At 49.6% G+C, this 115,343-nt stretch carries 116 protein-coding genes (2 of these 116 running past the window's edge); 48 read left to right on the top strand and 68 right to left on the bottom strand.

Annotated features, from left to right (window positions below; all coding sequences use genetic code 11):
- Positions 1–822, bottom strand: partial view of a saccharopine dehydrogenase family protein gene (locus JTN23_RS04720; RefSeq protein WP_247232749.1) — the 5' portion only. It extends 249 nt beyond the left edge of the window; 822 of the gene's 1,071 nt are visible here — the first part of the coding sequence; the start codon lies at positions 820–822; its stop codon lies beyond the left edge, outside the window.
- A gap of 149 nt (positions 823–971) precedes the next feature.
- Between JTN23_RS04720 and JTN23_RS04715 the strand changes: the two genes are divergently transcribed.
- On the top strand, positions 972–2,066 hold the full coding sequence (locus tag JTN23_RS04715) for a M20 family metallo-hydrolase (protein ID WP_247232748.1): 1,095 nt from the start codon (positions 972–974) through the stop codon (positions 2,064–2,066).
- A 10-nt stretch (positions 2,067–2,076) separates the two neighbouring features.
- On the opposite strand, the gene JTN23_RS04710 is transcribed toward JTN23_RS04715, so the two are convergent.
- Positions 2,077–2,946: a PorV/PorQ family protein gene (locus tag JTN23_RS04710; RefSeq protein WP_247232747.1), complete on the bottom strand. Its 870-nt coding sequence runs from the start codon at positions 2,944–2,946 to the stop codon at positions 2,077–2,079.
- A 22-nt stretch (positions 2,947–2,968) separates the two neighbouring features.
- Positions 2,969–4,144 carry a DUF8457 domain-containing protein gene (locus JTN23_RS04705; protein WP_247232746.1) on the bottom strand — a complete coding sequence of 392 codons (1,176 nt, stop codon included), beginning with the start codon at positions 4,142–4,144 and terminating at the stop codon, positions 2,969–2,971.
- Between the two features lie 109 nt (positions 4,145–4,253).
- Here JTN23_RS04705 and JTN23_RS04700 point away from each other — a divergent pair, with 109 nt between their 5' ends.
- Positions 4,254–4,850, top strand: a complete 597-nt coding sequence (locus JTN23_RS04700) for a thymidine kinase (protein WP_247232745.1) — start codon at positions 4,254–4,256, stop codon at positions 4,848–4,850.
- 23 nt (positions 4,851–4,873) lie between these two features.
- Here the strand turns inward: JTN23_RS04700 and JTN23_RS04695 are convergent, their stop codons facing one another.
- Complete coding sequence (locus JTN23_RS04695; protein ID WP_247232744.1) at positions 4,874–5,329, bottom strand: hypothetical protein; 456 nt, start codon at positions 5,327–5,329, stop codon at positions 4,874–4,876.
- Positions 5,330–5,644: 315 nt separating this feature from the next.
- On the opposite strand from JTN23_RS04695, the gene JTN23_RS04690 reads away from it, so the two are divergent.
- Complete coding sequence (locus tag JTN23_RS04690) at positions 5,645–6,184, top strand: DinB family protein (protein ID WP_247232743.1); 540 nt, start codon at positions 5,645–5,647, stop codon at positions 6,182–6,184.
- Between the two features lie 19 nt (positions 6,185–6,203).
- On the opposite strand, the gene JTN23_RS04685 is transcribed toward JTN23_RS04690, so the two are convergent.
- Complete coding sequence (locus tag JTN23_RS04685; protein WP_247232742.1) at positions 6,204–7,244, bottom strand: glycoside hydrolase family 43 protein; 1,041 nt, start codon at positions 7,242–7,244, stop codon at positions 6,204–6,206.
- 180 nt (positions 7,245–7,424) lie between these two features.
- On the bottom strand, positions 7,425–8,519 hold the full coding sequence (locus JTN23_RS04680; protein WP_247232741.1) for a chorismate mutase: 1,095 nt from the start codon (positions 8,517–8,519) through the stop codon (positions 7,425–7,427).
- Between the two features lie 202 nt (positions 8,520–8,721).
- Here JTN23_RS04680 and JTN23_RS04675 point away from each other — a divergent pair, with 202 nt between their 5' ends.
- Together JTN23_RS04675 and JTN23_RS04670 are read left to right on the top strand one after the other, a co-directional pair.
- Complete coding sequence (locus JTN23_RS04675; RefSeq protein WP_247232739.1) at positions 8,722–9,924, top strand: proline dehydrogenase family protein; 1,203 nt, start codon at positions 8,722–8,724, stop codon at positions 9,922–9,924.
- Positions 9,925–10,015: 91 nt separating this feature from the next.
- The gene (locus JTN23_RS04670) at positions 10,016–10,789 is read left to right on the top strand and encodes a lipoprotein signal peptidase (RefSeq protein WP_247232738.1); all 774 of its coding nucleotides are present in this window, start codon (positions 10,016–10,018) and stop codon (positions 10,787–10,789) included.
- 41 nt (positions 10,790–10,830) lie between these two features.
- Here the strand turns inward: JTN23_RS04670 and JTN23_RS04665 are convergent, their stop codons facing one another.
- The 9 genes from JTN23_RS04665 to JTN23_RS04625 form a co-directional block, all read right to left on the bottom strand.
- Positions 10,831–12,441: a hypothetical protein gene (locus tag JTN23_RS04665; RefSeq protein ID WP_247232736.1), complete on the bottom strand. Its 1,611-nt coding sequence runs from the start codon at positions 12,439–12,441 to the stop codon at positions 10,831–10,833.
- A 380-nt stretch (positions 12,442–12,821) separates the two neighbouring features.
- The gene (locus JTN23_RS04660; protein WP_247232734.1) at positions 12,822–13,457 is read right to left on the bottom strand and encodes an OmpH/Skp family outer membrane protein; all 636 of its coding nucleotides are present in this window, start codon (positions 13,455–13,457) and stop codon (positions 12,822–12,824) included.
- A 35-nt stretch (positions 13,458–13,492) separates the two neighbouring features.
- Entirely contained in the window at positions 13,493–14,065 is a 573-nt protein-coding gene (locus tag JTN23_RS04655; protein ID WP_247232732.1) for an OmpH/Skp family outer membrane protein, read from the bottom strand.
- 49 nt (positions 14,066–14,114) lie between these two features.
- Positions 14,115–16,715, bottom strand: coding sequence for an outer membrane protein assembly factor BamA (bamA, locus tag JTN23_RS04650; RefSeq protein ID WP_247232731.1), 2,601 nt, complete (start codon positions 16,713–16,715; stop codon positions 14,115–14,117).
- 6 nt (positions 16,716–16,721) lie between these two features.
- On the bottom strand, positions 16,722–17,474 hold the full coding sequence (uppS, locus tag JTN23_RS04645) for an undecaprenyl pyrophosphate synthase (protein WP_247232730.1): 753 nt from the start codon (positions 17,472–17,474) through the stop codon (positions 16,722–16,724).
- A 225-nt stretch (positions 17,475–17,699) separates the two neighbouring features.
- A complete protein-coding gene (locus JTN23_RS04640) occupies positions 17,700–18,479 on the bottom strand; it encodes a LytR/AlgR family response regulator transcription factor (RefSeq protein ID WP_247232729.1) in 780 nt (259 codons plus the stop codon).
- A gap of 32 nt (positions 18,480–18,511) precedes the next feature.
- Entirely contained in the window at positions 18,512–19,972 is a 1,461-nt protein-coding gene (locus JTN23_RS04635) for a histidine kinase (protein WP_247232728.1), read from the bottom strand.
- 72 nt (positions 19,973–20,044) lie between these two features.
- Positions 20,045–20,704, bottom strand: a complete 660-nt coding sequence (locus tag JTN23_RS04630; RefSeq protein WP_247232727.1) for a hypothetical protein — start codon at positions 20,702–20,704, stop codon at positions 20,045–20,047.
- Positions 20,705–20,796: 92 nt separating this feature from the next.
- The gene (locus JTN23_RS04625) at positions 20,797–23,001 is read right to left on the bottom strand and encodes a TonB-dependent receptor (protein WP_247232726.1); all 2,205 of its coding nucleotides are present in this window, start codon (positions 22,999–23,001) and stop codon (positions 20,797–20,799) included.
- Positions 23,002–23,210: 209 nt separating this feature from the next.
- Between JTN23_RS04625 and JTN23_RS04620 the strand changes: the two genes are divergently transcribed.
- From JTN23_RS04620 to JTN23_RS04610, 4 genes are read left to right on the top strand one after another with little or no spacing between them, the layout of a single operon-like run.
- Positions 23,211–23,444, top strand: coding sequence for a DUF4177 domain-containing protein (locus JTN23_RS04620; protein ID WP_247232725.1), 234 nt, complete (start codon positions 23,211–23,213; stop codon positions 23,442–23,444).
- A gap of 1 nt (position 23,445) precedes the next feature.
- Positions 23,446–23,715, top strand: a complete 270-nt coding sequence (yidD, locus tag JTN23_RS25975) for a membrane protein insertion efficiency factor YidD (RefSeq protein WP_409049430.1) — start codon at positions 23,446–23,448, stop codon at positions 23,713–23,715.
- Positions 23,716–23,772: 57 nt separating this feature from the next.
- The gene (locus JTN23_RS04615) at positions 23,773–24,450 is read left to right on the top strand and encodes a DUF433 domain-containing protein (protein WP_247232723.1); all 678 of its coding nucleotides are present in this window, start codon (positions 23,773–23,775) and stop codon (positions 24,448–24,450) included.
- On the top strand, positions 24,450–24,848 hold the full coding sequence (locus tag JTN23_RS04610; RefSeq protein WP_247232721.1) for a PIN-like domain-containing protein: 399 nt from the start codon (positions 24,450–24,452) through the stop codon (positions 24,846–24,848). The genes JTN23_RS04615 and JTN23_RS04610 overlap by 1 nt, the downstream gene beginning before the upstream one ends.
- Positions 24,849–24,899: 51 nt before the next feature.
- Here JTN23_RS04610 and deoC read toward each other — a convergent pair whose 3' ends face one another.
- The 4 genes from deoC to JTN23_RS04590 form a co-directional block, all read right to left on the bottom strand.
- Positions 24,900–25,661, bottom strand: a complete 762-nt coding sequence (deoC, locus tag JTN23_RS04605) for a deoxyribose-phosphate aldolase (protein WP_247232719.1) — start codon at positions 25,659–25,661, stop codon at positions 24,900–24,902.
- A 61-nt stretch (positions 25,662–25,722) separates the two neighbouring features.
- Positions 25,723–26,430, bottom strand: coding sequence for a GntR family transcriptional regulator (locus JTN23_RS04600; RefSeq protein ID WP_247232717.1), 708 nt, complete (start codon positions 26,428–26,430; stop codon positions 25,723–25,725).
- 170 nt (positions 26,431–26,600) lie between these two features.
- Positions 26,601–29,567, bottom strand: a complete 2,967-nt coding sequence (locus JTN23_RS04595) for a ligand-binding sensor domain-containing protein (protein WP_247232716.1) — start codon at positions 29,565–29,567, stop codon at positions 26,601–26,603.
- A 96-nt stretch (positions 29,568–29,663) separates the two neighbouring features.
- The gene (locus tag JTN23_RS04590) at positions 29,664–30,308 is read right to left on the bottom strand and encodes a 3-keto-disaccharide hydrolase (protein ID WP_247232715.1); all 645 of its coding nucleotides are present in this window, start codon (positions 30,306–30,308) and stop codon (positions 29,664–29,666) included.
- Between the two features lie 117 nt (positions 30,309–30,425).
- Here JTN23_RS04590 and JTN23_RS04585 point away from each other — a divergent pair, with 117 nt between their 5' ends.
- The 3 genes from JTN23_RS04585 (at position 30,426) to JTN23_RS04575 (ending at position 33,599) form a co-directional block, all read left to right on the top strand.
- Entirely contained in the window at positions 30,426–31,403 is a 978-nt protein-coding gene (locus JTN23_RS04585; RefSeq protein WP_247232714.1) for a fasciclin domain-containing protein, read from the top strand.
- Between the two features lie 236 nt (positions 31,404–31,639).
- Positions 31,640–32,587 carry a fasciclin domain-containing protein gene (locus tag JTN23_RS04580; RefSeq protein WP_247232713.1) on the top strand — a complete coding sequence of 316 codons (948 nt, stop codon included), beginning with the start codon at positions 31,640–31,642 and terminating at the stop codon, positions 32,585–32,587.
- Between the two features lie 103 nt (positions 32,588–32,690).
- Positions 32,691–33,599, top strand: coding sequence for an alpha/beta fold hydrolase (locus JTN23_RS04575; protein WP_247232712.1), 909 nt, complete (start codon positions 32,691–32,693; stop codon positions 33,597–33,599).
- Positions 33,600–33,679: 80 nt separating this feature from the next.
- On the opposite strand, the gene JTN23_RS04570 is transcribed toward JTN23_RS04575, so the two are convergent.
- Complete coding sequence (locus JTN23_RS04570) at positions 33,680–34,099, bottom strand: nucleoside-diphosphate kinase (protein ID WP_247232711.1); 420 nt, start codon at positions 34,097–34,099, stop codon at positions 33,680–33,682.
- A 203-nt stretch (positions 34,100–34,302) separates the two neighbouring features.
- Here JTN23_RS04570 and JTN23_RS04565 point away from each other — a divergent pair, with 203 nt between their 5' ends.
- From JTN23_RS04565 to JTN23_RS04545, 5 genes are all read left to right on the top strand, one after another.
- Complete coding sequence (locus JTN23_RS04565) at positions 34,303–35,334, top strand: DHH family phosphoesterase (RefSeq protein ID WP_247232710.1); 1,032 nt, start codon at positions 34,303–34,305, stop codon at positions 35,332–35,334.
- A gap of 109 nt (positions 35,335–35,443) precedes the next feature.
- On the top strand, positions 35,444–36,343 hold the full coding sequence (locus JTN23_RS04560) for an FKBP-type peptidyl-prolyl cis-trans isomerase (RefSeq protein WP_247232709.1): 900 nt from the start codon (positions 35,444–35,446) through the stop codon (positions 36,341–36,343).
- A gap of 2 nt (positions 36,344–36,345) precedes the next feature.
- The gene (locus tag JTN23_RS04555) at positions 36,346–37,263 is read left to right on the top strand and encodes an FKBP-type peptidyl-prolyl cis-trans isomerase (RefSeq protein WP_247232708.1); all 918 of its coding nucleotides are present in this window, start codon (positions 36,346–36,348) and stop codon (positions 37,261–37,263) included.
- 79 nt (positions 37,264–37,342) lie between these two features.
- The gene (gene rdgB, locus JTN23_RS04550; protein WP_247232707.1) at positions 37,343–37,927 is read left to right on the top strand and encodes an RdgB/HAM1 family non-canonical purine NTP pyrophosphatase; all 585 of its coding nucleotides are present in this window, start codon (positions 37,343–37,345) and stop codon (positions 37,925–37,927) included.
- Positions 37,928–37,980: 53 nt separating this feature from the next.
- On the top strand, positions 37,981–38,874 hold the full coding sequence (locus JTN23_RS04545) for a PPK2 family polyphosphate kinase (RefSeq protein ID WP_247232706.1): 894 nt from the start codon (positions 37,981–37,983) through the stop codon (positions 38,872–38,874).
- A gap of 81 nt (positions 38,875–38,955) precedes the next feature.
- Here the strand turns inward: JTN23_RS04545 and JTN23_RS04540 are convergent, their stop codons facing one another.
- From JTN23_RS04540 to eno, 7 genes are all read right to left on the bottom strand, one after another.
- Positions 38,956–39,906, bottom strand: coding sequence for a DUF8428 domain-containing protein (locus tag JTN23_RS04540; RefSeq protein WP_247232705.1), 951 nt, complete (start codon positions 39,904–39,906; stop codon positions 38,956–38,958).
- A gap of 129 nt (positions 39,907–40,035) precedes the next feature.
- Positions 40,036–41,550 (bottom strand): M28 family peptidase, encoded by a 1,515-nt coding sequence (locus JTN23_RS04535; protein WP_247232704.1) that lies wholly within the window; start codon positions 41,548–41,550, stop codon positions 40,036–40,038.
- 41 nt (positions 41,551–41,591) lie between these two features.
- Positions 41,592–42,164, bottom strand: coding sequence for a hypothetical protein (locus JTN23_RS04530; RefSeq protein ID WP_247232703.1), 573 nt, complete (start codon positions 42,162–42,164; stop codon positions 41,592–41,594).
- Positions 42,165–42,235: 71 nt separating this feature from the next.
- Complete coding sequence (gene gpmI, locus JTN23_RS04525; RefSeq protein ID WP_247232702.1) at positions 42,236–43,762, bottom strand: 2,3-bisphosphoglycerate-independent phosphoglycerate mutase; 1,527 nt, start codon at positions 43,760–43,762, stop codon at positions 42,236–42,238.
- Positions 43,759–44,256 carry a low molecular weight protein-tyrosine-phosphatase gene (locus JTN23_RS04520; protein WP_247232701.1) on the bottom strand — a complete coding sequence of 166 codons (498 nt, stop codon included), beginning with the start codon at positions 44,254–44,256 and terminating at the stop codon, positions 43,759–43,761. The genes gpmI and JTN23_RS04520 overlap by 4 nt, the downstream gene beginning before the upstream one ends.
- Positions 44,257–44,316: 60 nt before the next feature.
- Positions 44,317–44,664 (bottom strand): FtsB family cell division protein, encoded by a 348-nt coding sequence (locus tag JTN23_RS04515; RefSeq protein WP_247232700.1) that lies wholly within the window; start codon positions 44,662–44,664, stop codon positions 44,317–44,319.
- Positions 44,665–44,725: 61 nt separating this feature from the next.
- Positions 44,726–45,997 (bottom strand): phosphopyruvate hydratase, encoded by a 1,272-nt coding sequence (gene eno, locus JTN23_RS04510; protein WP_247232698.1) that lies wholly within the window; start codon positions 45,995–45,997, stop codon positions 44,726–44,728.
- A 122-nt stretch (positions 45,998–46,119) separates the two neighbouring features.
- Here eno and JTN23_RS04505 point away from each other — a divergent pair, with 122 nt between their 5' ends.
- The gene (locus JTN23_RS04505) at positions 46,120–46,827 is read left to right on the top strand and encodes a thioredoxin domain-containing protein (RefSeq protein ID WP_247232696.1); all 708 of its coding nucleotides are present in this window, start codon (positions 46,120–46,122) and stop codon (positions 46,825–46,827) included.
- Between the two features lie 66 nt (positions 46,828–46,893).
- Here JTN23_RS04505 and carA read toward each other — a convergent pair whose 3' ends face one another.
- From carA to rpsL, 34 genes are all read right to left on the bottom strand, one after another.
- Positions 46,894–48,000, bottom strand: coding sequence for a glutamine-hydrolyzing carbamoyl-phosphate synthase small subunit (gene carA, locus JTN23_RS04500; RefSeq protein WP_247232694.1), 1,107 nt, complete (start codon positions 47,998–48,000; stop codon positions 46,894–46,896).
- Between the two features lie 135 nt (positions 48,001–48,135).
- A complete protein-coding gene (gene rplQ / locus JTN23_RS04495; RefSeq protein ID WP_247232692.1) occupies positions 48,136–48,702 on the bottom strand; it encodes a 50S ribosomal protein L17 in 567 nt (188 codons plus the stop codon).
- A 90-nt stretch (positions 48,703–48,792) separates the two neighbouring features.
- Positions 48,793–49,782: a DNA-directed RNA polymerase subunit alpha gene (locus JTN23_RS04490; protein WP_247232690.1), complete on the bottom strand. Its 990-nt coding sequence runs from the start codon at positions 49,780–49,782 to the stop codon at positions 48,793–48,795.
- Between the two features lie 132 nt (positions 49,783–49,914).
- On the bottom strand, positions 49,915–50,520 hold the full coding sequence (rpsD, locus tag JTN23_RS04485) for a 30S ribosomal protein S4 (RefSeq protein ID WP_247232689.1): 606 nt from the start codon (positions 50,518–50,520) through the stop codon (positions 49,915–49,917).
- An 87-nt stretch (positions 50,521–50,607) separates the two neighbouring features.
- A complete protein-coding gene (rpsK, locus tag JTN23_RS04480; protein ID WP_247232687.1) occupies positions 50,608–51,006 on the bottom strand; it encodes a 30S ribosomal protein S11 in 399 nt (132 codons plus the stop codon).
- 49 nt (positions 51,007–51,055) lie between these two features.
- Entirely contained in the window at positions 51,056–51,433 is a 378-nt protein-coding gene (rpsM, locus tag JTN23_RS04475; protein WP_247232686.1) for a 30S ribosomal protein S13, read from the bottom strand.
- A gap of 6 nt (positions 51,434–51,439) precedes the next feature.
- Complete coding sequence (gene ykgO, locus JTN23_RS04470) at positions 51,440–51,556, bottom strand: type B 50S ribosomal protein L36 (protein ID WP_207504243.1); 117 nt, start codon at positions 51,554–51,556, stop codon at positions 51,440–51,442.
- Between the two features lie 52 nt (positions 51,557–51,608).
- Positions 51,609–51,827 carry a translation initiation factor IF-1 gene (gene infA / locus JTN23_RS04465; protein ID WP_207504242.1) on the bottom strand — a complete coding sequence of 73 codons (219 nt, stop codon included), beginning with the start codon at positions 51,825–51,827 and terminating at the stop codon, positions 51,609–51,611.
- Positions 51,828–51,851: 24 nt separating this feature from the next.
- Complete coding sequence (gene map / locus JTN23_RS04460; RefSeq protein ID WP_247232684.1) at positions 51,852–52,646, bottom strand: type I methionyl aminopeptidase; 795 nt, start codon at positions 52,644–52,646, stop codon at positions 51,852–51,854.
- A gap of 5 nt (positions 52,647–52,651) precedes the next feature.
- Positions 52,652–53,965: a preprotein translocase subunit SecY gene (secY, locus tag JTN23_RS04455; protein ID WP_247232682.1), complete on the bottom strand. Its 1,314-nt coding sequence runs from the start codon at positions 53,963–53,965 to the stop codon at positions 52,652–52,654.
- 62 nt (positions 53,966–54,027) lie between these two features.
- Complete coding sequence (gene rplO, locus JTN23_RS04450; protein WP_247232679.1) at positions 54,028–54,474, bottom strand: 50S ribosomal protein L15; 447 nt, start codon at positions 54,472–54,474, stop codon at positions 54,028–54,030.
- Positions 54,475–54,489: 15 nt separating this feature from the next.
- On the bottom strand, positions 54,490–54,669 hold the full coding sequence (gene rpmD, locus JTN23_RS04445) for a 50S ribosomal protein L30 (RefSeq protein WP_247232678.1): 180 nt from the start codon (positions 54,667–54,669) through the stop codon (positions 54,490–54,492).
- A gap of 45 nt (positions 54,670–54,714) precedes the next feature.
- The gene (rpsE, locus tag JTN23_RS04440) at positions 54,715–55,230 is read right to left on the bottom strand and encodes a 30S ribosomal protein S5 (RefSeq protein WP_247232676.1); all 516 of its coding nucleotides are present in this window, start codon (positions 55,228–55,230) and stop codon (positions 54,715–54,717) included.
- 12 nt (positions 55,231–55,242) lie between these two features.
- A complete protein-coding gene (gene rplR, locus JTN23_RS04435; protein WP_247232674.1) occupies positions 55,243–55,596 on the bottom strand; it encodes a 50S ribosomal protein L18 in 354 nt (117 codons plus the stop codon).
- A 51-nt stretch (positions 55,597–55,647) separates the two neighbouring features.
- Positions 55,648–56,205, bottom strand: coding sequence for a 50S ribosomal protein L6 (gene rplF / locus JTN23_RS04430; RefSeq protein ID WP_247232672.1), 558 nt, complete (start codon positions 56,203–56,205; stop codon positions 55,648–55,650).
- Between the two features lie 20 nt (positions 56,206–56,225).
- Positions 56,226–56,624, bottom strand: a complete 399-nt coding sequence (rpsH, locus tag JTN23_RS04425; RefSeq protein WP_247232670.1) for a 30S ribosomal protein S8 — start codon at positions 56,622–56,624, stop codon at positions 56,226–56,228.
- A 74-nt stretch (positions 56,625–56,698) separates the two neighbouring features.
- Positions 56,699–56,968 carry a 30S ribosomal protein S14 gene (rpsN, locus tag JTN23_RS04420; protein ID WP_247232668.1) on the bottom strand — a complete coding sequence of 90 codons (270 nt, stop codon included), beginning with the start codon at positions 56,966–56,968 and terminating at the stop codon, positions 56,699–56,701.
- A 20-nt stretch (positions 56,969–56,988) separates the two neighbouring features.
- Positions 56,989–57,555, bottom strand: a complete 567-nt coding sequence (rplE, locus tag JTN23_RS04415; RefSeq protein ID WP_247232667.1) for a 50S ribosomal protein L5 — start codon at positions 57,553–57,555, stop codon at positions 56,989–56,991.
- Positions 57,556–57,637: 82 nt separating this feature from the next.
- Complete coding sequence (rplX, locus tag JTN23_RS04410; protein ID WP_247232666.1) at positions 57,638–57,976, bottom strand: 50S ribosomal protein L24; 339 nt, start codon at positions 57,974–57,976, stop codon at positions 57,638–57,640.
- Positions 57,977–58,021: 45 nt separating this feature from the next.
- A complete protein-coding gene (gene rplN / locus JTN23_RS04405; protein WP_026631237.1) occupies positions 58,022–58,390 on the bottom strand; it encodes a 50S ribosomal protein L14 in 369 nt (122 codons plus the stop codon).
- 2 nt (positions 58,391–58,392) lie between these two features.
- Positions 58,393–58,656, bottom strand: coding sequence for a 30S ribosomal protein S17 (gene rpsQ / locus JTN23_RS04400; RefSeq protein ID WP_247232665.1), 264 nt, complete (start codon positions 58,654–58,656; stop codon positions 58,393–58,395).
- An 18-nt stretch (positions 58,657–58,674) separates the two neighbouring features.
- Positions 58,675–58,875, bottom strand: coding sequence for a 50S ribosomal protein L29 (rpmC, locus tag JTN23_RS04395; protein WP_207504229.1), 201 nt, complete (start codon positions 58,873–58,875; stop codon positions 58,675–58,677).
- Between the two features lie 47 nt (positions 58,876–58,922).
- Positions 58,923–59,348: a 50S ribosomal protein L16 gene (gene rplP, locus JTN23_RS04390; RefSeq protein WP_247232664.1), complete on the bottom strand. Its 426-nt coding sequence runs from the start codon at positions 59,346–59,348 to the stop codon at positions 58,923–58,925.
- A 49-nt stretch (positions 59,349–59,397) separates the two neighbouring features.
- Positions 59,398–60,189, bottom strand: a complete 792-nt coding sequence (rpsC, locus tag JTN23_RS04385; protein ID WP_247232663.1) for a 30S ribosomal protein S3 — start codon at positions 60,187–60,189, stop codon at positions 59,398–59,400.
- A gap of 19 nt (positions 60,190–60,208) precedes the next feature.
- A complete protein-coding gene (gene rplV / locus JTN23_RS04380) occupies positions 60,209–60,598 on the bottom strand; it encodes a 50S ribosomal protein L22 (protein ID WP_247232662.1) in 390 nt (129 codons plus the stop codon).
- A 63-nt stretch (positions 60,599–60,661) separates the two neighbouring features.
- A complete protein-coding gene (rpsS, locus tag JTN23_RS04375) occupies positions 60,662–60,940 on the bottom strand; it encodes a 30S ribosomal protein S19 (protein ID WP_207504225.1) in 279 nt (92 codons plus the stop codon).
- A 9-nt stretch (positions 60,941–60,949) separates the two neighbouring features.
- A complete protein-coding gene (rplB, locus tag JTN23_RS04370) occupies positions 60,950–61,774 on the bottom strand; it encodes a 50S ribosomal protein L2 (protein ID WP_247232660.1) in 825 nt (274 codons plus the stop codon).
- Between the two features lie 44 nt (positions 61,775–61,818).
- Complete coding sequence (gene rplW / locus JTN23_RS04365; protein ID WP_247232658.1) at positions 61,819–62,106, bottom strand: 50S ribosomal protein L23; 288 nt, start codon at positions 62,104–62,106, stop codon at positions 61,819–61,821.
- Between the two features lie 3 nt (positions 62,107–62,109).
- Positions 62,110–62,739, bottom strand: coding sequence for a 50S ribosomal protein L4 (gene rplD, locus JTN23_RS04360; RefSeq protein WP_247232656.1), 630 nt, complete (start codon positions 62,737–62,739; stop codon positions 62,110–62,112).
- 5 nt (positions 62,740–62,744) lie between these two features.
- On the bottom strand, positions 62,745–63,365 hold the full coding sequence (gene rplC, locus JTN23_RS04355; protein WP_247233138.1) for a 50S ribosomal protein L3: 621 nt from the start codon (positions 63,363–63,365) through the stop codon (positions 62,745–62,747).
- A 281-nt stretch (positions 63,366–63,646) separates the two neighbouring features.
- Positions 63,647–63,952, bottom strand: coding sequence for a 30S ribosomal protein S10 (rpsJ, locus tag JTN23_RS04350; RefSeq protein ID WP_132113290.1), 306 nt, complete (start codon positions 63,950–63,952; stop codon positions 63,647–63,649).
- Between the two features lie 147 nt (positions 63,953–64,099).
- A complete protein-coding gene (gene fusA, locus JTN23_RS04345) occupies positions 64,100–66,220 on the bottom strand; it encodes an elongation factor G (protein ID WP_247232654.1) in 2,121 nt (706 codons plus the stop codon).
- A gap of 559 nt (positions 66,221–66,779) precedes the next feature.
- Positions 66,780–67,247, bottom strand: coding sequence for a 30S ribosomal protein S7 (gene rpsG, locus JTN23_RS04340; protein ID WP_247232652.1), 468 nt, complete (start codon positions 67,245–67,247; stop codon positions 66,780–66,782).
- A gap of 120 nt (positions 67,248–67,367) precedes the next feature.
- Positions 67,368–67,781, bottom strand: a complete 414-nt coding sequence (gene rpsL, locus JTN23_RS04335) for a 30S ribosomal protein S12 (protein ID WP_247232650.1) — start codon at positions 67,779–67,781, stop codon at positions 67,368–67,370.
- Between the two features lie 229 nt (positions 67,782–68,010).
- Here rpsL and JTN23_RS04330 point away from each other — a divergent pair, with 229 nt between their 5' ends.
- From JTN23_RS04330 to JTN23_RS04270, 13 genes are all read left to right on the top strand, one after another.
- Entirely contained in the window at positions 68,011–69,456 is a 1,446-nt protein-coding gene (locus tag JTN23_RS04330) for an NADP-dependent isocitrate dehydrogenase (RefSeq protein ID WP_247232648.1), read from the top strand.
- A gap of 253 nt (positions 69,457–69,709) precedes the next feature.
- Positions 69,710–71,674, top strand: a complete 1,965-nt coding sequence (locus JTN23_RS04325; RefSeq protein WP_491630931.1) for a CHU_0125 family OmpA-like outer membrane integrity protein — start codon at positions 69,710–69,712, stop codon at positions 71,672–71,674.
- 109 nt (positions 71,675–71,783) lie between these two features.
- Positions 71,784–73,235 (top strand): DASH family cryptochrome, encoded by a 1,452-nt coding sequence (locus JTN23_RS04320; RefSeq protein WP_247232646.1) that lies wholly within the window; start codon positions 71,784–71,786, stop codon positions 73,233–73,235.
- 77 nt (positions 73,236–73,312) lie between these two features.
- Positions 73,313–73,894 (top strand): LemA family protein, encoded by a 582-nt coding sequence (locus JTN23_RS04315; RefSeq protein WP_247232644.1) that lies wholly within the window; start codon positions 73,313–73,315, stop codon positions 73,892–73,894.
- 78 nt (positions 73,895–73,972) lie between these two features.
- Positions 73,973–74,413, top strand: a complete 441-nt coding sequence (locus tag JTN23_RS04310) for a TPM domain-containing protein (protein WP_247232643.1) — start codon at positions 73,973–73,975, stop codon at positions 74,411–74,413.
- A gap of 9 nt (positions 74,414–74,422) precedes the next feature.
- Positions 74,423–75,196, top strand: a complete 774-nt coding sequence (locus JTN23_RS04305; RefSeq protein WP_247232640.1) for a TPM domain-containing protein — start codon at positions 74,423–74,425, stop codon at positions 75,194–75,196.
- 176 nt (positions 75,197–75,372) lie between these two features.
- Positions 75,373–76,281, top strand: a complete 909-nt coding sequence (locus JTN23_RS04300) for a DUF8428 domain-containing protein (RefSeq protein WP_247232639.1) — start codon at positions 75,373–75,375, stop codon at positions 76,279–76,281.
- Positions 76,282–76,571: 290 nt separating this feature from the next.
- On the top strand, positions 76,572–77,594 hold the full coding sequence (locus JTN23_RS04295; RefSeq protein ID WP_247232637.1) for a hypothetical protein: 1,023 nt from the start codon (positions 76,572–76,574) through the stop codon (positions 77,592–77,594).
- A gap of 784 nt (positions 77,595–78,378) precedes the next feature.
- Positions 78,379–79,068, top strand: coding sequence for a T9SS type A sorting domain-containing protein (locus JTN23_RS04290; protein WP_247232635.1), 690 nt, complete (start codon positions 78,379–78,381; stop codon positions 79,066–79,068).
- 67 nt (positions 79,069–79,135) lie between these two features.
- Positions 79,136–80,338: a serine hydrolase domain-containing protein gene (locus JTN23_RS04285; protein WP_247232633.1), complete on the top strand. Its 1,203-nt coding sequence runs from the start codon at positions 79,136–79,138 to the stop codon at positions 80,336–80,338.
- Between the two features lie 60 nt (positions 80,339–80,398).
- A complete protein-coding gene (gene nuoL, locus JTN23_RS04280; RefSeq protein WP_247232632.1) occupies positions 80,399–82,387 on the top strand; it encodes an NADH-quinone oxidoreductase subunit L in 1,989 nt (662 codons plus the stop codon).
- Between the two features lie 53 nt (positions 82,388–82,440).
- Entirely contained in the window at positions 82,441–84,111 is a 1,671-nt protein-coding gene (locus JTN23_RS04275; protein ID WP_247232631.1) for a complex I subunit 4 family protein, read from the top strand.
- Positions 84,112–84,181: 70 nt separating this feature from the next.
- Positions 84,182–84,898: an ATP-binding cassette domain-containing protein gene (locus JTN23_RS04270; RefSeq protein ID WP_247232630.1), complete on the top strand. Its 717-nt coding sequence runs from the start codon at positions 84,182–84,184 to the stop codon at positions 84,896–84,898.
- A 50-nt stretch (positions 84,899–84,948) separates the two neighbouring features.
- Here the strand turns inward: JTN23_RS04270 and JTN23_RS04265 are convergent, their stop codons facing one another.
- Both JTN23_RS04265 and aroB read right to left on the bottom strand, forming a co-directional pair.
- A complete protein-coding gene (locus JTN23_RS04265) occupies positions 84,949–85,521 on the bottom strand; it encodes a DUF4136 domain-containing protein (RefSeq protein ID WP_247232629.1) in 573 nt (190 codons plus the stop codon).
- Between the two features lie 98 nt (positions 85,522–85,619).
- Entirely contained in the window at positions 85,620–86,654 is a 1,035-nt protein-coding gene (gene aroB, locus JTN23_RS04260) for a 3-dehydroquinate synthase (protein WP_247232628.1), read from the bottom strand.
- A gap of 188 nt (positions 86,655–86,842) precedes the next feature.
- Here aroB and JTN23_RS04255 point away from each other — a divergent pair, with 188 nt between their 5' ends.
- Positions 86,843–87,562 carry a TIGR04283 family arsenosugar biosynthesis glycosyltransferase gene (locus JTN23_RS04255; RefSeq protein ID WP_247232627.1) on the top strand — a complete coding sequence of 240 codons (720 nt, stop codon included), beginning with the start codon at positions 86,843–86,845 and terminating at the stop codon, positions 87,560–87,562.
- Positions 87,563–87,621: 59 nt separating this feature from the next.
- The gene (locus JTN23_RS04250; RefSeq protein WP_247232626.1) at positions 87,622–88,677 is read left to right on the top strand and encodes a VOC family protein; all 1,056 of its coding nucleotides are present in this window, start codon (positions 87,622–87,624) and stop codon (positions 88,675–88,677) included.
- A 13-nt stretch (positions 88,678–88,690) separates the two neighbouring features.
- On the opposite strand, the gene JTN23_RS04245 is transcribed toward JTN23_RS04250, so the two are convergent.
- Positions 88,691–89,668 (bottom strand): 1-acyl-sn-glycerol-3-phosphate acyltransferase, encoded by a 978-nt coding sequence (locus tag JTN23_RS04245; RefSeq protein WP_247232624.1) that lies wholly within the window; start codon positions 89,666–89,668, stop codon positions 88,691–88,693.
- 115 nt (positions 89,669–89,783) lie between these two features.
- On the opposite strand from JTN23_RS04245, the gene JTN23_RS04240 reads away from it, so the two are divergent.
- The 9 genes from JTN23_RS04240 to JTN23_RS04200 all read left to right on the top strand — a co-directional run bounded on the left by JTN23_RS04240 (position 89,784) and on the right by JTN23_RS04200 (position 105,470).
- Positions 89,784–90,116 carry an arsenosugar biosynthesis-associated peroxidase-like protein gene (locus JTN23_RS04240; protein WP_207504200.1) on the top strand — a complete coding sequence of 111 codons (333 nt, stop codon included), beginning with the start codon at positions 89,784–89,786 and terminating at the stop codon, positions 90,114–90,116.
- Positions 90,117–90,168: 52 nt separating this feature from the next.
- The gene (gene arsS / locus JTN23_RS04235) at positions 90,169–91,218 is read left to right on the top strand and encodes an arsenosugar biosynthesis radical SAM (seleno)protein ArsS (RefSeq protein WP_247232622.1); all 1,050 of its coding nucleotides are present in this window, start codon (positions 90,169–90,171) and stop codon (positions 91,216–91,218) included.
- 19 nt (positions 91,219–91,237) lie between these two features.
- Positions 91,238–92,206, top strand: coding sequence for an arsenosugar biosynthesis arsenite methyltransferase ArsM (gene arsM / locus JTN23_RS04230; protein ID WP_247232621.1), 969 nt, complete (start codon positions 91,238–91,240; stop codon positions 92,204–92,206).
- 144 nt (positions 92,207–92,350) lie between these two features.
- Positions 92,351–95,590: a DUF1553 domain-containing protein gene (locus tag JTN23_RS04225; protein WP_247232620.1), complete on the top strand. Its 3,240-nt coding sequence runs from the start codon at positions 92,351–92,353 to the stop codon at positions 95,588–95,590.
- A gap of 96 nt (positions 95,591–95,686) precedes the next feature.
- Positions 95,687–98,950 carry a DUF1553 domain-containing protein gene (locus JTN23_RS04220; protein WP_409049429.1) on the top strand — a complete coding sequence of 1,088 codons (3,264 nt, stop codon included), beginning with the start codon at positions 95,687–95,689 and terminating at the stop codon, positions 98,948–98,950.
- Positions 98,951–99,062: 112 nt separating this feature from the next.
- Entirely contained in the window at positions 99,063–100,535 is a 1,473-nt protein-coding gene (locus JTN23_RS04215) for a DUF1501 domain-containing protein (RefSeq protein WP_247232619.1), read from the top strand.
- Between the two features lie 266 nt (positions 100,536–100,801).
- Positions 100,802–102,727: a PAS domain-containing sensor histidine kinase gene (locus JTN23_RS04210; protein WP_310586703.1), complete on the top strand. Its 1,926-nt coding sequence runs from the start codon at positions 100,802–100,804 to the stop codon at positions 102,725–102,727.
- Between the two features lie 155 nt (positions 102,728–102,882).
- The gene (locus tag JTN23_RS04205; protein WP_247232618.1) at positions 102,883–104,424 is read left to right on the top strand and encodes a YifB family Mg chelatase-like AAA ATPase; all 1,542 of its coding nucleotides are present in this window, start codon (positions 102,883–102,885) and stop codon (positions 104,422–104,424) included.
- Positions 104,424–105,470, top strand: a complete 1,047-nt coding sequence (locus tag JTN23_RS04200; protein ID WP_247232617.1) for a class I SAM-dependent methyltransferase — start codon at positions 104,424–104,426, stop codon at positions 105,468–105,470. Before JTN23_RS04205 ends, JTN23_RS04200 begins: the two co-directional genes overlap by 1 nt.
- A gap of 208 nt (positions 105,471–105,678) precedes the next feature.
- Here JTN23_RS04200 and JTN23_RS04195 read toward each other — a convergent pair whose 3' ends face one another.
- The 4 genes from JTN23_RS04195 to JTN23_RS04180 all read right to left on the bottom strand — a co-directional run bounded on the left by JTN23_RS04195 (position 105,679) and on the right by JTN23_RS04180 (position 108,994).
- Entirely contained in the window at positions 105,679–106,464 is a 786-nt protein-coding gene (locus tag JTN23_RS04195) for a hypothetical protein (protein WP_247232616.1), read from the bottom strand.
- A gap of 285 nt (positions 106,465–106,749) precedes the next feature.
- Complete coding sequence (locus tag JTN23_RS04190; protein WP_247232615.1) at positions 106,750–107,574, bottom strand: enoyl-ACP reductase FabI; 825 nt, start codon at positions 107,572–107,574, stop codon at positions 106,750–106,752.
- A gap of 95 nt (positions 107,575–107,669) precedes the next feature.
- Positions 107,670–107,993 carry a cupin domain-containing protein gene (locus JTN23_RS04185; RefSeq protein ID WP_247232614.1) on the bottom strand — a complete coding sequence of 108 codons (324 nt, stop codon included), beginning with the start codon at positions 107,991–107,993 and terminating at the stop codon, positions 107,670–107,672.
- Positions 107,990–108,994 (bottom strand): alpha/beta hydrolase, encoded by a 1,005-nt coding sequence (locus JTN23_RS04180; protein ID WP_247232613.1) that lies wholly within the window; start codon positions 108,992–108,994, stop codon positions 107,990–107,992. The genes JTN23_RS04185 and JTN23_RS04180 overlap by 4 nt, the downstream gene beginning before the upstream one ends.
- 157 nt (positions 108,995–109,151) lie before the next feature.
- On the opposite strand from JTN23_RS04180, the gene JTN23_RS04175 reads away from it, so the two are divergent.
- The 6 genes from JTN23_RS04175 to JTN23_RS04150 form a co-directional block, all read left to right on the top strand.
- Positions 109,152–109,553, top strand: a complete 402-nt coding sequence (locus JTN23_RS04175; protein ID WP_247232612.1) for a DUF1016 N-terminal domain-containing protein — start codon at positions 109,152–109,154, stop codon at positions 109,551–109,553.
- 24 nt (positions 109,554–109,577) lie between these two features.
- Positions 109,578–109,757 carry a hypothetical protein gene (locus JTN23_RS04170; protein ID WP_247232610.1) on the top strand — a complete coding sequence of 60 codons (180 nt, stop codon included), beginning with the start codon at positions 109,578–109,580 and terminating at the stop codon, positions 109,755–109,757.
- A complete protein-coding gene (locus tag JTN23_RS04165; RefSeq protein WP_247232608.1) occupies positions 109,747–110,172 on the top strand; it encodes a PDDEXK nuclease domain-containing protein in 426 nt (141 codons plus the stop codon). The genes JTN23_RS04170 and JTN23_RS04165 overlap by 11 nt, the downstream gene beginning before the upstream one ends.
- Before the next feature lie 258 nt (positions 110,173–110,430).
- Complete coding sequence (locus JTN23_RS04160) at positions 110,431–112,059, top strand: nitrilase-related carbon-nitrogen hydrolase (protein WP_247232606.1); 1,629 nt, start codon at positions 110,431–110,433, stop codon at positions 112,057–112,059.
- Positions 112,060–112,275: 216 nt separating this feature from the next.
- Entirely contained in the window at positions 112,276–114,900 is a 2,625-nt protein-coding gene (locus tag JTN23_RS04155) for a valine--tRNA ligase (RefSeq protein ID WP_247232604.1), read from the top strand.
- Between the two features lie 110 nt (positions 114,901–115,010).
- A protein-coding gene (locus tag JTN23_RS04150) for an energy transducer TonB (protein ID WP_247232602.1) crosses the window boundary here: on the top strand, positions 115,011–115,343 show its 5' portion. It continues 105 nt past the right edge of the window; 333 of the gene's 438 nt are visible here — the first part of the coding sequence; its start codon is at positions 115,011–115,013; its stop codon lies beyond the right edge, outside the window.

The following is a 115,343-nucleotide window of genomic DNA, read 5'->3' as shown; positions in this document are numbered from 1 at the left end:
GGCTTCGGTGGGCCCGCTAATCTTGTCTACTCTGTTCTTCGCTATCTTTTTTACAAGATCTGACCCTAGCAGCCAGTTGTACAGCCCCTGAAACCGCAGCAGGCTATGTACCCTGGGTGAGATACCGGTGTAGGTTTCGATATTGGGAATACCTGTGGTATGGCAGGCGGTAGATACGTCGCCCCAGGGAATCGTCATGAAGAAGCGCCTCCGGCCATTGATCTCAATCCACAGGCTTTTATGCCCTAGATTCTTAGTAACTATCTTTCCATTTTCCCGCACGGCTCCGCCTTTACCCAATCCTTCTACCATGGTACTGGCCGTCCCGTGCGACAAGCCTCCACCAACTGTTTCGAAGGCCAGCTTGAGGTGCGTGGCGTCCGGCAGTTGTTTTTTCAGGTACAACGCCAGGCAATCGGTAGGTACTACGTCGAAGCCAGCTCCCGGCAATAACATAACTCCCGCTTTACGGGCCGCTGCATCGTACTGCTTAGCCAGCTCAAATACCTCTATCTCACCCGTAATGTCCAGGTAGTGCGTATGAGTAGCCAGGCAGGCTTCGATCATAGGCCGGGCGGTAAATTTGAAAGGCCCCGCCGCGTGCAGTACTACCTTCACATCAGCCAATGCCCTCCGCAGCCCCTCCTGATCCGACAAGTCCACAACCCGATACTGAGTACCTATACGATCAGCCAGAGGGCGGATGGCCTCCTCACGCCGCGCCGCCAGAATGGGTACTACTCCATACTCATGGCAAATATCAACGATGAGTTGTCCTGTGTAGCCGTTGGCGCCGTATAGTAGCAGGGATGACTTTTCCATGGTGTTTCTAGGATGGTATTCAGGTAGGTGAATATAAAAAGAATTGTACAAGTACCACTACCTCAACACCGGCTAAGTAGCAGGGGGCACGGTCGTTTTGCACATTTTTCGTACCTTTGAGGCATAGCGTGTGGAAAAAGAATGCCCCTATGGCTTTATCAACAGATACAGAATACGTGCAGAGCATCGCCCAGGAGGCGACCGAACTACTAAGAAACCTGATTGCAACTCCCTCTTTCAGCCGCGAAGAAGATAACACCGCGCTGGTCATTGAGGAGTTTTTACAAAAGAAGCAGATACCTTACCAGCGTAAGAAGAATAATATCTGGGCGCTGAACCAGCACTTCGATCCGGCTAAGCCTACCCTGCTGCTCAACTCCCATCACGATACTGTCAAGCCCAATAAATCCTGGACGCTTGATCCGTTTGAACCCGTTGAAAAAGACGGCAAGTTGTACGGCCTGGGCAGCAACGATGCCGGCGGCTGTCTGGTATCGCTGATCGCTACCTTCTGTCATTTCTACGACCGCTCCGACCTGACGTATAACATAGCGCTGGCGGCTACCGCCGAAGAAGAGATATCCGGTAAAGAAGGCCTGGAGATCGTAGTACCTGAGCTGCCTCCCATTGAGTTTGCCATTGTAGGTGAGCCTACCCAGATGCATCTGGCCGTGGCCGAGAAGGGCCTGCTGGTAATTGACTGCATAGCTCGTGGTAAGTCAGGCCACGCTGCCCGCGAAGAGGGCGACAATGCCATCTACAAAGCCATCAAAGACATCAACTGGCTGACCAGCTACCGCTTCCCGAAGGTATCTCCTACGCTCGGTCCTATCAAGATGTCGGTGACCATTATTAACGCCGGTACTCAGCACAACGTAGTACCCGATGCCTGTACCTTCACGGTAGACATACGGGTAACGGAGCAGTACACGCTGGAAGAAATCATTGCAACCATCAAGGAGAATATCCAGTCCGAGATACAGCCCCGCTCGATCCGGCTGCGTCCGTCGAGCATACCGGTTGAGCATGCCATAGTACAGGCCGGTATAGCGCTGGGTCGTACTACCTATGGCTCACCTACTACCTCCGACCAGGCCCTGCTCGACTGCCCTTCGCTCAAGATGGGTCCCGGCCACTCGGAGCGCTCCCATACGGCGGATGAGTTTATTTACCTGCACGAGATCGAAGAAGGAATAGCTCAGTATATAGCGATGGTGGAGGCCGTAGTCGCCCCTCAGGAATAGAAGAGACAGCCTACTCAGTTTTGGTTTTCCTGGCGAAGCTATAAGCTACCGTAAAGTGGTGTGACCAGCCTAGTTGGGAGTGGGTATGTACGGCGTAGTCTACATTGAAGGCATTGGCGGCGTACCCCAGTCCGAAATGGTTGGTACCCGGATGGGTAGCTATGCCGGTGCGTAAGAAGAGGCTCGGTACCGGCGCGTACTCCAGCCCCGCCCGAAAAGACGTAGGGAAAGCCGTATTCTTCATCAATTCACCATTCAGGTGCAGCCCTGAAATGGGCCGGTACGTAAGACCTGCCCGCAGTATGGTAGGCAGGCGTACTCCCGACTCACCCGAGAATCCTCCCTGCGTTACATTGTACATATGTGCCCCAAAGTATAGTCTGGAGCTGAGCTGAGCTATACCTCCCATCTCTACTGCCAAGGCTTTGCGGCTTAGTGCTAAGGAGGGAGCATTGACGGCTATCTGTACATAATTTATCTTCATCCCCAGGCTGATCCGATTGATGCGGTGGCCCGCTCCTACTCCAAACGCTAATTCATTGTACAACTTATCCCCAAACCGTTGGATGGATAGTCCGGTAGTAAGACTATTGTTAACGGGCATAACAGCTCCAAAGGCTACGGTACCTAGTCCGTCAAAGCCATAGTACGTATGGTAGGAGGAGAAAAGTGAAGCGTCACGGACACCAGCCAGTCCGGCTATATTATTCACGACGGAGTAGCGGTCCGACTGAGCCACTACGGCATTGGCCATACCCCACGAGCGCGCACCAATAGGAAAAGCATCACCGCCGGCGAGGGCCGGCGGTGCGCATAGTATCAGCAGGAGTACAATTCTTCTGCTTACTTTGTATAAGTTGCTACTGTATATCAAGGGCAATGAATTAGTAGCTTAATTCATTTTAGCTGAATTTCCTTTTTACGATAGTAAGCAGGTCATTGATGGCTTCGCTGTCGGTATTCCACCGGTAGATCGACGCAAATTTGTACACGATCATATCGTGGGCCTCGTCAAAGCTGGAAGCCTGATCCAGTTCACGGATGGCATCTTCAAAAGCATCAGTACTTCCCTTGAACAACTGGCTCACGAACATAAACCGCTGCCCCAGAGGGATGCTCTTAGCTATGCTTTCCACTTTGATGGGTACGTTGCCATAGGTATTCTCATCGCTGGCCTTAGGTACCTCTACCTTGAAGCGGTTGTTCAGGGAGTCATCCGCGGCCGTGGTAGTACGCATAGGTCCGCTGGGAGCAGGTATCGATTCACTACGGTCACGCAGGATCTGAGGCGACGCTACTGTTCCCGCATTGGCACTTGCCACCGGTGTAGCAGCGCGCGGAGCCGGGGTACTACTTGTATCTGTCGTCAGGATGGAGTCAAAAAACGACCGCTCTCGTTTTTCCTCGGGTACACGGGGAGCCGCCGCAGGCACCTCAGCCGGCGCCGTAGTTTTGATTATACTCTTGGTATCCAGCTCTACTACTTCCGAGAACTGCTGAATGTAAGGCTCTTTGGCATCAAGGGCTGATCCGTTGCTCAGGATATCCGTTAGCCAGCGCAGTGCGATGTTGGAATACACGAAATTCGAGCCATTATCAGTCAGACGCAAGGCCAGGGACTTGGCTATACCGCTGTGAATATGGGTATACTTTACCATTCGCTGGGCCTGCTCCTGCGTAAAAACAAAATCAGGCATGGCTCTTAGCTTGCCATCAAAGTACGCCTCCGGGTCCAGTAAGAGCAAAAGGGCCTCCTGTACCGATTCAGTCAACAGCGGCTCCAGCCCCTCACGGTTCACAGCTATATGCTGCGATACGGTATTCATGAAGTCATCCAGCGCTTTTTTTACTTCTTCATTTTCAAAATCAAAGTAGGGGCTGCGGAAGGCACCGGCATCGGCTTTCCACTGGTCGAACAGGCGGCTTACAATACCCAGATTTACCTGCTTTAATGGTGTGAGTTTCAACAGCTCCGGGCCACTGATGACACTCTTGCGGGAATAAAAGTCAGTAAGGACTTTTGACGTAAACTGACTTACGTACTGCTTCAAAGCCGCTTGGTTCAGTGTATTTGACATAACGATTTAAAGGCTGTTAAGGGGGATGATGTAAAGAAAATGTATTTGTTTTGTAAGTGTAAATATAACGAAAATCAACCGGCACCGACCGACGCACCAATATACTAAAATGTTCATTGAACCTTCGCGTAAAAAAGAAATTCTGCACCCTCGTACAGGCTGGATAGAAGTGATATGTGGATCTATGTTCTCGGGGAAGACTGAAGAGCTTATACGCAGGCTCAACCGGGCAAAAATCGCGCGGCAGAAAGTGGAGATATTCAAACCGGCCGTTGATACACGTTACCACGACGAGGACATCGTCTCCCACAACGAAAATTCCATCCCTTCCACGCCGGTACAGATTGCCTCGGAGGTACTGTTGCTGGCGGGCAACTGCGATGTAGTAGGGCTGGATGAGGCCCAATTCTTCGACAATTCCATTGTAGACATCTGCACTAAACTGGCTGATAGTGGTAAACGTGTCATCATAGCCGGACTTGACATGGACTTTCAGGGACGCCCGTTTGGCTGTATGCCTAACCTCATGGCTATAGCCGAATACGTAACCAAGGTACACGCTATCTGTGTAATCTGTGGCGATGTAGCGTCCCATTCCTACCGGCTTTCTCCCTCTCAGCAACGGGTACTCCTGGGCGAAACTGACCATTACGAAGCACGCTGCCGCCGTTGTTTTAACCTGGGTGAAAAAGCAAAGCATGTATAGCTTTGCTTTAAGATATCAGGAAATTAGAAAATCTCTTTGATGGTATAGGTGACCTGGTTCATCGTGAAGGTATCACCGGCCTTTCTGTCTTTCATTTCGGCATAAATGGGCGCGGAGGCAACTATTCCTATGTAATCTTCGCCCTCGCATTTGAACTCATTGGTCGCTCCAATCAGGAAGTTTCGCTGATCGGTGATCACAACAGCTCCGGGCTCTACTGTTTCATATCTCTGACCAAAATCTATGCGGTTGAAGAGGCCTGCGGCTTCTACCAGGTAATCCAGATGTCCCTGAAGATCGCCCACATCATTCATCATTTCATCCTCATTACCCTCCCATTGGTTGTTAGCTTCATTGTCATAACTATTGTTGGCCGAATCCCGCAACCTGTTCAGGTCCTCACTGATCACGGCTATCTTATCATTAATGCTGGCTTTGCAGGCTTCTACTACCTGGCGTTTGCGTTCGGTTTGGTCCATAGGTGTTAATGATTAATGTAGTGCTATGAGTATAGAAAATAGTGGGCCAGCTGACTTTGCCCTGTATTTCATTACAAACTCACTTGGGGCCCTAATGGTTATGTACTAGCTTAAAACAGATACCGGTAGCTCGTAGTGCTCCCTCTATTTACAGGTGCATGGCCATCGGGTACGCTTACTTTTACCTATTACCTCTCGAGAACATATTCCACATCTTTCCCCAGTGCCGAAGCCACTGCTGGTAGATACTGGCTTGTCGTATCTTTCATTACAAATTCTCTTAAACACGCAACGGGTCGTTAATTCACTACACTGATGAATCGGAAAGAAGCATTGCATAAACTAGCGGGTAGTACCTTGCTGACTTCGCTACCGGCTTTGGGCTTTACATCTCCCTCCGCCAACAGTACCTTTCGGGATGATTTTCTTCACCGGTGGAAAACTGCCCGGGATTATAGCCTAAAGGTACTTGATAAGATGCCGGAGGCTCAACTTGGCTATAAGCCTACTCCTGATCAGATGTCGTTTGGAAAGTTGTTTAGCCACGCCGCCCACTGGAATACCTTCTTTATCGGCTCTATTGTCAATCAACCTCCCGTCAAGGAGCCTGAGGCTACCAGCAAAGCCGCACTAAGGGACTACTACCTTACCTGCCATGACCAATGTACTGCCACTATCGAAAAGCTCAGCGACCACCAGCTAGACCAAACCGGCTACGGTACCCACGAGTACTGGCAAAAACATACCGGGCGGGACTTTCTGCTAAGAGCCCTGACGCATACGGCCCACCACCGGGCGCAGGCACTGGTGTACCTCCGCCTTAATGGTATTGAGCCTCCTTTCTTTGAATTCTAGGACCAGAAGAGTAAGAGACCTACCTGACCCCTACTGATGGCACGGTCAGAAGGGTGCCGGCCGGAACAGGCTTGCCGAATACCGGATTATCGTCCGCATCCCATACGAACTTCTGGGTTCGGGGTGAGCGTAGTCGTCCGCAGCCTTGCCCGGGTTCGGAGTTGGCGTGGTACAGGATCCAGTCTTCCCGGCCGTCGGGCGAGGTAAAAAAGGAGTTGTGACCCGTACCGTATACGCCATTCTCAGGCGACTGCTCAAACACGGGCAGGGGGTGCTTCTTCCAGGATGCTTGATCCAGTAGGTTGGCGGTAGCCGGGGCGGTGATCCGGCCGAGGGCGTAGTGATCGGTCCAGCAGCCACTGGCCGAATAGATGATGTGTACCTTGCTGCCGCGAATCAGTACCTGCGGTCCTTCGTTGACCAGTACCACGGGTGGCTCCCCCTTTTTCTGCCAGTCATTGATGGTACCGTGCCGCTCCCAGTCGTAGGTGGGCGTAGCTATCCTCACCCGCTCTCCCTCAAGGCTCCAGGGGTTCTTCATCTTGCTGATGTAGATATCCTGCTGGCCATTCTGGTACCCCTCCCAGCCCGACCATACCAGGTAGAGCTGTCCCTGATGCTCAAATACGGAGCCATCAATAGCCCAGTGATCGCCGGGGTCGGCGAGTTTTCCTTTAAGTACCCATTCACCCTGCAGGGGGTCAGCAGATGCATTCTCAAGTACCCACAGCCGGTGGTTTTCGTTCTTACCGTTATCAGCTGCAAAGTAGATGTACCACTTGCCCCGGAGGTAATGGATCTCAGGTGCCCAGATATTACGTGAGTAGGGACCTTCGGCGGGCGGAGTCCAGACCGTCTTCTGCTCCGCCTGGGGGAGTCGGGCCAGGTTGTCGGTTTTCCAGAGCACAAGCCGGTTGCCTACGGTATGCATATAGTAGTAGTACCCATCTTTGTAGATACTCCACGGGTCAGGGCCGGAAGGCAGCAGCGGATTGGTAAAGGTATCCTGTCCCGCCACTTCACCACATATCAGCAGCAGTAAGAAAATAAGGCGCTTCATAAGAGTAATAAGAGTAGAGAGTGACTAGTTACTCTTAAAACAGGACAAACCTTAGTCTCCTACTGATGGCAGGCTTCTATTTTTACGGAGAAAGTAGCAGAGTTGCTGCTTGGCTAACGTATCAAACAAAAAAAGCTGCCTTCTTTCGAAAGCAGCTTTTTTATACTACATCAGCGTATATTACGCGCTAACTTGGTTCATTACTTCGGTTTGTTTCCGAATTGATTCCATATGTACCAGTTTGAACAGCTCGTCTACCAGGGTTGGGTACAGGTTAAGGCTCTTGCCCCACTCTTCACGAGTTTTCAGTACCTCCCGGAAACGATCTACCTGGTAAGCCGCTACGTTGTTGTCACGCTTGTATTCGGCTAGTTTTTCAATCAAAGACATACGAGCAGCCAGATTCTCCAGTAGCTCACGATCCAGGTGATCAATTTTGCCACGGATGATCTCAAGCTGGCTCTGGTACTCGCTACCGTACGACTCACGACGTACGTGTAGTTCGTGGAGCATTTCGCCTAGGGCGGCAGGAGTCAGCTGCTGTGCTGCATCCGACCACGCTTTATCAGGGTCACGGTGTGACTCGATGATCAGACCGTCATAGTTCAGGTCAAGTGCACGCTGAGCCAGCTCAAACAGGTAAGCACGCTTACCGGCCATGTGGCTAGGGTCACCAATAACGGGCAGTTGTGGGAAGAGCGTCTTCAGCTCAATGGCGATCTGCCACATAGGCGAGTTACGGAACTTCGTCTCCTGAGCGTTAGAGAAACCACGGTGGATAGCTCCCAGCTTCCGTACACCAGCCTGGTTGAGGCGCTCAAATGCACCTACCCATAGCTGAAGATCAGGGTTTACGGGGTTTTTGATCAGCACAGGTACATCCACACCTTTCAGAGCATCAGCCAGCTCCTGTACATTGAAGGGGTTTACCGTAGTACGGGCTCCGATCCATAGTATATCAACGCCATATTTCAGCGCCAGCTCCACGTGCTGCGGAGTAGCCACCTCTACGGCAACAGGCAAACCTGTCTCCTTCTTAACCGACTGCAGCCAGGGCAGAGCGGCTTCACCCATACCTTCAAAGCTTCCCGGACGCGTACGTGGTTTCCAGACACCGGCCCGGATTACATGCGCAAAACCTTCTTCTTTGATCTGGGCTGCGGTTTCTAAAACTTGTTCCTCGGTTTCGGCACTGCACGGTCCGGCAATCACCAAGGGCTTACCGTCGGTATTGATCCAGCTACTGAGCGGTAGGATGTCTAACGAAGCATTCATAATCAACAACTTAACCTATTATAAAAATAAAAACTACTATAAATGTTCAGGAGGGTGTTAAGGGTATTCAACGGTTTCACTAATTTTGTTGCCCCAACAACTAAACCACCTCTGTGATTGATAAACTGTTTTGTTTTTGAGTATGTTATAGAGGTAAAATGACGTTGTAACATTGACTTAGAAAACCTGCTAAAGTATAAAAATGGCTTCTATAGCGCAACAAGACATATCACCTGTATTATTTGAAGACACTTCGGTAGCCTTCGCCTCCCAGTCTGATTCAAAACTTCGTAAAACCTACTGGCTCTTTGCCATGATGAATCAGGCATGGCTTGTAAATTTAGGTACTTTTTTTATAAAGTTAGCTCTAGAGTTACGCTTACCTGTAAAAAATCTTATTCGGAACACCATTTTTGAACAATTCTGTGGTGGTGAGACCATTACCGACTGCGAAAAAACCATATCGGCTCTGGGTCAGTCGGGTATAGGCACCATTCTGGACTACTCGGTAGAAGGGGAAGGTAGTGAGGAGTCTTTTGAAGCTACTACCGCCGAGATACTACGTACTATCGATAAAGCAGCTGTGTCCGAGCATATTCCCTTTACTGTATTCAAGGTAACTGGTATCGGTGCTATGGAGCTTCTGGAAAAAGTACAACATAAGACGGAGCTTACCACCGAAGAACGGGAAGCCTACGAGCGGATTCGTTCGCGCGTCAACAGCCTTTGCTCCCGCGCCCATACCAAGGGCGTGCGTATCTTTATTGATGCGGAAGAGAGCTGGATTCAGGATGTAATTGATCAGCTTGCTTATGAGATGATGAACAAGTACAACCGTAAGCAGCCCATCGTTTATAATACGTACCAGCTGTACCGTCACGAAACTCTGGGACAGCTCAAGAACGCCTACCTGACTGCCCGCGAAAAGGGATATTATCTGGGAGCTAAGCTGGTACGTGGTGCTTACATTGAAAAGGAGCGCGTGCGTGCCCGCGAAAATGAGTGTTGTGATCCCATTCATAAGACCAAAGCAGCTACTGATAATGACTTCAATGCTGCCATTGACTTCTGCCTGGAGCACATTGAACATGTGGCTATATGCCTGGGTACCCATAATGAGTACAGCTCGCTGTGCTGCGCCCACAAAATGAAGAAAAGAGGGATCGCACAGAATGACCAGCGGGTGTGGTTTGCTCAGCTGCTGGGGATGAGTGATAATATATCGTACAATATGGCCAAAGCTGGGTATAATGTAGCTAAATACGTACCCTACGGACCTATCGACGCCGTGATGCCTTACCTGTTCCGACGGGCTCAGGAGAACAAATCCATAGCCGGACAGAGTAGCCGTGAGTACCTGTTGGTAAAGAGCGAAATCAAACGCCGCGGCATAAGTACTATGTAAGCCTGGAAAAAAGCTTATTTTTGCATCTTACTGACTTCCTTAGCTTACTTTCGAGGTATGCTAAGGAAGAAATTTTTTTAACCCGTGCAGGATGAACCAGCCCAAAAACCCTATTAAGTACTTACTTTTCAGCCTATTGCTGATTGGCATAGATCAAGCTTCCAAGTTACTGGTACACTTCAATATGGAGCCCGGCTTCTCGGGACAGATCAGTCTGATTGGCGATTGGCTTAAGCTTCACTACGTACTTAATCCGGGTATGGCTTTTGGAATGCAGCTGGGGCATGAGTACGGCAAGTTATTCCTGACGCTGTTTCGCCTGGTAGCTATGGGTGCCATTGGCTGGTACCTGGTTCACCTGGCCTACCGGGGCGCTGCTTCGGGCCTGTTATGGGCCCTATCCATGATCCTGGCCGGAGCCGTGGGTAATGTTATTGATAGTACATTCTACGGTGTGTTTCTGGGCAATGCTCCCTACGGATCACCTACCCCCTGGTTCCACGGGCAGGTAGTAGATATGATCTTTGTTGACTTCTGGGAGGGCTTTATTCCCGACTGGGTACCTTTATGGGGAGGGCAGTACTACTCGACGCCCATCTTCAACATAGCCGATGCCTGTATATTCGTAGGAGTATGTTTTATCCTGATTTTCCAGAGTCATTTCTTTACCTCTCCAATGAACGAAGAGGATGAGCATAGCGAAGAACCTAAGCACGATGATGATGCAGTAGTAGCCACTACCGAACCAGAAGAAGATAACACCATTACTACTACTAATACCATTACTCCTGATACTGAATATCCTACCGCCAGTTCAGGAGATCCGGATCCTACCACGGAAGACAAAGAAAAAGGAAGCGTGTAACACGCTTCCTTTTTCTTTGTCTATATGTTGATCAGAGTTATCTACTGCGTATCATCCTCCAGAGGAGAAAAATCCTTGAAGGCTCTCTTTATGGCCTTATCAGTAGCTTCCTTCTTATTCTCCCAGTTGGCGTCCAGTTCCAGAGCCACCAGCCCTTTCAGGTTCATTACAGCCCTGAATTCATCAAGCTTACGGATAAAGTCAGGATTACGTCGCGCTGACTTAAGAGCATACTCACGGGCAAATATATCACCTTTATATTGCAGGTCACTTTTCTTCTCCATCACGTAGTTGAAGCGATCCAGCAGGTCTTTGGTTGACTTCCCGATTACCTCGGTAGCCTCCAGGGTACCTATGGTCATTACGGTAGTACCACCTATGGTAGATATTCGTCGTTGCACCATCTGGGACTCCGGATTATTCGTGTTCACTATAACCGGTGCCAGACCCGTAGCAGCCCCTAGCGAAGCATTCACTACCGAGCGGTTCTGTTTACCCTTCTTGGCGCGGCGGTAGCCTCTTTTGAGCTCTTCTTCTTTCTCTTTCATCTGCTCCAGAAGTCCCCATGCATTTACCAAAGACTGACGATACAGCGTATACAGGTATTTATCGCGCTGGTTTTCGTTTACGGTATTCTGGATCACAAACCGGTACTTTCGCTCCTTCCGGTTCTTGGCCTTGTCCAGCACATAAAATGTAATATTAAAAGCAAGCGAATCGAATGGATCTTTAACAAAGTCATATCCCGGTTCCCAGATAAACTCATAGTTGGTAGGTGTATTCTTAACCAGGGCTTTAGAGGGAACGCTGCGGTTTTCTGAGATAAAGTCAAAAGCCACAATATCATCATCCCCGTTAGGATCCGACAGGAAGAACTTGATATTGATCGTACTATTCTCCTTGCTCTTTATGACCAGGTCCTTCGGCACGGCAGTAATCTCCGGCTCAAGGTCCATCTGTGTGATCTCCAGCTTCAACCGCCCTTTCGTACGAGCCTTTGCGGGCTGGTCTTCAACGTAAAACTCTATATAACGAGGTCCTCCATCCTTTAAAATGTTAAACTGCCTAAGAGAAGGAGTCCAGACTACCTCACCAGAGGCCGATACACGCATACCTTCGGGCATTTGCTCCGCAACGGGTATGATTACGATAGGATCATTATCAGCATCACGTACCGCATTCATATCAATCTGGTACGTATTCTGATTGCTATACTTTACATAGAACGGGCGTAGCTCATCTACCTCAGGAGGACGGTTTACATGCACCACCTTAAAATTGACCTGTTGAGTAGCACTTTCGCCAGAGGTAGTATGCGCTTCAAATACCACCGGTATGGTCTTTACCGTATTGATACGATCGGCGATATCGTAGGAAGGCTTCCATGAAAATTTGCCAAGGGTGTCAAAGATCATCCCTTCCTGGCGTCCCTTTACTATACTATAATAGACAGTATCGGCTTTTCCGCCCCGGCTGGCTAGCTGAAAAGTCACCTCCTGCCCCTCTTCCACCGTACTCCATTCGGGTCTGGCAGGAAGTATCAGTTGTAGGGCTTCCGAATTGGTGGCATTATTTGATTGGTCCTGTGCAATAGCGGGTAGTGTAGCAAGTAATGCAAATAGCCAGCCGCTAAATCTCCTAAGTAAATACATGTATATTTCAATATGTGTCTATACGCGGGGATACCTTGTTGTAACGCAAAATTAATGAATAGCGTATCTACCAAGGCTAGTTTTGTGCTATTTTAATTTTCAAATGGCTACGTGCTAATCCTACGCACTCTGAATTGCAATTTTCCACGAAGCAACTTGTATACTATACAATAAGAAAAGCTCCTGGTAGGAATATAGTCAGTACACCTTCTGTCGCTCAGAGTGCCTTGAAAGCTCCTCAAAACATCGGATAACCCTCCCCGGCAGCAGACCAACCCTATCACTAATCTATTATCACAAAGCTTTCGCAGCTGCGTTAAAAATAGAAAGAGCGAGGCTTAACAGCCCCGCTCTCTGCTTATAACTATGACCAGTCCTGATTACTTCTTAGGAGCCGGTGTGTTAGCCTTATTCGCATTGGTGGCTGGTGCAGCAGCTGGCTTAGCAGCAGCAGGCTGCTCAACCGCTTTGGGATCAACACCAAGCTTTCTCAGTACCATGTCAGTTACATTGTTATCTTCTGAACCAACGTACAGCAGGATAGGAGTTGTGTTAGCACCTGCATCAGAGTTCAGGATGTACAGGTAACCGTTCTCTTTACCTACGTCCTGAATAGCCGTATTGATCTTGGCCAGTACAGGCTCTAGCAGCTGCTGATACTTGTTCTGAAGAGACTGCTCTGAGTTACGCTGGAAGTCCTGGATAGAACCCTGCAGATTCTGCAGTTCTTTCTCTTTATCCGCACGGATCACATCAGTCATGTTACCGGCAGTCTTGTTATAAACGTCAAGTTTATCCTGGAACTCCTTATATTTATCAGAAAGAGCTTTGTCTAACTGAGCTTTGGTTACTTCTAGTTCGTTTTGGATCTTCTTGCTATCAGGCAACTTACCAAGTACAAAATCCACGTTAGTGTATCCTATCTTAGTAGGGGTTGTCGATGCGGTAGTCTGAGCCAGGAGGGGGGCGCTAGCTAGGGCAAATACCGCCAACAAAGCAAACAATTTGTTTTTCATTGGTATGTAACTATTTTGGTTTTCTGGTTAAAGTACTATTTTTTAGTGGGTTGCGCTACCGTCTGACTGGCTGTCGATGCGGCGGCGGCAGGCTTTAATTCAATTCCCAATTCCTCCATGATGTAATCTGTATAATCATGCTTGGGATTAGTATAGATCATCACAAAGTCGCTGGACTTGTCGAACAGGAAGTCAAGACGCCGCTGGGCACTTACTTTGTCTACTGCCCGCTGCACTTTTTCCATAACCGGTTTCATGAGATCCTTTTTTTTCTCAAACAGCATGCCATTCATGCCAAAAACCTTGTTGTTGTACTCGCGGGCTTCGAGCTCTTTCTCTTTGATTTCGTTCTGCCGCTTCCGTTTAAGCTCATCGGTTAGTAGTACTTCCTCAGCCATATAAGCCCGCTGCAGACGATCTACCTCCCTGAACTTTTCCTGAATATCCTTCGCCCACTTTTCCGAAAACTGATTGATTTCGGCTTGGGCTTTCTGGTATTCGGGCATTTTGCTGGTCACAAACTCCATGTCCACATAGCCAATCTTCTGAGCCTGAGCCGTTACCGACAAAATGGACGACAAAACTACTAAAATTAGGAACTTGTTCATGCGAAGGGGCTTATTTTTTGCACACTATAACGAACACTCTTGCCCAATATTATCGTATTTGCTGACCAATTGTGAAGTGGAATTGTCCACCACTGCGGGTCTGCGAGCCCTGAATCCGGTCGAAACCATATCCCCAGTCGATACCTAACAAACCAAAGGCTGGCATGAATATACGTGCTCCTACCCCGGCCGAACGCTTGACATCAAAAGGATTGTAGTCACGGTAGTTACCCCAGTTATTACCTCCTTCGAGGAAGCTCAGTACAAAGATGGTAGCCTGTGGGTTGAGCGAAACGGGATAACGCAATTCCATCACGTATTTGTTATATACAACACCACCACCGCCGGCCAAAGTTCCGCTGGGGTTCAATGGACCTACTTTACGGTCTTCATATCCGCGCAGACCGATGATATCCTGGTCAGCCAGAGCGAAGGATCCCTGTCCGGCCAGACCCGATCCCCCTACGATAAACCGACCGAAGGGACTGAGTCCGACTTTATCTCCGTAGCTACCCAGGAAACCCATGTGGGCCCGGGCACTTACGACGAGCTTACCAGTGATGGTTGCATACCAGCTGGCGTCAAGCATCCATTTGTGATACTCTACCCAGCGGAAGCGATCCTGCTCATCGCTGAACTCCTTCTGACGGAACAACGAGTAAGGTGGTGTAAGGGTAGAGCTCAGTGAGAACGACGATCCACTGCGTGGGTACTGGAAGTCACTCAATGTATTACGCGATAGGGTAGTATTGAACGTAATATTATTAGAGATACCATTGCGGTAGCCAATGTTGAAGAAGTCAAGGCTGTCCAGGCGGTAACGCTGCAACGACAGGGAGTGACTCAATACCATGAAGCGATCCGGCTCCTTCAGACGACGCCCCAGCGAGAAAGTAATACCATTGTTGTAGTACGATCCTATGAAGTTACGATCTCTAGCTGACACTCTGCTCCACATCTGTGAGTAGTCGCTGATGCGGTATACGGTACGAGTCAGAGCTACTCCTAAGTTGATAGGCTTACGACCACCAAACCAAGGCTCGCTGAACGAGAGCGAGTACGTCTGGAACTGACGTCCGTTGGCCTGGAAGCGTACCGCCAGCTTCTGCCCATCACCCGAAGGCAGCGGCCGCCAGGTAGAGCGGTTGGGTATATTGCGCAGAGAGAAGTTGTTAAATACTAGTCCCAGGGTACCTACAAATCCGATATAACCTCCCCATCCACCGGAGAGCTCGATCTGATCAGAGGGTTTTTCTTCCACAGTGTACTCGATATCTACGGTACCATCAGCCTGGTTGGGCACAGGGTTGATCTGGATCTTTTCAGGATCAAAGTACCCCATCTGCGACAGCTGACGCTGGGTATTGATCAGCTCGGTCTTGCTAAACTTCTGTCCCGGCAGGGTGAATAATTCGCGAAGTACTACGCGGTCGCTGGTCTTGGTATTTCCGTTCAGGATGATTCGATTGATGGTAGCCTGCTTGCCTTCAAAAATGCGCATCTCAATATCGATAGAGTCACCTTCAACGGCTTTTTCGATAGGGCGGGCGCTGAAGTACAGGTAACCATCATCCATGTACAGTGAGCTAACATCGGCTCCTGGTATCCCGTTTACCTTCTTATCAAGTTCCTCGGGGTTGTACACGTCTCCTTTTTTGAGTCCCAGTATCGTACTCAGGCGCTGGTCGGTATGCAGGTAGTTGCCCTCCCAGGTGATATTGCGGTAGTAGTACTTAGGACCTTCGTCAATCCGCATTACAATACGCAGGTTTTCGCCGGCGTGCTTTACGGTATCATACTCGATGGTAGCATCGCGGTACCCGTTCTTACGGTAGTAGGCAATGAGCTTATCCTTGTCTTCGTCGTACTTTTTAGGTATAAACTTGGAAGGCGTAAATACGTGCCACAGTTTCTTCTCCTTGGTACCCTTTAGCTTGCGCTTAAGTTTGGAGTCGGCTATGGCCTCGTTGCCTTCAATATTAATTTCTTCAATTTTTACCTTCTTGCCCTTATCGACAATGAAGTTTAGGGTAGCCTGTCCGCGTGAAGAGTCAGGGATCTGTACTACTTTAACAGTAGTATTATAGAAGCCTTTGTCCATAAAGAACTTCTTGATCACCAGCTGCGTGTTCTTGATGATGGTCGGTGTGATTACCCGACCTTTTATCAGCTTTACCTTATCGTTCAGCGTAGTCTGCTCCCCTTTCCGGATTCCCGAGAAAGTTACCTTGTACAGACGGGGACGCTCCTTAATGTCTATGTTCAGCCATATCTTGTCGCCCTCGATCTTGGTGTACATGATTTCGACATCATCCAGTGTACCAAAGTCCATCATACGACGGATGGAAGATGTAACGGCCGGACCCGGTACCCGTATCTTATCACCTGCTTTGAGGCCCGAGATGGAAATCATGGAGTTGGGGTCCAGGAACTGGGTTCCCGATACCGTTACCTCTGCGATTTCGTACTCCTTGGGGTTGGCATAATCCAGTTCGGAAGTAGACCGAGGGGCGTTGGCGTTACCACTACCCAATCCGATGCGCTGCGCCTCAGTTGAAAGGGACAGACCCAGCAGCAGTGCCACCAGAGCCGAGCCGGTGCGGATGCCGAAGCGATCAAAATTTTTACTAATAGATCTGAAGAGGTTCATATTCATTTATTTAACGCCACCCACTTTTACCTGTTCGCTGGTTTTGCCGAAGCGCCGCTCCCTCTGCTGGTAGGACAAAATAGCCTCGTACAGGTGCTTCTTGCGGAAATCGGGCCAGAATACGTCTTCGTAGATATACAGCTCAGCATAAGCCAGCTGCCACAACAGAAAGTTACTAATGCGATGATCGCCGCCGGTACGTAGCATGAGGTCCACGTCGGGACGTCCCTGCGTAGCAAGCCGCTCATTTACAAGACCCTCAGAGATGTCTTCGGGTTGTAACTGACCCGATTTAACTTCTTGAGCCAGCTGCTGAACAGCCTGTACGATATCCCATTTGCCACTGTATCCCAGGGCAAGTATCAGATTAAGGCCAGTATTGGTACGGGTCTTTTCGATTGCTTCAGCAAGTTCGCGACGACAGCCGTCAGGCAGACTGTTCAGGTCACCTATTGAGTCCAGACGTATGTTATTCTTTTGCAATGTGGGAAGTTCATCTCGGATGGTATGCACCAGAAGCTCCATGAGGGCTTGTACTTCTATTCGGGGACGTGCCCAGTTTTCGGTTGAAAATGCGTAGAGTGTCAGATATCCCACTCCCAGTTCGGCACATCCTTCTGATACTTCACGCACCGCCTTGATCGCGTTGCGATGCCCGAATATACGCGCCGCGCCCTGCTTCTGCGCCCACCGTCCGTTACCGTCCATGATAACGGCTATGTGCTTTGGTAGATTGCTCTGGTCAATCAGTTCTTTCATTCCGCAGGCCTCTTTTAACTTTTTTTAACAATTAATAGTATAGACATAGTTGCATCTGCCCATAGTTGACTCTTCCGGACCTTTCCAATTATGCCATTGCCCGAAAGCATGTGAGCCAGCGGTTATCAAAAGAGGAGGAGCAGCCAACTAAAAACAGGGGCGCAATTTAGGAATAAGTAAGCCCTCTTCAAAGCATCTCCTGCGGAATAGATACTATCAATTGTATTATAAATCAATAAGATGGCGGATACTATCGCTGTAGGTACTACCTGTCTGCAGCTGGGAGGACTTACGGTCACGCATCAGTATCAGATATTTGCCATTGAAATACTTTTGAATTTCGCCGATATGATGCGTATTAACAATACCTGACCGGCTTACCCGTACAAAATGGTTAGGCAGCTTTTCTTCCAAGGTAGTCAGGGTATAGTTCAATAAATATTTCTGTCCGGTCAGGGTATTCAGGAACACATATTTGTCCTCCGCCTCAAAATGGGTGATTTCGGTCAGGGGTACCAGCAGGATCTTGTCGCCCGTCTTGACCGACAGTGAAAACAGCTCCTTCTTAGGCTTCATCTGCTCGAGCAGGCGCAGGAGGTTATCGGCGTAGGGATTCAGCTCCTGATTCTGCTGACCGTTGTGCACCAGGGTACGTAGCTTATCAATGGTTTTCAGGAGGCGTTCGTTCTCGATGGGCTTCAGCAGGTAGTCAACAGAATTTTCCTCGAAGGCCCGGATGGCGTACTGGTCATAGGCGGTAGAAAATATCACCATAGGCATGGTAGTTACCCGGGCCAGCATCTCGAACCCGTTCAGGAGCGGCATTTCGATATCCAGAAAAATAAGGTCGGGCCGGTACTCTTCCAGCACGAGAAGCCCTTCTGCCCCGTTACGGGCCTCGGCTACAATCTGAAATACGTCCGGATGTTTTTCCAGCAATCGCCGCAGGCGGTTCAGGGCTAGCTGCTCGTCATCAATAAGTATGGTTCGTAGAGGAAATTGCATAGTAAGTGAAGTAATAGTACTGATAATCTGGGTTAAGCAACAGGAGCTGGCTCCTGGTGTAAACGCGACAACCGGATGGCAATGTCAACGTACTTAACGGGCTGGTTATGCAGCTCGAGCCGAGCATCGCCGCCGTAGAGCAGCTTTAGTTTGTCCTGAATGCTCCGGATCCCATAGCCGCCGCCCATGCCTTCGGAAAACTGGGGACCATTGTCCTGCACACACAGGTGCAGCCAGTCACTGGCCTCATAGATACGTACCACAATACATCCCTGATCGGCCAGCCGGGAAATACCGTGCTTAATAGCATTTTCGACCAGGGGTTGTAGTATAAACTTGGGAATACTCAGTTCATTCAGGTCCGGGTTGGCCACTTCTACCTTGTACTGAAGCCGGTCACCAAAGCGTACCTGCTCCACCTGCAGGTACGTCCTGACCATCTCAAGCTCCTGCGTGACGGTATCAAAGTAGTCGTTGTTTTTGCGCCCTGTAGTGTACCTGAATAACCGCGAGAGCAGCAGGGTCATCTCTTCGGCCTTATCCGGGTCTTCGTGTACCAGACTGGCGATGCTATTGAGTGAATTGTACAGAAAGTGCGGACTGATACGCGCCTGCAGCGCATCCAGCTCCGCTCGGGTCTTGAGCTTTTCGAGGTTGAGGAGCTGATACTCCTGCTCAGAGATCTTGCGGGTGAGCTGCCGTCCCTGCCGGCCCAGGTAGTAAAAGATGTTTGACACCAGTAAGGGACCAAATGTATAGACATACCAGGGAGCGTTGCGAAACTGGCCTACTGACTGAATTTCGGCCCTGGTGAATATGGCCCGCCCCTGCCAGAAGTAAAAGGCGCTCGTCAGCGTAAGGTAGGAAATGAGTATGATCAACGACAGAATGGTATGCTGTACATACGAGTTTTTGAAGGCAGTCTCCAGCCAGGACGAAACCATCTGGGTAACTACTACCGTCATAACACCGGCCAGGATGTTGTTCATGACTACCCACTGATTAAGCCGCATCACCAGCGGGTCCGACGCCGTCAACATCTGATTGGTAAAGTAAACAATACCACTCACGCCATAGACAATAACCGCCCCCATCAGGATAGCCAGTACCGTAGCCATCCAGCTCTGGCTCTGCAGTAGCCCCGTCAGGCTCAGCTCGCGCCAGTTGGAGCAACTACTGCTCTTGGCCGAAAAGCTAAAGTTGGCTCCACTGATTCGGGCTCCGGTCAGATCCGCTCCTACCAGGTTACTGAAGCTCAGATCCGCACCGGTCAGATCGGCATTCCGGAAGTTGGCCCCTTTCAGAGAAGAAAACTTAAAGTTGGCATTTTGTAAGTTAGTCCCTTCAAAATTGGCCCGGTTGAGGCTGGCAAAGCTAAAGTCAGACCCGGGCAGGTCCATGTGGCTGAAGTCCTGATCGTTCATGGAGGTGCCACGTACCCGTAGAGGTCCTTTGGTTGATTTCTGCTTATCAAGCAGCTCTTCGCGGTTCATATATACTTATGTTTAGGACCGTCCGATGTACATCTGCCATCGGACGGTCACTACCTGCCTGTTCTTCTGCTATTACTGCTTACACTGCGCTGCCATCCACTCAGCCTGCCCCTTCCCCCACTGCGGGTAGATAGCGCCCGGTGATTTAAAGGTAACGAATTTTTCCAAGGCTTTTTCAAGTACCGGCTTAGCCACTTTCTTTCCACCGCCAAACTGCTCCGGCGTATAGAACAGGCTGGTACCTTCCAGTACATAGATGCGGGGATTGTCGGCATTTGCCGCCTTAGCCGCCGCCAGGTGTTCTCCAAATTGGGCCCCGTAGGTCTGCCAGCGTGACATAGGATCAATAGCCAGCCGCGCCTGAGTTACAAACGCTTTGAGTACCTCTACTTCATCGTTCGGTTTCCCGGCCAGCGTTTCCATTTCTTTCAGCATTGCTTCGGCTTTATCCAGCCGTTGCTCTTTCTGACTGGCGTCATCTCCCATAACGCCCAGCATGGTGTAGCAGTAGGCGGCGTGGTAGCGGGGCAGCCACTCTTTGGGCTCTGCCGCGGCAATACGTTCAAAGCGATTGGCTAGCTCCTGAAAAGCCGCCACATCAGGCTGCTTGCCCTCCTGCTGGTTAAGGGCGTCCACGGTGGTAGTCATGGCTTGATTGTACTTGTCACTCTGGGCGAATAGCTGCGTTAGGGATAGTACCAGGGCAAGGGCAGAAATAAGAGTTGTCTTCATGGTAGTTAGGTGTTAGCGGTTAGTTGTTAGCTCTTTTCAGGTATGTATCTTAAAAAATCATTCATAATTCACGCATTCAGCATTCATAATTATCATAAGTCCTCCTGCTTTACCACTGCCTTGCGGGACAGAAATATCTGCATCCCGACAAAGAAGCTGCGGTAACTCTGCGGTCCCACGGCGTACCGGGTTTGTCCGTCGGCGGTGTAGCGGTAGGTAAATACGTTACGGGTATTGAGCAGGTTATCAACGGCCATATACAGTACTGCAAAGTTGCCCCGGATGCTGGTAAGTTTGCTGGCCGTGAAGCTCACATTATGTACCGCCGGAGTGCGGTCGGTCATGAATCGCTCGTGGTTGGGGTTGTAGTACGGGCGACCGCTGGTGTAGGCGTAGGTGAGGCCCGCGCTGGTTTTGAGCTTGTCGAACCACCGCTTCGCCACCAGGCTCACGTTATGATTGGAGGCAAAGGTGGGCGTAGCCAGTACCTGGTACTGCTGAAACAGCCGCCGGGTATCCACGTAGCTGTACGTAACCCAGTAGTCGAGCCCCTTGACGGTCTTCTGGTCGCGCCAGAACAGGTCGAAGCCCTGAGCGTAGCCGTAGCCCCTATTGTCGGTGCGCCCCCAGGGGAAGCGGTAGGGGTTGGTGTCGAAGCGGTCCGGCGATCCGGGCTGACCCGTGTACTCCCGCACCAGCTGCGCGTAGTTCTTGTAGAAAGTCTCTACCCGGAAGGTACGGCTGCTCCGCATCACCTGGTAGTTCAGGATGAGGTGGTCGGCGCGCTCAAAGTTCAGGTTAGAGTTTAGGTATAGGTAGCGGTAGTCAGGATTCTGAAAAAATTGCCCCGCCGCCAGCGACACCTGGCTGTAGGCACCTGTCTTGTAGGCCAATGACAGCCGGGGCGCCAGGTTGAAGCGGTTGAGGAGAGAGGAGTACTCGGTCCTGACACCTACGCGTCCGGCCAGCTGACGACTCAGGTAGATTTCGGTTTCGGCAAAAGCCGCCGCGTATTGATCACGCAAGGAATAGCTAATACCACCAAAGCCATTCTGCAGGTTGATGCCATGTACCTCCCCTCCGAACAAGAGTGAATTATTTCCTGACAGCAGCCGTGTAAGTACCACCCGCGCCTGGGTCCGCTCATCGAGCCGGTCCATGCCCTGGCCGTCAAATGCCATGTCGTCGCTATTGCGGCTGTACGAGAAGCCCGAGTTGAGCAGCCACTTACCATCGCCCCAGCTATCGGTGTAGGTACTGGTGGTGAAGGCGTTGCGGTTGTGCAGGTCGAGGCGGTTCTTGATACCTTCGCCACCCGGTACGGCAGTACCAGGTCCTGCCGTACCGGGTACTACTGAGTTCATGCTCATACGGCTGTCGGAGTACATACCGTACACTTTCAGCAGGCCCGTCTGGGATGTATTGAGGCGGTAGGTCAGCGACGACCCTACAAACTCTGGCTCGTGCAGCCACTCGATGTTCTGCCTCACCAGCGCGAAGAGCGGCTTCAGGTTGCCGTAGTATCCCACCACCGACACCGACTGCTTCTCGGTAGCGTGGTCGTAGTTGAGGCCTGCACTGGCCAGGTTGAGGCTTACGCCCAGGCCGTTGTTGCTGGTTTTGTCGGTCGTATTCAGCAGCAGTACCGACGACAATGCCTGACCGTACTGGGCTGAGTACCCACCAGTACTAAACGAAGTACCTTTAAACATGAAGGGATTGAACCGCCCCCGCTGCTGCACGTCGGGTACTGAGCTGAAGAAAGGGTTCTGCACGATCATGCCATCAATGACTACCTTGGACTCCAGACCCGAACCTCCCCTTACAAACAGCCCCTCCTGCTCCCCTACCCGCTGGGCCCCCGGCAGTAGCTGCATGGCTCCTGTGATGTCGGCGGCGGCGCCGGCCGTGGTTACGATGTCCAGCGGCTTGAGCATGGCCATCCGCTTCTCATCTGAGGCTTCGAAGGCTCCCGCCGTGATGACTACGGTATTTAACTCGGTAGCGAGCTCTTCCAGCTTTACGGTCAGTACTACCTCTTTCTGGTTCAGCAGGAGCTTTTTCTCGAACGGCTCATAGCCCATGTAGCTGACAGCCAGCGTAGCCGTATCTTTCTCAAAAGTCCGGAAGCTGAATCTACCGAGGGTATCCGTAGTGGCTCCGTCGTAGGTACCTTTCAGAAATACATTAGCGCCGGGCAGCGCATGCCCCTTCCGGTCGGTGACCCTGCCGCTGAGGAGCGTCTGGGCCTGGGCGGTAGTGGTGAACAGGAAGAGTAAAATGTAAAGAGGCTTCATGGCTAACAGCTTTATGTTGTTGACACAAAACTATCAGCTACGAAGCCCCTCGGGTAATCAATTCAGACGAACCGCCGCGAACGGCAGAGTGAATTTCAGGATTTTGAGAATGAAGTAAATGAACCGTTAGATAAAATCAAAGCCTTTATGTGGGATATCATAGTTTAGAAGATGTACTTTACCAGAAGAACTAAATCATACCACTACCTATGAAACCAGTTTACAAAGTTGTTCCTTTCACTGCAGTTATCAACTTTAAAAAAGGAGAGAAAACCGTATCAGAACAACTACAATCACTTATTGATGTGTACGTTGCTGATGGCTGGGAGTACCTACAACTCGAATCTGTACCAACAGTCTATAATGATAGCGGTTGCTTTGGAATAGGTGCAAAAAGCACCCAATCATTTAATCATATGCTCATCTTTAAAAGATTAACCTAAAATGAATTTGCTGTTACAGATTCTAATTCGCCTTTACTGGCTTGTCGTGCCTCAGAAGCTTAAACCTAGATGTATTTTCAAAGAGAGCTGCTCAAGACACGTTTTTAGAATATCCCAGAAAATAGGCTTTCGAGCGGCGTTGAAGGCATTATTGTTTAGAGTGAGTAACTGCAGACCTGGATACACAATTGCCATCATTGAAGAGAAAATATATCTTATTACCGTTAGAGGTGAAATGGTAGGTGAAACAGAACTTAACGACACTATTTAAGGCCGTTCTTGGCATAGAATTAGTACCTTTGTAATAAAACTGTGGCGTACTAAAATAATGACCTCAATTACTCCCCATACACTTGGTTTTGGAACCGGCATCTACACTACTCCTGAGGTAGCGAAGATACTGCGTTTACCAGCCCGAAAAGTAAAGCGATGGATGCAAGAGTATTGGGAAAACTATTTTACCAAAAGTACTCGTATGTACTACTCCGAAGGTGTCGGTTCAGAGCAAGTAACAAACTTTCACACGCTCATAGAGTTTTTCGTTTTTTATCAATTAAGGGAGAAGGGTATTAGCCCTCAACAAATCATTAAAGCACATGATGTTTTAGCTAGCCGGTTCAAAACTGCTTATCCCTTTGCTACTCTTCCCATATTGACCGATGGCCGTAAAATTCTTTTTACCGATAAAGTAGGAGAGATAATAGATGCAGATGCGAGCCTCCAAATGTATATCACTGACGTTATTCGGCCATTTTGTCAACGAATAGAGTTTGATGAAAATCAGCTAGCCCGGCGCTTCTTCCCACTTGGGAAAGACCATCAGGTAGTAATAGATCCAGAAAGAAAATTTGGACAGCCTGTTATTGAAGGCACCACCATATTGACCGAAACAATATATAATTTATATAGAGCCGGAGAATCTGTCGAAACCATCGCCAAACTTTACGACCTATCGGTGGACCAGGTACAGGATGCTCTTGAATTTCACCGCAGAAGCGCCGCCTGATGAAATTTTTTATTGATGAAAACTTACCCCCACATCTGGCTCGGGGTCTACATATCCTTGAACAAGGTACCGGCAGTAGTATTGAAATACTGTCTATCCCAGAAGTGTTCGGACGAGGAGTCAAAGATGAAGAGTGGATCCCACAGGTAGGACAACAAGGGGGAACTGTGATCACGCAGGATGTAAATATTTTTAGAAAAAGGCAGCAAAGAGAACTGTTTGAGCAATGTGGCGTAGGCTTATTTTTTCTAAAACCTCCATCTAAGAGAGGTTATACGTACTGGGAAATGGTACAGCTTTTGGTCAATCGATGGCCTGAACTTAAACAACTGCATCGGCAAAACCAAAGGCCTTATGCTTTTGAATTTAGGCACGGCGGCAAGTTTATAAAGCTTTAAGCTATTAAAACTCATCTCTTCTACCTGCCGCCCTTTTCTCTACCTAACTATCTAGTACCCAATTGTATCATCGGATATTACCGGGCGGGCTACGGTACTTCCGTCACCGAAGCGACTCTTGGCTTCTTCGATAATAGCGATGGTAGCGGTGGCACCGATCCGGGTGACGCCCCACTCCCGTACTTTCAGGAGGTCATCCAGTGTACGTACTCCTCCGGCGGCTTTTACCTGTACCTGCGATGCACTATGCTGGCGCATCAGCTTCAGGTCGTGCTCAGTGGCTCCTTCGTAGGAGTACTTGCCGTCGCCCCCCTTCATAAATCCGTAGCCGGTGGAGGTCTTGACGAAGTCGGCTCCTACTTCACTACATATCTCGCATAACCTGATCTTGTAGGTATCGTTGGGTAAGTAGTCGTTTTCAAAAATAACTTTCACGATAGCTCCCTCCGCGTGACAGGCATCCGTCACGGCTTTGATCTCCTGCCTCACGTAGTCCCAATCTTCCTGCAGTACCTTGCCTATGTTCACTACCATATCTATCTCGGTAGCGCCGTCCCGACAGGCCTGGAGTGCCTCCGCTACTTTGATGCTCACGAGGCTATTGCCGTGGGGAAAGCCAATGACCGTACCCACGAGTACATCCGATCCGGCGAGCCATTGAGCCGCGGCGGCTACTGCGTAGGGTTTTATACACACGGATGCCACCTCGTACTGACGCGCAATGTCACAACCTTGCTTAAGGTCGGCGTCAGTCATGGTAGGATGAAGCAGCGAGTGGTCGATCATCTTGGCTAGTTCGTTAATTATGCTCATAATAGTAGTAGCCCCGGGAGGCTATTTTTTAAAAAGATGTACAAAAAATGATGAAGGTGTATTACTGAAAATTGCTGATCGTGTACTGCTCGGTGTTGCAGTACAGATGGCTATAAATGTAGTAGTCAGGGCGGCTGGTATGGTAGCGGCGATAAATCTGTACCAGTGGCGTAAGCGGTTTGACCTTAAGCAGAAAAGCCGTGACTTCGTCAGCCGAAACAGCCCGAATATCCTGCTCTATATTAGTAATTTCAATCTGGTGATTCACGCTGAGCGTCTTGAACAGCGAACCATCTACGAACGGTTTTTCGCAGAAGTCGTGCAGGCCCGAGTGCGGCAGATACGTGTACTCGATCATAATGGGCTCTTCGTTTACGAAGCGGACCCGTTCGAAATAGATACAGCCGGTCTTTGCCTCATCATCATTCAGACTATAAAAGAAGCGATCGGGCCAGGGGGTACAAGCGGGGATGCGCAGCATCATCGTCTTGACCTGGTGCTCGGCTCCTACCACTTCCGAAAAGCCCTTGAACGAAAGCAGCCCCAGCGACTTGCGGGTAGCACTGACAATACTGCCTTTCCCCTTTACCTTACGAATGTACCCCTCTCTGGCCAGTTCAGTAAGCGCCCTTCGGACAGTCATACGGGCTATTTTATGCTGGCCACCGAGCTCGTTTTCAGATGGTAGCAGATCTCCCTCTTTGTAATGTCCGGTCTGTATCTGACTTTTCAGTTGAGTGTACAACCGCTGGTAGTGTGTTAATTCCATCCGGGTGGCGTTGTAAGTATTGCTAACCTGTCTATACAAGAACAATATCTTAGCAGATCAATCTCCTCTAAAAGTTCTTGTATAAAGCTATTTCCTCCTTTAAAAGTACAACCATCCAATAGCATACTGTACTTAAATAAGGATTTTACGTAGCAACAAAACGAGCCTGTCTATTCAGATGAAGCCATGGACTGACTCCGTACGTAGGGGATCTCGATGGTTACTTCCAACCCGTTTCCGGGTGAGGAGAACCATGCTATCTTACCACTTAGTACAGTAACCCGCGATTCGATATTGCCTAGCCCGAGCCCTTTGCTGGCTTTTGCGTAGTCAAAGCCTTTGCCGTTATCACCGTAGAAGAACGAGATGGTATTGCCGGAAGGTACCACCGAAATAGTGACCTCCGTGGCATTGGCATGCTTGAGCGTATTGTTGAGAAGCTCCTGCGTGATCCGGTACAGCCCCATCTGCATATCCTTGGGGAGGTCATCGGGTAGGTTGCGGCATTCGAACGAAACCCGTACCTGATCCGATGCATTGATCTTACCAATCAGCTCTTCTACGGCCGCCGCGTAGCCGTACTGCTCGAGGGTTTTGGGGTTTAGCTCGCGCAGCAGTCGCCGGATGTCAATCATCGAGATCGTAATAATATCGAAGGCCTCCTGCTTGATACGCTGTGCCTCGGTATTGTCTTTCAGGAAGTTGGTCAGTGACGAAAGGTAGAGTTTCAGGGTAGCCAGGCGCGATCCTACCTCATCGTGCAGGTCCTGAGCTATGTTTTTACGCTCCTGTTCCTGAGCTTCCAGTACAATCTTAAGGCGCTCCTGCTGCTGGCGGTTCAGGCGCCGCAGGCGCCCTTGTACGATCAGGTAAGTACCTCCCGCTACCACGATCAGATAAAAAGCCGAGAACCACCAGGTACGCCAGAAGGGGGGCTTGATGACGATGAGTAGCTGCCGCTCCTGCCCGTTCCAGACCCGGTCGCGGTTAGCGGCCTTGACCCTGAACAGGTACTTCCCCGGCGACAGATTGGCGTAGCGCACGTACGTACGATCACTGGCATTGACCCAGCCCTCGTCCTGCCCTTCGAGGTAGTATTGATAAAAATTACGGCCATTGCTGTAGTAGTCTATCGAGGCAAATTCCAGCGAGAAGGTATTCTGGTCGTGCTGGAGGTAGATGATGTTTTTTTCGTTGATGTAGCCGCTGACTTCAAAGGGTTCTTCGTTGACCCTGAAATTATGGAAGTATACGTGGGGCCGGTACGACAGCTTCCTGAACTGACTCGGAAAGAAATAGTTGACACCGTTGACTCCTCCAAAATAGCACTCGTTGCGGGATGACATCATAAAGGCGTTGCCATTGTACTCATATCCCTGCAGACCATCCGACAGATTGTAGTTGCAGAAAACGCCCGTAGGGATGTCAAGGCTGGAGATACCGTGGTTGGTACTTAGGAATATCTGATCATCCTCACACACCAGTAGTCCGTAGATATAGGTGTTGGCGAGCCCGTCCTTTTCGTTGTAGAGGCGGTAGTCTTTTTTGGTTTTGTCAAAGGCCAGGAGACCTTTTTCGGTCGCGATCCAGAGTACATTACTTTTGGCATCTTCGCGGATGGTATTGATATTGAAATCATCTAATCCCTCGTAGACCTTCTGCCATTTACCCTTGCTGATCCGATAGCCATAGAGGCCTTCGAAATAGGAGCTCAGCCACAGAATACCCTGCTTGTCCAGGTAGGTAGCGAATATATTGCGGTCTTTTAGCAGCGGCACCCGCTCGTACGCCTCCGTTACCGGATCAAACAGCCACATCCCCATAGGAGTACCTATCAGCAACTTCCGGTTGGGTAGCTCCAGGATATTACGTACATAGGTACGGCTGCCGCTGTCGGAGTCGAACAGGTGTTTTTTGAATTGCCGGGTCTCTTCATCAAACTGCATAATACCGCCGTAGGTACCTACCCACATGCGATTCCTGCTGTCTCGATATATATATTTCAGGACGTTGTGCCCGTCGGTAAAGTACCGCTCCCGGATGAGCCCGCTCTTTCGGTCAAATATATCCAGGCCGCCTTCGGTACCAATCCAGATTCGCCCCTGCCCGTCTTCACCAATACAGCGTACCGACGGATCGCTGAGGTTTCGCTGGGGCTGCCCGGGATGAGCCTGGCCCAGGTACCCAAACATAGAAGCATTGGGTACTACCTTAAGTAATCCGTCCGGATCAGAGTTGGCCCAGATAATCCCAGTATTGTCGACGTACACCCGGTAGAACTCGTACTTCTTGAGGCTCTCGGGGAGGTTAGGCCGGTACTGAAACTCACGGAAACGCTTGGTAGCTTTGTCGTGTATCCACAGGCCATTACGCTGAGTACCGAGCCAAAGCTGCCCGTTGTGGTCTTCCGCGAGGCTGAATACTACCCCCAGCTCTTCCTCTTCCGACGCCCACTCAAACGACTCGTGCCTCTTCCGCTGGTGGTCAAAACGGACCAAGCCATGATCGGTACCCAGCCAGACTACATTTTGCTTATCCACCATAAGGGAGTAGACATTGAGCGGGGAGCCGTACTCATTGCGGGAGGTATTGTTGAAGTAGTAATGGTAGGTCTGGCTGCTGATATCAAATCGTACTACGCCTTTGGGTCCCAGCATCCATACATCGCCAAAAGGCGTACGGGTGGTCCAGTCGACGTAGTCGAAGTCGCGGCTGAGGTGAGCGTAAGTACCTATGCGCCGCAGACGGTTGGTCTTGAACTCGTAGGCCATGATTCCTTCGCCTTCCGAAGAAAACCAGAGTTCCTTTTCATCCGCATAAAAAGGGGAAGTACGTCTTTTCTGTCGGGACGTCCGGACCAGGAAGAAGCGGTCGGTCTTGCGGTCGTAGCGGTTGAGGCCCTCTTCGGAGCCTATCCAGATATCGCCGTTTTTATCTTCAACGATACCCGCCACATTTACTCCGTGGAAGGAAAACTTGTTGCCGGCGTCGGGCTTATAGACCCGGAAGCGGTGGCCATCAAAGCGATTGACACCATCCAGGGTACCCAACCATAAGAAACCTCTTGAATCCTTGAAAATATGATACGGGGAACTCTGCGACAGACCATCCTTTACGGTAATACGCTGTACCTGCATAGACTGGCTGTATGCTACCAGAGCATACAGCCAGCACCACCCTATCAATAAGAGTCTTATGTTTATCTTATGTGGCAAAACAATTAGTTAAAGCACTTATAGTTCTTCTAATACCAGATTTTTCCACCGTACCTTGATACCTCCTCCGTCGTGAATCTGCAGGGCGATGGAGCCTTCGCCGCGTCCGATCTTCTCATCCGTCAGGTCTACCATGGGCTGACCGTTCAGCCAGGTTTGTACGCGGTCACCTTCTACCCGGATGCGCATGGTGTTCCAGTCACCATATTTAAGTATCTTCTCCTTCTCTTCCGGAATCTTCACCAGCCATTCGCGGCCATACGACTCATAGATCCCGCCGGTATCATGGTTGGGAGGAGCTACCTCTACCTGCCAGCCCGTTACTTTGGTTCCTTCAAAGGTAGAACGAAAAAAGATGCCGCTATTGCCTTCGGCCTCCTGTTTAAACTGCGCCGTCATGTCAAAATTCTTGTAGTACTTGTCGGTAGCCAGGTACCCATACCCCTTGTCAGGACCGCTTTCACACACCAGTTCACCCTTATCTACGTACCACTTTTCGGTGCCGACAACCTTCCAGCCCGACAGGTTTTTACCATTAAAAAGCTTTACGCGTTTTTTGTCCGGGCCCTGCTTCGACTGATCGTTCCTACCATCTGCTGCAGCAAAAATATTACCAGCAATGAGCAACATGACACAAACATACAACCATTTGTAATCTTTCATAAGTACGGATTATTGTTAGTTATTAAATACACCTGTAGTCAAAGGTAGAACATTCCTCTTCCTAACCAGTTTATGAGTTGTTAATATACACATAACAACTCAAATCCATTTCAAGGTATGAAAAAGGCGAATTTTTGGATGAGATGGGCTACCTCTCTGGTAGCGGTGGCTCTACTATTCAGCACAGCAGGATGCAAGAATAACGATGACGATGTAACACCAAACACCGTATCTGACGTCATTCAGCAAGACAATGACTTTACTATTCTGGAAGCGGCCCTGCAACATGCCGGTATGATGGAAACCCTACGTACTGGTACTATTACGTTATTTGCACCTAACGATGATGCTTTCCGCGCATCTGGCTATGCTGATGCCGCTGCTGTCAGAGCTCTACCTGCCAATACGGTAAGAGATATGCTGCAGTACCATGTTATCAATACCCGCAATACTTCTACCGACCTTAAAACCGAGAATAATCAGGCATTTGTAATGCTTGGTAACGGTACTGCCTATGTTACCAAGAACACCGGCGGCGTATCCGTGAACGGAGCCCGTGTAGTAAGAGCCGACATTCAGGCTGATAACGGAATTATCCACGTCATTGACCGGGTACTGATGCCTGCTAGTCAGAATCTGATGCAGCTGGTTCAGGGCAATACTAACCTTAGTTACCTGGTGGCAGCCGCTACCCGCGCTGCTTCGGCCAATCCGGCGGTTATGACGGCACTGGCTTCCAGCAGCGATGCATATACTGTATTCGCGCCTACCAACCAGGCCTTTATCAATGCGGGCTACGCTACCCCAGCCGACATACAGGCGGCTAGTCCGGCGGCACTGGCTTCTGTTATTCTGTATCACGTAGTGCCGGGTCGGATGTTCTCGACCAACCTGGCCAATGGTAATGTTACTACGGCGGCCAATTCTCCGTTTGCAGTAGATGTAAGCAACGGGGTACGTATCACCGGCGGTGGTAACAATTCACAGGCGGCTACGGTTACTCAGGCCAACATGATGGCTACAAATGGTATTGTACACATCATAGACCGGGTACTGATGCCCGCACCGACTACGCCTACTACACCTGCTCAATAGGTTACTGAATGTATTCAGCTTAAGCGGAGCTCTGATGAGGGCTCCGCTTTTTTATTACACTACTCTTCCGGATATAACTGGTCTGTACCATTTGATTCAGAAGACTCATCAAAATCTTATACCTTCGCATACCACATATAATAATAAATGCAGCTTAAATCTACCAATAAAGCAGCTACGTTCGTTTTTGATTGGAGAAATGAGAGCCATCTAACACAAAACCACATGTATCGACTATGCAAAAATTAAACTACTTACTGCTGCATACCGCTAAACTGGTAGCCATGGTTTTTCTGATCAGTATAGCAGGATGTAAAGAGGCCGACCAGGATGTGAAGCCCAAGACAGTAACTGATGTTTTCCATGAAAACCAGGAGTTTAGTATTCTTTACGAATCGATAAAATATGCCGGTTTAGGTGATGCTCTCCGCACCAGCAATCTCACCGTTTTCGCTCCTAACGATAGTGCCTTCCATGCGTCGGGCTACGCGGATGCCGCTGCTATAAAAGCCCTGCCGGCGGCAGCCGTAAGGCAGATACTGGAGTACCATATCATGCCTACACGGATCAAATCAGAAGAACTGGGCACGGGTACCAACCAGGAATTACCTACCATGGCTAATAACAAAGCCTTTATCACCAAAACCGGCTCCGGTACATCCATCAACGGAGCCAGGGTAATAAACAGGGATTTGAAGGCCGATAATGGTATTATCCATGTCATCGACCGCGTGATCGTGCCAGCCAACCGGAGCCTGATGAATATTTTACAGGGCAATGAAGAGTATAGCTTTCTGGTAGCGGCAGTTACCCGGGCGGCTACCTCCAATCCGGCTATCCTGACTACACTCACATCGGAAGCTTCGTCGTATACACTCTTTCTGCCTACCAACCGGGCATTTATGGACGCCGGCTTCCCTACGGCGGCGGCTCTGGAAGCGGCAGGCCCCACGGCACTGTCTTCAGTCATTATGTACCATATTGTACCGGGGCGCCTGTTCTCTACCAATCTGGCCACGGGCTCACTCACCACTGCTTCTAACAAACAGATACGCGTAGAAACAACCAATGGTCTAAGAATTTCAGGGCCAGGCAATATGGGGCAGCCTGCCAACGTAACCAAGGCCGATATACTGGCCCAGAATGGCGTTATACACGTGATTGACCGCCTACTGTTACCATAATATAAATATTCCTACTTTTCATACGAAGCACAGCAACCTGTGCTTCGTTTTTTTTGTTACCAACTAAGCAAAAGATAAGTGTTACGGTAGTAAAACAATTTACATGACATCTATACGATTTCAGGCCCTTTGGGTGCGGTGGTCCATGGCAACTCTGTTGGTGTTGCTGGTGGTATTGTGGTGGTTAGCTCAGCGGGTTGAGTACAGGTACAGTGACGAAGACATTAAGAATCATTTTTCGACTTTGTCCATTGATCCACAGATACACCGTTATAAGATTGAGGACCGGACGGTTCGGTATGTAGAGTTCGGGGCAGATAGCTTACCCGTTACCATCATGGTACATGGCGCCCCCAGTTCACTAAGTTTTTTTACCCGATTTTATGAAGATACCGCCCTGCTGCGGCGTACTATGCTCGTGGGGGTAGATCGCCCGGGCTATGGGTACTCTGATTTTGGCAAATCAGTCATATCTGTTTCGGATCAGGCCCGCTACCTGCAGCCCATCATCAACCGCTACGCGGCTCAGGGACGTAAGGTAGTACTGGCAGCCTCATCGTACGGTGGGGCGGTAGTGGCCAAGCTGGCCATGAATAATCCAGACAAGGTATCCGGAATACTGTTTGTGTCGTCGTCACTGGCACCGGGTCAGGAGTATACCTACCCCATTAGCTACGCGATCGCCTCCCCCTGGTTCAGGTGGTTTTTCCCGACGCTAGTGCTGGTAGCCAATGACGAAAAACTCAGCCACCAGAAAGCCCTCGAGGATATTCAGGATGGCTGGGAGCGCATTCAATCCAAAATTATCCTGCTACACGGCAAGGCCGATGGGTTGATTTACTACTCCAATGCCGAGTACGCTCAAAAGCGGCTTATCAATGCTACTTCCCTGAAGCTGGTTCCTCTGGAAGGCATCGGCCACACGATCCTGTGGGACCGGCCCGACCTCATCCGCGAGAGTTTGCTGGAGCTTATTACTCCTGAGAAGCTCAGCGAATTGGCCCGAAACTAAGTAGAGATATTTCCAAAGCAGCACAAAGCCCCGACCTGCTGGCCGGGGCTTTGTGCTATAATAGGCTCCTGAGGGCTGAATTAATACAGTTCGGTAGCCGCGAAGAAAAAGCTTCCTTCGATGGCGGCATTTTCGTCCGAATCGGATCCGTGGATAGCGTTGGACTCAAGAGACCTGGCATATAGCTTACGCACGGTACCTTCTTCTGCCTTGGCCGGATCAGTAGCGCCGATCAGGGTCCGGAAGTCGGCCACAGCGTTGGACTTTTCAAGAATCATGGGTACAATGGCTCCGGACGACATGTAGCTGCACAGGCCAGCGTAGAAAGGACGCTCCTTGTGTACTTCGTAAAACTGGCCAGCCTGCTCACTGGTTAGCCGGGTTTTCTTCATGGCTACAATTCTGAATCCTGCCTCTTCAATCATTTTGATAATAGCTCCGGTATGTCCGTCAGTTACGGCATCGGGCTTGATCATTGTGAAGGTTTTGTTACCTGACATAGTAAATGTATAATTTTATTTGATCGTAAAAATAAGCCAAATCTATTATAATACCCTCACCAGTATCCCGTTTGACGCCAAATAAGCCTCCTAAAATAAAGAGTTGACTATCAGGGATTGAGGTGCGATCATATCTAAATATCAACACTTTTGTTAATTTTGTGCGCTTTATATAGCTTTTCTTTATTTCTAATACTATTACAGTGAATCAAGCGATAGACGCGTTACGCGATCTTTTATCCCAGCCCCAGCGCATTATCATTACAATGCACCGCGATCCTGACGCTGATGCGCTCGGTTCCTCACTGGGATGGGCGCTCTTTCTGCGGCGACAGGGGCACCAGGTTACTGTCATCAGCCCTACCGACTATCCTAACAATCTCCGCTGGCTGCCCGGGATCGAAACAGTAATGGTCTACGAAGAAAGCGGGGCTTCACGAAAGATCTGCCAGCAACATATAGAGCAGGCTACCCTTATCTGCTGCCTTGACTTTTCGGCGCTATCGCGGCTTAAAGATCTGGGTAAGGTAGTGCAGGAGGCCACTGCTACCAAGCTACTGGTAGACCACCACCTCGAACCGGAGCAGTTTGCCGACCTGATGGTGTGGGATACCAACGCGGCTGCTACGGCCCAGCTTATTTACCAGATCATAAAAGCGCTGGACCCAAACCTGTTCCAGAACGAGCAGGATATTCCCCTGGCGGAGTGCCTGTACGCGGGTATCATGACCGACACCGGCTCGTTCAGACACGCTAGTACTACGCCTGAGGTACATCTGGCCGTAGCCGACATGATGCATACCGGCTTTGAGCTTAATCGGGTACATCGTCTTATTTTTGATAGTTCTCCCTTATCGCGGCTCCAGCTGCTGGGCCATGCGCTATCCAAGATCCATGTCCTGCCCGAATACCGTACCTCGTACATGACTCTTACGGCTGCCGATCTGGAGCTGTACTCTTCCAGCGTGGGTGATACCGACGGCATCGTCAACTACGGCCTACAGGTTGAAGATGTGGTTATGTCGGCGCTGTTTATAGAGCGTAAAGACGAAGTAAAAATATCCTTCCGCTCGGCGGGAGACTTTTCGGTACGTGATCTGGCGCATGCTTATTTTAATGGAGGTGGCCATAAGAACGCCTCCGGAGGGCGCACGACCCTGTCACTGGCCGAAACGGTACAGAGTTTTCTGGCGGTGCTGCCTGAGTACCAGGCCCAGCTTCAAAGCGTACGCTAAATCCGGAACAAGGACACAAAAACAGGATTCTTAACGTTATAGAAGTTATTATCTGATCGAGAGTATTAATAAACATTCAACAATACCTTTTTTTATAAATTATAAACCAATGAATTTGAGAACAATCGGTTTTGCGCTGGGTATAGGTATCCTGGCCGCCTCCTGCAACCAATACCGCACGCAGGTAACAGAAAACGGCCTTAAGTACCAGCTCCACGAGCATAACGACGATGCCCGCCAAGCCAAACTAGGTGATATAATGACGTTTCATCTTGTACTGAAAAACAGCGAAGATTCAGTACTGCGTGATACGTACAAGGAGTCAGCCCCCGTTAAACTAGTACTTCAGCAGGCTCCTTTCAAAGGTAGCTTTGAAGAAGGACTGGCTATGCTGGCTAAAGGTGATAGCGCTACTTTCTATGTCAATGCTGACTCACTCTTCTCAAAGATGCAGCAGCCTATGCCTCCTATGATCAAGAAGGGCTCTGATCTGGGCTTTACCGTTAAGGTTATGGAGGTTCAGACTTCGGAAGAATTTCAGAAAGAGCAGGCCGCACAGGGTGCCAAGCAGAAAGGCGTAGATGAAAAAGTAATTGAGGACTATCTGGCCAAAAATAATCTGCAGGGTAAAGCACAAAAGACCGAGTCAGGACTACGTTATATAGTACAGCAAGAGGGCTCAGGTGCTACTCCAAGCCAGGGTGATGTAGTGAAGGTACACTACACGGGCAAACTCCTGGATGGCAAAGTATTTGACAGCTCGCGCGAAAACCCTCAAACGGGTGGCCAGCCTATCGACTTCCGCGTAGGAGTTGGTATGGTTATTCCGGGCTGGGAAGAAGGTATCATGTCCATGAAGAAGGGCGGCAAGCGCACCCTGATCATCCCATCAGGTCTGGCTTATGGTCAGGAAGGTGCTCCCGGAGCTATTCCACCTAACTCAGTACTGGTATTCGATGTTGAACTTGTTGATTTCTCAAAAGCAACACCTGGTAATAATATTCCGTAAGGATGAAAAAATTCAGAAGTAAAATAGGATGGGTAGTAGCGCTGGGAGCAATCTTTGGCGCTACCCTATTTGCGTGTCAGGAGCAAACCACGATTTTCAATAATGAGAAAAGGGAGCAGAATGACCGTGAGATAAGGGCGTACCTGTCACAGAATGGCATTACGGCTCAGCGTACGGATGAAGGGCTGTACTACCGCATAGTATCTACGGGTGCAAGTGGTCAGAAAGCCGCCGAAGGCGACCAGATACAGGTACACTATGTGCTCTCGCGGCTGGATGGCATGGTAGTAGATAGCAGCGAACGCAACAGCCCTAAAACAGCTATTTACGGTGCTTCCAGACTGTCCACCACCATCGGCTCGACTCCTAACCTTCCGCTGCTGAACGATCAGGCCATGGTAATCCTGTTTAGCCGACTTGTTAAAGAAGGTGACTCTGTTACCCTCCTGGTGCCTTTCAACCTGGGTATAGGTTCCGCAGGCTCGCTTACGCTGCCTGCCTATACGCCTTATCGGCTGGATATGAAGGTAGTGAATATCCGTACGGAGACAGAGCAGCTAAATGACTACATGACCAAGTATGGAGTACAGGCTGCGGCACCTACCGAGAGCGGCCTCCGGTTTGGACTACTCACTGCCCGACCTGACTCAGCCCTACTCGCTGAAACAGCTACCTACTCCGTTAAGTATACCGGTCGTCTTATGGACAATACCATTTTTCAGTCAGATACAATGGATGTTACCCTTAGCAGCAACAAGACCGTTCAGGGATTCACCGAAGGTCTGAAGAAACTACGGGTAGGCGAAAAAGCTAACCTGCTGTTCCCTTCTTCGCTCGGGTATGGCCGTCAGGGCCAGGGAACTACGATTCCGCCTTATGCTCCGCTTCACTTTGAGGTAGAAGTACTGAAGAAAAAATAGACGTAAACACATTACCTGTAACGGCTGTTCCAATGGTGGAACGGCCGTTTTTTTATACCTTCAATACCCCATTATTTATATGGAGCTCTGCTTTGCAACCAACAATTCCCACAAACTTATCGAAATACAGGCCCTGCTCGGAGACAACTTCCGGCTGCTTACGCTACAGGATATAGGCTGCTACGACGAAATTCCGGAAACACACGAAACCATTGCCGAAAACTCACGCGAAAAAGCAGAGTACATCTGGCAGCGCTACCAGACCAACAACTTTGCTGATGATACCGGACTGGAAGTATACGCGCTAAACCGGGAGCCGGGTGTGTACTCAGCCCGCTACGCAGGCCCGCAGCGCAATGCCGATGACAACATACAGCTCCTGCTTGAGCGCCTAGCCGAAAAGCCAGATCGTCGGGCACGATTTGTTACAGTAATTACGCTGACACTGGATGGACAGTTTTACCAGTTTGAGGGAGCCGTGGAAGGTACCATTATTTCGGAGAAGCGAGGGACCAATGGCTTTGGCTACGACCCGGTATTTGTTCCTGAAGGGCATGATCGCACGTTTGCTGAGATGACTCTGGAAGAAAAAGGAAAACTAAGCCACCGGGCCAGAGCCTTTGCCCAGTTAGCAGCCTTCCTGCGCGAGCAATCTCAGGCGTGACGAAGCTGTCATTCCAGTAGTGTAATTAGTAACAATAAAATCCACACCAAACTATGAACATACCCAGCTCTGACTCATTCAGGTACGATGGCACCCGATCTTTTGCTATTTATGATACCCAGACACGCATTAAAGACATATACGAGGATAAACAGGAGTATCAGCAGCTTCTGAAATCATACGTGGAGCAACTCGACGAGCTGCAAAGCGTCATGTACGCCCACGACCGGTACGGACTGTTGCTGATCTTTCAGGCGATGGATGCCGCCGGTAAAGACAGTACCATCAGGCACGTACTGACCGGTGTAAACCCAATGGGTATTAAAGTACATTCGTTCAAGCGCCCCAACGATCAGGAACTGGATCATGACTACATGTGGAGGTCCAACCTGCTCCTTCCCCAGCGCGGTACCATTGCGGTGTTCAACCGCAGCTACTACGAAGAGGTACTGGTAGCGAAGGTACGTCCCGAAATAGTTACCCGGCACCAGCGTATTCCGGCTGAGCTAACCAAAGACCTGGACCAAGTGTGGCAGCACCGCTACCAGGACATGGTCAACCTCGAGACCTACCTCTACCACAATGGAATCCGGACGATAAAGTTCTTCCTGAACGTTTCGTTTCAGGAGCAGGCCAAGCGGTTGATAAGCCGTATTGATACCTCCGCCAAAAACTGGAAGTTTGAGGTAGGCGACGTAGACGAACGTGAGCACTGGGACGATTATCAGCAGGCTTATGAGGATTGTATCAATGCTACGGCTACGGAGCTGGCTCCCTGGTACGTCATACCCGCTGATGATAAGAAGAATATGCGCCTGCTGGTCGGGAAGATTATTGTAGAAGAGATGAAGAAGCTGGATATGAACTACCCTGCCATCACTGAAGAGCAGCGGCAGCATCTTCAGCAGCTTGTAGACGTCATACAGGGACAGACCTCCAAGAGATAGTAATCTGGTATAAACTATGAGCATAAAAAAAAGCAGGCCTCACCGGGCCTGCTTTTTTCAGGAGTTAGTTAACCAAATATATTAGCGGATTACAAAATTACCACCACCGATACGGTATCCTTCAGCATATAGCTCTACGCTATATTTACCAGGACGGAACTGTGAGCTATAGTCATAGATCATCTCAACGCGCTGGTTGTTGTTAGTGAAAGGTACAGTCTGGCGAGCAGTAAACTTAGTATCCTGACCGTCTACGTTTATTTCGCCTGAGCCAGTAGCATCGTCAGACAGTACAGCTCCTTCTGGATCCAGTACCCGTACATAGATATCCTTAGGCTCCTGACGAGTAAGTGAGTTCTCAGGCAGGTCAAACACCAGTTTAATTTTGTCTACACGCTTAGCTTTGTAGGCATCATTATCTTTGGTTTTGCCCTTAGACGTTACAGCCAGTACCTTCAGGTTCTGAGCCTTCAGAGCCGCTGCTCTGTTTACTTTCTCGGTCAGATCACGGTTCTGAGCAGTAAAGATATTCACTGTATCAGCCAGCTCGGTCTGACGCTGTACCAGACGCTCACGCTCAGTGCGCAGTGAACCTACCTGTGTATTCAGAGAGTCGTTTGATGCCATCAGCATCTGGTTCTCTTCACGTAGTTGAGCGATCTCTACGTCTTTTTCGTTCAGGTACTTCTCGTACTCTTTGATCTTAGCCAGGTACTTTCTGGTTTCGTTCCGGTTGCTTTTCTGGAATGAGGCTTTGTCAGCTTCCAGTTGAGCTCTCATTCTGGTCAATTCTTCCACATCACCACCGAGTCTTTCTACTTCGGCAATTTTAGCGTCGAGCGCTCTTGATACGGAGTCAAGTTTGGTTTGAGTGGATGCCAGTTCTTTGGCTCTTGATACGATTTCCGTTTCTTGTTGTGTTAACTCCTGCTTTTGTTGTACAAACAAATAGCCAAATATACTTGTAGCAATAGCCAGAATAGCTACCACCGCCCAAGCCGCACTCTGCTTTTTCTTTTGTTCGTTTTGCATACTACAAATTGTTTAGGTTGAAAATAAAGAATTGAAAAAGCGTACATGTTTATCTCACAAGCCTTTATTGGTTGGTTACGGTGAAGGAACGGCCCTTTATTGTACATTATTGTAAAAAAACTTTCTCATTTATTTAACGTATAATTTTCGGGCTGCTTCCTCGTACTTATCTCCCGCCGTCCACTGGGGAGCTGTCGCACGATCAGCTATGAGCCGTGCAGCATAGGTATATGCCTGCGAAAATTTCAGTAAATACCCAAAATCTACGGTTTCCGGATTGTCTGACACCTGGTGGTAATGTTTCATGATATCCTGGTCAAACTTGCGGAAGCCCGGTGTGAATGTTGGGGCAGGAATGCCTTTAATGGCAAAATTGACGTTGTCTGAGCGGTCAAATAACCCTTGCTCCGGTGATGGATCTGCCACTACATCCAATCCAAAGGCTTTGGCAGCGGCTTCTATTTCAGCTTTGGCTCCGGTACGATCTAGTCCTATTATAGATACTATACTGGTATCATTGTAGCCGGCCCCATCAGAGTTCAGGTTAAATATACATTTGTTAAGTGCTAATAATGAATTGCTTGCATAATAACGACTTCCGAGCAATCCGAGTTCCTCACCGGTTACTGCAAGTAACAAAACCGAGCGTTTGGGCGGATTTTTGGCCAATGCCTCGGCCGATGATAACAAGGCTACGCAGCCAAAGGCATTGTCGCGGGCACCGTTGAATATACTGTCCTCGGCAGTATAGGGCTGCCCTCCCTGCTTACCTACTCCTACGTGGTCATAATGCGCCGAAAGTATGATGTACTCATCCCTCAGCTTTGGATCGCTTCCTTGTATATAAGCTGCTACATTATGGCTAATGATCCGCTCACTCTTACGCCCTTCGGTAGTCAGCCTAACAACGGTATTGGCCGCACGCAGTGCGCGTGTCAGTTTGGCTTCTTTGCCATTTACCCACACGTGGGGCAGGGTAGACTGGGGGGCGGCATCCGTAGTCTGAGCTAAGGTAATCTGTTCGCGGGTAAAATTGCGGGTAACAATGTTCCAGGGTATAGGTGCGGTAAAAAGCTCTATGACTGCCGCGGCTCCCTTCGCAGCAGCCAGTTGGCGCTTCTGGTTAGAGCTGGCAACGATCTCAGCCGGAGTTTGATTTTCGGGCGAGCCGCTTTGTACCAGTACTATCTTTCCTTTTACATCCAGCCCCTTGTAGTCATCCCACCCTTTGGCAGCATCTTCAAGTCCGTAGGCGGCATATACTACAGGTGCCGACAGATTAGCGGCATCGCCTGCAATCAGCAACCAATCATCATTATTACGCATGGGTTCATTATTGACCACCAGCTCACCTTTCCCGCTGGCACCTACCCGGTCTAGTGGTACGGGCTGGTAGTAGGTACTTTGTCCGGGTACGGGAGTAGCTCCGTACTTCCGGAACTGCTCGGCCAGGTACCGGGCGGCAACCCGGTTGCCCATCTCGCCCGTGCGGCGGCCCATAAGCTCGTCTGACGCCAGAAAGCGCAGATGCGCTTCGGCTACTTCTTGTTTCAGATTAGATACGGGCAGGTCTCTGGTTTGCTGAGCCAGGGAAGTGGCAGCCACCAGCATACCTAGTGTTGTTGATAGAAAAGTTCTACGCATAGTATGAAAGGTAAGGTTATAGTAGGTTTATGAACGGGTATTTAGTTAATCTGGCCGCTGATGGAAAAAGGCTTGCGATCGCTGACAACGAGCTCCTGGTAGCCCCGGATCTGGTAAGACTGGACGCGCCACGCACCTCCCACTGCCCCACTACGTAGTAGCAGATTTTTCTCGGACTGATATAGTTTATTTTCAGTAAGTAGCTTGGCCTCTATCTCTTCCGGCTGCCCCCCCGCGGTATTCAGCCTGATACGCAGGTACCTGACAGGGAGGTCTTCATCGGGGCGTACCCTGTACTCATACGTAAGCGAGTCGGGACGGGAGGTAATATAGCTAAGACGATAGGCGGGCTTATTAATATCAGCCTGAATGAACAATTCCAGTTCCTGCGCCCAATCTACCTCTTTGGTAGTGCGTACCTCCTCTTCACCGTCTACCTGCATGGCTTTTGTTACCGACGGGTCCTGCTGGGCAAGCAACTGCACCTGCCCGTTTATGAATCCGGCTACGTCGTAGTACAGATTGGGTTGCTGCTGCTGGGTAGTACCGGGTGACTGACACCCAAAGACGGTAGCCAGGCTACAAAGTAGGGAGAGAGTGATCTTTTTTTTCATGGTAAAATAAAAAAGTCAGAGAGCCATAGCAGGCTCTCTGACAAGGCTAACACGTGTTAGGTAACTATAGTTTATAGCAGACTTTCGCCCGTCATTTCGGCAGGTTTCTCAAGTCCCATCAGGTCGATTATAGTGGGCGCTATATCAGCCAGCTTACCATCTTTGATAGGTTTACTGTACTCCCGATCTACCAGGATGCAGGGCACCAGGTTGAGGGAGTGGGCCGTGTTGGGGCTACCGTCATCGTTGATCATGTAGTCGGAGTTGCCGTGGTCAGCTATGATGATAGAGGTATAGCCATGCTCAAGTCCGGTAGTCACTACGGCCTGGGTACAGGCATCTACCGTTTCGCAAGCCTTGATGGCTGCCTCAAATACCCCCGTGTGGCCTACCATATCCGGATTGGCAAAGTTCAGACACACGAAGTCTACCTCTTCCTTCTCAAGTTCGGGTATAATGGAGTCGCGAATGTCATACGCTGACATCTCAGGCTGCAGATCATACGTCGCTACTTTGGGAGAAGGACACAGCAGACGGCTTTCACCCTCAAAAGGTTGCTCACGGCCACCTGAGAAGAAGAACGTCACGTGGGGGTACTTCTCAGTCTCGGCGATACGAATCTGCTTCTTACCAGCCCGCTCGAGTACTTCGCCCAGGGTATTGTTTAGATTATCCTTATCAAAAATCACTTTAACACCCACGAAGGTATCGTCGTAGTTGGTCATGGTGATGTAGTGCAGGTCTAACTTGTGCATGTTCTGCTCCAGGAAGTCCTGCTGCGTAAGTGCCTGCGTAATCTCACGACCGCGGTCAGTACGGAAGTTGAAGCAAAGTACTACGTCACCTTCTTCAATAAGCGCTACGGGTGAGCCATCTTCCTTCACAGCTATGATAGGATCGATAAACTCGTCCGTTACACCCCTGTCATACGACTCCTTCACAGCTTCCAGTAGTTCATTACCGGGTACAGGGTGGCCTACACCACGTACCATGGCATCGTAGGCTAGTTTTACACGCTCCCAGCGCCTATCGCGGTCCATGGCGTAGTAGCGGCCCGTAATGCTGGCGATCTGTCCGGTAGTATGAGCAAGGTGTTGCTCCAGTTCCGACAGGAAGCCCAGGCCACTGCGGGGATCGGTATCACGGCCATCGGTAAAGGCATGTACATATACCTGCGACAGTCCTGCCTGGTGCGCGATGCTACACAGGCCCTTAACATGATCGATGTGCGAGTGTACCCCACCATCCGATACCAGACCTATAAAGTGTACCTTCTTATTGTTTGTTTTAGCGTATTCCAGCGCCTCTTTCAGTACGGGCTCCTGCGCCAGTGTACCTTCTTCTACGGCTTTATTCACCTTTACCAGGTCCTGGTATACTACCCGGCCTGCACCAAGGTTGGTATGTCCAACTTCGGAGTTACCCATTTGTCCATCGGGTAGCCCTACGGCCAGTCCGCTGGCAGCCAGCCGGCTGTGGGGGTACTTCTCCAGAATACTCCGGTAAAACGGTACGTTAGCGGCATCAACAGCCGAACGTTCGGTTTGGGTGGCGATTCCCCACCCATCCATTATGATCAATATTACTTTTCTGCTCATGTATGTAATTGATGCTTTTCTACTAAAAAATCGAGGAAGTTATGGCCGCAGCGCTCCACTATATCGTATACTTCGTCAAAAGCTGCAATGTCTTCGTAGTAAGGGTCCGGTACCGTAAGATCACCGTTGGCCAAGTGATCAAACTCCCGGTACAGGTATAGCTGTCCTTCGGGGAAATAAAACCCGCTGCTGCGGTAGCTTATATTGCGGATGTCCTCAAAATTGGCTTCATCCATTGCCAGTATGTAGTCAAACTGGTAGAAGTCGTCACCGCTCAGCTTGCGGGCGCAGTGGGTAAGTTGCAGGCCCCGCTGCCGGGCAATCTGGCACATGCGGCGGTCGGGCTGGTCACCAATATGATAGGATGAAGTCCCGGCCGAGTCACACTTGATCTTCTCCTGTAGTCCCCGCTTCCCGACCAGATCTCTGAATACGCCTTCCGCAACGGGAGAGCGGCAGATATTCCCTAAACAGACAAAAAGTATGTTTATCACGAATCGTTATGATTAAGTATGAAGAGGCTACCGGGCTTGCGCCGCCAAAAGTACTCTAAACTACTCACTTTTACGGCTCTCGACGGGCTGATTTTTCTCATCCACGATCACATATACATCTTCGGTAGGCTTGCGCATCAGGTACTTCTCGCGGGCCCACTTTTCAAGTAGCTTCCGATTGCCAAATACCTCATCTCTCTCCTTCTTTACTTCCGTGATCTTTTCCTGATAGTACTCCTTTTCGTGCTCGAGTTCTTTCATCTTCCAATAGTTTGACCACACTACCCGCACGTTATTATCGTCTATGAATACGATCCAGATCAGCCAGATCACAAAGCTACCCGTGTAGAACTGGCGCAGTCTAAGCAACCAGTTGTACCATTTGTTAGGTGGTGGCGTATTATTCATAGCTATAATGGACAAAAACCGGAGCACCAGGCTCCGGTTCGTGAAAATACATCTAAACTGATTAGAACTTCAGGCCGGGGAAGTAAGCGGTTTCGCCTAGTTCTTCCTCGATACGAAGTAGCTGGTTGTACTTAGCCATCCGGTCTGAGCGCGAAGCCGAACCAGTCTTGATCTGGCCGGTGTTCAGAGCTACGGCCAGGTCAGCGATGGTAGCGTCCTCAGTTTCGCCCGAGCGGTGCGACATTACACTCTTGTAGCTATTGCGCTTTGCCAGGTTTACAGCATTGATGGTTTCGGTCAGTGAACCAATCTGGTTCACCTTGATCAGGATCGCGTTGGCAATATCCTGGTCGATACCCTGCTGCAGACGAGTTACGTTCGTTACGAACAGGTCATCACCTACCAGCTGGCACTTGTTACCTACCTGCTCTGTCAGTGACTTCCAGCCAGCCCAGTCGTCCTCATCCATACCGTCTTCGATCGAGATGATGGGGTACTTGTTCACCCACTCCGCCCAGTAGCCAGCCATCTCGGCAGAGCTTAGCTTACGACCATCTGATTTTTTGAAGTGGTACATACCATCCTCGTAGAACTCCGAAGTAGCGGCATCCATAGCGATGAAAATTTCTTCGCCTGGCTTGTAACCTGCCTTTTCGATCGACTGGATTACGATCTCAATTGCTTCTTCGTTGGACTTGATGTTAGGAGCAAATCCACCTTCGTCACCTACGTTGGTTGAATACCCCTTGCTCTTCAGTACTTTCTTAAGGTTATGGAATACCTCCACACCCATACGAAGTGCCTGTGAGAACGTATCAGCCTTAGCAGGCATGATCATGAACTCCTGGAAGTCGATCGAGTTGTCCGCGTGGCTACCTCCGTTCAGGATGTTCATCATAGGTACGGGCAGCGTGTTGGCGTTAGTACCTCCTACGTAACGGAAAAGCGACATGCCAGCTTCCTGAGCAGCAGCTTTGGCTACGGCCATTGACACACCCAGGATAGCGTTAGCTCCCAGCTTACCTTTGTTAGGTGTACCGTCCAGCTCGAGCATGATCTTGTCAACCAGATTTTGCTCGTATACCGAAATACCTATAAGCTCAGGATATATGATTTCATTTACATTTTCTACGGCCTTCAAAACCCCTTTACCTACGTATACGTTAGCGTCATCATCACGTAGTTCGACAGCCTCGTGTTTTCCGGTAGAAGCACCCGAAGGTACAGCAGCCCGGCCCACAAAGCCATTCTCGGTACGAACATCCACTTCTACGGTAGGATTTCCTCTTGAATCCAGGATTTGTCTTGCATGTACTGACTGGATAGTACTCATGTGCAGCGTTGGGTTTGATTGAATTAATGGTTAATTTAACGTCACAAAATAACGCAAAATTTCGGGAACCGCCCAGTCTATGCCACTCTGAAAAAAATGTAGGTTTATATATCGCCTTTTTTATGAATAATAGAATAATCTTTTTTGCCTTGTTCCTTTCTGTTACTTCGGTCGCCTCCGCTCAGACCAAACTGGAAGTAGAGCAGTTTAGCCAGAAGCTTAGCGCTGTACCACAGGCGCAGTTGGTAGATGTACGCACTCCGGCCGAATACCAGCAGGGACACCTGCCCCAGGCCATCAACATGGACTACCGCAACGAAGCTTTTGCGAAGGAGATCAATAATCTGGATAAGTCGAAGCCGGTGTACGTGTACTGCCTGTCGGGCGGGCGCAGCGCAGCGGCCGCTCAGAAGCTGGTAGAGCAGGGCTTTAAGGAGGTGTATGATATGCAGGGAGGGTACCTGAAATGGTCAGCGGCCGGTAAGGCTGTCACGGCTGCTTCCGCGGGTTCATCATCTAAAGACGCCATGAGTCAGGAAGCTTTCACAAAATTGATCTCTTCGGATAAACCTGTACTTATTGATTTCTTTGCCCCTTGGTGCGCTCCCTGTCAGAAAATGATGCCTTCGATTAAGAAACTTACCAAGGAGTACGAGGGCAAAGCGGTGATCGAAACCATCAACTACGATCAGAATAAAGCACTGGCCCACCAATTAGGGGTAGACGAAATACCGGTATTCCTGCTCTACAAGAATGGTAAGCTACTCTGGCGGGGAATGGGCCTGATGCCTGAAGCTGAGTTCAGACAAGTGATTGAAAGTAATCTGTAGATCTCAATAAAGCCCAATAACAAAAAGCCCTTACTGAATCAGTAAGGGCTTTTTGCTTTGGATCATTTATGCATTTTCGGCCAATAATCTGGCGAATTCATCAAATAGATATCTGGAATCATGCGGACCGGGGGCTGCCTCGGGGTGGTACTGTACCGAAAAGGCAGGCCGATCTTTCCGACGAATACCCTCAATGGTATTGTCATTGAGGTTCATGTGCGTTACCTCTACATCCGGGTGCTCTTTGATCTCATCCGGATTTACCGCAAAACCATGGTTCTGGGAAGTGATCTCACACAGACCCGTGATCAGGTTCTTAACCGGGTGGTTTAGTCCACGGTGTCCGTTGTGCATCTTGTAGGTAGATATTCCACTCGCCTGAGCCAGCAACTGATGTCCTAAACAGATACCGAACAGTGGCTTGTGCGTATCTACCATCTGACGGACAGTATCCACTGCGTATACCATAGCCGCCGGATCACCAGGGCCATTGGAGATGAAGAATCCATCCGGGTTCCAGGCCATTACTTCTGAAAAAGGAGTCTGAGCGGGAAATACCTTGCAGTAACAACCACGCTGCGTCAGGTTTTTCAGGATGCTCCTTTTGATCCCGTAGTCCATAACCGCAATACGCCATTGGCTGGAAGCTTCATCACCTACATAGTACGGCTCGCTGGTACTGATCTCTGAGGATAACTCCAGACCTTCCATAGAAGGTATTTTATGCAGCTCAGCCATCAGCTCCTTTTCATCAAGGATCTCAGATGAGATGATGGCATTCATTACCCCCTTCTCACGAACGTGACGTACCAGGTGGCGGGTATCTACATTGCTGATGCCAACTACGTTTGCTCTTTCAAAATATTCCTGCAAAGAAAAATCTGCTGTGTACCGCGAATAGACATTCGAGAAGGTATTACATACCATCCCACTAATTTTGACATTATCCGACTCTTCTTCCGACTCCAGTTGTACCCCATAGTTTCCGATATGGGAGGTAGTGTTCACAATAATTTGTCCATAGTAGGAAGGATCCGTATAAATCTCCTGATAGCCGGTCATACCCGTGTTAAAGCAAATTTCGCCTCCGGTTGTGCCTCTTTTACCAAGAGCCAGACCACGATATGCCGTTCCATCTTCGAGAAGTAGCAGAGCTTCTTTTGATTGATTCATGTTTATGCTTTAAAGTTTAAAGAAGGAATGTAATGACTTGCCTTCTGATTCAGGCTCAAAATTAATGAATTATGTCCAAAAAAAGGGGTTAAACGTTAAACGTCTAACCCCTTATATCTACTAATCGTTCATTCTTTATTTCCCGGTTTCTTCTGTTGTTTCATCAGAAGCGGGTGTCACATCATCAGCCGGAGCATCTTCAGAAGCAGCTGGTGCCTCTGCTGCTGGCGCCGCAGGTGCAGCCGCAACTGGTGCAGTACCCTCAGCAGCTCCTGCTTTCTTACCACCGCGACGGCTACGACGCGTCTTGGCTGCCTTCTCAGTTTCAGTCTGCAGAAGAGCCTCGTTGAAATCAACCAGCTCCATCATACATACCTCAGCGGCATCACCCTGACGAGTACCCAGTTTGATGATACGAGTATAACCACCTGGACGATCAGCAATCTTGTCAGAAACTACACTGAATAGCTCTTTCACTGACTCCTTATCATTCAGATAAGAGAATACTACCCGACGGTTGTGCGTTGAATCATCTTTTGAACGAGTCAGCAATGGCTCAACATATTTTCTTAGTTCTTTTGCTTTAGCCAGCGTAGTTTCGATGCGCTTGTGCAAAATCAATGAAGAAGCCATGTTTGCCATCATAGCACGTTTGTGCGATGCAGTCCTCCCCAGATGGTTGTCTTTTTTTCCGTGTCTCATTGTTTTGTTTGTTTGGCCTCTTCGGCGGTCCGATTCGAGCAGCGTTCGACCGCGCTCAAGAATGGTAACTCTTTAAACTAATTTATTTTATCAATCCTCTTCCAGACGGTACTTCGCTACATCCATGCCGAACGTGAGGCCTTTCTCAGATACCAGTTGCTCCAGCTCAGTAAGAGACTTCTTACCAAAATTACGGAACTTCATCATATCAGAGATTTCCAGCTTCACCAGATCACCCAATGTTTTCACATCAGCTGACTTGAGACAGTTGTAAGCACGTACTGAGAGGTCAAGCTCCGACAGGGACGTCTTAAGAAGCTTGCGCATGCGCAGCATTTCTTCATCCACCTGGTTATCTTCTTCAGCTTTCTGCTTCTCAAAGGTCATAGTCTGATCTGAGAATAGCATAAAGTGCTGAATCAGGATATTGGCAGCTCCTTTCAAAGCGTCCTCAGGGTGAATAGATCCGTCTGTCTGAATATCTATCAGCAAGCGTTCGTAGTCAGTACGCTGTTCAACACGCGTATTTTCGACGCTGTACTTTACATTTTTGATTGGGGTATAGATGGAGTCCATCGCGATATGACCGAAGGGAAGTTCGGTAGCGCGAGGCTCATCAGCAGGTACATATCCTCTACCTTTATCAAGAATCAGTTCCATTTCGAACTCCTTCTGATCATCAATGTGACAGATCACAAGATCAGGGTTAAGTACTTCGAATGAACTGGTAAATTTACCGATATCGCCGGCAGTTATAACTGAAACATTCTTCAGGTTAACTACGATCCGGTTTTCTACTAAGTCGGATACTTTTTTGAATCGCACCATTTTCAGGTTCAGGATGATTTCAGTAACATCCTCAACAATACCTTCGATGGTCGAAAACTCGTGAAGTACACCGGGGAACTTCACGCTCGTAATGGCGTATCCTTCCAGTGAAGAAAGTAGAATACGACGCAACGCATTTCCAATGGTCACGCCATAGCCCTTCTCCAATGGCTTAAACTCAAACAACCCGTGAAAGTCGTCGGCTTTTTCCATCACGACTTTATCAGGCATTTGGAAAGCTAATATTGACATAGTCTTTGCTCCTTTATTTGTAGTAAATGATGGTTGATCAGGCCATCGTTACCTTTGCGATCGCAAACGTTTCCCCAAAGTATGGGTATAAGGATGCCCCGGACGAGCCGGGGCGTATGTAGATGAAGGTTATTACTTCGAGTACAACTCGACGATGAGCTGCTCGCTGATGTTCTCAGGGATCTGGTCGCGCTCAGGATAAGTTACGAACTTACCTGTCATTTGCTGTCCATCCCACTCCAGCCAGGTGTATCTTTTTGAGCTATGTCCAGCAAGGCTGTCTGACACGGCTTCCAGAGACTTGGACTTCTCACGTACTGATACTGTCTGACCAGGACGTAGGGAATATGAAGGAATGTTCACAATCTCGCCATCTACCATAACGTGCTTATGGGTAACTAGCTGACGAGCCGCACGACGAGTAGGAGCTATACCCAGGCGGTATACTGTGTTGTCAAGGCGGGCTTCGCAGTACTTGAGTAAGTTCTCACCAGTAATGCCTTCCTTAACAGTAGCGCGCTGGAACAAGTTACGGAACTGTCTTTCGAGGATACCGTAAATGTATTTAACTTTTTGCTTCTCCATCAACTGCAGTGCATATTCGGACTTCTTAGCGCGACGTCCGCGACCATGCATGCCTGGAGGATAATTCTTTTTTGAAAGAGCCTTGCTGGGCCCCATGATGGGCTCACCGTAGCGTCTTGAGATCTTTGCCTTGGGACCTGTATAACGTGCCATTATTATTGATTTGATTGTACTGCTGATGTCAATTCCATAACCCCAGTTCCCAAATTACGAATTGAACATCAACTAAAAAATTTAAAATTATACTCTTCTACGTTTGGGAGGACGACATCCGTTGTGAGGTAGTGGAGTAATATCTCTGATAGATGTTACTTCGATACCTGTATTCTGGATCGTACGGATAGCCGACTCACGTCCTGAACCCGGACCTTTTACAAACACCTCAGCCTTACGCATACCCAGGTCAAAAGCTACCTGTGCGCAGTTTTGAGCAGCGGTTTGTGCAGCATAGGGGGTATTTTTCTTTGAGCCACGGAAGCCCATTTTACCCGCAGATGCCCAGGAGATAACCTGGCCGGTGCTGTTAGTCACCGAGATGATGATGTTGTTAAAAGTAGCTTTTATGTGTACCTGGCCAGTTGGCTCAACCACCACTACTCTTTTCTTAGCTTTGTCTTTTCTTTTATTATTTTGTGCCATTTTGCTATTGCTCTATGTCAAGCTGCGGACATCATCCGCAACTTAGTTTTTATTTAGAAGCCTTCTTCTTGTTCGCAACAGTCTTACGCTTACCCTTACGAGTACGTGAGTTGTTTTTAGTTCTCTGTCCGCGTAGTGGAAGTCCTTTACGGTGACGAAGCCCACGATAAGAAGCAATATCCATCAAGCGCTTAATGCTCAGCTGAACTTCTGATTTCAGTGCACCTTCTACTTTATATTCAGTAGCGATGATTGAACGAACTGCTCCTGACTCATCATCTGACCACTCCAACACTTTCTTGTCAGCGTCGATGCCAGCTTTATCTAAGATTTTACGAGCAGCGCTACGGCCAATGCCATAAATGTACGTGAGGGCTATTTCACCCCTTTTCCGATCGGGAATATCAACTCCTGCAATACGTGCCATAATAAATTATCCTTGTCTTTGTTTGTACCGAGGATTCTTTTTGTTAATTACATAGACCTTGCCTTTCCGGCGGATCACTTTGCAGTCTGCGCTGCGCTTTTTTACAGATGCTTTAACTTTCATTGTATATATTGAATTATCGAGTAAAACGTTGTGCGATTTCTCGCAGGCAAACCTACTTGTAGCGGTAAACTATACGAGCTTTGGATAAGTCATAAGGTGACATTTCCAACTTCACGCGGTCACCAGGCAGAATTTTAATGTAGTGCATTCTCATCTTTCCTGAGATATGCGCGATTACTTCATGCTTGTTCTCTAACTGTACACGAAACATTGCGTTAGACAATGCTTCAACTATAACTCCGTCTTGCTCTATGGATGCTTGTTTTGCCATTCGTGTTTTATAAATCTATCGATCTTATGCGTTCACCATTAAACTGGTATTGGCGGTAACTTCTTCTATGTACTCAAACGTAGTCAGTATTTCTGCTTTGCCTTTCCGTACAGCTACCGTATGTTCAAAATGCGCTGACGGCTTCCGGTCAGAAGTCCGGATAGTCCAGCCATCCCGCTCCTGAACAACCGCTTTATGGCCCAGGTTGATCATTGGCTCAATAGCTATAACCATTCCCTCCTTCAATTTTGTTCCCTTTCCCTGCTTTCCGTAGTTAGGTACCTCGGGACTCTCATGCAGATTCTTACCTACACCATGCCCTACCAGCTCTCTTACTACCGAATATCCGTGGCCTTCCACGTAGCTCTGGATCGCAAAGCCTACATCGCCTATACGTAATCCATCAATGGCTTTCTCGATTCCCAGGTACAATGACTTCTTCGTTCTTACCAGCAGATCCATCACTTCCTGAGAAACTTCTCCAACCGGATAGGTGTAGGCGCTGTCACTATGAAAGCCATTGAGCTTAACTCCACAGTCGATGGATATTATATCTCCATCTCGTAGTTCGTACCCGCTCGGAATTCCATGTACTACCGTTTCATTAACAGATATGCACAAGGAGGCTGGAAACTTATTGTATCCTTTGAAGGAAGGAATACCTGCATTATCTCGGATAAATTCTTCCGCAACTTTATCAAGCTGTCTGGTGGTAACACCTGGCTTAATCCATTTTGCAACCTCGGCGTGGGCTTTCCCCAGCACCTGAGCGCTCTTCTTTATTAAATCTATTTCCTGATCAGTTTTCAGGTAGACCATCTTAATTATACTGCTACACTTTCAGTTCTGCCTTTCACCCGACCTGACTTCATCAAGCCTTCGTAACGACGCATCAATAGGTAACTTTCAATCTGCTGAAGAGTATCCAGTACAACACCCACCATGATTAGAAGAGAAGTACCTCCAAAGAACTGGGCAAACTCAGTAGTCATACCCAGTAGGCTTGCTACGGCAGGCAGAATAGCTACAATTGCCAGCATGATAGCCCCAGGGAAAGTGATACGGTCCAGGATTGAGCTGATGTAATCTGAAGTCTGCTGTCCGGGTTTAACACCTGGAATAAATCCTCCTCCACGCTTCATATCGTCAGCTATCTGCTGGGGATTAACCGAGATAGCAGTATAGAAGAATGTGAAAATAATGATCAGTGAAGCAAACAACAGGTTGTATTGCCAGGTTGTATAATTGGCAAATATGGTAGCCACGTTACTGGCAAAGTCGCTGCGCTCGGCAAAGAGATTAGCTACCAGAGAAGGTATGAACATCAAAGCCTGAGCAAAGATGATAGGCATAACGCCCGCTGCATTAACCTTTAGTGGCAAGTACTGGCGTTGTCCGCCCATTACACGATTACCTACAACTTGCTTTGCATACTGGATAGGTACACGACGTACCGCCTGCGTAAGCATAACAGCTCCCATAATCACAAAGTAAAGTGCTACGATCTCCAACACAAAGATCAGGATCTGGCCACTTCCTCTTGATGAGAACTCTTGTATGATAGCACCGGGGAAGCGTGATACAATACCAATCATGATCAGCATTGAAATACCATTACCTACTCCCTTATCAGTGATACGCTCCCCTAACCATACGCAGAACATAGTTCCAGCGATAAGGATAAAGATAGAGGATACAGTAAACATGCCTCGTGATACAAGAAGCGCCTCGTCTGGTACTGTAGTTTTAAGATAGGTTAATCCTTGCGCCAGCGTTACTACGATGGTCAGCACCCGCGTAATCTGATTCAGCTTCTTACGCCCGGATTCTCCTTCTTTCTGCATCTTCTGGAAGTAAGGCAGCGCCATTGTCAACAGCTGAATAGCAATCGACGCAGAAATATAAGGCATAATACCCAATGCGAATATAGATGCCTTACTGAACGCTCCTCCCAGGAAGGTGTCAAGTAGTCCCAATAGTCCCTGGGAAGCAAAGTTCATGCGATCTGGTTCAACACCAGGAAGCACGATGTGTGACCCCAGACGGAATATCGTTATAAACAAAAGAGTGTTGAGAATACGTGTTCTCAACTCCTCTATTGAAAAGATATTTTTAATCGTATCGATAAATCGTTTCATGTTGCGAGGCTTGTATTACCTGTAGTTAATCAAACTATAAAGTTAGTGAGTTACTAACAGGATTACAATTTAATTGCTTTTCCTCCAGCCTTTTCGATCGCCTCAACAGCAGAGCCTGAAAATCCGTGAGCCTGTACTTCTACGGCTGCACTGATCTCTCCACGATTAAGAACTTTAACAAGGTCTTTCTTGCTTACCAGACCGTTGTTACGCAACAATTCGATATCTACTACAGATGCACCCGTTTTTTCAACCAGGGCCTGAATAGCATCAAGATTAATTGCTTTGTACTCAACACGATTGATATTATTGAAACCGAACTTTGGAAGACGGCGCTGGATGGGCATCTGTCCACCTTCAAAAGCGCGCTTCTGGCTATATCCTGAACGCGACTGAGCACCTTTGTGTCCACGCGTTGAGGTACCCCCTCTTCCAGAACCCGTTCCGCGACCTACCCGCTTTCTCTCACGAACAGAACCAGCTGCCGGCTTTAATGAACTAAGATTCATAGCTGTAATGCTTTTTTAAATTTCTTCTACTTTGACCAAGTGAATTACCTTACGGATCATACCCGCAATGGCTTCAGAATTTTCTTTTTCAACCGAGCGGTTGATCTTTCCCAAGCCAAGTGCTTTAATAGTCCGCTTTTGTGTTTCAGGACGATCAATAGTACTCTTGATCTGGGTTATACGTACTTTAGACATGGTTTTGTGCGATTAGAGGCCGAACCTTTTGTGTCAGACCTGGTTTTACCCGTTAAACACTTTCTCCAACTTCACTCCGCGTTGGAATGCTATCTGATGAGGTGCACGCATCTTCAAAAGAGCATCTACAGTAGCCTTCACCACGTTGTGAGGGTTAGAAGAGCCTTTTGATTTTGCTAGTACGTCATGGATACCAGCAGCTTCCAATACAGCACGCATCGCACCACCAGCGATTACACCTGTACCAGGCGCAGCAGGCTTGATCAGTACGTAGCCTCCGCTGAACTTACCTTCCATTTCGTGAGGTACAGTTGTTTTAAGCAAAGGTACTTGTACCAAGTTTTTCTTAGCGTCCTCGATACCCTTAGCAATAGCGTCTGTTACTTCATTGGCTTTGCCAAGTCCGTAGCCTACTACACCTTTTCCGTCACCTACCACCACAATGGCAGAGAAACTAAACCGGCGGCCACCCTTTACAACCTTGGCAACGCGGTTGATAGCAACCACACGCTCTTTTAGATCTGATTCGTTAACCTTAGAAGGTCTTGTATGATTAGACATTTTTCTTCTCTCTTAGAATTTGAGACCACCCTCACGGGCTCCATCGGCCAATGCTTTAACTTTTCCGTGGTACAGGTAACCGTTACGGTCAAACACTACTGCTGATACTCCTGCGGCCTGGGCTTTCTCGGCAATTCTCTTACCAACTTCCTGCGCAGTTTCAACGTTTGTGTTGTATTTCTTCTCGCCAAGTTCCAGCGAAGAAGCGCTTGCTAAAGTAACGCCTTTCACATCATCAATAACCTGAGCATAGATGCCCGTGTTAGAGCGGAATACCGACAAGCGCGGACGCTCAGTGGTACCCTCCACCTTCTTACGAATATGATATTTGAGGCGTTGTCTTCTGTCTGTTTTTGCAGTCGCCATTTTATTTTTCTATCTAATAATATTAAAAATAATTTACACTGTAAGTCTAACTTACTTCTTAGAGGCTGACTTACCAGCTTTACGGCGTACCACTTCACCTGTGAAACGTATACCTTTACCTTTGTAAGGCTCTACTTTACGCAGTGACTTTATTTTAGCAGCGATCACCCCTATCAGCTCTTTATCGATACCTTCCAGAATTACTTTTGGGTTCTGGCCTTTCTCGGTAACAGCTGCCACTTTGATCTCGTCAGGCACAGCCATAAATATGTTGTGAGAGTAACCCAGGTTAAGCTCAAGGACATTGTTAGCAACGCTGGCCTTATAACCTACCCCTATGATCTCAAGCTCTCTCTTATATCCGGTGCTTACACCAATCACCATGTTGTTGATTAGTGAACGGTACAGTCCGTGCAGAGCTTTATGACGCTTCTGCTCACTTGGACGCTGTACTCTTACCACATTACCCTCAATTTCCACTGACATATCAGGATCTACTGCCTGAGTGAGTGTACCTTTTGGGCCTTTCACCGACACCACATTGTCATCAGCAACTGTTACTGATACACCTGCGGGTAGTTCTATGATTTTCTTTCCTATTCGTGACATTGCCTTAGGGCTTTATTATTTTAGTATACAAAGCACAGTACCTCACCACCTACGTTCAGTGAGCGTGCCTCTTTATCGGTCATTACACCTTTCGAAGTAGAAAGGATTACTGTACCTAAGCCACTCAATACACGAGGGACAGAGGTAGCTCCAGAGTACTTGCGAAGACCTGGCTTACTCACACGCTGAAGCTTTACTATAGCTGACTGCTTAGTTACCGGGTTGTACTTCAGCGCTATCTTGATGGTACCCTGTGGGCCAACTTCATCAAATTTGTAGCTCTGAATGTATCCTTTGTCAAACAGTACTTTTGTAATTTCTTTCTTTATGTTGGAAGCAGGTATCTCAACAACCCGGTGCTTCGCCTTTATGGCGTTTCTGATTCTAGTCAGATAGTCTGCTATGGGATCCGTTACCATTTTAGTGACTTGTTTAAGCACTCCTCAAAAAAGGCGTGCAAAGTTAAGTAATTGAAATCAGATTTGAAAGGGTCTTACCAACTTGCCTTAGTTACACCCGGAATTTTACCATCCGAAGCCATCTCGCGGAAGGTTACACGTGAGATTCCAAATCTACGCATATAACCACGAGGGCGGCCTGTAAGCTTACAACGGTTGTGTAGGCGTACGGGCGAAGCGTTGCGGGGCAATTTATCAAGACCAACCCAGTCTCCGGCTTCTTTTAATTTTGCACGCTTTTCGGCGTACCTAGCCACTAGTCTTTGTCTCTTTCTTTCCCGTGCTTTTACTGATTCTTTTGCCATTTGTCAGTGAATATCTTTTCTTACGACTGATTCTTATTGTTCGCATTGGTGAAGGGCATACCAAGTGCTTTCAGCAGCTCGTAGCTTTCTTCATCAGAATTAGTAGAGGTAACAAAGGTGATATCCATACCAGAGATCTTGTTGACTTTCTCAATGCTGATCTCAGGGAAGATGATCTGTTCTTTTACACCAAATGTATAGTTACCACGTCCATCAAACCCTTTGTCGCTAACTCCACGGAAGTCACGCACGCGAGGCATGGCAATAGTAGTCAAGCGATCAAGGAATTCGTACATACGGTCTCCGCGAAGAGTTACTTTTGCACCGATGGGCATGTTCTCGCGAAGTTTAAAGTTTGATACAGCTTTCTTGGAGATTGTAGCGATGGCTTTCTGACCAGTGATCAGTGAAAGCTCTTCTACTCCTGTATCAACCAGTTTCTTATCAGCTACTGCGGCACCGATACCCTTGTTGATGACAATCTTTGTCAGGCGGGGCACCTGCATTACTGACTTGTACTGAAATTTATCTCTCAGTTCAGTTACCACTTCATTGTGGTATTTTTCTTTTAATCTTGGAGTTGCCATTAGAAGCTTAAGTTAGAGTGGATTTCCGACCCACCTTACTTTATATAGTTATAATTCAAATGCTGGTATAACAGCGGTACTACTAGATAAGGTTTCCTGACTTCTTAGCGAAGCGCTGAAGTTTTCCTTTATCGTTTAGTTTACGGCCTGTGCGGCTAGCTTCGCCAGTAGCTGGATCTACTACCATCAGGTTACTGATGTGGATAGCACCTTCTACTTTCTCAATGCTACCCTGTGGGTTCTGTGCGTTGGGCTTCTTGTGTTTGGTGATCATATTCACACCTTCCACCAGGGCACGCTGCTTTTCGATCAGCACAGACGTAACACGACCCGTTTTGCCTTTCTCGTTTCCGGAAATTACCTTCACAGTATCGCCCGTACGGATATGCAATTTGGGCTTCTTGGTATTCTTCTTTTCCATTGTTGAATTCTTTATCGGTTCAAAGAACTACGGTTCACCGGCAGATTAAAGTACTTCAGGCGCCAGTGACACGATCTTCATGAACTGCTTCTCACGCAGCTCACGAGCTACCGGCCCAAAGATACGGGTACCGCGAGGTTCGTCATTATTATTCAGAAGAACGGCAGCATTATCCTCGAAGCGGATGTAAGTGCCATCCTTGCGACGTACTTCTTTCTTAGTACGTACGACTACGGCTTTGGATACTGTACCTTTCTTCATGTTGCTGGAAGAAAGTGCTGATTTTACTGTTACGACGATCTTATCGCCTACCGAAGCATAACGCTTGCCAGTTCCGCCAAGTACCCGGATTACCAGTACTTCTTTGGCGCCGCTATTGTCAGCTACGGACAGTCTAGATTCTTGCTGTACCATGATTACTTCGCTCTTTCAAGGATTTCTACTAATCTCCAACGCTTATTCTTGCTAAGCGGACGGGTTTCCATAACACGGATCGTATCACCGATACCGGCCTGATTGTTTTCATCATGTACCATAAGCTTGCTAGTCTTGCTCATAAACTTACCGTACATGGGGTGTTTGACCTTACGCTCTACGGTGATCACACAAGATTTCTCCATCTTGTTGCTCACTACGCGGCCAACTCTTTCTTTACGCAAATTTCTGTTTGATGCCTCCATGATTTCTTAGCTACTTTACTATTGTTGCTGTTGGTTTGACTTGGCCGACAGCTCCGTCATGAGCCTCGCAATCTGCTTACGCGAAGACCGAATCCGGATTGGATTCTCAACCGGAGAAATCGCATGAGCGAACTTCAACCGCAGCAAGCGCTCTTTTTCCTGGGCTATCTGCTCTTTCAGCTGATCAGCTGAAAGAGCTTGTATTTCCTTATTAGTCATTGCTTTTTTCTATTATGTATGGTTCAGAAAACGCAGTTGCACTGGGCCTATTCCTGATAATCGCGGCGCACAATGAACTTAGTCTTGAGTGGCAGTTTCTGAGCTGCCAGACGTAGTGCCTCATTAGCAGTATCAAGGCTAACTCCAGTTGCTTCGAATAGAATGGTGCCTGGCTTTACCATGGCTACCCAATATTCGGGTGCACCTTTACCTTTACCCATACGAACTTCGGCAGGCTTCTTGGTGATAGGCTTATCAGGGAATACCCGGATCCAAACCTGACCTTCACGCTTCATAGCGCGAGTTACTGAAATACGAGCTGCCTCAATTTGACGAGCAGTAAGCCAACCCGGTTCGAGTGCCTTGATAGCAAACGAGCCGAAAGCGATCTCGTGTCCACGTGATGCGACACCCCGGAACGCTCCCTTGTCCTTTTGCTGCTTGCGAAACTTGGTTCTTTTCGGCTGTAACATGGTTCTATTTATTTATACCGACGCTCAAGCGCCAGATAATCCTTGCTGATTACTTCTTCTTGTTGTTATTGTTGTTGGAGCGGCTTCTCTTCCGACGATCACCACCACGGTCACCACCTCTTTCGTTGTCACCGCCACGGCCGCCTCTTCTTTCGCCACCACGCTCGCTACGCTCACTGTTAGCAGGAGCAGCTGCACTTGGAGTCAGATCACGCTTGCCGTAAAGCTCACCTTTGAATACCCATACCTTGATACCGATTTTACCGTATACAGTCTGAGCTTCTGAGATAGCGTAGTCAATATCAGCACGAAGAGTGTGCAGAGGAATACGACCTTCTTTGTACTCTTCGGTACGTGCCATTTCAGCACCACCCAGACGACCAGAAAGACGTAGCTTGATACCTTGTGCTCCTACACGCATCGCTGAAGCGATAGACTGCTTCATAGCACGACGGTAAGAGATACGAGCTTCCAGCTGCTGAGCGATTGTCTCGCCGATCAGTTTGGCATCGATCTCAGGACGTTTGATCTCATAAATATTGATCTGAACATCTTTACCTGTGATCTTCTTAAGCTCTTCTTTGATTTTATCCACTTCGGCGCCACCTTTACCAATCACGATACCCGGACGAGCCGTGTGAATAGTCAGTGTGATACGCTTCAGGGTACGCTCGATAACTACCCGTGAGATAGCTCCTTTCGGAATACGAGCCTGGATATATTTGCGGATTTTTTCGTCTTCAACAAGTTTGTCAGAGAAATCTTTTCCACCGTACCAGCTCGATTCCCAACCTCTAACAATGCCAAGTCTTAGACCTACCGGGTTAACCTTCTGTCCCATTCGTATATAGATCGTTTACTTATGATTCGGTATTATTTTCTTCAGTACCTGCAGTGATCGTAAAAGCAGATGCATCATCAATCACGATAGTGATATGATTAGAACGCTTACGAATGCGATGGGCTCTTCCCTGGGGAGCAGGGCGTAGGCGCTTTAGCATACGTCCACCGTCTACAAATACAGTTTTTACGTACAGATCAGCATCCTCAATTCTGGAGCCTTCATTTCCCTGCTGCCAGTTAGCTACTGCAGAGAGCAGCACTTTGTGCAGTGTTGAAGAAGCCGCCTGGGGCTGAAACTTTAAGATGGCCAGAGCTTTGCTGACCTTCTGACCGCGAATCATGTCAGCTACCAATCTCATTTTACGAGGTGAGGTAGGTACATTTCGTAGTATTGCTCTTGCTTCCATGTTCTTTTCAGGTATTCGTCAGCCTCTGTATCTAAAAGATCCTAAGCCAACGGTCTACAATTATTATCTCTTACCTTTATCCTTTTTTGCCGTGTGACCACGGAAGTTACGTGTAGGTGCAAATTCACCCAGTTTATGTCCAACCATGTTTTCAGTTACATAAACAGGGATGAACTTATTGCCATTATGAACGGCGAATGTATGACCTATAAAGTCAGGAGAGATCATTGAACGACGAGACCATGTCTTGATTACAGACTTCTTGTTCGAATCGTTCATCGTCTGAATCTTATTTTCCAGACGAAAATCTATATAGGGACCTTTTTTTAATGAGCGTGCCATTTACCTATCTTATTTTTTACGTCTGCTAATAATCAGTTTCTCAGAGTGCTTATTCTTGTTACGAGTCTTCTTACCCTTAGCCAAGAGACCGTTTCTAGAACGTGGGTGTCCACCTGATGCACGTCCTTCACCACCACCCATCGGGTGATCGACAGGGTTCATAGCTACACCTCTTACACGAGGACGACGTCCTAACCAGCGCTTACGACCAGCTTTACCAATGCTAACGTTCATGTGGTTAGCGTTAGAAACTGTTCCAACGGTAGCCATACACGCTGAAAGGATCATACGCATTTCGCCAGAAGGCATTTTCAAAACAGCGTATTTTCCTTCGCGGGCTACCAGCTGTGCGTAAGTACCTGCACTACGAGCAAACTGAGCACCTCTACCAGGCGTAAGTTCTATGTTGTGTACGATTGTACCGATAGGCATAGAAGCTAGAGGAAGAGCATTACCTACTTCGGGAGCTACTGCCGTACCTGCTACAATCACTTGTCCTACGTTCAGACCGTTAGGAGCGATGATATAACGCTTCTCGCCATCTTCGTACTGCACCAGGGCAATACGTGCTGAACGGTTAGGATCGTATTCTACTGTTACTACTGTTGCAGGAGCATCCAGACGATTTCTTTTGAAATCAATTACACGATACTTCTGCTTATGACCACCACCAATGTACCGCATGGTACGACGGCCCTGGTTATTACGGCCACCTGATTTCTTAAGTGGTTCTAGTAGGCTCCTTTCAGGCTTAACCGCGGTAATCTCTTCAAACGAAGGAGCTACGCGGAAGCGCTGACCTGGGCTTGTTGGTTTTAATTTTTTAACTGCCATTGCTTTACTTGCTCATCAATGTTGTGAATCAGTCAACTTTGTTTTTAGGCTTCGCCATAGATATCTATCAGCTCGCCTTCGGCTACCGTTACGATAGCTTTCTTGTAGGTTGACGTTTTTCCGCTGATAAACTTGCCTCCCGACATACGAGATTTAGTTTTTCCAATGCAACGCATGGTGCGTACACTTTCTACGGAAACCCCGTACAGTTTCTCGATAGCCTTTTTGATTTCTACTTTATTGGCATCTTTGGCTACCTCGAAGGCGTATTTTCCTTGACCACCCTGAGCGGTTACCTTCTCGGTGATGATCGGACGCTTCAGTACACTCATTGCTTATTTGTTCAAAAGGGTTTCCAATTTAGACAGTGCTGGCTCGCTTATGAGCAGGCGATCAGCGTTCATGAGGTCGTATGTATTGACTGTATCCACTGTGGCAACCTTCGTCTTAGGAATGTTACGGCTAGACAGATACACGTTGTTATCAACATCAGGCAAAATCCATAGTGTCTTGGTGTTTGTCAGAGACAACGCATTCAGAACATTCAGGAAAGATTTTGTCTTAGGAGCATCAAATGAGAAAGCCTCAACTACTGAGATAGAGTCACCTTTTGCCTTAGCAGCCAGAGCTGAAATACGAGCCAGTGTCTTTACTTTCTTATTTACTTTGAAACCGTAATTGCGAGGACGGGGACCAAATATACGTCCACCACCTACGAACACAGGTGACTTTATGCTACCGGCACGAGCTCCACCCGTACCCTTCTGACGCTTGATCTTACGTGTTGAGTAGCTTACTTCAGCACGCTCTTTGGCTTTGTGAGTACCCTGACGCTGGTTAGCCAGATACTGCTTTACATCTAGGTAGATAGCATGCTCGTTGGGCTCGATACCAAAGATATCCTCCGACAACGTCACTTTTTTACCGCTATCCTCTCCTTTTATATTTAATACAGACAGTTCCATCAGTATTATTTCTCAATGATTACAAATGAATTCTTTGAACCTGGCACGGAGCCGCTTACTACTAGGAGGTTTTGCTCCGGAATAAGTTTCAGAATACGCAGGTTCTGAATCTTTACACGATTGTTACCCATACGACCGGCCATTTTCATGCCTTTAAAAACTCGTGAAGGGAACGAACAAGCACCAATTGAACCTGGGTGACGCGCACGGTTATGCTGACCGTGAGTCTGGCCACCTACCCCACCGAAACCATGACGCTTAACAACGCCCTGGAATCCGCGGCCCTTAGCAGTACCTACTACGTCAACAAACTCACCTTCAGTGAATATGTCGTCAATAGTTAAGGCTTTGCCCAGTTCGTGCTCTTCCTCAAAATACTTGAACTCAACCAGCTTTTGCTTGGGAGTTGTGTTGGCCTTCTTGAAGTGACCGAGCATTGGTTTGGTGGTGTTCTTTTCTTTCTTCTCACCAAAGGCAAGCTGCAGCGCAGAATAGCCATCTTTTTCTTCGGATCTTACTTGTGTTACTACACAAGGACCAGCTTGAATAACAGTACATGCCAGAGCCTGCCCGTCAGCATTGTACAAACTGGTCATTCCGATTTTTTTACCTATTAAACCAGACATTTTATTGTGTTTTAGAATAGCAGGAATTAACCTATTTTTAAAAACGGAGTGCAAAGTTAGAAATTTGCAATTTAGCATCCAAACCCATTCCGTTTATTATTTTGAGTATCAGCAAAAAAGGTCAGGCGTATGACACACCTGACCTCATTTTGTACCGTAAAAGCTTAATTTTTTCTGACTGGCAGCTGCTTTTAGCGGAAATGAACTCAGATGTGGTTTCCAGTGGAATCCGGACCTTCACCCGATAATACCCATATGTACTCGGCGTTAACGCCGAAAAATTATACTTTGATCTCTACATCAACACCACTGGGAAGCTCAAGCTTCATCAGGGCATCTACTGTTTTAGCACTAGTAGAGAAGATATCTACCAGACGCTTGTACGTGCACAGCTGGAACTGCTCACGTGACTTCTTGTTAACGTGGGGAGAACGCAGTACAGTGAAGATCTCCTTCTCAGTTGGAAGAGGAATAGGACCACTTACTACAGCTCCTGTAGCTTTCACAGCCTTAACGATTTTCTCGGCTGACTTATCAACCAGGTTATGGTCGAAAGATTTAAGCTTAATGCGAATTTTTTGATTCATTACTTTTTGTTTTTGCTGGTTCTTGACACTCTGCTGGCCTGTGTTCTCGACATGCCTTCACTAACGAAAGAACCATTTACTCCGCTAGTGCAGTAGGTTTATATAAAGAGTAGGCAACTCATCGCTACCTACTCCTATTAATTAAAATTATGCTTTAGCTGTACCTTTCACCTTAGCGATAACTGCATCAGCGATGTTCTGTGGTACAAAGTCATAGTGAGAGAAAGTCAATGAAGCTGTTGCACGACCGGAAGTAATGGTACGCAGATCAGTCACATAACCGAACAGCTCTGACAGAGGTACATCAGCTTTGATAACCTGTGAACCAGCTTTGGTATCCATACCCTTCATTACACCACGACGACGGTTGAGGTCACCTGTGATAGGACCGGTATATTCTTCTGGCGTAACAACGTCTACTGCCATGATAGGCTCAAGCAGTTTAGGACCAGCGTTACGAGCAGCTTCTTTGAAACCAATACGGGCAGCCATTTCAAAAGAGAAGGCATCCGAGTCAACATCGTGGAAAGATCCGTGGAAGAGACGAACCTTCATTGAGTCGATTGGGTAACCAGCCAGAGGACCATTCTTCATAGCCTCATCAAAGCCTTTCTGGATAGAAGGAATAAATTCACGAGGAATAACACCACCTACAATCTTGTTATCGAACTGTAAGCCTGGCTTCTCCTTACCATCTTCCTCCTGGTCATCACGTGGTCCGATTTCGAATACGATATCGGCAAATTTACCACGACCACCTGTCTGCTTCTTATATACTTCACGGTGCTCAAAGTTCCTGGTAAGAGCTTCTTTGTAAGCCACCTGAGGAGCACCCTGATTTACTTCTACTTTGAATTCACGACGCATACGGTCGATGATGATTTCCAGGTGAAGCTCACCCATACCACGGATGATGGTCTGACCTGTTTCTTCATCTGTATTAACCTGAAGCGTTGGATCCTCTTCGATAAGCTTAGCGATAGCATTACCAAATTTGTCCTGATCAGCTGTTTTCTTAGGCTCGATAGCGTAACCGATTACAGGCTCAGGGAATACCATTGATTCAAGTACGATAGGATTCTTCTCATCTGACAGAGTATCTCCGGTCTTGATATCTTTGAAACCTACTACCGCACCAATATCACCTGCTTCCAGACGATCAATCTGATTCTGCTTGTTAGCGTGCATCTGGAAGATACGTGAGATACGCTCTTTGTTACCCGAACGGTTGTTCAGTACATATGAGCCTGACTCAAGTACTCCTGAGTATGAACGGATAAAGCAAAGACGACCTACGTAAGGATCAGTAGCGATCTTGAACGCAAGAGCCGCAAACGGTTCTGTTTCAGAAGGCTTACGAACTACTTCGTTACCTGTACGGGGATCCGTTCCTTTGATGCTCTCTCTATCCAAAGGTGAAGGCAGAATGGCCATCACATAGTCCAGCATAGTCTGAACTCCTTTGTTTTTGAAAGAAGAACCGCAAAGCATAGGAACGATCTTCATGCTGATAGTAGCCTGACGAAGAGCTGCCAGAATTTCGTCTTCTGAGATAGACGCTGGATCTTCGAAGTACTTCTCCATCAGAGTTTCGTCGAATTCGGCTACGGCTTCGAGCAGTTTCTCACGCCACTCAGTAGCTTCTTCAAGCATATCGTCAGGGATAGGTACCTCGGTAAAGGTCATTCCCTTATCTTCTTCGTTCCACTGGATACCACGGAAGTTTACCAGGTCAACTACTCCTTTGAAGTTTTCTTCGGCGCCGATTGGCAACTGTAGGGGTACTGCGTAGCTACCAAGCATTTCCTTTACCTGCTTACACACGTTCAGGAAGTCGGCACCCGCACGGTCCATCTTGTTAACGAAACCGATACGAGCTACGTTATAGTTGTTGGCCAGACGCCAGTTAGTCTCAGACTGAGGCTCTACACCATCTACTGCGCTAAACAGGAACACAAGACCATCCAGAACGCGAAGCGAACGGTTTACCTCTACGGTAAAGTCCACGTGACCCGGAGTATCAATGATGTTGATGTGGTAGGTATTGTCACGGTAAGGCCAGCTAACAGTAGTAGCCGCCGAAGTGATCGTGATACCACGCTCCTGCTCCTGCTCCATCCAGTCCATAGTGGCAGCCCCATCGTGTACTTCTCCGATTTTATGGCTTACCCCTGCGTAGTAAAGGATACGCTCGGTTGTTGTTGTCTTACCGGCATCAATGTGTGCGGCAATCCCAATATTTCTTGTGAACTTTAAATCACGTGCCATGATAATGTGACTATATATTTAAGCTGATTTTCTATTTTGATGTGCGGGCGACGCCCCCTATTGATTTGACGGTTCATGCCACTCAAAAACAGACCGCAAAAGTAGTGAAGTAATTATGTAAAAACAACTTAGCCTCAGTTATTTTTGAAGATATTTTTGTGAAGCTGTATTTTCTCAGTAGAGATTACTTAAATCCACCTGATGTTCTACAAGTACCCGCCTGGTTTATATAATAGCAGCCGTTGGTGGCATAGGTTACTTTCACTACCCCTACTATAACTACCTAAACAAAAACACTTTATAGGTAAGCTCTCTGCTTCACCCATTCATTATATAACGGCATTTACGACCTGATGAGTTTCACATCCGGCAGTAAATGTTACTACTGTGCCTTAACTGACGCAGGAGCTGTTATGGAGAGGTAGATCATGCGCAATTTCCAGTAACAAAGAAGGCATTAATAGATGCGCTCTCTGTACCAGATACTGGACTAGTCCTATAAAATGGAGAGAGCCCGCACGTAGTGCAGGCCCTCTCCATATAGCGATAATGCTTATGCTTAGAAACGGAAGTGCGAGAACGCCTTGTTGGCTTCAGCCATACGGTGCGTATCGTCTTTCTTCTTTACAGCAGCACCTTCACCCTTAGAAGCGGCGATGATCTCAGCAGCCAGACGGTCTACCATGGTCTTCTCACCACGCTTACGAGCGTAACCGATCAACCACTTCATACCCAGAGCCTGCTTACGCTCAGGACGTACTTCAGTAGGTACCTGGAAAGTAGCACCACCTACACGACGGCTCTTTACCTCTACCGAAGGAGTTACGTTGTTAAGCGCTTTACGCCAGATCTCCAGACCGTTTTCGCTGGTCTTTCTTTCTACGATCTCAAGAGCATCATAGAAGATAGTGAAGGCGATGCTCTTCTTTCCCTGCAGCATCAGGTTGTTCACAAACTTAGTAACCTGTACTTCCCGAAACTTTGGGTCAGGAAGGATGTATCTTTTCTTTGGTTTTGCCTTTCTCATTGTAATAAGATTGTTTGCACGAGGTTTCGTTTTGCAACTCATTCATGCCTACTCAGCTTCGGCATTACTTCCCTTTTATCAGAATTTAATTTCTAAAAAGTAGAGAGAGTTACTTTTTGATTACTTTTTCTTGCCTTTTGCTGGCGCTGCTGCTGGTTGACCTGGCTTAGGACGCTTAGCACCGTACTTAGAACGACGCTGCTTACGACCATTTACACCGGCAGTATCAAGCGCACCACGTACGATGTGGTAACGTACCCCTGGTAGATCTTTTACACGACCACCACGGATCAGCACGATAGAGTGCTCCTGCAGGTTGTGACCTTCACCCGGAATGTAAGCGTTTACTTCTTTCTGGTTAGTAAGACGCACACGGGCTACTTTACGAAGAGCCGAGTTTGGCTTCTTGGGCGTTGTGGTGTACACACGAGTACATACTCCACGACGCTGAGGGCAGGAATCCAAAGCCGGAGACTTGGATTTCCATGTCATTTTCTCTCTCCCTTTACGGACTAATTGTGAAATAGTAGGCATTTAATAGCTTGATTTTGAATAGTTAATCAACTAATCGTTTATCATTTATATAGTTTTTCCGAAAAAATCGGACTGCAAAATTAGAAAAACAACTACTGATTTACAAATGGTTAGTTTTGATTTTTTTCATAACGCTCTGCCCGTTTTGGTAGTTATACTAGTAGCACGGTAGTTTTTTACGGTGCATACAAGTATTCATCACTCCTATTAAAACCTACTATAACTACTTATGTCGACCACCAAAACCCCTATTACCGTGGCTTATGGCGACGGAATCGGACCGGAAATCATGGATGCTACGCTGCGCATATTAGAGGCAGCAGGCGCTCAGATAGAACCCGAAATCATTGAAATTGGTGAGAAAGTATATAAAAGCGGTACCAAAACCGGCATACAACCCAGCGACTGGGAGTCATTGCGCCGGACCAAAGTATTCCTGAAGGCGCCTATCACTACCCCCCAGGGCGGTGGCTTCAAGAGCCTCAATGTAACAGCCCGTACCACGCTGGGGCTTTTTGCCAATGTGCGCCCCTGCCAGGCGTATTATCCCTACGTAGATACCAAGCACCCTGCTCTGGACCTCGTCATCATCCGTGAGAATGAGGAAGACCTCTACACGGGTATCGAGCACCGACAGACCGACCAAGTATTCCAGTGTCTAAAGCTGATCTCCCGCCCTGGTTGCGAAAAGATCATCCGTTACGCGTTTGAATACGCCCGGGCTTATAACCGCAAGAAGGTTACCTGCTTTACCAAAGACAATATCATGAAAATGACCGACGGACTGTTCCGGAAGGTATTTGATGAAATTGCCAAGGAGTACCCAGACATCCAGAGTGAGCACTGGATCATTGACATCGGGTCGGCACTACTGGCCGACGAACCGGAGCGCTTTGGTGTCATTGTTACGCTGAACCTCTATGGGGACATTATTTCGGATATTGCCGCTCAGATAGCGGGCTCGGTAGGTATGGGTGGCTCAGCCAATGTCGGCGATCAGTGTGCCATGTTTGAGGCCATACATGGATCAGCGCCGGACATAGCCGGACGGGGTATTGCTAATCCATCCGGACTGATCAACGGCGCCATTATGATGCTGGTACACATTGGACAGGGTGAAGTAGCCGCTAAGGTACATAACGCCTGGCTTCGTACCATTGAAGAAGGTATCCATACCGGCGACATCTATCAGGAGGGCGTAAGCAAGCAACGGGTAGGTACCAAGGACTTCGCGGATGCCGTTATCGAGCGACTGGGCCAGCAGCCGCAGCATTTCAAGGCTGTCAGCTATGCCTCAGCCCCCCGTCCTATTCATATTACACCGGGAGTACCTCCGGCACAGAAGAAAGAGCTGGTAGGCATTGATGTATTTCTGGATTGGAAAGAAGGTACCGCGAATGAACTTGGCGACACGCTATCTTCCCTTTCTGACTCGTCACTACGGCTCAAGATGATTACCAATCGTGGGGTAAAAGTATACCCGGAGGGAATGCCTGAGACATTCTGTACCGACCACTGGCGGTGCCGCTTTGTGAGTGATAACGGCGGACTATCCACCGAAGCAACCCTGAAGCTGCTCGCCCAATTGCACGAGCGGGGGTTTGACTTTATCAAGACCGAAAACCTCTACACCTTTGACGGCCAGCCCGGCTATTCACTGGGACAGGGAGAGTAATCAACTAATACGTAGGGAGGTATGTGCGGAGGAGAGCCGATCTTTTACAGGTCGGCTCCTGCATTTTTCAGTAGTTAGGCTATCTGTGTAATCAATAAATTCTAAAAATTAACGTTAGTCAATCGTAGAATTTTCATTACAGAGGTTGTTTTAGTAGTATTGTCAATCAGCATTCACCTTTACAGCATAACTAGAAGACGCTATTTTACCTACCACTATGAATATATTGCGGTGCCTCTACACTCCCTGGACCATGGTCCTAGCACTGAGTGTTTTTGTGGTGGCTTGCAACCCCACCATGCAAGCGTATAAGCAGGGCGTTAAGAAATTCGAGAATGGCGAGTATGACCTGGCCATCAAAGATTTTCAGCGGGCTGCTTCTGCCAATTACGAACCTATCCAGACCAATTACCTGATTGCGGAGTCATATCGGCTTTCCAACCGAAGCCGCGAGGCTATTCCTTTCTATCAGAAGGCTATACAGGCAGGACTCACTGAGCCGGAAGCCCGGTTTCACTATGGCTATGCCCTGAAGGCCGCCGGCCAGTACAACGAAGCCCGCGAGCAGTTTGCGCAGTTTGCACAGAATGCTACCGCCAAAAAGCCTCTCCAGGATCGTGCTCTACGTGAAATCGAAACGCTGAAGATCACAGATCGGATCGGTCAGAAAAATATGGAGGTAAAGCTGGAAAACCTCCCCGTTAATACACCTGGCTCGGAGTTTTCGTCGGCCATACTTGGAAACGAGCTACTGGTATCTGCTTCCAAAAAAGAGAAGGTATACAAGAACAACGGCCAGCCCATGCTGGGCCTGTATAAGATCAAGATTGGCGAAGCCCCCAGCGAATCAGGCGGTAGCCCTACCCTGTTTAGCAGCAATATATTTGCCGAAGACGCCAACGAGAGCTCTCCGACCTTTACTCCCGACGGCAAGACCATGGTATTTGCCCGGGGCAACAGCGGCAAGCGCAAGGGCACTATGAATGTGGACCTGTACCTGAGCCGACTGGTGGATGGCCAATGGAGCGAGCCCCGCTACCTGCCGATCAACGACTCGCTGGCCTGGGATGGCTCTCCGGCCTTCTCACGCGACGGCAAGACCCTCTACTTTGCTTCTGACCGCGCGGGTGGAGCCGGTGGAGCCGATATCTACCGGACCAATATGGACGCCTCCGGCCGCTTCAGCAAGCCCGTAAATATGGGTAAGGATATCAATACCGCCGGTGATGACATGTTCCCCTACGTTGCACCCGACGGTAAGCTCTACTTCGCCTCAGATGGACACCCGGGCTTGGGTAAGCTGGATCTCTTTGTAGCGACCCGCTCGCAGGGTGTTATCTCGGTCGAGAACCTGGGGGTACCCTTCAATACGCCGCAGGATGATTTTGGGCTGGTATTCCACGAGGGAACCGATAGCGGCTTTTTTACCTCCAACCGGGAGGGCGGTAAGGGTGACGATGATATCTACTTCTTCTCAGCCCCTACCGAAGACCAGCCTGATACCACGGTTATAGCCCAGAATGATCCGACCCGTATCAACGGCCAGCTGAAGGTAGTACGCTACTTCCTGGCGGGCGATGTACTAAGTAATACTCCCAGAGCCAACCCCATCGACTCGGCTACGGTCCGTATACTGGCCGATAGTGCCGATGTAGAGCTGGGCCGCCTGGTGACGAATGAAAGAGGTACATTTGGTACATATCGTCTGGAAGAAGGGAAAGACTACGTACTACTGGTAGAGCGCAGAGGCTACATCAGCCGGCGGACGCCATTCTCCATGGATGGACGTTCTATTCCACCGATCTTCCTCAACAAAGTTGTGACGGATACTACCTACCGGGTGACGGTACGACTGGATAGCCTGGAGCTGAACAAAACCTTCGTACTGGAGAATATCTACTACGACCTGAACAAGTATAACATCCGCCCGGACGCGGCACAGGAGTTGGATAAGCTCGTGGAAGTGCTGAGGGACAACCCGACTATGAAGATCGAGCTTAGCTCCCATACCGATGCCCGTGCTACGGATGCCTACAACATGACACTATCGCAGCAGCGGGCCGAGTCGGCGGTTAACTATATCGTATCCCGAGGTATAGATGCCGGTAGACTAACCGCCCGGGGCTATGGAGAGCGGCAACTTATAGTCCAGAACGCCAGGACGGAAGAGGAGCATCAGCGCAACCGCCGTACGGAGTTTAAGATATTAAGCTACTAGTCTTTCCTGATTTAGATACTTTTGCGGGGTGAATGGTTTCACCCCGTTTTTTTTGTGCACAAAACTCTGTATTGGGAGTTATATTATCATAAAGAACTAATTGAGTCCAATGGCTAAACGAATTATTTACTGGTTTCGAAATGACCTGCGTCTCCACGACAATGAGGCCTTTCTGCGTGCTACTCAAGAAGCCGACGAAGTGGTGCCGGTGTACGTATTCGATCCCAGAACTTTTGAGAATACAGACTTAGGCTTTCGAAAAACAGGCTTGTTCAGGGTACGCTTCCTTATTGAGTCCGTGGAGAATCTGCGTAAGAACCTGCGGCAAAAAGGAGGAGAGCTACTTATACGGATGGGCGAACCAGAGAAAATTGTATTTGAGCTGGCCAAAGAGTACAATGCTCAGGAGGTATTTACCAGTAAGGAAGTAGCCCTGGAGGAAACAAACGTGGAATCGTCACTCAGCAAGCGGCTCAAAGTCATCAACGTTGATTTTGAGCTAATCTGGACAGCCACATTGTACCACCCGCGCGACCTCCCTTTCTGGATTTCGCGGCTTCCGGAGATATTTACTGATTTCCGCAAAGCGGTTGAAGAGCAATGCCAGGTACGGCCTACCTTTCCGACACCTGCGGAAGTAAGGCTACCGGCTGACTATGACGCGGGTACACTACCCGGACTGACCGAACTTGGATTTACGGAAGCCGAAGTACATAGCACAGCCTCCCAGCAGCCTCCGCTCTTTGAGGGAGGTGAAGATGCCGGATTACAGCGGCTGCGGCATTATATGTGGGATGAGAACCGCCTGCGTACCTACAAGGAAACCCGTAACAGTATGCTTGGCCTTGACTACTCGTCGAAGTTTTCGGTCTGGTTGTCACTGGGATGCCTCTCTCCGCGCTATATACACGAAGAGGTGCGGCGGTACGAAGCTGAGCGCGTAGCTAATGAGTCGACTTACTGGCTCATTTTTGAGCTGATCTGGCGTGACTATTTCCACTATGTATCGCTAAGGCACGGCACCCGTATTTTTAAGCCATCGGGTATCAAGCACGATGTATCTATCAAGTGGAGCCACAACCGCGAGTTGTTTGAGAAGTGGAAAAACGGGCAGACAGGTATACCTTTTATAGATGCTAATATGCGTGAGCTACAGGCTACGGGGTATATGTCCAACCGGGGTCGGCAGAATGTAGCCAGCTTCCTGGCCAAAGATCTGAACATAGACTGGACCTGGGGTGCCCAGTACTTCGAAAGCCAGCTGGTAGATTATGATGTGTGCAGCAACTGGTGCAACTGGAACTACGTAGCCGGTGTAGGCAATGACCCGCGCCTCAACCGCTACTTCAACATCGTTTCGCAGGCAACCTACTATGATCCGGAGGGGCAGTACGTGAAGCACTGGCTGCCCGAGCTGGCCCAGGTACCTGCCGCCAAGGTGCAGAGCGTATGGCAGCTTACCAGCGAAGAGCAGCAACAATACGGGGTCACGTTAGGTTCTCAGTATCCACTACCAATCATCCATGCCGATAAGTGGTTGAAGCCATCCGAAGACCGATGATGTAGAATCACTGTGGCACTAATTTGCTAGTAGCTAATTTTGAATCAAATCATACACTTTACTATTACTAACTAACTATGTCAAGAGCACTTATTATCGTTATAGCCCTGGTACTTGTTTTCGGGTTCTTTGGCTGTAGTACGTATAACGGTTTGGTCAATAAAGATGAAAATGTAAATGAAGCCTGGGCCAGGGTACAAAGCCAGTACCAGCGCCGGGCCGACCTGATTCCGAATCTGGTAAATACCGTAAAAGGAGCCGCTGAATTTGAGAAAAGTACGCTTCAGGGGGTAATAGAAGCCCGTGCCAAGGCTACTTCTATTAACCTTACTGCGGATCAACTGACTCCGGAGAACGTGCAGAAATTCCAGCAGGCGCAGGAGCAGCTAAGCGGTTCGTTATCACGACTGCTGGTGACGGTAGAGCGCTATCCGGATCTGAAAGCCAACCAGAACTTCCGTGACCTGCAGGCTCAGCTGGAAGGCACCGAAAACCGTATCACCGTAGCCCGTAACGACTTCAATACCGTAGTCCGGGACTACAATCAGTCGGTACGTACCTTCCCGGCGGCCATGTTTGCGGGTATGCTTGGCTTTCAGCAAAAAGGCTACTTCGAAGCCTCACAAGCCGCTCAGACCGCCCCTACGGTTCAGTTTTAACTGATTTCTTCAAAACGCCACACTACTTCAATCAGGGGTAGGTGGCGTTTTGTACTACTCACTATATCCGCAAAAGGTATGTCCAGCGAACAGGATTTCTTAGGACCGGAAGACCAGCAACAGATTGTGGCCGCCATTAAGCAGGCCGAAAGCAAGACTTCGGGAGAGATAAAAGTTCATATTGAAAAATACTGTCCTGATGGTACGCCTATTGAGAGAGCCAAGGTGGTATTTGAACAACTAGGCATGCAGAACACCGCCCTGAAGAACGGAGTACTTTTTTACCTCGCCTACGAAGACCACAAGTTTGCGGTAATCGGCGACGTAGGCATCTATAAGAAAGTACCGCACGATTTCTGGGATAGTACCAAAGAGTTGCTCCGCCACCACTTTTCGCACGGTGAATTTAAGGAAGGTCTCTGCAATGGGATTCGGGAAGCTGGTGTACAGCTCAAGACCTACTTTCCGACCCATTCCGATGACATCAACGAACTACCCGACGATATATCGTTTGGGTAATACTACGTTATGAAAAAACTACTTCTTTCTTTTATAGTAACGCTGGCCATTGCTCTCGGGGCACTTGCTCAGGACATCCCAGCCAAACCCAATCCTCCCCGCCTGGTCAATGACTTCGCCAATGCACTCAGCGCGGATCAAAGAGCAGCTCTGGAACGTAAGCTGGTAGCCTACGATGACTCCACCTCCTCGCAGATCGCCCTTGTTATAGTACCTTCGGTACAACCCTATGATATTTCCGAATATGCTTTTAAACTGGGCCGCGAATGGGGTGTAGGCAAGCAGGGCAAAAACAACGGTGTAGTAGTACTATGGGCGCCCCAGGACCGAAAAGTATTTATAGCTACGGGCTATGGATTGGAGGGAGCTATTCCCGACGCCATTGCCAAGCGCATCGTATCCGATGTAATCTTACCGCAATTCCGGAACGGGCAGTACTATCAGGGACTTGACCAGGGCATTGATAACATCATCAGGTACGCCAGTGGCGAGTACAAAGCTAATCCCTCAGACCGCAACAGCGAAGAGGCTCCCTCCGGATTTCTTATATTTATAGTGGTCTTTATAGTTATCCTTATTATCATCTCCCGAAGCAAGGGAGGCCGGGGTGGCGGGGGCCGGGGCTATCGCAGCGGCGGTGGCGGCGGACCTATTTTCTTTCCCTATACGACGTACTCAGGCGGAGGCAGTCACTCAGGCAACTGGGGGGGAGGCAGTGGAGGCGGATTCGGGGGCTTTGGAGGTGGTAGCTTCGGAGGAGGTGGCGCCGGAGGCGATTATTAGGCCAATGCTAGGTTCCAGGGTACTTCTAGGCCCTTCTACCACCAAATCTCTTCATGGGCTTGATTCTATGATTACAAAAGCCTTTTACTAATTGGTGATCGCTGTATAGAATAGGTACAGTAATTTCTTCGTTAGTCGGGGTAGTTTAACAGTTTCTTTTACAAAACGCATAATACATGGAGAACAGAGGGAACGCCAGTCTGCTGGTGGGTTTGATCTTGATGACTGTACTCGCCGCCGTATTTGGGTACCTGTACTATCATGAGCGCAACATCACTACCAAACAGGAACAGGACCTTGAGACCCGTGTGACTGAGCTGGCTTCTGCCGAGATCAAACTGGATTCTATCTCCAAACAACTGGATGTGCGTATTGCCGAAGTGGAAGGCCTGGGAGGTGATGTGGAAGAACTACAGAAAATGAAAGCCCAGCTGGAATCGGATCGGGCGGCTCTTCGTAAGGGCAATGCTTCCATGTCGCTTAAAATAAAGGAATATGAGGCATTTTTGACAAGAAAAGACCAGGAACTTGCACAACTTAGGGAAGAAAATCAACAACTTATTAGCCGTAATGACTCCCTGGTCACCCATACTACTACCCTCAGACAGGAGAGGCAGGTACTAAGCGATTCGCTACAGGATGTGGTAGTTAAAAACAAAGAACTGGAAGAGAAAGTAACCATTGCTTCGGCTCTGCGAGCCCGAAGTGTGAAGGTATACGCTATCTCATCCAAAGGAAAAGTACGCGAAGGCGAGAATGTACGTTCGCGCCGAATCGATAAGGTACGGGTGGACTTTATACTGGAAAAGAATCCTCTCACTCTGCAGGAACCCAAAACTATTTATATGCGTATTCTTACACCACAGGGAGCTACCATTTCAGATGTTGCTATGGGCTCCGGTACCTTTGAGATCAATGGTGGTGAAGAAGCCTTTACGATCAGCAAGCAGGTCAACTATACGAATAGCAACCAGGATGTAAGTATCCTGTACGACCGGAACAGCCCATTCCCCTCGGGTACTTATACTGTTGAGCTATATTCGGAGGGGTTCAGAATTGGAGAAGGTACTTTTTCGGTTCGGTAGTATAGCGTACCCGTCAGGAGCATACATGGAGGCGGGTCTAACCCAAAGTCAGTGGAAGCCCGAAAGACACCGGCAGTACCTATTAGCTATTATTCCAAATTTATAAGAAAGCTTTCTATTTTTGTAGTAGAACGGCGGTCACTAACAGTATTTAATTATCTTTGAACCAATGGTTTTACCTATTGACTCAGATAGACGTATACTAAAATATTAAAGTTAAGTTTCAACCAACCAGGATGTATTTAGTTATACTGAATGCAGTTTTATCCTTTATCTATTAAGCCCCCCAGATGAGTGTCAAAGTAGATGTAAGTATTGCATTTTATGGTAAACCCTATCAGGCAATAGTTACGATAAAGTCCTTATTAAAGCACAGCCGACAGCATATTGATAAAATTTACCTCTCCCGTCAGCGGCAGCAACCCCATGATGACTACATCGGTATATTCAAGGTAATAGATTACTTCAAGAATGATGACGTCAATCTGGTAGTTCACTATCCTTACCATGCCATTGGGGCTGGAGTCATGGATTATGAACGAGCTAAAAACGACACCAGGTTCAGACAAAGCATCATGTACCAGTATGCTCTTGAGGTTACTGACAAGAAGTACCTGTGCCTGATGCACAATGATCTTCTGTTTCATGGCGACATGATCGGTGATATGCTGAAGACGTTTAGTGAGGGTCCTAGGGAGCTTGTGGGAGTAGGGCCGGTAGGCCAGTGCTGGAGCTGCCCAGCCGGACCAAGTTGGGCTAATAAATGTGGTCCAGAGCGGTATGATCAGTACGTACCGTCTATGGAAGAAGCCATAGCCCTTACTGAGAGCCATAGTACTCCTCGTAAGGATATCCAGCTGAATGTCATACGCAACGGCAGAGTACACATACTACCTGAGTGCCGCCTCAACGAGTTCTGTGCTATGATAGACGTAGAAAAGTACCGGAAGGAAACACTGCCTAATGGTCCTATAGGTTGCTTTGGCGGCGTGTGGCATGGTAGCGATACAGGTACTATATGGTCACACGATATGGTTAAGCGAGGGTATAAGTTCAAACACATGACTCTGGAGAACTACGCACGCCATGCTCCTTTTGAGAGCTCAGGAAGCGGTACCAGTGCTTACTTTAAATCTGACACCTACTGGCAGGCGGAGCAAAGGGCCAAGGAGTATATAGAGAAAACCTTCGGCCCGCTGAACTTCAGCGCCTATGTACCAGTGGCTAATACACTGGATACCCTAAAAAGAAAATCATGGCTGCTACTGATTAATACAGTAGGTTTTGCAAAAAAAATAGTAGGTAAAGGATAGAGGCTGGACTGGTTTTTTTGGCGCGTCGGAGTAGTTGCAGAAAGAGTAAGTTTCTGATAACTATCTTTATAGAGTTGAGTTATACGAATAGCTTATATTGTAAACCGCCAAAGCGACCAGTACAATGCAACACCTATACCACACCTACTTCCGAGTTCTTTTTCTGGCAGGTATTGCCGGGCTGCTACTTGTTGTACCCGCTGCCTTTGCGCAAAACATCCTCTTTCAGCAGAACTTTACCGGACCAGGACCGTATACATCCAGAACACCCAATACTACTCAGTTTGATACCATCTACGTTCAGAATGGTGCTATTCTGAGACTTGCACCCAGACAGGGGTTCGTAGAGTTTGAACGTAATGGAGTGGGAAGTGGCAGGGTTGTTCGATCAACAGATTTATCTCCGGTATCAAACACTATGTACTATCAAGTAAGAGTTACTGTTCCTGAGATTAGAACTAATACTACTAATGCCGCTGCGCTTGCAATAGGCACTAACCTATCAAATACTTCGGGAACAGCAGCTCCTAATAATGACGTTTTCGCAAGAATCTATATAAATTTTGTATTAGGCACAATGGGTCAGCCTAATCATATTCTTTTTCGCAGGCTTGTTCCATCCAGTCAGACCAGCGGTCCATTTAGTGTCGGTCCTAATTCTTCCATCTTAGTTACTTTAGTTTTGAATAATACAACACAGGACCTACCCTACGTGAGTCCTGGAGGCAGGAGAGAAATCGTCTCGTCAAAATCTTACGATGTATGGTTAAATGATATTCCGTTTTTGAAAAACTCCCCTCGAGTCTCTGGTGGCACAGAGGTACCACTTACAGACTTTTCTTTCCGATATGATGGAGGCAGTTCAACTACTGGTACAGCAGCAGGCACAATTCGTCTTTCGGACTTCCTGATCCGTGATGTAAGCGGAGTACTTCCCGTCCATCTGATCTCATTCCGGGCACAGCCAACGGGGGATCAGGTGGAGCTGGCCTGGGAGACCGCCTGGGAGCGCAACAGCAAGGAGTTTATCGTACAGCGAAGTACTGATCTGAAAGAATTTGATGATATTGGACGTATAGCGGCGGCCGGTGATGCCCAAAGCCGCAACCAGTACTCCTTTATAGATAATAGCCCGCTACCTGGCGTTAACTACTACCGACTGCGGCAGGTAGATCACGACGGCACGTACGAGTACTCTAAGGTAGTTGATGCCATTGTACGACCCGATGTACCGCTGATGCTGGTAAGTCCTAATCCGGCTTCATCGCAGCTGATACGGCTACGTACGCATGGCATGGATGTATCATCACTAAGGCTGACCAACCTGCTGGGACAGGAAATTTCTTTCCGGGCCCACACGCCGGGCGGCGACGTGGTGGAGCTGCTCCCCCAGCACCCCCTGCCGACGGGTTTGTACTTACTTTCACTAGAGCAGGATGGTCACAGGCAACATACCAAAGTACTCGTACGTTAGGAAAAAAGTAACTGTACGCCTACTTTTGTGAACTCCGGAAGGCTGAGTGGCCAGTGTTAAAAATGTGATGAAGAAATTGCAATGGGTAGTATGGGTTGCATTGTCAATAGTAACCCTTTGCTGCGAACAGAAAATACAGCATAGTAAAGTTAAAGAATCCAAAGACTGGCTTACTGAGTGTATTGGTAGTCCACTTACGCCTGAGCAGGAAGCTGATATACGTAAGCAGATCAATGCAGAGGAAAAAACTGCAAAGATTGAAGAAATCTTCAGGAGGAAACGGCTGGCTGGCTTTAACGGAAACGTATTGATTGCCCAGAAGGGGGTTGTCCTGTACAAGAACTCTTTTGGCTATGCTCATCTGCGCGACAAGGACTCCCTCAACAGCAAGCATACCTTTCAGCTGGCTTCGTTATCCAAGCCTTTTACAGCCATAGCTGTACTTAAGCTAAAAGAAGCGGGTAAAATAAGCCTGGAGGATACGATTCAGCGCTTTTTCCCTGACTTCCCTTACAAAGGAATCAAGATCAGCTCACTGCTGTGCCACCGCAGCGGCCTTCCCAACTACGCCTACTCTTTTATGGATAGCGTACGACACGGGCGCAAGTTTCCGGCCAATGCCGAAGTTATGCGGTGGTTTGCTACGGTAAAGCCTACTCCCCAGCGTTACAATATTCCGGAGCGCTCATTTAGCTATAGCAATACCAACTACCTGGTGCTGGCAGCCATCGTAGAGAAGGTTTCGGGGATGCCATTTCATGCTTATCTCCAGAAGCATGTATTTGGGCCTCTGGAGATGAACCGTACCTTCCTGATCACTTCGCCCGCCGATCCCACTCAGTTACGCACCGTCGGCCACCAGTACGGCAGGGTTATTCCTAAAGATTACTATGATGATGTGGTAGGCGATAAGGGAATCTACTCCACCACCGAAGACCTGTACCGTTTTTATAAGGGGTTAATGGGCGGCTGCCTGATCAACAAGAAAACGCTCGATGAAGCTTTTACTCCGCGTAGCTTTGAAAGATACGGTATGAGAAACTACGGCTATGGCTTTCGTCTGCACCTGGATGAGCAGCAAAAAACCCGCTATATGTACCATACCGGATGGTGGAAAGGCTACAATACCATCATGTGGATGAACAAGGAGGATGACTTTGTCATTATTATACTCAGCAACTCCTACAACCGTACCGTATATGAAGTAAAGGGCCTGCTAGATGTACTGCACGAAGAGGTGCAGTCGGATGATGTTGAGAAAGACATCTAGGCGGGTTTGAAATAGGCGCTGAATTAAGGATATTTGCCGAGCCAAATTTTAGTCCGCTTCATGCCTCCATCCTCCTATATTATAAGTACACTACTGCTTCTGGGACTGCCCTTCCTCTCTTTTGTGGGATTATGGGCCGGTGGGCGTCGTGTCAACCGCGTAGCGGGCGCGCTGGCTATCGTCATCACCGCTCTAGGCCTGGTGGTATGTATTATGCACATGTACGCTAACTTATACAGCGCATCTATTCTGAAATTCAACTGGATCCAAATGGGTAGCTTAACGCTACAGTTGTCCATCCGGTATGACTCCCTGACGTGGCTGATGCTACTGCTGGTCCATTTTGTGGCCCTGCTGGTACAGATCTACTCCACTGCTTATCTAAGTCACGAACGTAGCCTGTACCGCTACTTTGCTTTTCTGCAGCTGTTTATATTTACCATGATCGGGATTATCCTGTCGGGTAGCCTGCTGGTCATGTATATATTCTGGGAGCTGGTGGGGCTTGCTTCGTACCTGCTCATCGGATTCTGGTACCATCGCCCCCGGGCAGTATGGGCCGCCAAGAAGGCCTTCGTCCTCAACCGCATCGGTGACGCGGCTTTCCTGACGGGCATACTACTGCTGATGTACTATACGGGTTCCACCGACTTTGATGTCTTGGCACTAGCCATCAAAGACCTTCCCGCAGGACTGCTGACGGGTATTGGACTCTGCCTGTTTGGAGGATGCGTAGGTAAGTCGGCCCAGTTTCCGCTGTCGGCCTGGCTACCGGATGCCATGGAGGGTCCAACGCCGGTCTCGGCGCTTATTCACGCGGCTACCATGGTGGCGGCGGGTATATTCCTGCTGGCCCGTATTGCTTTCCTGCTTACCCCCACCGCCCAGCTTGTCATTGCTATCATCGGTACTATTACTATGCTGCATGGAGCCATTAGGGCTACCGGAGCGTGGGACATCAAGCGGGTACTGGCCTACTCTACCATTTCGCAGCTTGGACTCATGGTACTGGCCGTAGGTGTAGGTAGCTGGCAGATCGCCCTGTTTCACCTGACTACCCATGCTTTCTTTAAGGCCGGCCTGTTTCTATCGTCAGGATCGGTAATTCATGCCATGACTCCGGCCGATGGAAGTACCTCAGATTTCGACCCGCAGGATATGCGGAACATGGGTGGCCTGCAGAAAGTACTTCCTATTACCTTCGTCTGCTTTGTGGTATGTGCCGCGGCTCTGGCAGGCTTACCGTTTTTCTCAGGCTTTCTTTCTAAAGACGCCATATTTATCCGGGCCTTTGACTGGGCCAGTCACCATGGTACCCTTGCCCATATCATACCAGTGATGGCCGTAGTGGCAGCCGGAATGACGGCTTATTACATGACGCGCCAGGTGTGGCTGGTATTTATGGGCAAATCCCGTTACGAAGGTAATCCCGCAGTTCACCCGCACGAGTCACCTGCCGTGATGTGGGTACCTATGGCTCTGCTGGCGGTGCTATCCCTGTTCATATGGTTTTCGTTGAATCCGCTCGACGCCGACTCCGGTTGGTTTATCTCCAGTCTTAATGCCTTTGCAGAGCACCACTCTCTCAGCATTCCCATACTGTCCGTTGCGGTAACTGCTGCAGGTATCCTCCTGGCTTATCGGCAGGCTACCTCCGGAGGTGGCTTTGTCGGCGACACGTCTGCCAGGCAGTCGTATCGTTGGAACATAACCCAGAATAGTAAATTACTGGCTGACTATAATGAAGAGACTTCGCAGCACGAGTTTTTCCTGATACCTCTGCTACGATTCGGGCAGTTTCTGTATAGGGTTGAAGTGCGGCTTCTGGATGCTCTGGTAGACTTTATAGCCAGGGCTTCTGTAGTGTTGGCCCATATCATTAACTGGATAGACCGGTACATAGCCGACGGTGGCGTACACCTGACTGTCTATACTACGCGATCAGCCGGACAACTGGTACGGATGCTCCAGAGTGGTAAAATACAATCTTACTTTGTAGTAACAGTAGTAGGCGTTTTTCTGCTGTTACTCTGGATACTGGTAGTGTAGGAGCAGATGCTGAATTCTACTACCCTAAAAACAACTGTTGATTTTAATATTCTATGAGTGAATATCTGCTCACCTTACTAGTAGTCATACCACTGATCGGAGCCTTAGTGGCCGTAGTATGGCCCTCTCATCGCCTCCGTGACCTACGTGCTATTACAGCAGGTACACTGGTACTGGAGCTACTGGTGGGTGTACTACTATATACATCTTTTAACCCATCTCTGCCCGGCCTGCAGCTCACCGAGTCGGTCGACTGGATAACTCTCCCGCTGGGTACCTTAGGTACTGTATCGATAGACTACGCGCTGGGCGTAGATGGTATCAGTATGCCGCTGGTCCTACTGGCTCTGGTAGTACTCCTGATAGGAGCCATCAGCTCGTGGAATATTGACAAGCGGCCACGCGCCTACTTCCCCCTGTACCTGCTGCTGAGTAGTAGTGTGGTGGGCTGCTTCCTGGCGCAGGATCTCTTCCTGTTTTACCTGTTCTTCGAATTCATGCTGCTGCCGATGTACTTCCTGATCGGTCTGTGGGGGGGGCCGAGGCGCGAGTACGCAGCTATCAAGTTTTTCATCTATACCTTTCTGGGTTCACTGCTGATCCTGGTGGTGATGATTGGGCTGTACTTATCGGCCATTGATCCGGTCGAAACGGCGGTAGCTGCCGGACTGGCTGCCGATGTAAGCGCAGTTACCTCCGATCACCTGTTTATGCTCCGCGAGTTCCTGTCATCAGGTCGTGTAGCCCCCTCCAATGCGGTGCACACGTTCCGGTTTGAGTACCTGGCTGATGCCGCCAACTACCTCCCTCAGTCCATGCTCAGCCCTGATTCCAGTCTGCACCTGATGGGAGTACCCATACGCCTCCTGGCTTTCTGGCTCTTGTTTATCGGCTTTGCGGTAAAGCTGCCCGTAGTACCCGTGCATACCTGGCTTCCCGATGCGCACGTAGAAGCCCCTACTCCCGTATCGGTAGTACTGGCCGGTATCCTGCTCAAAATCGGAGGCTACGGATTTATACGGATTGTGGATGGATTCTTCCCCGCAGAGGCACTGCATAGTGCCGTACCGCTGGCTGTACTGGGTATGATATCCATTGTATACGGAGGCTTCAATGCCCTGGCGCAGTACGACTACAAGAAGATGATAGCCTTCTCCTCGGTATCACATATGGGCTTTGTGCTACTGGGTATCGCTTCACTGACTCCCGAAGGCATCAATGGTGCTATCTACCAGATGGTGAGCCACGGGGTACTTTCGGCCATGCTGTTCCTGCTGGTAGGCGTTATCTACGACCGCACCCACGACCGACGTATTGACCACTACCGTGGCCTTATCGGTCCTATGCCCCGCTATACCGTCCTGACCGGCGTTGCCTTCTTTGCCTCACTGGGTCTTCCCGGCTTTTCCGGGTTTATCGGAGAGCTGTTCACCCTGATGGGCGCCTTCCGGGCCGACTACTTACCAATATGGATTCCTGCGCTGTCCACGCTGGGTATCGTGCTGGCGGCTGCTTATTTCCTCTGGACCTATCAGCGTATGTATTTTGGTCAGCTTTGGTACCGGCACGAACAGCAGCCTTCCCTACTGTCAGACCTTACACCATGGGAAATCGGCTTGCTGCTACCTCTGGCTATACTGGCGTTCCTGCTGGGTATCCTGCCGGGGCTCATCTTTACTATATCAGGACCTACGGTAGAAGCCTGGCTGGAAAATCTACTTTAATCAGTACCCCTATAACTCTGCTCACCTGATCGCCGTTATAGTATACGTACCTAAATTATAGAAAGAGCGAATGTCTATTCTGGTTTCCAAGCTTACTAAGCAGTATGGGGTGCAACGGGCTATTGATGGCATCAGTTTTGAACTTCGTCCGGGTGAAATCGTAGGATTTCTGGGCCCTAACGGTGCCGGAAAGTCCACTACCATGAAGATCCTTACCGGCTACCTGACTCCTACTGACGGACGAGCCGAAGTGGCAGGGCACGATGTAGTCGCTAACCCTATGCCCGCCCGGCGTACGCTGGGGTACCTGCCCGAGCATAACCCGCTCTATCTGGATATGTACGTACGGGAGTTTCTGATCTTTGTAGGGAATCTCTACGGAATGCCGGCCAGTTCACTCCCGGTGCGGGTGGATGAAGTGATACAGCTGTGTGGGCTGGATGTTGAAAAACATAAGAAGATCGGACAACTCTCCAAGGGATACCGCCAGCGGGTAGGTCTGGCGCAGGCGCTGCTGCACGACCCATCGGTACTGATCCTAGATGAGCCTACCACCGGTCTGGATCCAAATCAGATCCTAGAGATACGTAATTTGATTCGTACCGCCGGCCGGAATAAAACCGTGCTTTTCTCTACGCATATTATGCAGGAGGTAGAAGCCCTCTGCGACCGGGTCATTATCATCAACCGGGGCCGTATAGTGGCAGACAGCCCATTGGCTGAACTGAGACAACGGGGCGAATCACTGGAGGAAATATTCAGGGTACTTACCTCTTCGCAATCATAAAAAAAAGCCTGCTTTGAAGCAGGCTTTTATACTGTAGTAGAACGTCTATATCATCTTCCAATATCTTCAGCGTACCGGCGGGGATCGTATCCTTTGGCAAATAGGGGATATTGATCGAATATGCGCCGCACCACGTGCCGGTAGTAGTTGTTAGGATTACTTTCGCCTCCTTTCAGGATGCCTGAGGCATAGCCCCTCCATACTACCTGATCAGACTCAGCATCAATGAGTGAAATGATCAGGGTACCTTTATCCAGGGCATATTTAATAGGCTCATAACGGAAGCCATCGTTTTCGGTATCTACCCAGTTCTTGATCACCGGCTGCATGTACCCCTGGTACCGCAGGTTGTCGTAGAAGATACCGTAGTTTACCAGTAGTGTCGGCTTATCGGCGGTCAACTTGTACCCCCGCGCCTGCATCTGGCGGCGAATGGCCTCGTATATTTCAGTACATAGGTTGTTCGTGTCCCGTTCACACTCGAGAAAGGTATACGTAGAGTAATCCTTGAAATTTGTTTCGTAGCTGTAGTCATGTTCCACAAATACTTTACGGTTTAGCGAGCAACCTGCTATGACTAAAGCAAACAAAGCAACAGTAAGCAGAGAAATATACTTTATCATACTATTCAATTGAGTTTAGGGATAGAACATAGAAAAAGGAAATATAGAATATTAAATCTTAATAATCAATATCTTACCACCCTGATTGTGCATAGATGCTACCCTGCATAATACGCAAGGGCTTGACGCATCTCGGCTGAACTCACTGGTATGTCATACGCACAGCTGCCGACTCCGTTTAGCAACGAGAATCTGATTTCCCGCCCCCGGTTCTTTTTGTCCTGTCGGGTCAGGTTAATGATCGTTTCCACGTCCTCTGATTGTATAAAAATCTTGCCAAATATGGAAAAAATAAACTCTTCCACCTGCTCAAGCACCTGACGATCAATCATCTTCTTCCTGTAGGCGATGTAACTCTCCATGATCATTCCTACAGCGATGGCTTCTCCGTGCAGCAGCCTCTCGCCTTTTGGTTTGGTCAAAAAGTGCGTTTCAACGGCGTGGCCGAGTGTATGTCCAAAGTTCAGGATCTTACGTAATCCTTTTTCCGTAGGATCCTGCTCTACCACCTTCTTCTTTACTTCTACTGAATGCGCAATTAGATCGGTCCAGTTTTGCTCATCCAGGTCCTTATACCGTATCTCTTCCCATTTGGCGGCATCAGCAATAAGGCAATGTTTTATTATTTCGGCAAAGCCCGACCGCAGCTCCTGAGGAGGAAGCGTTTGTAGAAAAGTGGGGTCAATAAGCACAACACGAGGCAGATTGAACACACCCAGGTGGTTTTTAAGCCCCTGAAAATCAATACCCAGTTTTCCACCGACACTGGCATCTACCTGCGACAGCAGGGTAGTAGGGATCTGCACAAAGTCAATACCCCGCTTGTACACAGCCGCACAAAAGCCTCCCATATCACCAATTACTCCACCTCCTATGTTCAGAACGAGTGCGTGCCGGTCCAGCTCAGCTTTAGTCATAGTATTCCAGATCTGCTCACAAGTGGTTAGGTTTTTATGCGCCTCTCCGCTGGGTACCGTCACTAGTGTATGAGCGGGCAGGAGGGGCTTTACCAGCGGGTAGCAGTGGCGCCGGGTTTGGGTATCGGCTATGACAACCACCTTCGAGTAATCCGATTGGCTTAATAACTGGGGCAGACTTTCTGTGATAGGAGCGATTTGTACTTGGTTATTCATACGTACTTAATAGACAAAACCATGAAACATAAGGAGTATCAAAGATACGAGGCCCGCTAAGAAATAGATTACCTGCGCTGGTAACACATAATGATTTTTCTAAACATTCCTGCTTTTAAACTGGTACAATCATCCTTAGGTGTGCCTAATTCGTATATCCTTTACTAGCCTATACCTTACATTCTGCTATGCGAATAAGCATTATAATTCCTACTTATAATGAAGAGGAGAATATAGAACGCCTGGTGGCTGATCTCCTTCGGTACGGTGGTAATAGCCTGGCCGAGATCATCGTGGCCGATGCCCCCAGTAAAGATCGTACCCAGGATGTAGCAAAGCAGGCGGGAGCCAGGGTGGTCGTATCACCCAGGCCCGGACGTGCCTGCCAGATGAATGCAGGAGCCAGAGCAGCTACGGGCGATGTACTGTACTTTGTCCACGCCGATGTACGGGTCCACCCCGACTATGTACAGGATATCCGGCAAGCCCTGGCCGAGGGGTACCAGCTGGGCTGCTACCGCTACCAGTTTGATGCCGACAAGCCTCCTATTCTTAAATTTAATGCGTACTGTACCCGCTTCGACCGCATCTGGTGCCGGGGCGGCGACCAGACCCTATTTATACCTAAGGCTACCTTTGAAGAACTGGGAGGATACCGCGAAGATCACTGCGTCATGGAGGATTATGAATTTATCCTGCGGGCGCGGCGCCGGTACAAGTTCAAAATAATTCCGAAGGATGTGATAGTATCGGCCCGGAAGTACGACCACAACAGCTACTTTCGTGTCAACCTAGCTAATACGGTGGTTTTTCTGGGGTACTTCTCCGGAGTAAAAACAGAAAAATTAGTCCGGATTTACAAGTCTATCATCCAGACGGAGAAGTATGGCGTACAATTAGAGAGGTAAAAAGCAACCATTCACGTATCCACAACCAAAGAAGCATTATTCCCCCTATCGACGCTACTATGACTACACCATATATATCCGGAATACAGCAGGTGGGCCTCGGCGTTACGGATGTCGCGCAGGCCTGGCAATGGTACCGACGGGTACTGGGCTTTGATGTACCCGTATTTGACGACTACTCCGAAGCCCGGCTGATGACCCGGTACACGGGAGGACAGGTACAGAGCCGCCGCGCGCTGATGGCACTCAATATGGCCGGAGGCGGTGGACTGGAGATATGGCAGTATACGAGCCGTTCTCCTCAGCACTGCGCTTTTCAGCCTCAGCCCGGCGATCTGGGCATTTATGCGATCCGGTTCAAAGCCCCTTCTGCCCGGCGTGCCTACGACTGGGTAAGTCAGCAGCCCCATGCCCTGGTGTCGGCTTATGGTACTCTACCCGAAGGGGAGGGTTTTTGGGGACAGGACCCGTACGGGAATGTATTTCAGGTCACCGAAGACTCTTCCTGGTTTCACAAGAATGGCCAACCTACCGGAGGTGTAGCGGGCGTGGTGATCGGAGTATCGGAGATGGAAGCATCTCTCCACTTCTACAAAGCACTGCTGGCCCCGTGCGAAGTAGTCTATGATCAGGTGGGCGTATTCCCTGATCTGCCCGCCTCGATAAGCGGTCAGCGTTTCAGGCGGGTACTGCTTCGTAAGAACGTAACCAGACACGGAGCCTTCAGCCAATTGCTGGGTAATGTACAGGTAGAGCTCATACAGGCCCTGGACCGGGAGCCGAGCCGTCTTTTTGCGGACCGCTACTGGGGCGACTGTGGCTACATCCACGTATGCTTTGATACGCTGAATATGGATTCGCTCAAAAAGATGCTCACCAGCAGAGGCAACCAGTTTACGGTGGATAGTGAGAACTCCTTCGGTATGGAATCAGCGGCGGGTCGGTTTGCCTATGTAGAGGATCCGGACGGTACGCTTATTGAACTAGTAGAAACGCACAAGCTACCTATTCTGAAAAAAGTGGGCTGGTACCTGGACCTGCAGAAACGTAAGCACCAAAAGCCGCTGCCCAACTGGATGCTCCGCATGATGAGCCTGAGCCGGGTCCGTGACTAGTACTTTATTGGCCTTAGCGATAGCGATTACCCGCCCAGGCTAACAGCGGGAGGCCGATGAATACTGCAATCCCCCACACACCCCCTGCTACCAGTCCCACGAAAAAAGCTAATAGTAGCACCAACAATGGGTACAAATACAGTAGCAATCCAAACAGGACCGAGTCATAAAAGACGGTACCGGCAGTACGTACAGCGACCCGTTGGCTGAAGTACCTGTACAGGGGCCGGTGAATAGCACGGCCCATACTACCTACCAGTCGGGTCAAGGCGTTAACAGCAGGTTTGGGGCAGTCGGCAAAGTAGGTGTCTATTTGTTGGGCCTGTTCATCTGTCGTAAGCCCCGCCGGTAACTCCAGCATACACGCACTGATTCGTTCTGCCAGTACTCCATTAAACTCCCGAAGCCATTTTTCATAGTCAGCCGGGGCGGTAGTCAGGTGATGGGGGAGAATGGATTCACCAAAGCAGACCTTCACCCGCTTACCTGCTCCCCGGTAGTGCTCATAGGTTAGCCCTACCGGTACCACCGCCAGACTGGTCAGGCCTCCGGCTCCGTACCAGGATTGATACGCCATACGCGCCGTACCTTTTCCGAGTGGTCGCAGCCGCCATTCATTGATACAAAGTCCTTCGGGGAATACCAGTACCGCTTCCCCCGACTGCATGACCTGTAGGCTTTCGTCGAATGTATCCCGGTTGTTCTGTACATACTGCCTGCCTTCCGACCCTCTGAATACGGGGATCAGGTGGATCTGCCGGAGCCAGAAGGCTACTTTAGGCTTACGAAAAACATCTCCTCTTGTCAATGTATGAATAGGCTGTGGCAAAATAGAGCCAACGACTACGGCGTCAAAAAAAGAATCGGGATGATTGGAAGCCAGCAGTACCGGACTTCTCTGAGGAACAGCCCATTGCCCCACTACGCATAGTCGCCGTAGAAAAATGGGGAGAGCCAGCCTGACAAGGAATCGGGTAAAGAGGTAAAACAAGTAGTGGAAGATTTTTCAGAAACTGTTGATCAAAACAAATGGATTTAACGTATGTTTAAAAGCAGTACTCAATAAATAATTGAGTATAAATCTGTAACCATCCAAAACCCCACGTATGAATCCATATTATAACGCCGAAGATCTTAAGAAGTTTGGGAAGATCGGCGAGTTTCAGGAAACCCTAGCCAAGAAGTTCTTTGACTACTACGGCGAAGTATTTGCCGAAGGCGCCCTGACCGCCCGTGAGAAATCGCTTATAGCCCTGGCCGTAGCCCATACCGTACAGTGCCCCTATTGTATAGATGCTTATACCGTAGATACGATGGAAAAAGGCTGCTCGGAGCAGGAGATGATGGAAGCCGTACACGTAGCCGCCGCCATTCGGGGAGGCGCTTCGCTGGTACACGGCGTGCAAATGATGAATAAAGCCAAGGAGCTATCCATGTAATCAGGCAGCTACACGTTGTTGCCCCTGGATTACTTCTCTTCAACCTACTTTTATGAAAAGCTTACATGCGACAAAACACGAATTAGCCAACGCTTCTACCCAGCTTGATCTGTTGGAAGAGGGCGTTCGTGACCGACTCAGCCTTCCACTCTTCCAGCAGAAAATGCAGCAGGCTGATCTATATCCGCTCCTGGCTACCGGTGTTGAGATTTTACAGATCAACGTAGGAAAGATGTGCAACCAGGTGTGCAAGCACTGCCATGTAGATGCCGGTCCTGACCGTAAAGAGATCATGACCCGCGAAACCATGGAACAGTGTCTGGCGGCCCTGGCAGCTTCCGACATACCTACCGTAGACCTCACGGGCGGTGCTCCCGAGATGAACCCGCACTTCCGCTGGTTTGTGGAAGAATGCCATAAGCTGGGCCGGCACGTGATCGTACGCTGTAACCTTACTATTATAGTAGCCAATCCCAAGTACCACGACCTACCCGAGTTCTACCGCGACCACGGGGTGGAAGTAGTAAGTTCATTGCCTTTCTACAATGCCGACAAAACCGATCGTCAGCGGGGTACCGGGGTATTCAAAGACTCCATACGTGCCCTGCAGATGCTCAACGCCGTTGGCTACGGACAGGAAGGCACCGGACTTAAGCTTAATCTGGTGTATAACCCGGCCGGGGCGTTTATGCCGGGCTCGCAGGAGGGGCTGAAGCGGCAGTTTAAGCGGGTACTCAAAGATGAATTTGGTATCGAGTTCAACGACCTGTATGCTATTACCAACATGCCTGTGAGTCGCTACCTCGACTACCTATTCTCGTCCGGTAACTTCGACAGCTACATGGAGAAGCTGGTCAATGCGTTTAACCCGACGGCGGCCCGTGGTGTCATGTGCCGTAACACCATATCGGTGAGCTGGGATGGCTACCTATTTGACTGCGACTTTAACCAGATGCTGGACCTGCCGGTCGAAAGCCGGGTACCGCAGCACATTAGCCTGTTTAACGCCGAGGCGCTTAACAACCGGGATATTGTCCTGCATCAGCACTGCTACGGCTGTACCGCCGGATCGGGCTCCAGCTGCGGAGGCACCACCGCCTGATCTATTCTAACTTATCACTATGTCTTATTTAGATACCACTATTGATGTATACAAGCAGGCCGCCGAAAAACCGGATGTAGGCCTTTGCTGTACCACTACTCCCGTTTGGCAACTACCGGGTCTATCCATGCCCAGGATCATGCTGGACATGAACTACGGCTGCGGAAGTACCGTAAATCCGCGCGATCTGGTCAATGATCCTACTGTTCTGTACGTAGGTGTAGGAGGAGGTATGGAGGTGTTTCAGTTTTCGTACTTCACCCGTAAGCCCAGTGGTGTGATCGGGGTGGACGTAGTGGATGAAATGATTGAAGCCTGCCGGACCAACCTGCTCGAGGCCGAGCAGCAGAATGAGTGGTTCAGCCGTGAGTACGTTGACATCCGGAAGGGCAGCGCGCTGGATCTGCCCGTCGAGGACGAAAGCATTGACGTAGCCGCCCAGAACTGCCTCTTCAACATCTTCAAAGCGGACGATCTGAAGCAGGCCCTGCAGGAAATGTACCGGGTACTTAAGCCCCACGGCAAGCTGGTAATGTCGGACCCGGTGTGTGAGCAGTATATGTCGGATGAACTCCGTAATGACGACCGCCTTCGCGCGCTCTGCCTCACGGGTTCCATCCCGCTCCGGGAGTACATCCAGATGATTACCGATATCGGCTTCGGAACGGTAGAGATACGGGCTAAGCGCCCCTACCGGATCCTGTCGCCTAACCACTACTCTACCCAGGAGCTGATCTATATAGAGTCGGTAGAGGTATGCGCCATCAAAGATCCCATGCCTGCCGACGGCCCCTGTGTCTTTACCGGCAGAACCGCTATCTACTTCGGCAACGAAGAGTATTTCGATGACCACAAAGGACACGTCCTGCTACCCAACCAGCCGCTGGCCGTATGCGACAAGACCGCCCATAACCTGGCCGCGCTGGGACGTGATGATATCTTTATTTCCAATTCTACCTACTTCTACGACGGAGGCGGCTGCTGTTAAAGGGCAAATCCCGATGTAGTGTAGTACACTTTAAGGCTCTCCGGTTGGGGAGCCTTTCATATTTTCTTACGAATCACATACACCCACTCATTAAATAACTGACACCGACCTCTTTTCATAGTATTTCTCCCTAACCATTCGGGTATGGCTTGCTGGTACAAGGTACTTATCGGATTAAGCATGTGTAGCTGGCTGCTGGCTTCCTGCGGGGAGAAGGTGGATCTGCCCGAAGAGGTAGCACTGGCCATGCAGGAGGTACCCGAGCAGGTCGACTATACTTACCACGTCAAGCCCATCCTCTCCGACCGCTGCTTTGCCTGCCACGGCCCCGACCAGAGCAAGCAGAAAGCGGACCTACGACTGGATGTAGAAGAGGCCGCGCTGGACAAGGAGTGCGAGAGCGGGCGTCGCGCCATCAGGCCCGGCAGCCCCGGCAGCAGCGAGCTGGTCCACCGCATCCTTTCGGATGATCCGGAGGTAATGATGCCTACGCCCGACTCGCACCTGTCGCTCTCACCGCAGGAGAAGGCCACGCTCATCCGCTGGATCGAGCAGGGAGCCGAGTACAAGCCGCACTGGGCTTTCACCAAAATAGAAAAGCCCCAGCTGCCTAAGGCAAAGAATGAGAAGTGGGTCAGGAATGGTGTTGACCGCTTTATCCTGCACAAGCTCGAAGAGCAGAAGCTAGCACCAAGCCCCGAAGCCGACAAGACTACTCTGCTCCGGCGGGTGCACATGGATCTGACGGGACTACCGCCTACGCCGCAGCAGGTGGATGAGTTTCTGAAAGACCATTCTCCCAATGCCTACGAGAAGGTGGTGGACCGGCTGCTGGCTTCACCTCACTACGGCGAGCACATGGCCGCGCCCTGGCTGGATGCCGCCCGCTATGCTGATACCCACGGCTACCAGCTGGATGTGATGCGCACGGCCTGGCCCTACCGCGACTGGGTCATCAGGGCCTACAACCAGAACCTGCCCTACGACCAGTTCGTGACCTGGCAACTGGCGGGTGACCTGCTTCCCAAGCCCACGCAGGAGCAACTCATCGCTACGGCTTTTAATCGACTACATCCCCAGAACCAGGAAGGAGGTATTGTGGAGGAAGAATACCGGACGGAATACGTGGCCGACCGCGTAGGTACCTTTGGGAAAGTGTTTCTGGGTATGACCGTTGAGTGCGCCCGCTGCCACGACCACAAGTACGACCCCATCAGCCAGAAAGACTACTACTCCCTCTTTGCCTACTTTAATAATATCAACGAAGCCGGACAAGTACCCTACCTGGGCGAATCCAGCCCTACGGTGATACTGACCACTCCGGCTACCGAACAGAAGCTCGCTACCCTGAAAAAACAGATAGAGGCTCTGGAGCAGGAGATCGCTCCTACCCACCCTGCAGCACAGAAGCGTTTCAAAGCCTGGGTACAGCGCTCGCGGTCCAATCCTCAACCTGTCGCCCGACCCGTTGGTCTGATTGGTAGCTACTCCTTCGACGAAGACAGCCTAAGTACTTTCTACAATAAAGCCAACCCTAAGCGCCCCGCTGCCGTAACGGGTGATAAAGAAAAACTACCGCAGATCATCTCCGGCCGGTTTGGCAAGGGGCGCGCGGTAAATGGAGAAGGGAACATCGACTTAGGAAAAGACTTTGCCTACTTCGAAAGGTACGATCCTTTCTCGGTGAGCCTGTGGATCAACCTCAGGAAGCAGGGAATACGGGGGCCGATCTTTGCCCGCTCCAATGGCTTGGACAACGGTGACCGGGGTTACGAATGCCTGATGAACCCGGATGGTACGCTGAGCCTCCACCTGACGCACAACTACCCCGACAACGCCATCGACCTGCAAACCATCCAGAAACTCCCCCTCAACCAGTGGGTCCACCTCACCGTTACCTACGACGGCTCCGGCTCGGCTCATCGCACCCATATCTACCTGAATGGCAAGCGGGCTCCTGTGCAAGTAAAGGCGGATGGCCTGAAAAAGAGCATGATCTATGGCCCCGGACACACCAACGGCTTTGGCATCACGCTACCCTTTATGATTGGGGCGAAGTTCCGCGACTCGATGTCAGATTTCTGGGTGGATGAGCTCTGGCTGTATGACCGCTCTCTTACTCCCCTTGAAGTAGAAAGTCTGACTACTAACCAGTCTGTAGGTACCAGGGTGACAGCTACTCCGTCTGAGCCTGGTCTGGTAGAGTACTTCCTGGCTACGGCCGATCCGGTGGCTACTCAGGTACGAAAGAAGGTGCAGCAACTACGCAAAGAAGAAACCGAGCTGTACAATGCTTGTGATGAAGTCATGATTATGAAAGAAATGGCTACGCCCAAGCCTGCTTTCATCCTCAATCGGGGAGTCTACGATGCACCCGGAGCCAAAGTAGAACGTGACACACCGGATCAATTCTTTAAGATACCGAAGGAGTACCCGCGCAACCGTCTGGGACTGGCGCGCTGGCTGCTGCACGAAGATCACCCCCTCTTTGCCCGCGTGACCGTCAACCGCTTCTGGCAGCAGTACTTCGGACAGGGGCTGGTCATATCCACCGACGACTTTGGCAACCAGGGCAGTCTGCCTACCCACCCCCAGCTGCTGGACTGGCTCGCTGTACAATTCCGCGAGATGGGTTGGGACCAGAAGAGGTTTCAGAAGATGATCGTCATGTCAGCTACCTACCGGCAGTCGTCCAGGACAGATCAGAAGATCCGTGAGCTCGACCCCGATAACCGCCTCTACGCCCGTGGCCCCAGCTACCGCATGAGCGCCGAACAGATTCGTGACAATGCCCTAGCTGCCTCGGGGCTACTGGTACCTACTATAGGCGGACAGAGCGTACACCCTTACCAGCCCAAAGGAGTATGGGAAGCCCTGGCCGCTTCGGTTTCTTCGCCTCCGTACCCGCAGGATAGCGGTAGCAAGTTGTACCGGCGCAGTCTGTATACCATCTGGAAGCGCACCGCCCCGCATCCGTCCATGGTGATTTTTGACGTACCCGAGCGGCACGCCTGTATTGTGAAGCGACAAAATACCAGTACTCCTTTGCAGGCTCTGGTTACGCTTAATGATCCACAGTACGTAGAAGCGGCACGGGTACTGGCGCAACACCTGGTGAAACTACCAGGCGATATCTCTGCTCAAATCACACATGCTTATAAATCTGTACTGAGCCGCCCTCCCCGTACCCGTGAGCTGGCATTACTCAAAGAGCTCTATACCGAAGAATACAGGAACTTTCAAACCGCTCCTGCCCGCGCTCTATCCTTAGTCAAGGTAGGTGAATACCCCGCTCCCTTTACCAAGAATCCTTCCCAGCTGGCCGCCCTGACGGTAGTGTGCAGTACCATCATGAATATGGATGAAGCCGTAACAAAGCGCTAACGTCCGCGCCGAATATTCTTTTTCTACTTTTTTAGATTAAGATTTCAAGTCACTACTCTTTTAAGGTATTGAAGATGTGACTGTAACTAATTCCTAATGTATAGTACCTGGGCTAAAATATTGACTGGATTAAGTTTGTGTAGCTGGTTGCTGGCTTCCTGTGGGGAGAAGGTAGACTTACCCGAAGAGGTAGCACTGGCCATGCAGGATGTACCCGAACAAGTAGACTACACCTACCACGTTAAGCCCATTCTCTCCGACCGCTGCTTCGCCTGCCACGGCCCCGACCAGAGCAAGCAGAAAGCAGACTTACGGCTGGATGTAGAAGAAGCCGCGCTGGACAAGGAGTGCGAGAGCGGACGCCGTGCCATTAAGCCCGGCAGTCCCGGCAGCAGCGAACTGGTCCACCGCATCCTCTCTTCTGACCCGGAGATAATGATGCCTACACCCGACTCGCACCTGTCGCTCTCACCGCAGGAGAAGGCCACGCTCATCCGCTGGATCGAACAAGGAGCCGAGTACAAGCCGCACTGGGCTTTTACCAAAATAGAGAAACCGGAACTACCCAAGGTAAAGAATCAGAGTTGGGTCAAGAATGAGATCGACCGCTTTATTCTGCACAAACTGGAAGAGCAGAGGCTAGCACCAAGTCCCGAAGCTGACAAGACAACCCTGCTCCGGCGGGTACACATGGACCTGACGGGGCTACCGCCCACACCTCAGCAGGTGGATGAGTTTCTGAAAGACCAGTCCCCCAACGCGTATGAGAAGGTGGTAGACCGGCTGCTGGCTTCGCCCCACTATGGTGAGCACATGGCCGCTCCCTGGCTGGATGCCGCCCGCTACGCCGACACCCACGGCTACCAGGACGACGGTATGCGTACGGCCTGGCCCTACCGCGACTGGGTCATCCGGGCCTACAACCAGAACCTGACCTACGACCAGTTTGTGACCTGGCAGCTGGCTGGTGATATGCTTCCCAATCCTACCCGCGAACAAGTGCTGGCGACCGCCTTCAACCGCATGCACCAGCAGAGTCAGGAAGGCGGTATAGTACCTGAAGAGTACCGGACGGAGTACGTAGCCGACCGGGTAGGTACATTCGGGAAGGTGTTTCTGGGTATGACCGTAGAGTGCGCCCGCTGCCATGACCACAAGTACGACCCCATCAGCCAGAAAGACTTCTTCTCGCTCTACGCTTTCTTCAACCAGAACAACGAGAACGGTCAGATTCCCTACAACGGCGAGGCTAGCCCAAGCATCACACTCCCTACGCCCGAAGCGGAAGCCAAACTAAAATTCATCCGTACTTCTCTCTCAACCGAGAAAAAAGCGCTGGAAAATACACAGCCTGCCTACCAGCAGCGCTACCAGGCGTGGCTACGCCAGGCAGAAGCACAGCCCCAGGCAACTCTGGTGCCGGATACACTAGGGCTCATCGGCCACTTTACGTTCGACGAGCCTACGGGCAGCCAGTTTCAGAATAGGGTTAATGCCAAACATACTGCCCGGGCCGAGGGGGATACTACTATTTCCGCCAAAGCCTCCCGCCCCGGCCGCTTCGGCAAGGCCCGGTACATCTACGGGGAAAACTCTGTCAACTTTGGCCGCGACTTTGCCTTCTTTGAGCGCCACCAGCCGTTCAGCGTCAGCGTCTGGCTCAACCTGCACGATGCCTCCGTTCATGGCTCCCTTATTCATAAATCTAACGGGGTATTTAATGGCTACCGGGGCTGGAATGTGTTCCGGCTACCGGACGGACGTCTGCGGCTCCTGATCAGCCACGTCTGGCCCGAGAATGCCATTGAACTACAAACAACAGAGAAGTTTCCCCTCAATAAATGGACCCAGCTTGCCTTTACCTACGATGGGCTTAGCAAAGCCCGGGGCGTCAAATTGTACATCAACGGCAGTCCGGTGCGGGTAACGGTGCACAACGATGGTCTGACCCAAAGCATCCTGTTCGGCAAGAACAAGTCTAACTGGTACGTAGATAACCTGATGATTGGTAGGTTGTCGGACCAGTTTACCAAGAACTTTGAGGTGGATGAGCTGAAAATATACTCCCGCTCCCTCACCCTGCTGGAAATGCAGGGACTATACACCCAACGCAACGAGGTACTGACAACACTCAGAACGCCCGCTGCCAAGCGTACCTCCGCGCAGCAATCGGCTCTGCTTAGCTACTACCTTACCCACTTTGACAAACCCTACCAGGACAAACTGGCAAAGAGCCGGCAACTGATCGGGGAAGAAACCGAGCTACTGAATACGCAGCTGGACGTGATGGTGATGAAGGAGCGTAAGTACCCCCGCAAGACCTTTATCCTGAAGCGTGGCGCCTACGACGCGCCTGATAAGGAAGTGACCGCCGACACACCAGATCAATTTTTCAAGATACCGAAGGAGTACCCGCGCAACCGGCTGGGACTGGCGCGCTGGCTGCTGCACGAAGATCACCCGCTCTTTGCCCGCGTCACCGTCAACCGCTTCTGGCAACAGTACTTCGGTCAGGGGCTGGTCATATCCACCGATGACTTCGGCAACCAGGGCGATCTGCCTACCCACCCCCAACTGCTGGACTGGCTCGCGGTCAGCTTCCGCGAGATGGGTTGGGATCAAAAGAAGTTCCAGAAGATGATCGTCATGTCGGCTACCTACCGGCAGTCGTCGAAGACAGACCAAAGGCTGCGCGATCTTGATCCCGATAACCGCCTCTACGCCCGTGGCCCCAGCTACCGCATGAGCGCCGAGCAGATCCGTGACAATGCCTTAGCGGCTTCAGGACTGCTGACGCCTAAGGTAGGTGGTGAAAGCGCGTACCCCTATCAGCCCGCTGGCCTATGGGAGGCGCTGGCTACGCGCAATGCCGTACAGTACAAACAGCAACACGGTGATAGCATCTACCGGCGTAGCCTTTACACCATCTGGAAGCGTAGCTCCCCTCCCCCCATGATGCTCAACTTCGATGCGGCCGAGCGGCACTTCTGCGTGGTAAAGCGGCAGAAGACCAGTACCCCTTTGCAGGCCCTGGTCACGATGAATGATCCGCAGTTTGTGGAGGCCTCACGAGTATTGGCCGAGCAGATGGTGCGCCATGGGCAAACACCCGATGAACGCATTACCTACGCCTACAAAGCCCTGACCAGCCGCCCGCCCCGCCCCAGCGAACTGAACCTCCTGAAACAACTATATGTTGAAGAGTATCAGGACTTTCAGCAGAATAAAGGCCGTGCACAAAAACTATTGGGAGTAGGAGAATACGCGTGGGACCGGAAGCTGAATCCGGTCGAACTGGCTACCAACGCCATTGTAGCCAGTACCATTATGAACTTTGATGAATTTGTGATTAAAAGATAATGGGGACTGACCTGACAAATCAGGTGTAGTACTTACCAACAGAAAAGTAGTTCATAGCTAAAAAGCAAGTGATATAAAAGGCTAAGAGCTAATACCTAACAGCTACCAACCAATGAGCTTTTATAAAGAACTTGAAAACCACGTACACGAGCAGCTCAGCCGCCGCAACTTCCTCTCGCGTACCAGTCTGGGGCTGGGGGCGGCTGCCATGTCGTCGCTCCTGAGTGCTGATAGCTCGTTTGCCAAAAAGGGCGTGATACCTACTGATGAGAATTCACCTTTGGGGCAGCCTCACTTTGCCCCCAAAGCCAAGCGGGTCATCTACCTGTTTCAGAGTGGAGCGCCTTCGCAGCTCGAGCTGTTTGACTACAAGCCCAAGCTGGAGCAAATGTGGGGACAAGACCTACCCGAGTCCATACGACAAGGGCAGCGATTGACGGGTATGACCGCCGGGCAAAGCTCTTTTCCGCTGGCCGCTTCCAAGTACAAGTTTGAGCAGTACGGCCAGAGCCGGATGTGGATCAGCGAGCTGCTACCGCATATCTCTACCATTGCTGACGAAGCCACTTTTGTACGCTCGTTGCATACCGAAGCCATTAACCATGACCCCGCCGTTACCTTCTTCCAGACGGGTAGTCAGCAGGGAGGCCGCCCCTCCTGGGGCTCCTGGATCAGCTACGGCCTGGGCTCCGACAACCAGAATATGCCTTCCTTCGTGGTACTGCTCTCCAAGGGTCGCGGTGGTGACCAGCCTCTGTACGCCAAGCTGTGGAGCAACGGCTTTCTGCCGTCGGTACACCAGGGGGTAGTATTTCGGTCGGGACCTGATCCGGTATTTTACCTCAGCAACCCGGAGGGTATTGACAAAACAAGCCGTCGGCGTATGCTCGACTACCTGGCCAAACTCCACCAGGACCAGTACGAACACATCCTTGATCCCGAGATTAACTACCGCGTGCAGCAGTACGAAATGGCTTATCGCATGCAGACGGCCGTACCCGAGACCATGGATATTTCGCAGGAGCCCGACTATATATTTGACATGTACGGTGAGGAGTCACGTAAGCCGGGTACCTTCGCCGCCAACTGTCTGCTGGCGCGTAAGCTGATTGAGAAGGATGTAAAGTTTGTACAGCTCTACCACCAGGGATGGGACCAACACGGCAACCTACCCAATGATATCAAGGTCATGGCTAAGAGCGTGGACCAGGCCTCGGCAGCCCTTATTATGGACCTGAAACAGCGTGGACTGCTCGACGAAACGCTGGTGATCTGGGGAGGCGAATTTGGCCGGGGTTCTTACTCTCAGGGCAAGCTCACCAAAGACAACTATGGCCGTGATCACCACCCCCGAAGCTTTACTGTATGGATGGCCGGTGCGGGTATTAAGAAAGGCTTTGTATACGGCGAAACGGATGACTTTGGCTATAACGTAGTTAAAGATCCAGTACACGTTCATGACTTCCAGGCTACGGTGATGCACCTGCTGGGCGTGGATCACGAGCGGCTGGTATTTAAGCACCAGGGACGTCGTTACCGCCTTACTGATGTACATGGCAAGGTAGTGAAGCCACTAATCGCCTGATCAGACTTCTAACGTATAGAAAATCAGACTACTCCCAAAGTAATGTAGTAGTGATCTTACAATTGCGTATATACTAGCAAGGTTATCATTTACAATGGGTTAGCCAGCATCTCTTATGAAGGGGTGCTGGCTTTTAGTCTCCTCCCCTGTAACCACTGTTTCAGACCATTTAATAAATCTGCAACTGTTACTTCTCCTAGTCACCAATACTATCACTAAACTTCGTTAAATTGCCTTATTCTTAGTACCATACTACCAGTATAGTAATGCTTAATAATAAGGATTTACCGCTATCCTACACTTCTACTGTCGATTCCAATATAAGTAACCTCTTCATGCAGGCTCCGGCAATGATTTGCATTCTGGAGGGGCCGCAATTAAGATGTACCTTAAGCAATCCTTTGTTCTCTAAACTTTTGGGAGGCAGAGAACTCATCGGCCACACTCCCCGTGAAGTGATTCCTGAACTGGAAAGCCAGGGATACTTTGATATGCTGGAGCAAGTATATCGTACCGGGAAGCCGACTCAATCCAGAGAATTTCCCGGAGTGGCTGATTGGGACAACAATGGCCAAAAGTCAATCAAGTACTTCAACTTTATTTTTTCCCCCTACAAGGAAAGAGAGCAGACTACCGGGGTCATTATTTTTGGATTTGAGGTAACAGCACAGGTACTGGCCAGACAAAACTTTGAGAAAAGTCAGACGTATTTTAATACTCTATCCAGAGAAGCTCCGGTGGGTCTTTGGATCGCTGACCATCACGCAGAAACAATCTTTGTCAACGAAACCTGGGTCAGGTGGACGGGTAAGCCCGTAGAAGAACACCTGGGACTGAACTGGGGCAACAACATAGTAGAAGCAGATCGGTTAAAAGCCTTTCAAACCTTCAGACACTTCTTTGAAAGGAGGGAGTCATTCAGTCATGAGTTCAGGGTAATATTCCACGATGGTACCCTGAGGTGGTGCTACTCTTCCAGCAATCCCTGGTACTTACCCAGCGGAGAGTTTGGAGGCTTTGCCGGCTCGGTAGTAGACATCACCGAGCGCAAGCAGGAAGAGCAGCGGGTTAAGAGCATGCTGGAGGCACTCCCTCTGATTGCTTGGACGGCCACTCCAGCGGGTGAGTTGAACTACTTCAATAGCCGTTGGTTCGAATACACAGGACAAACCGTGGAGGAATCCGTAGGAAACGGTTGGGCTAGTACGATGCCGCCAGATACCGAAGAGGATGTTTTCAGAAAATGGAATTACAGCCTGGAGCATAAGGTACTTTATGAAGTGGAGGCCATGTACCGCCGGCACGATGGTGAATACCGCTGGCACATAGCCCGGGCAGTCCCCATCAAGAATGAAAAAGATGAGGTGCTGTACTGGCTGGGTACCTCTACGGATATACATGATCAGAAAACACTGTCTCAACAGCTGGAAAAAAAAGTACAGGAGCGAACCCGCGAGCTTACCAAAGCTAACATAGACCTCAAGCGATCCAATGATGAGTTGGAACAGTTTGCCTATATAGCCAGCCATGATCTCAAGGAACCTATCCGGAAGATTCAGTTCTTCAGCGATATGCTGCAGAATCCGAATACTAAAGATTCTGACACCTACCTCAAGAAGATTCAGGAAGCAACCAGTCGGATGAGATCGCTCATTGATGATCTGCTGGATTACTCCAGCGCCAGAAAGGCAGAAAACTCATTCAGGAAGGTAGATCTGAATAAAGTGCTGGAGGCAGTCAAGGAAGATCTGGAACTGGTAATTACCGAGAAAAACGCAACCATCACCTACGAGGAGCTGCCTACCATCAAGGCCATTCCTCTGCAGATGCGGCAGCTATTCTATAACTTGCTCAACAATGCTCTCAAGTACAGCAAGAGTGATATAGCTCCGAGGATCACTATTACGGTGTCCAACACCTGTACCAAGAGTATAGGAGAATATCCCTACCTGAACCCCAGGCACTCGTACCACACGATCAGTATTGAGGACAACGGCATCGGCTTCGACCCCCGATATACCGATAAGGTGTTTACCATCTTCAAGCGTCTGCACTCCCGCGACACCTATTCGGGGACGGGTATCGGACTGGCCCTATGCAAAAAAGTAGCCCATAACCACGGGGGTGAGATCTACGTCAGCTCCATTCCTAACCTTGGATCTACGTTTTATGTGATACTACCTGCTGACTAGTAGCAGGCGTAGCGCCGCTTATCGTTTTATATCTGAGTACCAAACAACACCGCGCATCCGGTGTTTGTAATGGTAGTATAGTATTTTCTGGCTGACCGATAACCACTGCTTATCATGCTCTGAACAGCCGGTGCTTTACCTTAAAATGTAACTGCATGCTAGCCAAAACCTTTGGTAGTGCCGTATACGGAGTAAATGCCACCATGATCACCATCGAAGTGACGGTGACACAGGGACTGCGATTTTTTATGGTGGGACTGCCCGACAGCGCCGTGAAGGAAAGTGAACAGCGCGTAGAGGCCTCCCTGAAATTCTTTGACTACCGCATGCCCCGGCAGAAGGTGGTGGTCAACCTGGCACCGGCCGATATTCGCAAGGAAGGCTCCGCCTACGACCTACCCATAGCCCTATGTGTACTGCAGTCGTCGGAGCAGATCGTAACGAAGCGCAACCTCGAGGACTACGTCATCATGGGCGAACTGTCGCTGGATGGCAAGCTACGGCCTATCAAAGGGGTACTGCCCATTGCCATTGAAGCCCGCCGGCAGGGGCTCAAAGGCTTTATGTTACCCGCCGAAAATGCTCAGGAAGCCGCCATTGTCAACAACCTGGACGTCCTGCCCGTCGAGACCATGCAGGAGGCAGTGGAGTTTTTTGAAGGCAAACGAGATATCACTCCCCTGGTAGTAGATACCCGCGACATGTTCTTTAACAGTCAGAACGACTACGACGCCGACTTTTCCCATGTACAGGGTCAGGAGAATATCAAACGTGCTCTGGAAATAGCCGCCGCAGGAGGCCACAACGCAATCATGATCGGCCCGCCCGGTGCGGGCAAGACCATGCTGGCCAAACGGCTGCCCTCCATCCTCCCCCCACTGACGCTGGTAGAAGCGCTCGAAACAACCAAGATCCATTCCGTAGCTGGTAAGCTGGGTAGCCGGGCTACGCTGGTATCACGCCGCCCTTTCCGGGCGCCGCACCACTCTATTAGCGACGCTGCTCTGGTGGGTGGCGGTAGCTTTCCGCAACCCGGTGAAATATCGCTGGCGCACAACGGGGTACTTTTTCTGGACGAGCTGCCTGAGTTTAAGCGTACTGTACTCGAAGTAATGCGGCAACCGCTGGAAGAGCGTAGGGTAAGTATATCACGGGCCAAGATGGCGGTCGAGTTTCCGGCCAACTTCATGCTCATTGCCAGCATGAACCCCTGTCCCTGCGGCTACTACAACCATCCCGATAAGGAGTGCGTATGCGGTCCGGGGGTAGTACAGAAGTACCTCAACAAGATCAGCGGACCACTGCTGGACCGTATCGACCTGCACGTGGAGGTTACGCCCGTGTCGTTTGATCAGATTGCCTCCACCCGCCGCTCCGAAAGCAGCGAACAGATCCGGGAGCGGGTCATCAAGGCGCGGGAACGGCAGACGGAACGTTTTAAAAACTACAAGGAGATATACTCTAACGCTATGATGCCCCCCGAAATGGTCAAGGAAATATGTGATGTGGGTGAAGTAGGCAAAGCCTTGCTGCGTACTGCCATGGACCGGCTGGGCCTCTCGGCGCGGGCTTACGACCGCATTCTGAAAGTATCCCGCACCATCGCCGACCTTGCCGGCAGTGACGATATCAAAATAGAACACCTGGCCGAAGCGATTCAGTACCGCAGCCTCGACCGTGAAAACTGGGCTGGCTGATGCAACTAAAAGTTTCTCCTGACAATATACTGGAATGGATAGCCCTGCAGGCCAATCTGGTACCTGTGCCGCTGCTGCACGCGCAGATCTTCCCGGTGGTGAGTAAGGCCGTACTGGAAGCTACCGATAGAGGTATATTCAAAGCCGTAGCAGATGGCCATAACACCGCCGAAGCCGTAGCCCAGGCTTGTAACCTACACCCCGTAGCCACCCAACAGATTATGGGGGTACTTACGTCGGTGGGGTACTTTGAATTCAAAGAAGGCCACTATACCCTGACCCGCATTACCGAGAAGTGGATCCTGGAAGAAAGTACCAGCTCGCTTCACGGCTTTATGCTCTTCAACAACCGGATCGTGTGGCAGTGGCTGGAAGGGCTGGGCGACTATCTCGAAACCGGCAAGGGCATCGACTTCCATAGCAGCTTTGGTCCCGAGCAGTGGGAGCTGTACCAGTCGGCGATGTGGAGTGGCGCTATATCGGAAGCGGAAGAGTTTGCCAGAAGGGTACCTATGCCCAAAGGCGCTATCCGTATGCTGGATATTGGCGGCTCACACGGACTGCACTCCGCCGCCGCCTGTCGTAAGTACCCCAAGCTCAGCTCTACCATACTGGACCTGCCGGGAGCCGTCGAGAAAGCCGCTCCCCTACTGGCCAAGCAAGGCATGGGCGAGCGGGTTGTACACCGGGTAGGGAACATTACTACGGATGAACTAGAAAAGGACACCTACGATATAGTACTGATGTCCAGTGTGGCGCACCACCTGACGGCGGAACAAAATAGGATCGTGGCTGCTAAGGTACATCAGGCCTTACGGCCGGGCGGTATCTTTATCATCAATGAATTCATCCGTCCTGATCCCTCGGCCAAGCCCGAGCTGGTAGGCAGCAGCACCGACCTGTTCTTTGGCCTCACCAGTGCCTCCGGCAATTGGTCTGTTGACGAAATCCACAGCTGGTACCGCTCCGCCGGACTCACGCCCTACAAGATAATTGGCTACCGCGCCATCCCGGGCAGATACCAGGTGGTGGGGAAGAAAGGGTAGTGAGTGAATGAGTGATTTAGAGAATGAGCGGCCGCCGCTGCGGTGATTTTTTTAAACCGCCACGGCGGCCCGGCACAGAGGATCAGGAGGTAGGTACAGAGGTAAGCAAAGTATAGCCTCTGTAAAACTACTCCGTGCTATAACTCTGTAAACTCTGTGGTAAAACGAAAGCCTATTGCCTAAAGCATACAGCCTAAAGCCCTAATGCCTACTGCTCCTCAATAGATACGCCTCCCAGCTCTTGGAATAGGGTCTGCCAGTAGTGCGTGACGTGGGGATTGTTCTCACGGGTAGAAGCCGTGGGTTCGAAAGGTGATACGACCGTTACCTGCGGGCTGCCAATAGCGTGCTGCTCCAGTTGCTTTACATCCGCCTTGGCCCACTCCTCAGCCTGAGCCTCCGAAGCCGGTGGAGTAGTATGGAAATCGCGGCGGTCGGTACCCCGTACGCTTTCAATCATATCGCTGAAGTAGTATACCTTCACTTCGGAGCCGCCCTCGCTGGCTTTGGCTATAATAGGCAGGCTGGCCCAGATATCAGTCCACTGGTTGGAGCCGCCACCATTCTGCTGGTTGAGCTTAGACAGAGCCTGGCGCAGGTAGATGCCTTTTTCACGCTGCAGCGCCATATTGAAAGTTGTTTCAATGGCCTCGCGGTCGGTGGCATTGGTATTTTCAAGATTTTCCCGCTCCGCCCGTACCGTCAGCGACAGGGCACGTGCCTTCGAAGTATTTTCGTGGATAAAGTACACTTCCAACTTATCGCCCTTGTTCTGCATATTCTCCTCTACGATCTGCGCCAGGGCCTGCCGGTACTTCTCATTTACGTAGTCCTTATTCACGTTCACACTCTGGGTTTTATCCAGAAATACCAGCGTGTGGGTAGGTACGTCAGGCTGATCTACTTTGGGTTGATCTGTTTCGCCTCCACAGGCGGCCAGCAGGAGCAACATCCCTCCTAAAACAATATGCTTCAGACTGATTGAAGAATGCATTGGGTTGAAATAAGCGGTTTTAATGTTTTATTTTTCAAAGGCTCAACGAAACTAAGTAGTTTCGGTACAACATACAACGCCCAAACGGGCCGTACCCTTAATTATTGCCGTACCTCCTGTAAGCAGCCATACGCTCCGGCTCACGCACGCTGTACTATCTGGCTATTTATCAAAAAGTTATAAAACGCCCTACATATAGATACGGCAAAATGTGGTGCATAAAAAAATCCCTCCAGACCAGCGGTCACAGGAGGGATTCGGAGCAAAGATTATGTTATAAAGCGTTTACTGCTGTTGTTGCTGCTGGATCATGTGCATCAGTTCTTCGGAAATACCTGTGGTAGAGTAGCCTCCGTCGTGGAACAGGTTCTGCATGGTCACCATGCGGGTCAGGTCCGAGAACAGCGAGATGACGTAGTTGGCGCAGTCTTCGGCGGAGGCGTTTCCGAGCGGGCTCATTTTATCCGCAAAATCGTAGAACGAGCTGAATCCACCGATACCCGAGCCGGCAGTAGTTTTGGTAGGTGACTGCGAAATAGTATTCACCCGTACTTTCTTCGCCTTGCCGTAGCGGTAGCCGTAGCTGCGGGCAATGCTTTCGAGCATAGCCTTCGCCTCAGCCATATCGGTATAGAAAGGATAGGTACGCTGTGCGGCGATGTACGAAAGACCTACTACCGATCCCCATTCGTTGATCGCATCGAGCTTCTCGGCTACCTGCAGGAACTTGTGCAGCGACAGCGCCGATACATCGATACTCTTCATGTACCAGTCGTAGTTGAGGTCACCGTACTCTTTTCCTTTGCGGATATTGGGGCTCATCCCGATGGAGTGCAGAACGAAGTCGATCTTTCCCCCCAGAGCTTCGATAGAGCCATTATATAGTTTTTCGAGGTCTTCAACCGAGGTAGCATCAGCCGGGATGATTTGTGCTTCGCACGTCTCAGCCAGCTTGTTGATAGCGCCCATACGCATAGCGATAGGAGCGTTGGTAAGGGTAAAGGTAGCTCCTTCTTCTTTCGCTTTCAGCGCTACTTTCCAGGCTATGGAGTTTTCGTCCAAAGCACCCGATATAATACCTCTTTTTCCTTTCAGTAAACCGTAAGCCATAGTTTTGATTGATTTTCAATGTTTGTCTGCCAACGCGCCAGAGTATCTCCGGTACTGTAAGCGGCTGCAAAGTAAAGTAATTTTGGGAGGTAATGCTACGATTTAGGCTTCTCTCCTCCTTCGGGTCCGTAGAAAATTACCCACGTTTGAAAATCATCCGTAAAATCAAAGAAGCGGTGTACCCGCCCCGCCGGCACGAAAATGACATCGCCCGGCCCGAACAGATAGACCTCCTCCCCGTTCAGGAACTGCCCCGTTCCGCTTACAACCACGTACAGTTCGTCCTGAGCGTGAGGCTGCTGTGGGTCTACCTGGTCCGGCGCGTACAGCTCAACGGACATAGTACCGTGCTGCATCACCTGGGCGAACCGCTGCTCAGGCGTCAGCCTCGAAAGGGCCTCCTGTAAAGTACTCTTCATGGTTTGACGACAGGTTTCAGGTGTAGTACCTCTTCAAAAAACTGCTGTGTTACCTGCCGCACGGCGTCCAGGTCTTTGGACGTAAAGTGCGAGGCAATGACATGATTACTGGTTGTAGGTAGCGCCTTCTCCACCTTCAGGTGATCGGGCGTCCCCAGCAACGGAAACATCTCGCGCATAGCCGCCACCGATACTACCTTGTCTTGCTCATCGTCGTTTTTGTAGTAGTAGGCCAGCAGGGTAGGTACCTTCACCTGAGCATACACCTCCGGCCGCGCTACTGCCTCTATCACCTGCTGCAGGGTAAGCAACCCATTGGTATGGTAGCTGGTGAGCCAGTAAGCTGCCCGGTCGGGCTCGTAGGAGTTCTCGCGCCGTTCGCCCAGCACATTGTGCATGATCTGTCGGCCCCAGGGTCGGGTTGTCAGGGCCAGAGCCTTATTATACACCGCCATGCAGGGTGAGTAGAGTACCACCCCTTTCAGCTCCGGGTGGTTGGCCGCCAGGTACACCGTCAGCAGGCCACCCGCCGAAGTACCTATTACGATGACGCTATCGCCCAGTGCCTTGCCTACGGCCAGAGCGTGCCTGGCTCCGGCTACGAAGTTCTCGGGCGTCAGGTCATTGAAGGCATCTGGATCACTACTACCGGCTCCGTGCAGACGGGCCAGGTACAGGTTGGCACCGTAGCGTTTGGAAAGCTCCTTATGCACCGGGTCGCCCTCGGCCCAACTGGCCCCGAAGCCATGTATGTACACTAGGCTATACGGCGTCTTTTCTTTTTTGGTACTGTCGGCCCAGATAATACGGGCTTCGTTATCGGCTTTGAGGTCAGGGATGGCCGCTTCGGCCCTGGCTATCTCGGCTTCCAGCCGGGGCAGGTCCTGCGTAACTGCCGGTAGGGTGGGGTGAAGGGTAGCGTCGGGTAGGTCGGGGCCAGCCGCGTAGCCCACCGCCAGGATAGCCACCAGGCCACCCGTCCAGAGGAATATCTTTTTCATAGATGAAGGGAATTCAAGTGCTTACATCCGAAAGTTACAGCTTTGGGGGTTGTGGGGCAAGGGGAGCAATGAACGGAGCGGTAGGTTTTTCTTTGTAACTTTTTAGCTTTGTACTATACTCTCTAATTCTTATTCGAGCAAACTCTACCTCAGCTTTATGAGTAATTCCCTTTCCACATCAGATTACGAAAATCTAAAACAACTTATTGGCGAACTACTCCGGCAGGGGCGTGAGCAGGCAGGGCGGGCGGTTAATACTATACTTGTTCAAACCTACTGGCACATAGGCCGTCATATCGTGGAGTTTGAGCAGGAAGGACGTGAGAAAGCCGGGTATGGGACAGATTTGCTCAACAACCTCTCCAAAGACTTGACTCTCACCTACGGTAAAGGCTTTGGAAGGTCTAACCTCTTCTATATGCGTAAGCTGTACTTAGCTTTTCAAAATAGTGGGACACTGTCCCACAAATTAAGCTGGGGCCATTACTATGAAATTTTAAAAGCCGACAATCCCTTAGAAATAAGCTTCTACGCCAGGCAGTGCGAAAAGGAAAACTAGAGCGTAAGAGAACTAAAACGGCAGATGAAAAGTATGCTATTTCACCGCATAGCTTTAAGTAAAGACAAACAGGGAGTACTGAATCTTTCGCAGCGAGGCATAGACATTCAGAAAGCCACCGATATTATCAAAGACCCTTACATACTCGAGTTTCTGGATATACCGCAGGACTATCAGGTACCTAGAAGGAGAATTGGAAGATAAGCTCATCCAAAACCTGCAGGCTTTCCTACTTGAACTAGGTAAGGGCTTTGCCTTCATTGGCAGACAGTACAAAATCCAAATCGGTAGTCGACATTTCTTCGTAGACTTGGTGTTTTACCACCGCATCCTGAAGTGCTTTGTTCTCATTGACCTGAAGCGGGGCGAAATTGAGCACAATGACATTGGTCAAATGAACCTTTATCTCAACTACTTTCGTAAAGAAGAAAATACCGAAGGCGATAACGAACCCATTGGTATTGTATTAGGAGCTTATAAAGATCAGATTTTGGTAGAGTACGCCACCGAAAACATCAGTAATCAATTATTTGTGAGCAAGTACCAGCTATATCTACCAGATAAGCAGAGGCTGGCCGGGGAATTAGAAAAACTGTTGAGTATTCAGGATGATGAGTAAGTAGCAAAGTAGGGTTAAGGGTAGCGTCGGACGCATCAGGACCGGCAGCATAACCTACTGCCAGAATAGCCACCAGGCCACCCGTCCAGAGGAGTATCTTTTTCATAGATGAAGGGAATTCAAGTGCTTACGTCCGAAAGTTACAGCTTTGGGGGTTGTGGGGCAAGGGGAAGTTTGGTAGCTTGGAGAGCCGAACGGAGCGGTAAGTTTTTCTTTCTAACTTTTTATCCTTGTTCAAGCTAATTCTACCTCAGCTCCATGAGCAATTTCCTTTCCACACTGACTACGAGAATTAAAAACAACTTATTGGTAAGCTACTCCGGCAAGGCTGTGAGCAGGCAGGGGAAAAGACAATCTAATCATTCATTCATGGTACCTGAAAAAGGTGTATTGACGCCAAAGGAAAACTTAAAAGGTCCTGATGATAGAGTCGGGATTGTTTTGGCCGCGCTCTTTTCGGGTCTATGTTTCTTTCTGGGGAACGGCCTATCCGGCGATTTCTGGTATTTGGTTTGGATTGCGCCCATTCCAGTTCTCATTAAATCCTGGACTGAGTCAGAGAAAACTACTTTCCGCATGGCATTTATGGCCTCCCTGCTTGGGCGTTTAAGCTGGTTTTGGTACCTGAAGGCGGCCACCTCGTTACCCCTTGCTATTGTATTTACCCTGGCGCTGTCCTATGTATTCGCCCAAATTGTTGTCTATTCATGGAGAGCGGCCAGAAAGCTGCATGTCATCCTGGCGGTTTTGACTTACCCGGTCCTGCAGACAGCATTTGAATGCTTGTTAATCAATTTTTCGCCCGATGGTTCGGCAACGAGTATTGCTTACACGCAGGCAAACGTGCTTCCGCTGATTCAAATGGCCTCCGTAACGGGAATTACCGGCATTACTTTTCTGGTGAGTTTGATACCTTCGACCATTGCCGTAAGCTGGTGTTTACGTGAGCGCGCCAAACATAGTATTCCGTTTCTTTTAGGTACCTCTCTTATGCTGGTTGGCGTTACGGTTGCCTTTGGCCTTTTCCAGATCGCTGAACAGGTTCCGGGGCGTCAGATTAAGGTTGGATTGGTGGTGCTGGACAAAAAGCTTCACCGCCGTTCTCAGCAGGCAACGGTAGAGCAGGCTGAGTCCCATGTCGATCGTTACAGCAAGGCAATTTCTGCGCTGGCTCTGCAAGGTACCCAGGTGGTGGTTCTTCCCGAAGGAGCGTTTCAGACTGGACAGGAAAGTTATGAGCCGGTTCTAGCTCGATTGCGCACCGTCGCGCAGAAATACAAAATTTATCTCATCGCTGGGGTAGCCTATTTTGGCTCTGCCGATGCCTATAATAAAGCGCTGATATTTGACCCGGAAGGTAATATAGCTACCGATTATGTAAAAAATCATTTGGTCCGAGGCCATGAGCGGGCATTTACGACCGGTAAAGAAATCGGTATTTTTCAGCTTTTTTTGAAAAAGGGAGGTATAGCCATCTGTAAAGACCTTGATTTTCCGACCTACATCCGCACCTATGGTAGGCAGGAGGCTGATGTGCTTTTTGTGCCGGCCCTTGATTTTATTGTTGACGATTGGCTCCACTCCCGAATGGCCCTGTTGCGGGGTGTAGAAATTGGCGTACCTATAGTTAGAACTGCCCTGGCAGGGCGACTGACCATCAGCGATGCCACCGGCAGGGTTTTATACGAAGCCAATTCTTCCCATGGCCGACAAACTGCCTTGTTCGGTATCGTACCTCTTCATCGGAGAACAACTACTCTTTATACGACCTTCGGCGACTGGTTTGGCTATCTGGCTTTATTGGCTGCTGTCTATATCATCCTGGCCGTTCGGACAAAGAAGATTGCCATTGCCAAGGCAGGTCAGCTATCACATAGAATTCTTTAGCTGTTTCATTGCACCATTGACGTGATGCCCCTACTGTTTCCCCGAAGCATAAAATTTCAGAAAGCTGTGTCACCACACTCCCCAACTTCCCCCACAAACTTCCCCACTACATCTCTCTTTTCTCTATCTTTGCGCCTTAAAACAAGCCGGTTCGCCCGGCGAGGGCCGCTCTGCGGAGGGCTCTGTATAGGTAGTTTCAGGATATAGCAAACAGATATGATTTCCAAAACGTACTCTCCCCAGGAGATAGAAGATAAGTGGTACAGCTACTGGATCGAAAACCGGTACTTCAACTCCAAGCCCAATCCCGACAAGGAGCCTTACACCATTGTGATCCCGCCGCCGAACGTAACGGGAGTACTCCACATGGGACACATGCTCAACAATACCATTCAGGATATCCTGACTCGTAAGGCCCGGATGGAGGGCAAGGAGGCTTGCTGGGTACCTGGTACTGACCACGCTTCCATTGCAACGGAGGCCAAGGTGGTAGCTATGCTGCGCGAAAAAGGAATCAATAAGAATGACCTGAGCCGGGAGGAGTTTCTGGAGTACTGCTGGGAGTGGACCCACAAGTATGGCGGTATTATCCTGAAGCAGTTGCGCAAGCTCGGCGCTTCCTGTGATTGGGATCGTACCCGCTTCACCATGGAGCCCAGCCTGTACGATGCCGTTATTGACGTTTTCATTGACCTCTATAACAAGGGCGATATCTACCGCGGCCACCGCATGGTCAACTGGGATCCACAAGCCAAGACTACCGTGTCGGACGAGGAGGTGATTGCCAAAGAGGTGATGCAGAAGCTGGTGTACATCCGCTACGCCATTGAGGGCGAGGAAGGCCAGTACGTAACCATCGCTACGGTTCGTCCCGAGACCATTATGGCCGACGTAGCGATCTGCGTCAATCCCACCGACGAGCGCTACCAGCATCTGGTGGGAAAGAAGGCGCTTATCCCGCTGATCAACCGGGCTATTCCTATCATTGCCGACGAGTACGTAGAGGTAGAGTTTGGTACCGGCTGTCTGAAAGTGACGCCCGCCCACGACCAGAACGACTATGAACTGGGTAAGAAGCACAACCTGCCCATCATAGACCTGCTCAATGAAGATGGTACCCTGAACGAAAAAGCGCAGATACTGGTAGGGGAAGACCGCTTTGTAGCCCGCAAGAAGATCCTTAAACTGCTGGAAGAAGCCGGAAACATAGAGAAGGTAGAAGAATATAAGTCGAACGTAGGCCACTCGGAGCGTACCAACGCCGTGATTGAGCCTCGCCTGTCGGAGCAGTGGTTCCTGAAGATGAAGCGGGTGTCGCAGCCGGCTTTCGAGAACGTCATGAACGACACGATACAGCTCCTGCCGCCGAAGTTCAAGAATACCTACCGCCACTGGATGGAAAACGTCCGCGACTGGAACATCAGCCGCCAGTTGTGGTGGGGCCACCGCATACCCGCTTACTACCTCAAAGACGGTACCGTGATAGTGGCGCGCAGCAAGCGCGAAGCTCTGCGTAAGGCACAGCACGAGCTGCTGCTATTTGCTCTCACGGAAGCCGACCTCGAGCAGGACCCCGACGTACTGGATACCTGGTTCTCGTCGTGGCTGTGGCCTATCTCAGTATTTGACGGGATCAATAACCCCGACAACGAAGAGGTCAACTACTACTACCCCACCAACGACCTGGTGACGGCGCCCGAGATCCTGTTCTTCTGGGTAGCGCGTATGATCATCGCCGGCTACGAGTACCGCAATACCTATCCGTTCAAGAATGTGTACCTGACGGGTATCGTACGCGACAAGCAGGGCCGCAAGATGTCCAAGTCGCTGGGCAACTCGCCTGATCCGCTGGACCTGATAACCCAGTACGGTGCCGACGGCGTCCGGACGGGTATGCTGTTCAGTTCACCGGCCGGTAACGATCTGCTGTACGATGAGAAACTGGTGGAGCAGGGCCGTAACTTCTGTAACAAGGTATGGAACGCTTTCCGTCTGGTAAAAGGATGGACAGTATCCGAAGAGGCGCAGAACCCGGCTTCACAGCTGGCTACGCAGTGGTTTGAGTCCAAGCTGAACCAGACCCTCGCCGAAGTACATGACCTGTTTACGAAGTTCCGGATGTCGGACGCGCTCAACGCCGTGTACAAGCTGATCTGGGATGATTTCTGCTCGCAGTACCTCGAGATGATCAAGCCCGATTATGAGCAACCCATTGATCCGGCTACGTATGAGGCTACGCTCGACTTCTTTGATCGCCTGATGCGCCTGACGCATCCGTTCATGCCGTTCATTACGGAGGAAATCTGGCAGAACATCCGCGAGCGCGGCGAGAATGAGTCCATCTGCGTAGCGGAGTTTCCGCAGCCGGGTTCTATTGACACTGCGCTACTCAGCCAGTTTGAAATATTGTCCGAAGTAGTTTCGGCCATCCGGAACCTGCGTAATAATAAAGGCATCAGCCCCAAAGTAGAGCTGCCGCTGGCCATCAAGACCGAAACGCCGGAGCTGTACCAATCACTAGAAGGACTGCTGCGCAAGCTGGCCAACGTAGCCGCCATTGACTACGTCAGCGAACAGGCCGAAGGGATGTCGTTCCTGGTACGTTCGGATGAGTTCTTCATCAACCTGGCCGGTGAAATAGACGTAGAGGCTGAGCGCGAAAACCTGATCAAGGAGCTGGAATATACCGAAGGCTTCCTGGCCTCCGTAGTAAAGAAGCTGTCAAATGAGCGCTTCGTACAAAATGCCAAAGGTGACGTCGTAGAGAAAGAACGTCAGAAACAAGCCGACGCCGAAGCCAAGATCGCTACCATCAAGGAAGCACTGGTGAGGCTGGGGTAGGCGATATTTATTATAACTCTTTAAAAGCGTTGGTAGCCGAATTCGTGCTACCAACGCTTTTTAGTATAATTTCAGGACTACAATCTAGCGATTATATACTCTCTACCTCTTTGAAAAAGTTACTACTACTCATCTGTACACTCATTAGCGTAATGAGCTTTTCTACTTCTGTTCAGGCTCAGAAATCAGAACCTGATTCAGCTCTTCATGAGCGCTTACCTGAATTCCCAGGCGGAACAAAAGCATTCTATAAATATATAAGTAGGAACCTCAAATATCCTGCCTCAGCCATAAAGGCTCATATTCAGGGAGCCGTACTCGTAACGATCATTATAGATCATGATGGCAGTACAACTGTTGACTCCCTGAATTTTGAAAAGATAGGTTTTCATAAAAAAGTTACTGATGAAACTCTGAAACTGAAAGCAAAGGAGGAGGTAGCC

The organism is Telluribacter roseus (assembly GCF_017355915.2).
Taxonomy (GTDB): Bacteria; Bacteroidota; Bacteroidia; order Cytophagales; family Spirosomataceae; genus Telluribacter.
Note: the sequence above shows the minus strand (reverse complement) of the source record. Positions and strands in the feature narration are given on the sequence as shown.

What these genes read in the sequence shown, in the direction of transcription:
- JTN23_RS04715 (WP_247232748.1), top strand. Translation starts at nt 972, where the DNA reads ATGGCTTTATCAACAGATACAGAATACGTGCAGAGCATCGCCCAGGAG.
- JTN23_RS04705 (WP_247232746.1), bottom strand. Translation starts at nt 4,144, where the DNA reads ATGTCAAATACACTGAACCAAGCGGCTTTGAAGCAGTACGTAAGTCAG.
- JTN23_RS04700 (WP_247232745.1), top strand. Translation starts at nt 4,254, where the DNA reads ATGTTCATTGAACCTTCGCGTAAAAAAGAAATTCTGCACCCTCGTACA.
- JTN23_RS04695 (WP_247232744.1), bottom strand. Translation starts at nt 5,329, where the DNA reads ATGGACCAAACCGAACGCAAACGCCAGGTAGTAGAAGCCTGCAAAGCC.
- JTN23_RS04690 (WP_247232743.1), top strand. Translation starts at nt 5,645, where the DNA reads ATGAATCGGAAAGAAGCATTGCATAAACTAGCGGGTAGTACCTTGCTG.
- JTN23_RS04685 (WP_247232742.1), bottom strand. Translation starts at nt 7,244, where the DNA reads ATGAAGCGCCTTATTTTCTTACTGCTGCTGATATGTGGTGAAGTGGCG.
- JTN23_RS04680 (WP_247232741.1), bottom strand. Translation starts at nt 8,519, where the DNA reads ATGAATGCTTCGTTAGACATCCTACCGCTCAGTAGCTGGATCAATACC.
- JTN23_RS04675 (WP_247232739.1), top strand. Translation starts at nt 8,722, where the DNA reads ATGGCTTCTATAGCGCAACAAGACATATCACCTGTATTATTTGAAGAC.
- JTN23_RS04670 (WP_247232738.1), top strand. Translation starts at nt 10,016, where the DNA reads ATGAACCAGCCCAAAAACCCTATTAAGTACTTACTTTTCAGCCTATTG.
- JTN23_RS04665 (WP_247232736.1), bottom strand. Translation starts at nt 12,441, where the DNA reads ATGTATTTACTTAGGAGATTTAGCGGCTGGCTATTTGCATTACTTGCT.
- JTN23_RS04660 (WP_247232734.1), bottom strand. Translation starts at nt 13,457, where the DNA reads ATGAAAAACAAATTGTTTGCTTTGTTGGCGGTATTTGCCCTAGCTAGC.
- JTN23_RS04655 (WP_247232732.1), bottom strand. Translation starts at nt 14,065, where the DNA reads ATGAACAAGTTCCTAATTTTAGTAGTTTTGTCGTCCATTTTGTCGGTA.
- bamA (WP_247232731.1), bottom strand. Translation starts at nt 16,715, where the DNA reads ATGAACCTCTTCAGATCTATTAGTAAAAATTTTGATCGCTTCGGCATC.
- uppS (WP_247232730.1), bottom strand. Translation starts at nt 17,474, where the DNA reads ATGAAAGAACTGATTGACCAGAGCAATCTACCAAAGCACATAGCCGTT.
- JTN23_RS04640 (WP_247232729.1), bottom strand. Translation starts at nt 18,479, where the DNA reads ATGCAATTTCCTCTACGAACCATACTTATTGATGACGAGCAGCTAGCC.
- JTN23_RS04635 (WP_247232728.1), bottom strand. Translation starts at nt 19,972, where the DNA reads ATGAACCGCGAAGAGCTGCTTGATAAGCAGAAATCAACCAAAGGACCT.
- JTN23_RS04630 (WP_247232727.1), bottom strand. Translation starts at nt 20,704, where the DNA reads ATGAAGACAACTCTTATTTCTGCCCTTGCCCTGGTACTATCCCTAACG.
- JTN23_RS04625 (WP_247232726.1), bottom strand. Translation starts at nt 23,001, where the DNA reads ATGAAGCCTCTTTACATTTTACTCTTCCTGTTCACCACTACCGCCCAG.
- JTN23_RS04620 (WP_247232725.1), top strand. Translation starts at nt 23,211, where the DNA reads ATGAAACCAGTTTACAAAGTTGTTCCTTTCACTGCAGTTATCAACTTT.
- yidD (WP_409049430.1), top strand. Translation starts at nt 23,446, where the DNA reads ATGAATTTGCTGTTACAGATTCTAATTCGCCTTTACTGGCTTGTCGTG.
- JTN23_RS04615 (WP_247232723.1), top strand. Translation starts at nt 23,773, where the DNA reads ATGACCTCAATTACTCCCCATACACTTGGTTTTGGAACCGGCATCTAC.
- JTN23_RS04610 (WP_247232721.1), top strand. Translation starts at nt 24,450, where the DNA reads ATGAAATTTTTTATTGATGAAAACTTACCCCCACATCTGGCTCGGGGT.
- deoC (WP_247232719.1), bottom strand. Translation starts at nt 25,661, where the DNA reads ATGAGCATAATTAACGAACTAGCCAAGATGATCGACCACTCGCTGCTT.
- JTN23_RS04600 (WP_247232717.1), bottom strand. Translation starts at nt 26,430, where the DNA reads ATGGAATTAACACACTACCAGCGGTTGTACACTCAACTGAAAAGTCAG.
- JTN23_RS04595 (WP_247232716.1), bottom strand. Translation starts at nt 29,567, where the DNA reads ATGCAGGTACAGCGTATTACCGTAAAGGATGGTCTGTCGCAGAGTTCC.
- JTN23_RS04590 (WP_247232715.1), bottom strand. Translation starts at nt 30,308, where the DNA reads ATGAAAGATTACAAATGGTTGTATGTTTGTGTCATGTTGCTCATTGCT.
- JTN23_RS04585 (WP_247232714.1), top strand. Translation starts at nt 30,426, where the DNA reads ATGAAAAAGGCGAATTTTTGGATGAGATGGGCTACCTCTCTGGTAGCG.
- JTN23_RS04580 (WP_247232713.1), top strand. Translation starts at nt 31,640, where the DNA reads ATGCAAAAATTAAACTACTTACTGCTGCATACCGCTAAACTGGTAGCC.
- JTN23_RS04575 (WP_247232712.1), top strand. Translation starts at nt 32,691, where the DNA reads ATGACATCTATACGATTTCAGGCCCTTTGGGTGCGGTGGTCCATGGCA.
- JTN23_RS04570 (WP_247232711.1), bottom strand. Translation starts at nt 34,099, where the DNA reads ATGTCAGGTAACAAAACCTTCACAATGATCAAGCCCGATGCCGTAACT.
- JTN23_RS04560 (WP_247232709.1), top strand. Translation starts at nt 35,444, where the DNA reads ATGAATTTGAGAACAATCGGTTTTGCGCTGGGTATAGGTATCCTGGCC.
- JTN23_RS04555 (WP_247232708.1), top strand. Translation starts at nt 36,346, where the DNA reads ATGAAAAAATTCAGAAGTAAAATAGGATGGGTAGTAGCGCTGGGAGCA.
- rdgB (WP_247232707.1), top strand. Translation starts at nt 37,343, where the DNA reads ATGGAGCTCTGCTTTGCAACCAACAATTCCCACAAACTTATCGAAATA.
- JTN23_RS04545 (WP_247232706.1), top strand. Translation starts at nt 37,981, where the DNA reads ATGAACATACCCAGCTCTGACTCATTCAGGTACGATGGCACCCGATCT.
- JTN23_RS04540 (WP_247232705.1), bottom strand. Translation starts at nt 39,906, where the DNA reads ATGCAAAACGAACAAAAGAAAAAGCAGAGTGCGGCTTGGGCGGTGGTA.
- JTN23_RS04535 (WP_247232704.1), bottom strand. Translation starts at nt 41,550, where the DNA reads ATGCGTAGAACTTTTCTATCAACAACACTAGGTATGCTGGTGGCTGCC.
- JTN23_RS04530 (WP_247232703.1), bottom strand. Translation starts at nt 42,164, where the DNA reads ATGAAAAAAAAGATCACTCTCTCCCTACTTTGTAGCCTGGCTACCGTC.
- gpmI (WP_247232702.1), bottom strand. Translation starts at nt 43,762, where the DNA reads ATGAGCAGAAAAGTAATATTGATCATAATGGATGGGTGGGGAATCGCC.
- JTN23_RS04515 (WP_247232700.1), bottom strand. Translation starts at nt 44,664, where the DNA reads ATGAATAATACGCCACCACCTAACAAATGGTACAACTGGTTGCTTAGA.
- eno (WP_247232698.1), bottom strand. Translation starts at nt 45,997, where the DNA reads ATGAGTACTATCCAGTCAGTACATGCAAGACAAATCCTGGATTCAAGA.
- JTN23_RS04505 (WP_247232696.1), top strand. Translation starts at nt 46,120, where the DNA reads ATGAATAATAGAATAATCTTTTTTGCCTTGTTCCTTTCTGTTACTTCG.
- carA (WP_247232694.1), bottom strand. Translation starts at nt 48,000, where the DNA reads ATGAATCAATCAAAAGAAGCTCTGCTACTTCTCGAAGATGGAACGGCA.
- rplQ (WP_247232692.1), bottom strand. Translation starts at nt 48,702, where the DNA reads ATGAGACACGGAAAAAAAGACAACCATCTGGGGAGGACTGCATCGCAC.
- JTN23_RS04490 (WP_247232690.1), bottom strand. Translation starts at nt 49,782, where the DNA reads ATGTCAATATTAGCTTTCCAAATGCCTGATAAAGTCGTGATGGAAAAA.
- rpsD (WP_247232689.1), bottom strand. Translation starts at nt 50,520, where the DNA reads ATGGCACGTTATACAGGTCCCAAGGCAAAGATCTCAAGACGCTACGGT.
- rpsK (WP_247232687.1), bottom strand. Translation starts at nt 51,006, where the DNA reads ATGGCACAAAATAATAAAAGAAAAGACAAAGCTAAGAAAAGAGTAGTG.
- rpsM (WP_247232686.1), bottom strand. Translation starts at nt 51,433, where the DNA reads ATGGCACGTATTGCAGGAGTTGATATTCCCGATCGGAAAAGGGGTGAA.
- ykgO (WP_207504243.1), bottom strand. Translation starts at nt 51,556, where the DNA reads ATGAAAGTTAAAGCATCTGTAAAAAAGCGCAGCGCAGACTGCAAAGTG.
- infA (WP_207504242.1), bottom strand. Translation starts at nt 51,827, where the DNA reads ATGGCAAAACAAGCATCCATAGAGCAAGACGGAGTTATAGTTGAAGCA.
- map (WP_247232684.1), bottom strand. Translation starts at nt 52,646, where the DNA reads ATGGTCTACCTGAAAACTGATCAGGAAATAGATTTAATAAAGAAGAGC.
- secY (WP_247232682.1), bottom strand. Translation starts at nt 53,965, where the DNA reads ATGAAACGATTTATCGATACGATTAAAAATATCTTTTCAATAGAGGAG.
- rplO (WP_247232679.1), bottom strand. Translation starts at nt 54,474, where the DNA reads ATGAATCTTAGTTCATTAAAGCCGGCAGCTGGTTCTGTTCGTGAGAGA.
- rpmD (WP_247232678.1), bottom strand. Translation starts at nt 54,669, where the DNA reads ATGTCTAAAGTACGTATAACCCAGATCAAGAGTACTATTGATCGTCCT.
- rpsE (WP_247232676.1), bottom strand. Translation starts at nt 55,230, where the DNA reads ATGTCTAATCATACAAGACCTTCTAAGGTTAACGAATCAGATCTAAAA.
- rplR (WP_247232674.1), bottom strand. Translation starts at nt 55,596, where the DNA reads ATGGCGACTGCAAAAACAGACAGAAGACAACGCCTCAAATATCATATT.
- rplF (WP_247232672.1), bottom strand. Translation starts at nt 56,205, where the DNA reads ATGTCACGAATAGGAAAGAAAATCATAGAACTACCCGCAGGTGTATCA.
- rpsH (WP_247232670.1), bottom strand. Translation starts at nt 56,624, where the DNA reads ATGGTAACGGATCCCATAGCAGACTATCTGACTAGAATCAGAAACGCC.
- rpsN (WP_247232668.1), bottom strand. Translation starts at nt 56,968, where the DNA reads ATGGCAAAAGAATCAGTAAAAGCACGGGAAAGAAAGAGACAAAGACTA.
- rplE (WP_247232667.1), bottom strand. Translation starts at nt 57,555, where the DNA reads ATGGCAACTCCAAGATTAAAAGAAAAATACCACAATGAAGTGGTAACT.
- rplX (WP_247232666.1), bottom strand. Translation starts at nt 57,976, where the DNA reads ATGGAAAAGAAGAATACCAAGAAGCCCAAATTGCATATCCGTACGGGC.
- rplN (WP_026631237.1), bottom strand. Translation starts at nt 58,390, where the DNA reads ATGGTACAGCAAGAATCTAGACTGTCCGTAGCTGACAATAGCGGCGCC.
- rpsQ (WP_247232665.1), bottom strand. Translation starts at nt 58,656, where the DNA reads ATGGAGGCATCAAACAGAAATTTGCGTAAAGAAAGAGTTGGCCGCGTA.
- rpmC (WP_207504229.1), bottom strand. Translation starts at nt 58,875, where the DNA reads ATGACTAATAAGGAAATACAAGCTCTTTCAGCTGATCAGCTGAAAGAG.
- rplP (WP_247232664.1), bottom strand. Translation starts at nt 59,348, where the DNA reads ATGTTACAGCCGAAAAGAACCAAGTTTCGCAAGCAGCAAAAGGACAAG.
- rpsC (WP_247232663.1), bottom strand. Translation starts at nt 60,189, where the DNA reads ATGGGACAGAAGGTTAACCCGGTAGGTCTAAGACTTGGCATTGTTAGA.
- rplV (WP_247232662.1), bottom strand. Translation starts at nt 60,598, where the DNA reads ATGGAAGCAAGAGCAATACTACGAAATGTACCTACCTCACCTCGTAAA.
- rpsS (WP_207504225.1), bottom strand. Translation starts at nt 60,940, where the DNA reads ATGGCACGCTCATTAAAAAAAGGTCCCTATATAGATTTTCGTCTGGAA.
- rplB (WP_247232660.1), bottom strand. Translation starts at nt 61,774, where the DNA reads ATGGCAGTTAAAAAATTAAAACCAACAAGCCCAGGTCAGCGCTTCCGC.
- rplW (WP_247232658.1), bottom strand. Translation starts at nt 62,106, where the DNA reads ATGAGTGTACTGAAGCGTCCGATCATCACCGAGAAGGTAACCGCTCAG.
- rplD (WP_247232656.1), bottom strand. Translation starts at nt 62,739, where the DNA reads ATGGAACTGTCTGTATTAAATATAAAAGGAGAGGATAGCGGTAAAAAA.
- rplC (WP_247233138.1), bottom strand. Translation starts at nt 63,365, where the DNA reads ATGTCTGGTTTAATAGGTAAAAAAATCGGAATGACCAGTTTGTACAAT.
- rpsJ (WP_132113290.1), bottom strand. Translation starts at nt 63,952, where the DNA reads ATGAATCAAAAAATTCGCATTAAGCTTAAATCTTTCGACCATAACCTG.
- fusA (WP_247232654.1), bottom strand. Translation starts at nt 66,220, where the DNA reads ATGGCACGTGATTTAAAGTTCACAAGAAATATTGGGATTGCCGCACAC.
- rpsG (WP_247232652.1), bottom strand. Translation starts at nt 67,247, where the DNA reads ATGAGAAAGGCAAAACCAAAGAAAAGATACATCCTTCCTGACCCAAAG.
- rpsL (WP_247232650.1), bottom strand. Translation starts at nt 67,781, where the DNA reads ATGCCTACTATTTCACAATTAGTCCGTAAAGGGAGAGAGAAAATGACA.
- JTN23_RS04330 (WP_247232648.1), top strand. Translation starts at nt 68,011, where the DNA reads ATGTCGACCACCAAAACCCCTATTACCGTGGCTTATGGCGACGGAATC.
- JTN23_RS04325 (WP_491630931.1), top strand. Translation starts at nt 69,710, where the DNA reads ATGGTCCTAGCACTGAGTGTTTTTGTGGTGGCTTGCAACCCCACCATG.
- JTN23_RS04320 (WP_247232646.1), top strand. Translation starts at nt 71,784, where the DNA reads ATGGCTAAACGAATTATTTACTGGTTTCGAAATGACCTGCGTCTCCAC.
- JTN23_RS04315 (WP_247232644.1), top strand. Translation starts at nt 73,313, where the DNA reads ATGTCAAGAGCACTTATTATCGTTATAGCCCTGGTACTTGTTTTCGGG.
- JTN23_RS04310 (WP_247232643.1), top strand. Translation starts at nt 73,973, where the DNA reads ATGTCCAGCGAACAGGATTTCTTAGGACCGGAAGACCAGCAACAGATT.
- JTN23_RS04305 (WP_247232640.1), top strand. Translation starts at nt 74,423, where the DNA reads ATGAAAAAACTACTTCTTTCTTTTATAGTAACGCTGGCCATTGCTCTC.
- JTN23_RS04300 (WP_247232639.1), top strand. Translation starts at nt 75,373, where the DNA reads ATGGAGAACAGAGGGAACGCCAGTCTGCTGGTGGGTTTGATCTTGATG.
- JTN23_RS04295 (WP_247232637.1), top strand. Translation starts at nt 76,572, where the DNA reads ATGAGTGTCAAAGTAGATGTAAGTATTGCATTTTATGGTAAACCCTAT.
- JTN23_RS04285 (WP_247232633.1), top strand. Translation starts at nt 79,136, where the DNA reads ATGAAGAAATTGCAATGGGTAGTATGGGTTGCATTGTCAATAGTAACC.
- nuoL (WP_247232632.1), top strand. Translation starts at nt 80,399, where the DNA reads ATGCCTCCATCCTCCTATATTATAAGTACACTACTGCTTCTGGGACTG.
- JTN23_RS04275 (WP_247232631.1), top strand. Translation starts at nt 82,441, where the DNA reads ATGAGTGAATATCTGCTCACCTTACTAGTAGTCATACCACTGATCGGA.
- JTN23_RS04270 (WP_247232630.1), top strand. Translation starts at nt 84,182, where the DNA reads ATGTCTATTCTGGTTTCCAAGCTTACTAAGCAGTATGGGGTGCAACGG.
- JTN23_RS04265 (WP_247232629.1), bottom strand. Translation starts at nt 85,521, where the DNA reads ATGATAAAGTATATTTCTCTGCTTACTGTTGCTTTGTTTGCTTTAGTC.
- aroB (WP_247232628.1), bottom strand. Translation starts at nt 86,654, where the DNA reads ATGAATAACCAAGTACAAATCGCTCCTATCACAGAAAGTCTGCCCCAG.
- JTN23_RS04255 (WP_247232627.1), top strand. Translation starts at nt 86,843, where the DNA reads ATGCGAATAAGCATTATAATTCCTACTTATAATGAAGAGGAGAATATA.
- JTN23_RS04250 (WP_247232626.1), top strand. Translation starts at nt 87,622, where the DNA reads ATGACTACACCATATATATCCGGAATACAGCAGGTGGGCCTCGGCGTT.
- JTN23_RS04240 (WP_207504200.1), top strand. Translation starts at nt 89,784, where the DNA reads ATGAATCCATATTATAACGCCGAAGATCTTAAGAAGTTTGGGAAGATC.
- arsS (WP_247232622.1), top strand. Translation starts at nt 90,169, where the DNA reads ATGAAAAGCTTACATGCGACAAAACACGAATTAGCCAACGCTTCTACC.
- arsM (WP_247232621.1), top strand. Translation starts at nt 91,238, where the DNA reads ATGTCTTATTTAGATACCACTATTGATGTATACAAGCAGGCCGCCGAA.
- JTN23_RS04225 (WP_247232620.1), top strand. Translation starts at nt 92,351, where the DNA reads ATGGCTTGCTGGTACAAGGTACTTATCGGATTAAGCATGTGTAGCTGG.
- JTN23_RS04220 (WP_409049429.1), top strand. Translation starts at nt 95,687, where the DNA reads ATGTATAGTACCTGGGCTAAAATATTGACTGGATTAAGTTTGTGTAGC.
- JTN23_RS04215 (WP_247232619.1), top strand. Translation starts at nt 99,063, where the DNA reads ATGAGCTTTTATAAAGAACTTGAAAACCACGTACACGAGCAGCTCAGC.
- JTN23_RS04210 (WP_310586703.1), top strand. Translation starts at nt 100,802, where the DNA reads ATGCTTAATAATAAGGATTTACCGCTATCCTACACTTCTACTGTCGAT.
- JTN23_RS04205 (WP_247232618.1), top strand. Translation starts at nt 102,883, where the DNA reads ATGCTAGCCAAAACCTTTGGTAGTGCCGTATACGGAGTAAATGCCACC.
- JTN23_RS04200 (WP_247232617.1), top strand. Translation starts at nt 104,424, where the DNA reads ATGCAACTAAAAGTTTCTCCTGACAATATACTGGAATGGATAGCCCTG.
- JTN23_RS04195 (WP_247232616.1), bottom strand. Translation starts at nt 106,464, where the DNA reads ATGCATTCTTCAATCAGTCTGAAGCATATTGTTTTAGGAGGGATGTTG.
- JTN23_RS04190 (WP_247232615.1), bottom strand. Translation starts at nt 107,574, where the DNA reads ATGGCTTACGGTTTACTGAAAGGAAAAAGAGGTATTATATCGGGTGCT.
- JTN23_RS04185 (WP_247232614.1), bottom strand. Translation starts at nt 107,993, where the DNA reads ATGAAGAGTACTTTACAGGAGGCCCTTTCGAGGCTGACGCCTGAGCAG.
- JTN23_RS04180 (WP_247232613.1), bottom strand. Translation starts at nt 108,994, where the DNA reads ATGAAAAAGATATTCCTCTGGACGGGTGGCCTGGTGGCTATCCTGGCG.
- JTN23_RS04175 (WP_247232612.1), top strand. Translation starts at nt 109,152, where the DNA reads ATGAGTAATTCCCTTTCCACATCAGATTACGAAAATCTAAAACAACTT.
- JTN23_RS04170 (WP_247232610.1), top strand. Translation starts at nt 109,578, where the DNA reads ATGAAAAGTATGCTATTTCACCGCATAGCTTTAAGTAAAGACAAACAG.
- JTN23_RS04160 (WP_247232606.1), top strand. Translation starts at nt 110,431, where the DNA reads ATGAGCAATTTCCTTTCCACACTGACTACGAGAATTAAAAACAACTTA.
- JTN23_RS04155 (WP_247232604.1), top strand. Translation starts at nt 112,276, where the DNA reads ATGATTTCCAAAACGTACTCTCCCCAGGAGATAGAAGATAAGTGGTAC.